This window comes from Dyadobacter sp. CY261 (genome assembly GCF_021440085.1).
Classification (GTDB): domain Bacteria; phylum Bacteroidota; class Bacteroidia; order Cytophagales; family Spirosomataceae; genus Dyadobacter.
On sequence record NZ_JAKCPW010000001.1, the window covers coordinates 1267566 to 1382908 of the forward strand.

Here is a 115343-nt window from a genome sequence, read left to right on the forward strand (position 1 = left end):
ATTTCAAGTCTTTGAAAATGAGCGCACGTTTAGTCACTGTCTTCTTTCTGTTTTATCCTAAAATTGTTTTTTTCATAGGAGTATGCCTGCTATACGCATACAAAAACCGCACATCTTCCTTAACACGATGTTAAAAGCATGTTAAAAAGGGATTAAAATCTACGATCGGGTAGCACGGCTGATCTCTCGGTCGGTGAGGGAGGTTGATTAAGATAATTTTATCTTTCTATTATTATATAAATGGTTACATTTATGAGGCTGCGCTGGTGCAAAGCTCCTGCCTTTTACTGCCTATTCGCAGGCCTCCGGTCGCAGATGCAATTTCGTTTTTCGGTACTGGCCGGCCGGAGGCCTGCGAATAATGGGTCACGAGGGAAGACCTTCGCGCCATAGCGGGCATTTTACATTTGCACTATCAAATTTCTTAGCCATGCATTCACTCAAATTATGCTTCGTATTCGTGCTGTTACCGGCTCTGTCGCTCGCGCAGCCGAAAATCATTGTCCACCCCGAAAGCCTGAAAACCGCCGCCAAATCCATCGGGATCAGGTTCAGCCACATGAAATCGCCGATGAACTTTCCGCAGTCGGAAATGGATACTATCGACTTCGGTTCAGACGGAAGTCCGGGTAAAACGGTTACCGTTTATCTAGGCGAGGATTCGGTGCAGGTCAGAAACGACAATTTTCCGTACGAGGAAAAGCATTTTTTTTCATTGCAGCTTGCAGGCCGCCAATACGTGCTGAGGCTTCGCTTTAACCAGGTTTTTGCACACTTCTCGGATGATTACATCCGGAAAAGCCGTGGGCACAATTTCGTGGAGATACCCGAAACCTTCGAGCTGGCGAATATTCTGCTAATGCTTTCGCCGGCTGGGCAGAAGGCAGGAAACATGGTTAAAAGCGGGCAGTATTACGACGATGTGGCTGCTTATTTTAAACCTTACCTGGGTCATGCGGTTTTTGGCAAACTGGATTTTCCCGCTGGTCAGTATATGCAGCGGTATTATGAGTTCAGGGAAAACAGTATTTGTTATAATTTCAAAGGCGATGAGCTGATCCAGGCAGAGTACTTTTTCGTCACAGGGGAGGACAATTCCGGCTATACCAATGCATTCAGGGATCATCTGGAACTGATCACGGATTTTGCCAGAAAGTCGAAATTCAGGGAGTTTTATAAAAGACATTTGACTTTTTATCAGGAGCAGATCGCAAAACAAACCGAATGGAGTGATTTGGCGGGCATGCACAAATGGCTTGAAAAGGAATTTTCACGGCCGAAATTCGACTGTATGAAACTCATTTTTTCACCGGTTATTCTTTCCAGCCACAGCACGCAACGGTTCGGCGGATTCGACTCGAATGGCAAGAACTATCAGCAAATGGTGATGTTTGTGAGCGGCCCGGACGTATACAATGCAGAGGCAGCGCTTACAAACGATCAGCGGCGCGGCCTGTTGGCAGGCATTATCTTCACCGAGATGGACCACAATTATGTCAACCAACGGACTAGTGATTTCGAAGAAGCGATCGATAGTATTTTCTCAAAAAGGGAGCTTTGGGCGCCAAATGGGAACTCCGGTTTTTACCAGAGTTCGGTATCTGTTTTCAACGAGTACTTCACCCATGCGCTGTTTTCATTGTACGTGCTCGACCAATACGACGATGCAACAGCCAGGTTTCTCATCACCCGGCGCGAGGTGTTGATGGCCGAACGAAGAGGATTTGTAAAGTTTCGCGAATTCAATGCAGCTTTGATGAAGATCAAAAAAGAAAATGCGGAGACGCCCGTATCCGCATTATATCCCAAAATCATAGATTGGTGCCGGTCTTTTTCAAAGCGCTAGACCACTAGTACAAAGCTCCCGCTTTGTACTCACTATTCGCAGGCCTCCGGCCGGTCAGATATGTAGCAACGTCTTTCAGTGTAGCCGGCCGGAGGCCTGCAAATAGTGAGATACGAAGGTATACCTTCGCGCCATGGCCTGCAAAAAACTTGTCACGAAGACAGCCCCTCGCGCCATTGTGCTGTTTTTCCTTCTTCAAGAAAATGCTGGCCGCGGCTGCGGTAGGCGTGCAGGCCACTGCTGATCAGTAAAATAGCGGAAACAGTGTATGCGGTGTAAACGATCATTGGCGAAATGGCCCAGTTGGCCGCAGCCACGGCGATTAGTGCCCATACACCCACCATAGACGATTCGCGGAGGTTCCGTTTCCAGGTAAGACCGATGTAAACGAGGCCCGCGACACAGATCATGACCACCGTCCAGGTTGCCGGCGAAAGGCCAAAGCCGCTCCAACCTATTTTGGTAAGATACGCGGCCACGTTAGCAATGAGCGCTACGCAAATCCAGCCGATGTAAATGGCGAATGGCCACCAGGTCAGCGCGATCATTTTAATGGAGATAAGGTCCAATTCCATGCGAGTACGGACTACAATCAGCCAAAGGGAAGAAAGCAGCGCAATCATAATGAACACGGAAAGGCCGGTAAAATCATAAAGCCAGGCCAGTACCCAGGCCGAGTTGGCCGCGCAGGAAATGACAAAAAGCCAGCCGATTTTTGCTACCACCTCCGGCACTTCTTGCTTACCTGAAATACCGCGGGCCTGGTAAATGACGAATGCGGCAAGTAGCAGGTAAATCAAGCCCCAGATCGAGAAAGCGTAGCCGGCCGGTGTAAAAAGGTTCCCATACCGCGCCGAAACGCTGGCCATCGTGCTGTTGTTGAAAAAGCCGGTATTGGAGAGATAGTTGATCACGATTGTGACGATCAATGCGAGGATGTTGGCGATCTGCAATGTCTTTTTCATAAGTATTGCGATATAGCTGATTTGGTATAACCGCGTTCATCAAAAATTATGCCTTAATAAAACAAAAAAGGACGTCGCTAAGCAGTGACGTCCTTTCCAATGATTCTTATCTATCTTATAAACTCAAATTCTATTCTTTGTCTTTGGCGAGCATTCCCGGATAGACCGTGCCGTCGGCCGTCGGGAAATCGATGTTGAGCAACTTTGCGATGAGCGGGGCGATGTCCTGCAAGCCCATTTCAGGGATGACAGCACCTTTTTTGATACCACGACCGAATGCCACGAAGCCGGTCTGTATTTCTTTAAAATCCGGGAAAAAACCATGCGTACCGCCGCTGGCAGCACGAACGAAATCGCCGGTGGCCGCATTGCCGATCGTAAAGCCTTGCTTAGGGGCAATGGCCAATGCCACGTTCGGGTCGGAACCCACTGCGTCCAGTGCCGCGCGGTCTTTGACCTCGAACATCGCTTTTTGCGAAACCGGTAGCTTTGCCAATGCCGCTTTTACCTTTTCCAGCGTCTGCGTATCGTTTTTATCTTTCAAATGCAGGAACGATGAGCCGCCCGAAGCATGGAAATAGGCTTTCCAGGAAGAAGGGCTTTTAGGATCGTACAAACCAGCCTGCGCCAGCAACACATTAGGGGAAAGTGATGAATGAATATCGACAAACCCGTGGTCGCCGGTAACGATCACCGTGGTTTTGTCTTTGATACCAGCCTTGTCGATCGCTTCCAGAATGGCTTTGATGCCCCTGTCCACACTCGTCAGCGAAGCGCGGACTTTGTCGCCATCGCGGCCTTGTTCGTGCTCGAAATGGTCCACCGCCACCAGGTGAACCGCCAGGAATGAAGGCTTGTATTTGCGGATAATGTAGGCGCTGGTGCGTGAAAGGTTATCATCAATGCTCAGGTACTCACCGTCGAAATCGATCTCTTCCAGCTTGCCGGTCGCGTTCTGCTGGATTTCTTCAAAGAAACCCTTCGGATTTGAATTCTCGCTCAGCGCTTTGGTCATGTTGCGCTTGCCGCCTTTTGTTTCGGGTAGATACCAGTATTCGGGAATATTGTAATTGGCAGGCCCGCCTAGCGACACCGGCCAGAATACCGAAGCGGTAGCAAGGCCTTTTTCTTTCGCCGCGCTAAAAATGGTTGGCACTTTGATGGTTTTGTAATCCCAGATCCATTTGCCCGTCACTTCGAGCGGTTCGGGTGGGGTGTTGTAATATACACCGTGCTTAATGGGTTTCACGCCTGTGATCATGGTCGTGTGCGACGGATAGGTAACGGTCGGGAAAACGCCCGTCACGCCATCGGCATATGCGCCGGTTTCCATTCCCTGGCGAAGGTTCACCATCGACCACGTCGGGTCTTTGTAAAACTCGGGCCGCAAGCCGTCGATGCTGATCAGGATCACGTGGGCATCCTGGGCACGGAGGCTTTTGAATGTAAATGTGGAAAGGGTTAAGAGCAGGATCAGTCTTTTCATGGGGAATGCACTCGTTAGTAAAGTTTCCGGCCCTCCGCGATGCATTGCAGAGGGCCGGTTAATAGATTATAAATCAATTAAAAAGAATAGCGAAGGCCTACCTGGATCTGGAAAGGGCTGCCGTTCAGGCTGGATACACCCGCACCTTTGTTAACGTTGTACACAAATTCGTTCTTCGCTTTGTCGAAGCTCTTGATCGTGTACAGGTTTTGCTTGCCAAGGTTGGTACCCACGCCCCAGTCTTTATTGAGCAGGTTCGCGAAGTTGAACACGTCGATCGAAGCTTCCAGACCGTGCGTTTTGTAAATATTGAATTTCTTACCCAAACGAACGTCGAATACGCCGTAGAAGCCATTGATCCCACCGTTACGCTCCGCCATTTTGCCGGTGTTTTCGCGGATGAAAGTTTTGATACTTTGCTCAGCCTCGGGGTTGTCAAGAATAGCTTGGAGGCCTGTGCGGATGTATTCGGGTGTTGCCGCGCTGTTGACGTCGTACACATAAGGCAGGTCGTTCGAAGAAACGAAGTCGCCGTTCATGTTACCGCTGACGGCCAGGGCGTAGCGTGTACCGCCGATACCCGAATAGCGAACGCCAAGGGTTACGCCCCAGAAGCTTGGTGCCGTACCGTATACGACAATCTTGTTGCGGAACTGGTTGTTGGCATAGCTCATCCGGCTCAAATCCCGCGGATCGTCGATCACCATTTGGTCAAGCGTTGCGGTGTTGGCCACGTTTCCGTTGTAGGAAGTGTTATCCTTGGCATCATTCCAGGTATAAGAAGCAGTGATTTGTCCATCGCGGAAGTACTTAAATGTACCGTCGATCACGAGCGCATATTGGTTCTTTTTACCATCACTTACGAGTTCAAGTACGCGGCCGACATTGGTCGTTTTCCGGCTGTGGAGCCAGTTGGTAGCGCCGTTGGTTGTGTTGATGCTTTCAGCAGGCACATACACACCGCGGTTTGCTTCGGCGCCAATGCGGAAGAATGGCTCGTCCACCATGTTGCGGTCGATGTACATATAGTTATTGCGGGCCCAGGAAGCATAACCGCTGATACCAATACGCAGGCGGTCGCTGAAAAAGTGGTTGTACGAGAAATTGGTTTTGTACAAAACAGGGACTTTCGCGTCGGGGCTGTTGGTATTAATGGTAATCAAACGCTCGATGCCCGGAATGTTGAACAGTTCAGCACCCGGAGCTTTGGATGGGTCCTGGCGGTACAGAGGAAAATTAGGGCTTGGGACAAGGTTCCCCTGAATTTCGACAGAAGCCACTTTCGAACCGTCAAACAACATATTGTTGACCATCGAATAAGGGTTTAATGCCGATCCGAATACGCCCGCGCCGAAGCGGATCACGTCTTTGCTCTGCTCATTCACATCCCAGGTAAACTGAACGCGTGGTTGTAGTTGCAGGGTGTTGATGCGGTTATTGGTTTTAATGCCCAGTTCATCAAAAACCACCTGGCTGAAATTCGCACGGTTCAGATACACCGTGTTGTCGAGGCGTAAACCAGCCGTCATATCGAGTCCTACACCCAATTTCGTATCCATTTGGGCGTATAAACCGGTGCTCAACGATTTTACTTTGTTGCTTTGGTCTTCGTTCAGATAGATTTCACGGGCATAGCGGTATGGTTTCAGGTTATTGAAATTATCCATTCCCGTGAAATAGAAACGGCCATTCATTTCGGAGCCATAACGTGAATGCATCAGATTGTACATCACGTCGATACCGAATGTGAAGTTGATCTTGCCGGTATTGTAATACAGGTTGTCAACCGCCTGGATCACAGTTCCTTTGAACCATTCCGGAGAAAAACGCTGTCCGCCGATCTGGATCGAGTTCAGGTATGTAGCTGTTCCGGCAACGGATTCCACGTTTTCGACGATCGCACGCGGGATGCCTGCCGCTGGCAGCTCAGAGCTCGGAAGCACCTTTACATCCTCATAAAAATGCTGTACTTTCAGTTCGTTCGTCACGCGTGGGTTCAACGTGGTACGGAGCGATGCCATGAGGCTGTTGTCGAACTTTTTACGGTCTATATACGACTCGTAGAAGTTAATACCCGAGTTGTCACCTTCCGAAAGGTTATCGTTTTCGATCACCATGTTATTACGGATCGTCAGAAGGTTTTTGGAGTTCAGCTGCCAGTCGATACGGGCAAAAAGCGCGTCGGTACCCTTGGCTTTGTCGAATGCGCCAAACTGTGGGCCGGAAGAAACACCATATTTGTCACGTGCAATGCCCACGAAGCGTTCCAGGGTTGCATTGGTAACCTTGTTGGCTGCCTCGTCTGCCGGGCTCAGGATGTTTGCAATGTAAAGTGGACGGGAGTCGGCCTGGTGATCCCAAGCCACAAAGAAATGCGCTTTGTCTTTGATGATAGGCCCGCCGAGAGAGAATCCATACTGATAGGTCGAAAACTCCTGGGTCCTTTTATTTCCGCGAAGGTCGTATTTGCTCGAAAGAGCGTCGTTGCGCATGAAGGTGAATGCGCTGCCCGAAAGCTTGTTGGTACCCGACTTGGTTACCGTGCTGATAGTACCACCACCTGCGCGACCCATTGTCACGTCGTATTCGTTGGTCACTACTTTAAATTCCCGAATTGCTTCCATAGAAATAGAGTAAGCACCCGAGGTACCGCCACCGGCAATCGTTCCGCGGGAGGTCATCCCGTCGATCGTATAGTTAGTCGAAGAGGCCAGTTGGCCACCCAAACTACTGCCGTTGCTCAATGGCGAAAGGTCGATCAGCGACGTAAAGCTACGGCCGTTTACTGGCAGACGGGCGATATCGCGGGCTGTTATGGGTGTGGATGCACCCAATGTTACCACGGTATTCTTCAATGAATTCGCCACAATTTCAACGGCATTGAGCTCTTTGGCAGCCGCTTCGAGCGAGAAGTTAAGACGCAGCTGATCGCCCTGGTTTAATGAGTAACCGGTCTTTTTCTGCTCACCGTAACCGATAAACGACACAGTGATAGAGTAGGGAGATCCAAGGGGAAGCTGCTTGATAATGTAATCCCCGTTGGCGTCCGTTACCGTGCCCGTACTGAAACCGGTCGATTCGTTTTTGACATAAACCGTTGCACCGACGACCGGCCCAAACTGGCTTTCGCTCACTTTCCCGATAATGGATGCCTCATTTCCCTGCGCCCGTGTTTCGGGGCTCCAAAGCAGGAGAAACGCGCATACTCCGAGTAATGCAGTAATTAATTTCATCATTTTTCTGTTCGTTTGGTTATTCTTACTTGTTTCAAATACTTTGTTAGGTGCTCGTTCCGGCACTTGCAGCGTGCTACGGAAATAGGATGTTTGAAATTGAAAGCCGGGATTACGGACATGCCTTTCCGGCAAAAAGGATGACAAATCTGTCGGATCGGATTGTTGAAAAAGGCATGAATAGCCATGCCGGTGCCGTTCGGGCATCAATAACAATGTCAGATCACAACAGTTGCCAGGCGCATTTGCCGCCTGATCGTATACGTATAGAGAAGGAAAGGTTGACCGCTAAATCCGGCACAAATGTAGGTGGGCAATGTTATCAGTCCGTTAAGGGCAGATTACCCTTGGATTAAGTTTGTGAAAGAAAATGAAAGTGTTTTAAATAAAAAAGAATTTAAATAAAGCTATTTTTAATGCGATTCATACTACTTCTGATTCTGTGGGCGACGGGTGGTGCGCTTTGTTTCGCCCAGCCAATAATTCTTCGCCGGGTGATCCTGATCGGTGACGCCGGTGAAATCAATCCGAAACAAAATAAGGCCCTCAATGATGCCGCGGCGCACATTTTACCCGGCAAATCGACGGTCATGTTCCTGGGCGACAATATCTATCCGCACGGCATGGGCTTGCCCGGCAGCCTGGAAGAGGCCGAAACGCAAACCATTATCCGCTCCCAGTTCTCGCCTATGCGCGCGGCAGGCGCGCCCACTTATTTTGTTCCGGGTAACCACGACTGGGACAAGTCGGGCAAGCAGGGCCTGGCCAAGATCCGGCGTCAGGGTGAGTTTTTAAAAGAACAGAATGATCCTGGATTGAGCATAGTACCTGCTAATGGCTGTCCCGGGCCTGTCGAAATACCGCTGGGCGACGGTCTGGTGATAATCGCTTATGATAGCGAATGGTGGCTTTTTCCGCATGAAAAGACTGGCACCGGCGATGGCTGTGATTGCGGTACGAAGGAAGAGGTTCTCGCGCGGATGCGGGAAATCAGGGACCGGAATGCGGGCAAGTTCATTGTTCTGGCATCTCACCACCCATTCCGGAGCTACGGCACACATGGGGGCAAATACAGCCTGAAAGACCATATTTTTCCATTGACAGCCGTCAAAAAATGGCTTTGGATACCGCTGCCGGTGATCGGCTCCTTGTATCCACTACTTCGCTCCACAATCCGTAACCCGGAGGACATGGGCCACGCCTGGTACCGCGAGCTAATCGCCAAAGTGACCGATGTTTTCAAAGGCAGCCCCGGGATTCTGTACGTAGCGGGGCACGAGCATGGTCTGCAATTGATCAAAGACAACATTACGCAGGTCGTCAGCGGATCCGGTGCCAAGCATTCGTATGCGAGAAAGGGCAGGCATTCGCTTTTCGCAGATACTAAACAAGGTTTTGTTACCGTCGATCTGATGAGCGATAAATCGCTGCAAATCGTCTGTCACGCATTGGAAAAAGGAAAAATACAGGAAATGTTCCGTTACCGGTTGGCTTATTGAACCATTAGTGGGCTGTCCAGGTGCGTATTTTGCGGCTCCAGCGCGACGGAAAGTTTGACTGCAAAAGCACCGTCGCCATCCTGAATTTCGAGAAAATGCTTGTCCGGATAGATGAGGTCAAGCCGGCGACGTACGTTTTTAAGGCCAATTCCTCCATAATGCAATGCCTGCTGCGTCGAAAGTGCCGAAGTGCTGTTCGAAACTTCGAATTGAAGGTGATCAGCTTTTACGCGTAGCCGAATGCTGATCCAATTATCACGATCGCTATCTTTTGAAACGTGTTTGAAAGCATTTTCAACAAAAGTCATCAAAATGAAGGGCGCAATGTCGGTATCGGTGGGAAGCTCATCTATGTCGGTGGTGACCAGTATTCCGCGGTTCTGACGCAGTATTTCGAGCGCGATAAAGTTGCGGAGATAGGCAATTTCCTTTTCGAGTGGTACGAGCTCGTCATTGCATTCGTACAAATGGTGCCGGAGCAGTTCCGAGAACTTGGCAAGTGAAGCGGAAGCGACGTCTGGATTTTTGTGAATGAGAAAAAATATAGAGTTGATGCTATTGAACAGGAAATGGGGGTTGAACTGGTATTTTAAAAACCGCAGTTCGGTTTCCAGTTTTTCCTTTTCCAGCAACTGTTTCCGCCGCTCGGTACTGATCCAGTTTTTGGTTAGTTTAATGCTCATGGCGAGCGTGGTACTCGCCAGCGTCGAAGGCATCGTCTCTCCGAAGAAATAGAAAAAGCAGTTTTTATCTCGTCCAAAAAGCGTTTCCACCGACTGATGGGCCAGCCATGCACTCACATAATAACCCGAAACAATCGCAAGCGACGTAGCCAGTAAGGTAATGCCCAGATAGCCGATGTAGGGTTTGTACTTTCCTTTTTCGAGATAGCGCGGAATGAGGTAATATAAATTGAAATACACCGCCACCGCTTGCAGCACCACATAAAACAGGAATTTGATGGCAAAAGGGGAGAACAGGATACTTTCGGCCGCTTTAAAGGGATTACCCATCGCCACCACCCACCACAAATAATGGTAGGCGAGCCAGAAAGGAATATGGTATAATTTCAAAACGGCCTTTTGCATATCCGAATTTATGAAATATTGGATAGTAACGGTAACTTCCTGATCCGCTTGCCGGTGGCAGCGAAAAACGCATTGCCCAAAGCAGGTGCCACTGGCGCAACCCCCGGCTCCCCGGCACCACCCATTTTGCCATCGTCCTCGATGATATGTACCTCTATTTCGGGTGAATCTTCGATCCGTAACATGCGGTAATCATGAAAATTGCTTTGCGTAATGCCTTCACTCCCGACTGTTATTTCACCATATAACGCCGCGGTAAGGCCATAAATAATACCGCCTTCCATCTGGGCCGCAATACCGTCGGGGTTTACCGCCAGTCCGCACGCGATCACGCACACGACACGGTGGACTTTGAGTGAATTTTCTAAAAAGGAGATCTCAAACACCTGCGCTACGACGCTGCCCATTGCGGCATGTACAGCCACGCCTTGAAAATGGCCCTGTGGCAGCGGTTGGCCCCAGCCAGCCTTTTCGGCAACAGTGTTCAATGCGGCGAGGTGCCTGGGATGGTTGGTAAGTAATGTTTTTCGGTACTCCACCGCATCGCGGCCGGCGCGGAATGCCAACTCGTCGATCAGCGTTTCCATGACAAACGCCGTATGCGTGTTGCCCACCGACCGCCATGCCAGCACCGGCACATTGTTGGCAGTCGTATGCAAAACGACCGCATGATCGGCACAATGTGTGAGATAGGGCGAACCATTCACGCCGTCGAGCGAGCTGTAATCGAGTCCATTAGGCGCAATGTCTTTTTCAAGGACTGTATTGACAAATAATGACTGCCCGACAACATCGTGCTTCCATGCTATCGGAAGGCCGTTTATTCCAATGCCAATTTTGGCCTGATGCAGGTATACCGGCCGGTAATACCCGCCGCGAATGTCGTCCTCCCGCGTCCAGATCAGCTTGATATTTTCGCCCGACGCCTTCGCGATGTGTAATGCCTCCGTTACCCAGTCGGAGCCGAAAGAGCCGCGCCGGCCGAAGCTGCCACCCATAGCGGGCGTATACAACACGACCTGTTCTTCGCTGAAACCCAGAATGCGGGCCGCATCCTGCCTGTGCAGGGACTGCGACTGTGTGGCCGTCCATATTTCACAGCGGTCGGACGTGAGTTTTACCGTGCAATTGAGCGTTTCCATCGGCGCGTGAGCGAGGTAGGGAAATTGAAACTCCTGCTCGTAAACTGTGTCGGCCTTTTGCCAGGCATTGTCGACATTACCTTTGGATTGCCCTATCATGCCAGATTGCTGAGCAACTTGCCTGTACTCTTCTGTTAGTTTTGAACTATCGGGATTCTTAACACCCGCTAAATCCCATTCAATTTGCAGCGCTTTCCTTCCCTGTAAAGCCGCCCAGGTGTGATCCGCTACAACAGCAACCCCGCCGGCAACCTGTACGACTTTCCGCACGCCCGGCACGCGCACTGCGTCCGAGGCATTGAAGGATTTTACCTTACCACCAAAAACCGGGCAGCGTTCCAAAACAGCCACAAGCAAGCCCGGAAACTGAATGTCGATGCCGTAGCATGTCCTGCCATTCACTTTGTCGGGAATGTCCAGGCGTTGTGGCGAGCGCCCGCCGCGGGATCGCCCGCCGCGGGGTCGCCCGCCGCGGGATCGCCCGCCGATCAGTTTCCATTCGCGGGGGTCGCGGAGCTTGACGGTCGGGATGGGTAATGCCGAAGCTTCGGTCGCAAGGGACCCATAGCTGATTTGGGTCGTTCCTGCCAGTACGTAACCGTTGGCGGTGCTGCATTGTCCGGGTGAGATGCCGAGCCGCTTCGCTGCGGCCTGGACGAGCATGGTTCGGGCAATGGCGCCGACGGTTCTGAGCCGGTCAAATTCAGAGCGGGTCGTGTCCGAGCCACCCGTGGAAAGGACCCACATGCTTTCTTCCTGCTGTGGGCCTTCGATGACACGATTTTCCACGCGGATGCGGGTCCAGTCGCAATCCAGCTCTTCGGCTATCAGCATCGGAAGCGTCGTCCATATTCCCTGGCCCATTTCAACTTTATGCAGAATAATGCGAACAGTGTCGTCGCTGTCGATACGTAGCAACGCATGAGGCGAAAAGCCCGGTGCCGACAATGCGCGGACCTGAGATTTCACGGGTAGGAAAAATGAAAGCAGCAGCCCGCTGGTTGCCAGCGAGGCTGTTTGTATGAAGTCGCGGCGGTTCATAGATACAGTTTGGCACAATGTTGACTGCAAAGGAATGGGGTGCGAAGTCTACGGGGAAATTGTTTTGATGAGCTGCCGTTGAAAACGGATCAAATGCACTTCTGGCGAAGCACTTTTTTACGCGTAGGTTTATTTGTTCGTCAGTTTGAAGGTAGGATGTCAGAAAGTATCCGTATTCCGCTGCGTTTCATGAGCTCGCTGGCATTAAAATCGGTGCAAATGCCGGGCGTAAGCCGGTAATCGAAGAGAATCTGACCTTCGGTAATGCTACTATTGAAGCTGAAATTGCGGATGGCCAGGTCCTTGGTCAGGTTGGCCAGGTCAAGGTCGTGCGTAGAGATCATGCCAAATGCATTGAGTTCGCTGAGTTGTTTGATCAGCGACACACCGCCGCGGAAACGGTCCTGGGAGTTGGTACCTTTGAACATCTCATCGAGCAGAAAGAAGATAGGCTCACCCTCGCTCACAAGTGCCAGCAGTTGCTCAATGCGTTTCAGTTCGGCATAAAATGAGGATACGGATTCTTCGAGATTATCCTGTGTACGCATGCTCGTGAACACGCGCAGGGGCGATACGCTTGCAGAGGATGCGCAACAGGGTGCGCCCATGAATGCAAGCACGAGGTTAATACCCACGGTTCGCAGGAAGGTGCTTTTTCCTGCCATATTCGAGCCGGTGATCATCGTGATCTCACCGCGACCGGTCATGGTGAAGTTGTTATTAATCCGCTTTTTTGACTTTAATAAAGGGTGTCCAACAGATTTAAAATCAATTTGATATGTTTCGGTGGAAATGTCGGCAAAAGTGTAATGCGGATTGGCATGCGCAAATCCTGCCATGCTCGCCAGCGCCTCGAATTCGCTGACCGAGGCGATCCACGGACTGATATCGTCTTTGTTACGGGCTTTCCACGCTTCGGTGCCGAGGATCAGGTGCACGTCGATCAGCAAGAGGTTGTTGATCATATGGTAAAATGCATTCTTGCCCACGGAATTGCGGGTGCCTTTTTGCTGGAACATTTCCAGAATACGCTTTAATGCCCCGATCTCCGATGTAGCCGAACGGTCCTCCCGTATGAAAGTAGTGCTGAGTTCGGTCAATTTTCGTGAAGTAAAAGTCGCCTTTTCAATAACCTTCATCAGGGACTCATATGCGCCGAGAATACCGATATTCCGCTGCGTACTGAGAATAATGTCTTCCGCGATATTTTTGAAGCGTTTCAGGTAAAAGGAGTTGATCACCGACATGACGATGAGCGGCAACAAATGCAAGCCCGACAGCTCTTGCAAATGCATAGTCAGATTGTACACGAAATAGAGGAGCGCGAACGTCGACAAAGTGCCCAGTACCAGGCTGATAGTACGCAATCGCTGCCGCGACGCGAGGAGCTGCGGAGGTTCTTCGAGCCATTTTATCAGGATTTCGTAATTGCTGTTGGCGGACTCGAACCGCATGCCGGAAGACTGAAAATTCTGCCGCCAGTCGAGCTGGCCGGTGAGCTCCCGCACTGCTTCCTGCCGCCCGATGACGGTATGCCGGTCGGCCGGGCCATTGAGCCAGCTTGCCAGAAGCCGCGCACCCGACTCGGTTGTGGTGCGGTTCAAAAGCTGGAAGAGGGAATGACTTCCGAATATGTCGAGATCGGCGGCGTAATGGTGATCGCGGTCGAGAAATGCTGCGCCGGTCGGGAATGCAGCAAAATTATTCGAAATACGCTGGACTTCGGCTTCGTTGATGTTTTTCAGCAATTCCGCCTGCTTTTTTTCTTCGGCCATGCCATTGTAACGTTTCAATGTCATCACAAAAAGCACGGTGCCTACGATGGCGGTGCCGATTACCGGGATTACCCAGCCGCTGGCCGCAAACAGCATGATGAGAATGCCGGTCAGCAGGAAAATGGCCAAACGCGTGTAGGAAAGGTTGTTGAGCTCCGGCGCGAAGTTGTCGGCCATGGTTTTATAGCCTTGCGCCCTGCTTTGGTAGGTTTCTGTCATTCGGTTAAGTCTGTTTCAAAATCATCGTCGTCCGGACGCCGACACGATGTAGGAAATGGGTATTCCCACGGCAACGATCACGATACCCATTCCGATCAGTGCTGCGTTAGGGTCGGGCATGGGCATTCCTTTGAACACGATTTGCAGGACACCCAGGTTCATCACGAGCCAGATGAATATGCCATACAAAACGCCGCTCAGGAGTTTTCGCTTCCGCAGAAATGCCAGCCCCGGTAAAATGAGGTAATAAAACACTGTGAAAATGAATGCGATCACGAAATGCAGCAGTAAGCCGGTAATGATCATGGGCGTGCCGCCGGAATAGGCGGCTTTGCCAAAAATGCCGCTTGAGATAGACATCAGTATGCGGGCCGGACTTGTCTTTTCCAGAATCACCGCATACACCAGAAATGCCGCCAGAATATCCAGCGTACCTGCCACTAAAGTCGCCGAAAGTATGGTATTCCGGCCGGACTTACTGATTTTGAATGCACTCATAGTTGTATACGATGATTTCCCTGCATTACTTCATAAAGACCGAAGCCGCCGGAATCTGCTCAGCTTTTCCGAATGCCCGTTCATATTTTGTCTTGATACTGGCTATTTCTTTCGTCTTCCGTTGCGCTTTCAGGCTTTGTGAAAGACCTACCAGCGACCAGCCATTGGATGGGTTAATGATCAGGTCTTCGCGGTAGACTTGCTCGGCAAGTGCCGGTTTACCCGCTTTTAATAAATAAGCGCCCAGGAACTGGCGTGATGGCAGCGGCCAGTCTTTGGGTTCGGTGTAAATGAGCTTGTCTTCCAGTTTGATGGCTTCTTCCAATGCCGCAATGCCATTTGCCCGTTTGTTTTGCGAAATGGCTACCACGCCTTCCAGTACTTTTTCTGCAATGGCTGCTATCTCAACCGGCGAGTTGAAGGGAATTCTGCGTTTGGTCAGGATGGGATCTTTTGCCTTTGCTTTGAGCAATTCAAGCCTTGTGACAGCCGAATCGGGACGGCCAGTGTTCGCATACGCAATACCTTTTGCGAAATCAGACAACAGGCTCGCATAGGTCCACTTCGGATCGGAGGTGACCGAATCGGCGAGGATTTCTTGCCATTTTCCCATTCTTACCTGCGTCATCACCGGTAGCATATACAGATACTGGTCGTAAGTGGTTTCGAGCTTTGGAGCTACACTTTGGCGGCAGCGGTGCGCATAACGCATGGCGTCTTTATACATGCCCGCAGTAAGGGCGCAGTAGGTTTGTACCGCGTAGTAATGCGGGGAATGTTTGTTCAGCGAGAGGTTTTTGGCCAGCATATTGTAATTCAGCAATGCATTGTCGGCCAGGTTGTTTACTTCCACACCTTGCTCGTACAAGCCGTTGCGCTCATACTCGTGGCTTGCCATGTGCACCATATGTGCGACCCCCGGGAGCAGGTCGCGCAGCGCTTCTGCGCTCCCAAGTGCAACCTCGGGGTGACGGGAGGCTTCGGTCAGATGTATATAGTAATGCAGTCCGGCCGGGTGTTTCGGGTTGGCTTTCAATGCCTTTTCACATAAGGTGACTAGCTCTGGTGTCCAGGGTTTTGCAGTACCGTCTTTTCTCCAGAAATCCCAGGCATGCATCAGCATTTGAGAATCGATATAAAGGATTTTGAATTCGGTCTCGTCGGGATAATCGGCGACGAGTTTTTTCAGTTTGTCGGAGTAAGCCTGATTCAGTTCGGCGCGTTTCACGTCGGTGGGGTCGTCGGAATAGCGGCTGTTCATGACGTCGATCAGCAGCTTTTCTTTTTCGGTGGTATGGGCAGTGAGGCTGTTCATCCGGTTGAGCGCCTGGGCCACTTCCGCGGGTTTGGAATAGGTATGGGCAGCATTATAGTAGGGGCCCATGGCCAGTGCCTGTCCCCAGAATGCCATGGCATTGGTGGAGTCGAGCCGTCCGGATTCCCGGAACGAGGCAACGGCTTCCCTGAAGTGATAGCCATAATACAGGTTAAGGCCCTGATCAAAATAGAATTGCGAGCTGTCGGAACTCGTCGAAACCTTGTAGGAGAAGTTTCCCCACCCGGGAAGCGCAACAACGTACTTGCCGTTCAAAAGCGGTGTCTGTAGTTTTTGGTAAGCGGGGCCGCAGACAGCAATTTCCGCAGACGTGCTTGCCAACGGTTCACGTTGGGATACTTCACGGTCAACTACGACAATGCCTGCCAGCATCGACAGGGCGGCGATTGGTATAATGGTCTTCATGCTCTTTTTTAGGTGGAATCCCAATATAGTGATTAAATTACGCCGTTTCGTGGAAAATATCTTTAAATTGTACGAGCTGATATGGGTTGCGGACCGGGGAATTTACATCGACGTTTATCTTATATCGTTAGTAAAAACTGTGCATCCGGTCGACTTGGCCGACAAACGATATGATCGACAACTATCTGAGTCAGGTATTTAAATCCTTGCCTGCGCCAAGCCTGGTGCTCTTGGCGGATGCCCCGAAATTTACCATCGCTGATGTGAATGACGCCTACCTGGAATTGGTGCATATGAACCGTAACGAATTGATAGGCAATGGCTTTTATGAAGCATTTCCGAACAATCCCTACAACCGCGTAGCGCCCTGGAATAATTTGCTGGAAAAACTGGTTTCCGATGGTCTGCCCAATCAGTCGCCTGTTTCGAAATACCTTTTGCCATTGAATGGCGAATCTGAGCGTAATGTCAAATATCTTCTCGCCACCAACACACCGGTCCGGAATGAGGTTGGCCAAATCGAACACATTCTCCGCACGGTTACAGACGTCACAGAGGTAACGCTCGCGCGGCAAACGCATGTCCCTTTCACATCCGAAAAATTTTTGTCCGAAACCCTCCGTATCGCCCGCGTGGGCAGTTGGGAGGCCGATCTGATCAATGAAGTCATCAACTGGTCGGACATTGTACGGGAAATCCATGAAGTGCCGGCAGACTTCCAGCCCGACTTTTTCAAAACGTTGGATTTTTACCAACCGGGCGAGCACCGCGATGCTTTTATGCGGGCCGTGCAGGAAGCGATCGTGACGGGAAAACTTTTTGATCTTGAACTGATCATTATAACGCAAAAGGGCCGGGAGAAATGGATCCGGATAACCGGAAAATCGGAAATCGTAGAAGGCGTTTGTACACGACTTTACGGCGTTATTCACGACATTCATGAGCGGAAAATGGCCGAGCAGGAAGCGTTGCAGTCGCACCGGCAGTTTGAATCGCTTATCCAGACTGTCGACGGAATTGTATGGGAGGCAGATGCTGCCACTTTCGAGTTCAGGTTTATCAGCGAGCAGGTCAGGAATATTTTGGGCTACACGCCAGAGGAATGGCTGAGTGATCCGGCTTTCTGGCAAAATCATATTTATCCCGGCGACCGCGAGCAGGCCGTTCGGTACTGCCATCGCGAAACGCAGGAAATGCGCAATCACACGTTTGATTACAGGATGATACGTGCGGACGGAGGGCTGGTGTGGATCAAGGATGTGGTATCGGTGATCAGGGAGGCTGGAAAGCCTCGAACACCTCGAGAAGATCGTCCTTGAAATGAATTCGGTGAAGGACAGCCCGCTCAAAAGTGTACTCGATACTTATTTAGAAGGAATCGAGGCATTGTTTCCGCATTCGAAGTGCTCTTTGGTGGGTGTGAAAAATAAAAAACTGTACAGCCTGGCATCGCCCTCGCTACCACCGGAATATGTGGAATCGATCCATAATCTTGAAATCGGAGAAAATGCGGGCTCGTGCGGAACGGCGGCTTTTCTGCGACAGCAGGTGATCGTCGCGGATATTGCCACGGATCCGCGCTGGGCCAAGTACAAGCACCTGGCTTTGCCACACAAGTTACTGGCATGCTGGTCACATCCGGTGATCGTCGACGACAATGCGATAGCGACTTTCGCCATATATTACGACCGCATCAGCGAGCCCGCAGAAGAGGAGCTCAAAGTAATAGAGCGCGTAGCGTCGATTTTGAAAGTGATCCTTGAAAACCGGCAGAGCCTGGAGGTAATCCATGAGGCCGCCGCCGCGCTCCGCCGCAGCCATGAGCGTTATGAGTATGTAAATATGGCAACAAACGACGCCATTTACGACTGGGACCTCTTGCTCGACCATATCGAGTGGGGCGACGGCTTTTTCCGGGTCTTCGGGGATGAGTCCGACAAAAGCCTTTATCCACTTTCACGCTGGGCCCGGCGTGTGCACCCCGCCGATTGGGAGTCCGTGGCTGAAAGTCTTGAAACCCAGCTCGCCGACCCGCAGCAGCAAAAATGGAGTGCCGATTACCGGTTTAAGAAAGTCGACGGCATCTATGCGTATGTGGAGGAAATTGGCTATATCCGGCGCGACGAGCGGGGAAAGGCGGTCAGGATGATCGGTGTTTTGAGGGATATGACGAAGATAAGACAGGAAGAGCAGGAATTAAAATTGCTTGTTTCTGTCATCACAAATACCAACGACGCGGTGCTCATTGCCGAGTCCGACCCGCGTGATGTTACGGGATTGAGAATATTGTATGTCAATGCGGCGTTCACCCGCATTACCGGCTATGCGCCAATCGATGTTGTCGGAAAAAGCCCTGCTTTACTGAAAGGTTTTAGTCCGGCAAGAAATGATTTTGACAAGCTCAAGGACGCCATCTATCATTTGGAACCGCTCAAAGGAACCACGATGCGATACACGGGGGAGGATAACGAGTGTTTTATAAACCTCGCATTGCTGCCCGTCACGGACGCGCTTGGCGTTCACACGCATTGGATCGCGATCGGCCACGATGTGACCGACCGGCTGCGTTACATCAGCGAAATCGAGGAACGGAACCATAAGTTGCAAGAGATCGCCTGGATGCAATCACATGTGATACGCGCACCGCTTGCGAGGCTCATGGGGCTCATTGATCTCATCCGCAATTACCCGCACTCCGAAACAGAGCAGACCGAGTTGCTGGATCATGTGCTCACGTCGGCCTATGCGCTGGATGAAATCATCCGCGATATATCCTCCAAAACCGAGCGGATTTAATTAAAACCCAATTTTAAACCCAGCGAAAGGCTCACAATATCGTTGATTTTGAGAAAACCCTTATTTTGCACGTAGCTTATCAGTAAGAGATCGTAGGTTCCCAGCTCGTAGTAAAATTCCAAAGATCTCCTATGGTTGTTCAGCACCACGTTACGTCCTGCCTTACCGCCGATGTAGGCACCCGGACGGAACGATGTTGCCCACCAGTAATAGCCTGTGGGATAGTAAGAGGGCCATTTGGTATCGAACTGCGGCCCGAATGTGTAACCGAGATACGCGCCTATCGAAAACGGCCTGATATAATAGCTGTTTTTCAGATTGATCCGCCAGGGCGAATAGGTAGTTTTGAGCGTAGTCGTCACCAGTGCGTCACCTCCGAATTTCTGTGGTAAAAAACCGAAAAGCAAATCTGTTTCAAGGGTCTGGTTGCGCGACATATAACCCGGCCCGCCCGAAAGAAATCCGATGTTACCGGCAAATTGCAACTTGATATGATCGGGCACAAACCATTTGCGGTGATGTGTAAGGCCAACTTCTTGTGCGGACACTGGCAGTCCGATCATTAAAAGGAATGGGAGCAAATACTTTTTCATGGCTTTCAGAATTCAACCTTTTCAACTTTATAACCGCCCTTCCAGGTCGAAATAACCATATATCCCCGGGCACCCATGGAGGTGGTGAGATAGTAATGCACGCCGTCGTCGTAGAACTCGCCGTCGTGAAAGCGATGCTGGTGCCCGTAGAGTGAGAACTGCACGGTGGGGTCGCTGCCAAGTGCTTCCGAATACGATTTTTCCAGATTCTTGTCAAAATCCGCATCGAATGGCGGGACATGCGCTACCACAATCGTATTTTTTTTCTCGGGATTATCGGCAAGCTGTGCCTTCAACCATGGCACGTCGGGCACAGAGCCGTCGAAAGCATATTCCCGGGAATTGGTGTTGATGAAAATGAACCGATCATGCCCGAAGCCGAATGAATAATTGAGCGGGCCAAACATTTTCCGGTAGGTGGAGGATCCGTTAGCCACAATGTCGTGGTTACCGATGACCGTCACATAAGGATAGTTTAAACGGGTCATGATTTCATTGACCCATTTGAATTCCTGCGTCAGGCCGAAATCGGAGATGTCGCCGGCATGGAGCACAAAGGAGATGTCCTTCTGGCGATTAGCACTTTCCACGAAATCCTCGCATTCGTCGTACCACCGCTGCGAGTCGCCCATGAGGATGAAACGGGTCGTGTCGGAGACCGGCAGTGCACTGATGCGGGCTATGTTCTTGGCTGTAAGGTCTTTCTCTCTGTCGAGAAGTGTTTCTTCATTGGGGTTGAATTGGAACAAACTGTCACAGGAGGAGAGTAACAAGGCCAGGCCGGGTATGACCCAGTGTAGAAGATTTTTCAATTTTGTTGATGATTTAGTGAATAAGAGTGATAACCTCCGTTTAGGAGTGTGGTAATAACTTAAAAAGAGGTTGTTTGATTCCGATGCAGTACCTATATTTAAATTGTACCCGGCACGGTTTTTGCGCCTGTACAGATTTACATTCTCATTTAAATACAATACCATTATGAAAATCAAGGACATAGCAGGAGCAGTGGTACTTCTGCTGATTTCACTGTCAGTGTCAGCACAGGTGGTGTCCAAAGACTCTATCAACATGCTGAAAGACCAGAAAGAAGTGATCGAGGTCAGCAAACGGCTAAACGAGCGGAAACTGGAATTAGCGAAACTGGAAAATCAGGTACAGGAAAAAACCGACGAGGCGGCCAAAACGGCAGAAAATGCGCAAAAGTCAGCGGATGCGAACAAAGAGGCAGCCGAAAAACTGGGTAGTGATGCACAAGACAGAAAGGCGGCCCGCCGCGCCAGTAAAAGCGCTGGATCTGCGCATCGTGATGCCAAAAGGGCCCGCCGCGCTTCCGATAACCTGGATAAGTTGAACAGAAATATCGAATCACTGAAAAAGAAAATTGCCGACGACGAATCGAAGCTGTCTTCGTTGCAGGGATCGGGAGGCGGCCGGTGACGTTTTGATGTAATAAGAATATTAGAAAAAAAAATTGTACTTTTTGAAAGTGAGGGATGCCGGTTAATATCCGGCATTCTGTTTTTCAGGCTATTGACAAATTTTAAGATCGCATTCAGGATCGAATGGGTTGATTTTAATGATCCCGTGAGTTACTTTTACCGAGGTGAGAAAGCTGCTGCGAAATATCATTTTATTTATAGTGATCCTGGACACGACCTCGTTGTGCCAGGTGTACAAGGCACCTTTGCTTCTCAAACATTTCGCGGAACATCAATCCCTCAACCACGAAATCACCTTTACCGACTTCCTTTCCATGCATTACCTCGGAAAGGATTTGAATGACGACGACGATGATAAGGACATGCAGTTGCCTTTCAAAAAAGTGGAAGCGCACACATCCAGCTTTATCTTTGTCCCAAATACCCCTGTCTTTACATTTAAGAGAGCTTACCTCCCCATCAAGGCCGAATATGGCCCAGCCGTGCCGCAGGTCGATTACAGTACTGTGCTGGGCGCTCTTTTCCGTCCGCCGCGGGCATAAATACATCAGAAACGCGGGCTAGCTATGCCTGAAATTCCGTGCGTGCCATTTCCGTGGCCCTGCACACATCTGTGTATTTATTTCTTGACCAATATGCTGAACAGAATCATCAGGTTCTCTGTGGAGAACAAGCTGGTGATCGGGATATTCATGTTGCTGTGGGTGGCCTACGGCATCTATGAACTCACCCGATTGCCCATTGATGCCGTTCCCGACATCACCAATAACCAGGTACAGATCATCACTACGGCGCCGTCGCTGGGTACCGAAGACGTAGAACGGCTTATCACGTTCCCGATCGAACAGGCTACGGCCAATATCCCCGGCCTGAAAGAAAGCCGGAGTATGTCGCGCTTCGGACTTTCGCTGGTTTCGATCGTTTTCGACGACGATTCCGATATTTACTGGGCCCGCCAGCAGGTAACAGAGCGCCTCTCGCAGGTGGACATGCCCGACAATGCAGGCAAACCCGCGCTAGCCCCGGTTACGACGGGCTTGGGGGAGATTTATCAATATGTAGTAAAACCCAAAAAGGGTTTTGAGAAACAATATTCCCTCACCGATCTGCGCACTACACAGGACTGGGTTATCCGCAGGCAGCTGCTGGGCACACCCGGCGTTGCGGATGTCTCCACATTTGGCGGGGAACTGAAGCAATATGAAGTTGCCGTGGACCCCGCTGGCCTGAAAGCGATGGGACTAACCATTACCGACGTCCTCACGGCATTGAGCCGGAATAACCAGAACACCGGTGGGGCTTACATCGAAAAAGGGCCGACCGTACTTTATATCCGTAGCCTGGGCCTGGCCGGATCCATAGACGATATCAATCATATTGTTGTCACGAATCGCGGAGGTGTGCCTGTGCTCGTAAATCATGTTGCACAGGTGCGTCTTGCACCTGCGATCCGCTATGGGGCGCTGACCATGGCAGGCTACGGCGAGGTGGCGGGAGGCATTGTAATGATGCTTAAAGGCGGAAATTCGTCGGAAGTGATCGGTAACGTGAAGACGCGCATTGCTGAAATTTCTAAAACATTACCCGAAGGGCTGGAAATTGAGCCATTTCTGGATCGTACCAAGATGGTCAATAATGCCATTGGTACTGTGGAGCATAACCTGCTGGAAGGCGCGGTGATTGTGGTGATCGTGCTCGTGCTGTTTCTGGGGAATTTGCGGGCCGGGTTTATCGTGGCATCGGTGATACCGCTTTCGATGCTGTTCGCCGTTGCAATGATGAATTTGTTCGGTGTGAGCGGAAACCTGATGAGCCTGGGTGCACTCGATTTCGGGCTGATCGTCGACGGTGCCGTGATTATCGTCGAGGCCATTCTTCATCATTTACATACTTCTACCCAATACAGAGGCATCGGAAGCCTTACGCAACGTCAAATGGATAATGAAGTGTTCGGCTCAGCCAGTCGGATGATGAATGCGGCGGTTTTCGGGCAGATTATCATTTTAATTGTATACCTGCCGATCCTTTCGCTTTCCGGGATTGAAGGCAAGATGTTCAAGCCCATGGCGCAGACGGTGGCGTTTGCAATCCTGGGCGCATTCATTTTGTCACTTACTTATGTTCCGATGGTCAGTTCGCTGCTGATCAGCAAAAAAATCAACCATAAAGGCAACTGGTCGGACAGGGTCATGGAAAGGACCGAGCGCGCGTACGAACGGGTGCTTGCGCGGGCATTACGCATGAAGGGGCTGCTGGTGGCAGGCGCCTTTGTGCTGTTCGGCGTTGCCGTGCTGCTGTTCAGCCGGATGGGTGGAGAGTTTATCCCACAACTGGAAGAAGGGGATTTCGCGACGGAAACGCGCCTGCTCGTCGGCACCAACCTCAGCACGACCATCGACGCCATCAACCGCATCTCCGAACGGTTGAGAAAGGATTATCCCGAGGTCATAAAAGTAGTATCGCGGATTGGCAGTGCAGAAATCCCAACGGACCCCATGCCGATCGAAGGCGGTGATATGATCATTGTTTTGAAAGACAAATCGGAATGGATCAATGCAAAAAGCTTCCCCGAGCTGGCTACCAAAATGGCCGCTACCGCGCAGGAAGTGGTTCCCGGTGTTACCACAGGCTTTCAATATCCTGTGCAAATGCGTTTCAATGAGCTCATGACCGGTGCCAAACAGGATGTGGTTTGCAAGATTTTTGGCGAAGACCTGAACAAACTCGCTGCCTACGCCGATCAACTCGGCCAGATCGCCCGGCGCGTGGAAGGCACCGCCGACTTGTATGTGGAAGAAGTAACGGGAATGCCGCAAATTGTGATCGATTTCAACCGCGCCGAGATTGCGAAGTACGGTTTGAATATCGACGATCTGAACAAAACCATTAATGCTGCGTTCGCAGGCGCTGCCGCCGGGCAGATCTATGAAGGCGAAAAGCGTTTCGACCTGGTCGTGCGTGTGGGTGCCGAGGGGCGCAAAAGCATTTCGGACGTGCAGAATCTGCTGGTATCCACCCCAAACGGTTTGCAGATCCCGCTGAGCCAGGTCGCTACCGTGCGGGAAATCGAAGGGCCCAACCAGATCCAGCGCGAGGATACACGGCGGCGCATTATAGTCGGTTTCAATGTGCGCGGCAGGGACGTGGAGTCGATTGTGGAGGAGTTGCAGCAAAAAGTGGAGGCGAAGATCCGGTTTGAGAGCGGCTACTCCATTACTTACGGAGGCGCGTTCGAAAATTTGCAACAGGCAAAAGCGCGACTGGGAATCGCCGTGCCCGTGGCGCTGCTGCTGATTTTTATGATGCTGTATTTTACATTCTCATCGGTTAAAGACGGCGCATTGATTTACACGGCCATACCATTGTCGGCTATCGGCGGGGTTTTCGCATTGGCTATGCGCGGAATGCCGTTCAGCATTTCGGCGGGCGTGGGTTTCATTGCATTGTTTGGCGTGGCGGTGTTAAACGGGATCGTGTTGATCTCGGAATTTAACCGGATCAAAAAAGAAGGAATGATTACCGACGCGCTGCAACTCGTGATGACTGGTACCCGCAACAGGCTCCGGCCGGTATTGATGACGGCCGCCGTGGCGTCGCTCGGGTTTCTTCCGATGGCGATCAGCAACGGCGCAGGTGCGGAAGTACAGCGCCCATTGGCCACCGTCGTGATCGGAGGGTTGATCACGGCCACCTTGCTCACATTGTTTGTATTGCCAGCATTGTATTTATTGTTTAATACTAAAAAAGGCCCTGATGGTAAACCGGGAATGGTGGCTGCAGTCGTGATCGGATTGGTGGTTTTTACACTACCTGCAAAAGCGCAAACACCGGTTAACCTGGAAGAAGCAGTTCAAAAGGCATTGACCTATAATAGCAGTGTAAAAAGCAGCCGGTTGGACGAGCAAGCCGCCGAGAAAATGAGGCGCAGTGCATTTGATATGACCAAGACAAGCGTTAGCACGGATTATGGCAAGTTCAATAGTCCGAACAACGATACCCGGATCGGGATTACACAAACCGTTGCCTTTCCTACCGTTTACACCAATCAACGCAAGGCACGCGAAGCCGATTATTTAGCCGCGCGGGCACAAACGCAGCTTACCGAGCAGGAAGTGCGTACGGGTGTAAGGCAGCTTTTTTATGAATATGCGGTATTAAAGGAGCGGGAAAAGCTGCTCGTGTATGCCGACAGTATTTTTACTGGTTTTGAGAAGAAATCGACGCTCCGTTTTGAACGCGGTGCTTCTAATGTCCTTGAAAAAACGGCCGCCAGTGCGCAAAAGCAACAGATCGCCAATCAGCTCGATCTGGTCCGGCACGATCTGAGCATTGTGCTGGAACGGTTCAATTTCTGGGTGCAGGATTCATTGGCATACACCCCGAAACCGGATACGCCGCGCATTACTGCCTCACCCGATACCACAACGGGAATGCCAGCCGACCTGCCACAACTCGAAATCAGCCAACAGTTGACGCAATCGGCCTTTTTTAGATATCGAACTGAAAAAGCGAAAATGCTGCCCGAATTGTCAGCTTCTTACAACAACCAGAGCCTTCGCGGTACGCAGCTACTCAATGGCCAGGAAGTGAGCCTGACGGGCAAAGACCGGTTCGGCTACTACGGTATCGGAATCAACATCCCGCTGTTTTTTAAAGCCCATACTGCCCGGATTTCGGCCGCCCGCATTGACTGGCTCCGTGCCCGCAACGACGCAGCGCTTACCGGGCAGCGTTTACGGTCCGAGTTGCGGAATGCCCGGGAGCAAGTCCGGAAGTTTGCCCAAAACCTGCGCTATTATGAGCAGCAGGGTCTTCCCAATGCACAAACGATCATCACCGTAGCCGACCGCCAGTTTGTAAGCGGCGAAATCGATTATCTGCAATGGGTAATTCTGGCCGGACAGGCTATCGCCATTCAAAGCGAATACGTGAATGCATTAGGCAGCTACAACGAGGCCGTCATCGAGTTACTCCAATTGAACAACCAGTAAGGACAACATCATGAGAACATACATTTTAATCTCCGCCGCGCTTTGGGCATGCCTGTCGTGCGGTACACCGACCAAGGAACAGCCAGCCGAAGCGCATGCAGACACTGCGATAGCCACACGATCGGTATCATTTGACCCGCAACAGATCCGTAATGTGGGCATTGAGGTGGGGAATCCCGCATTGAAAGACGTTTCCGGCGTGCTTATGCTGCAAGGGAAAATCGACGTTCCACCGCAAAGCACGATCAGCCTGAGTTTTCCGTTGGGTGGTTATCTGAAATCGACCAAAATGTTGCCGGGCATGCGCGTTAGAAAAGGACAGGTGCTGGCCGAACTGGAAGATATGCAGTTTATTCAGCTGCAACAGGATTACCTCACCGCCCGCGAGAAGTTTGAGCTGGCCGAAAGCGAATATGCGCGGCAAAAAGACCTTAACCAGAGCAAAGCAAGTAGCGATAAGGTTTTTCAGCAGGCCAAGGCCGAAATGGAAACGCAACGGATTTTGATGAATGCGCTGGCACAAAAGCTGGAAGTGATCGGCATTGCCCCGAAAAAGCTGAGTGCCGATCACATTTCCAAAACGGTGCCCATCCTTTCGCCGATTGACGGGTTTGTTTCAAAGGTGAATGTGAATGTAGGTAAATACACAGCGCCGACCGATATGCTTTTCGAGCTCGTCGATCCGCACGATATTCATCTGGCTTTGAATGTATTTGAAAAGGATTTGAATGCGCTGTCGGTAGGGCAACGGGTAACGGCCTATACCAATGCGGACCCGTCGAAGAAATTTACGGCCGAAATCATTTTAATCGGAAAAAGCCTCAGCGACGATCGGATGGCAGAGGTGCATTGTCATTTCCATCAATATAGCCCGTCGCTGGTACCGGGGATGTTCATGAACGGCGAGGTGTCCGTGGCAAACAACCGGGCCCTTACCGTGCCGGAGAATGCTGTAGTGCGTTGGGAAAACAAGTCATTCGTTTTTATAGAACGTAATTCCGGCAACTTTGAGATGGTCGAAATCGAGCCTGGGAGCGTCCGCGACGGTTTTCAGCAAATCAGCGGGGCGGGTATAGGCACGGAGTCGAAGCTTGTGATCCGCAATGCTTATGCGCTTTTGATGAAGATGAAGAACGCGGAGAAGGAAGGGTAGTGTGATGAAAATATTAGCTCGTTATCACGCCAAGCGAACCGGCCGCCGGGTTCGCTTAGCGTGACAACTTGGTCATTTTGGAGCGTCCTAACTGTCACTTAATAGCCACTTCATCCGGAAATGGTACCGGTTTGCCAGTTGCTTTGAATACCGGCCATTGGGCATTCCAGGCTTTGAGTTGCTTTGTTAGCAGCGCAGCAAGTTCCTTTACTTTGGCAGGATTGGACGTCGCGAGATCGTGTGCTTCGCCAATATCGTCGCGGAGGTTATACAGTTCGAGTTTCGCCTGCCGGTAATTGTAGATCAGCTTCCAGTCGCCCTGCCGGAAAGCGCTGGCGTAATGGATGTTTGGCCCTTCGGCCGCAATCCAGCGGTTGGGATGGTGCCACACCAGTCCACGTGTTCCATCTTTGAATGCGGGATTTCTCAGGATCGGCAGGAAGGTCTTTCCATCGATTTTCTGAACCGTTTTGGCATTCTTAACACCCACCATGTCGAGGATCGTCGGAAAGAAATCTTCGATGATCACATATTGGTCAGCCACAGAGCCTGCTTTTACTATTCCGGGCCATTTTACCAGCATTGGCTCACGGATGCCCCCTTCATAAACGGAACCTTTTCCGGCTTTCAGTGGGAGATTGTGGGTCCATGCCTGCCCGCCACGTGCGGGCGAAAGGCTCAGGCCGCCATTGTCCGACATAAACATGACCACGGTATTATCGGCTATCTTCTTGTCATCGAGGTATTTCAGTACATCCCCAAGGCTTTGATCCATGCCTTCCACCAGTGCGGCGTATTTTGCCTCCGTGCTGTCGAGGCCGGCCTGAAGGTATCTGTTCAGGAAGCGGGGATCGGCTGTGAGCGGGACGTGTACGGCGTAATGCGCCAGATACAAAAAGAAAGGTTTCTTATCGCTCACCGGCTTTTCGATGGCTTTAAGCGCCTCTATGGTGATTGCGTCACTCAGGAATGTTTCGGTGCCGTGGTAGGTTTCGAGGCCGGGCACGGCATTGCGGTGAGGCTTCCCATTGACGGGACTGTCATAATTAGCTTTGCCAGAATAACTGGCCGGGTGGCCAATCGAACTCCCGGCAATGTTCACATCAAACCCCACATTCAGCGGATCGGAGCCAGGGGTACCTGTCGACCCGAAATGCGCTTTGCCACTGTGGACCGTATAATAGCCATTTTGCTTTAAAATCTCGGGTAGTGCTGTTCCATGAAATGTATGTTCTACGCGGGGGACCGGACTGAAACCATTGATATTCCAGTCGACAGCCTTTACAGTCGGGTCCTCATGATCGGTATTCTTGTTTTTATCCGGAGACGTCCAGTGGGTCACCCGATGGTGCGCCGCGTTGACACCCGTGAGCAGGCTCACACGTGTAGGCGTGCATACGGGCATTGCGTACGCATTCGTAAACTTGACGCCCTCCCGCGCCAGACGTTCCATGTTGGGTGTGTGAAAGCGACGGTTGAAATCCGTCGGTTTGTTCCAGAATGGTACCGAAGTATCCTGCCAGCCCATGTCGTCGACAAGGAAGACAATGATATTCGGCTTGCTTTGTGAAGCGGATTGTGAAGAAACATTGAATCTGGTGAACAGAAGTGCGATGATCATCGCGATAGAAAGCTGGCGGGCAAATCGGATAAGCATAGTAGTAGGGTAAGGTATACGGTAGTAAATGCGGAAAGATCGCCAAAATTGATGTTCAAAGCCATGTAATTCATGTCAAAACCGAAGATTTGTCACCAAGGTGTTTGAAGATAGGAATTTTTAACCTTACTTTGTCTATAAAATAAGTAGACTAATGTTTTTAGCATAAACCACCTGTTGCTGGAACGAAATTTTTGGAAGTGCGGAGATCAACTCCTGTTAACTGGAAACCGTCATGATATTAGAAAAGATTTTTCCACTGAGTGTGGGCCGGGAGGCCAAAATCGTGGTAGGAGGGCAGGTGGTCCGCAACCGCAATGAAATCATTATCGATTACGAATTTTTAATCCGCGAAAAGCACGATACTGACTTCCGTCCGCCCATCGGCCCGAATCATCCGCAATACTGGAAACTGAAAAAATCGACCGCCGAAAAGTCGCAGCTTTTGCAACTCGAATACAGCGGCATCTCGCGCAAGCAGATCAAAGAAGTCACCCGGGAATTCAAGCGCCTCGCCGGCCCTGGCTACATATTCCGTTATCAAAACGAAATCGAAGAACGCACAAAATATCTCAAAGGCATCCGTGTAAGCGCATTGAGCCGCCGGTTGCTTTCTGTGGCGTAGTATACAATAATCACCAATTTGTTTAAGCCCGATCCAAGCCACCAGCCACTATTGAAAGTGGTGTATATTTTGCTGGCTTAGAGATTCAGGCGGGTGCTTCCTCCTTAATTACCGGATCAAAAGGGTGATAAATATTATAAAGATAAAAAGTATAATATGTTTCATAAGTATTATTTGGGCTTAAACATATAGAGAAGAAACCCTGGTCCGGCAATGTCGAAAAGGCCCGATGTATACAGTGGAGAGCCCCGCAGTTCCGTCGGCAACCATCCCACGCACCGTCGGATCAGATTGATATTTCTAATCACTCATTTAGGCACTATGCATTATAATGTACTCATGTAGGAGTTAGGTGGTATGATAACCGAGTTTATTCTACTTAGTCTATAAATATTATAGATAATTAAAAGCCACTTTTTATATTTGTTCCATCATTCAACGGCCGGTCATAAACTGGCACTGATCCTTGCCGCACAGGGCGACCGGGCGGTCAAAGGGCCTGCTTGGTGTTGGGGACGGTCTTCGGCTGCGCTCAGACTGACATTTGGCTGCGCTTGGACTGTCTTCGGCTGCGCTCAGACTGACATTTGGTTGCGCTCAGACTGTCTTTGGCTGCGCTCAGACTGACATTTGGCTGTGCTTGGACTGTCTTCGGCTGCGCTCAGACTGACATTTGGCTGCGCTTGGACTGTCTTCGGATGCGATCAGACTGACATTTGGCTGCGCTTGGACTGTCTTCGGCTGCGCTCAGACTGACATTTGGCTGCGCTCAGACTGTCTTCGGCTGCGCTCAGACTGTCTTCGGCTGCGCTCAGACCGACATTTGGCTGCGCTTAGACTGACGTAAGCAGCGTAATCAGATCGTGGGTTCGATAAACTAGGTACGTGGTGATTTGAGACAGCTGCAAGGTGGAATACGCTTTGCAGTTGTTTGTTATTTCATTTCAAAAGAAATTAAACTTTGATTCATTGAACAGTACTGTTGCTCCTGCGCAGTGTGGGTGCGGCTTTTGGCCAGGACTTTGATGACATTTCGCATTGGAAGTAACCTCTCCAAAACAATGCAAAAGCCGGTGTGAACCTTCCAACTGCCCGCTACGTCATCCCCGAAATGGACGATCATTGTCGGCAAAAACAGGCCTGTTTCAACATTCGCCTTCCGTTCATAGGTAGATTACCACCTTTCTTCCCTTATTTTACTAAACAATTTGCATTTACTAAACAGTGTTTATTATATTTACACAGTAATTACAAAAGCATGGCAATAAAGGAAAGAAAAGAGCGGGAGAAGCAGGAAATGAGGAACCTGATCATTGAATCGGCGACCAGGATGTTTTTAAAGCAAGGTTACGACAAGACGTCAATCCGTAACATTGCCGACGACATCGAATATAGCCCTGCTACTATCTATCTGTATTTCAAGGACAAGGATGAGATTTTTTATGTGATCCACGAAAATGCGTTCGATATCCTGGACCAGCATCTGAGACAGCACGATGGGATTGCTGATCCGGTGGAAAGGCTTGATGCCATTGGCAGGACGTATATCAGATTTGGACTGGAAAACCCGGATTACTATGATCTGATGTTCATCATGCGGGCTCCGATGGAGCAGATCAAGAACGAAGAAAAGTGGAAAGCGGGCGAATGTGCGTTTGGTTATCTGTTGACGACGCTGTCGGAATGCCTGGAACAAAAGAAAATCCGGCCGGCGGATTTACACGTGACGGCGATCCAGGTTTGGTCGTATGTTCATGGACTTGTTTCGCTTTATGTAAGGGAACGTATGTGTATCCTCATGCTGCCCGACGATGCTACGCGGGAGGTTTTGTACAGCTCGTTTGCCCTTTTCATAAGTAACCTGAAAACCTAAAAAAATTTGCCTTTTTACTAAACACTGTTTACTAAATAAACATCACTAATCATGATACGATTTCTCAAACCCATGCCTCGGCATTGGCGGTACCTTCTTGTGCCTTTGCTGAGCTTCTTCATACCCGCGATGGGTCAGGATGCGCGGCTGCAAGGCTACATTGAAGACGGTCTTCGGAACAACCAGGGGCTTAAACAACAGCGGTTTATATTGGAGAGGAATCTCTTTGCGCTCAAGGAAGCCCGGACATTCTTTTATCCCGAAGTGAATTTCAGCACGTCCTACCTCGATTCGCGCGGCGGACGGAAGATCAGCATTCCCATTGGTGACTTACTGAACCCGGTTTACGCCTCACTGAATGAGCTTACCAATTCTTCCGCATTCCCGAAAGTGGAAAATGTGAGCCAGACATTCAACCCACGGAATTATTATGACGCGAAGTTCAGGACTTCATTGCCGCTTTATAATGCCGAAATCACCTACAACACCCGCATCCGAAAGGAGCAAATTCATCTGCAGCAGGCGGAGGTTGACGTTTACAGGCGGGAGTTAGTGCGGGAGATCAAGGTAGCCTATTATGCCTGCCAACAGTCCGACGAGGCCATTCGCATCCTGGAAAGTGCTGTTTCCCTGGCACGGGAGAACCTTCGTTTTAACCAGGCGCTGGTGAAAAACGACAAGGCTATCCGCACGGTGATCAGCCGCTCGGAGAATGAGCTGATCGGGCTGGAGGCACGGCTAGTGAATGCGCGGAACGAATCGGTGAATGCGAAAGCTTATTTCAATTTTATACTCAACAAACCGCTGGATTCCATTCTCGAAATCGCACCGGCCAATGAATCCGTCAGCTTTATCGACAGTGCGGCCGAGGGTAGGAGAGAAGAACTTTTGAAACTGGAATCGTTGTCGAAAATCAACGCATTATCCGGACAGTTGGCGCGGGCAGGTGCATTACCGAAGCTGTCGACTTTCATCGATCTCGGTTCGCAGGGTGATTTTGTGGACTTCAACAAGGATACGCGTTACTATTTGTTTGGGGTGACGCTCGACTGGCGTGTGTTCGCCAACAACCGCACACAATACAAAGTGAAACAGGCCGAAATGGAACAAAAAGCCACCGGCGAGCAGATCAGCCAGGTAGAGCAGCAGCTTCAATTACAAAACAAAACGGCGGCTAACACTTTGCAATCGGCGGTTCAAACTTACCAGGCGACGAAAAGCCAGACGGCGTTATCACATCAATATTACACTGATCAGCAGAAGCTATATCGTGAAGGTCAATCACTTTATATCGAACTCCTTGACGCTCAAAATCGGCTGATCAGCGATCAGTTGCAGCAAAGTATTTCTTATCTCAACGTCCAAACCCGCGCCGCAGAGCTGGAACGGGCACGGGCCAGTTATTTATTCTCAAACTGAAAATGAAATGAAAGCTACTACACATCCATTCATATACGCATACATTCTCGCGGCCGCGCTGCTGACGTCCGCATGCAAAGAGGAAAAGAAACCAGAGCAGACCGACGAAACTATTCCGGTGAAAATCATTAGTTCGGCGGCACTTACGCAGGCACAGGCAGTGGAAACATCGGGTTTGCTGGGTTCGGAAAACGAAGCGAGGCTGTCGTTCAAGATCGCCGGCATTATCCGGGATATTCAGGTAAAGGAAGGCGATCACGTTCGCAAAGGTCAGTTGCTGGCAACACTCAATACTACTGAAATAGCCGCTCAAATGAGCCAGGCGGAGGAAAATTTCCTGAAAACCCAGCGTGACGCCCGCCGTGTACAGAACCTCTACCGCGATAGTGTCGCTACCAAAGAGCAACTGGAAAATACGCAAAGTGCAATGGTACTCGCCGAAAAACAGCTCGATATTGTGAAATTTAATTTATCCCAAAGCAAGATATTCTCAACCGCCGACGGCGTGGTAATGCAGAAACTGCAGAATGCCGGTGAGCAGGTACAAGGCGGAACGCCGGTTTTGCACATTAGCAGCACCAGCAGCAGCGATTGGGTTGTGAAATGTGGCCTCACCGATAAGGACTGGGCAAGACTGAAAGGCGGAGAAAAGGCAGAGGTTACATTTGATGCTTACCCGCAGACTTTCAGCGGCAGCGTGAAAACGCTTGCGCAGGTAAGCGACCCGGTTTCCGGTTTGTACCAGGTGGAAATCCGGCTCGACAAGCCCGTGGTGAAGCTGGCAAGCGGCTTGTTCGCGAAGGCCAGCATTTATCCTAAGCAACAAACCAGCATGGTATCCATTCCGGTGGACGCATTGATCGAAGGCGAAAATGACAGTGCATTCGTATTTGTCGCGGAAGGCAACCGGGCGCAGAAAAAGCGCGTAAAGATCGCATTCCTGGAAGGCGATAAGGCATTTATCCTCGCGGGTATCGACGCCGGTGCGCGGGTGATCCGCGAAGGGTCGGCTTACCTGGCCGAAGGATCGGTGATTAAAGTAGTTCAGTAACCATTTTCAACCGCAAAGACTATGAAATTACCTGAATTTGCCGTGAAAAATTACCAGTTCACGCTGGTTGTCTTCCTGGGCGTGCTGGCATTGGGACTGTACTCGCTCTTCACCATGCCCCGGAGCGAAGACCCGGACATTCATCCGCCGCAGTTTACCGTGGTAGTGGTATACCCGGGTGCCAATCCCAAGGATATGGAGCAGCTCGTAGTGGACCCGATGGAAAAAAAGATCAACGAGCTCGACGATATGAAGCACATCATCACCGACATCCGCGATGGTCTTGCGGTGATGCAGATCATCTATAAATACAGCTCCGACCCGGAAGAAAAATACCAGGAGGTCGTCAGGGAGATCGGTGCGCTGCGCTCACAACTTCCCGCCGATGTCGCCGATATCCGTATCAACAAGCAGATCCCATCCGACGTTAGCATTTACCAATATGCATTGATCAGCGAAAATGCTACTTATACCCAATTGAAGAAGTATTCCAAGGACTTCAAGGAACGGTTAGAAAAGATCAAGACTTTGAAAAAAGTGGAATACGCGGGCATTCCGGAGCCGCAGGTAAAGGTGAACCTTAATTTACAAAAGATCGCTCAGCAGCGTCTCACACAAGACCAGATCGTGGGTGCATTGCAAAGCGAAGGCGTGAATATCCCTGGCGGAAGCATTAGTATGGCCACCAAAAAGCTGAATATCAAAACCAGTGGAAGCTATCGCACGCTCGACGAAGTAGCCAACACGGTGGTGTCTCGCGCGAATGGCAAGGTCGTCTACCTGAAAGATGTGGCCGATGTGAAAATGGGTTATGAGGATGAAACGCACGTTACCCGTTTGAATGGCTTCCGGTGCAGTTTTGTGAATGTCAGTCAGAAGGAAGGCGAGAACATCATTGCCGTTCAAGGCCAGGTGGAACCGATTGTAGCCGAGTTTGAGAAAACACTACCTTCCAATATTGAGCTTGTCAAAGTGTTTGATCAGGCCAAAAGCGTCGACACGCGTCTGTCGCATTTTGCCCGTGACTTTGGTATCGCTATCCTTTTGGTATTGCTCACATTGTTGCCGCTCGGCACTCGGGCATCGCTTGTAGTGATGATCTCTATCCCGCTTTCGCTGGCAATCGGGCTCACGATCATGAATTTGCTTGGGTTCAATATCAATCAGTTAAGTATTGTCGGGATGATTGTGGCGCTGGGTATTCTGGTGGACGACAGCATTGTGGTTGTCGAAAATATCGAGCGCTATCTGCGGATGGGATATGGCAAGGTGGAGGCGGCTATTCAGGCGTCGTCGCAGATTGGGCTGGCGGTGGTTGGGTGTACGATCCTGCTGATCTTCGCATTCCTGCCGCTGGTTTTCCTGCCAGAGGGTGCGGGTGACTTTATCCGCAGCTTACCGATGTCTGTGATCACCACGGTTTTTGCCTCTATGCTCGTTTCGCTGACGGTCGTGCCGTTCCTTTCGAGCGTGATCCTGAAACCACATGCTTCCGAAGACGGCAACTGGTTGCTGAGAGGTATGAAAAGAGGCATTCACAAAACCTACGGCAGCGTCCTTGACAAGGCATTGCATTGGCCGAAAGCCACGCTACTCATCGCCGGACTTATCTTCGCGGGTTCGCTGGCATTGGTACCGCTTATCGGCAATAGTCTCTTCCCAAAATCAGAGAAACCGATGTTCCTCATCGATATTGAGACGCCGCAGGGCACCAATTTGAAGAAGACCAACGAAATCGCGCGTTATGTGGAGAGTGTCTTGAAAAAGGAGCCCCTTATCACCTCTTTCGCGACCAACGTAGGTAAGGGTAACCCGCGGGTTTATTATAATGTGATCCAAAGAAACGAGAGCGATAATTTCGCCGAGATATTCGTGCAGGTAGAAGGGCTGGAAACTGAAGAGAAGGTGGCGGTGATTGAAAAGCTGAGGAAAAAACTGGAACGTTATCCGGGTGCCGAGATCAAAGTGAAAGATTTCGAACAAGGTCCGCTCATCGAGGCGCCACTGGCTTACCGTATTTATGGCGAGGATCTGGACGACCTGCGCAAGACGGCATTCCGCATTGCCGACCTGCTTACCAAGACAGAAGGGACCATTTACGTCAACAACCCGTTGCTCGTACAACCGACGGACTTACGCATTAACATCAACAAGCAAAAAGCAGGAACCCTCGGCATATCTTCGGCCGACATCGATCGCACGGTGCGGCTGGGGGCTGCGGGGCTTAATGTGGCCACTTTCCGCGAGGATGTGGGTAAGGCGGACAGCTACAACATCAATGTGTCTGTGCCCCGCAATGCCGCTATTCAGGATTATAGCGTGTTCGACAAATTGTACGTGACCTCGGCTACCGGCGCAAGTATCCCCTTGAAAAGCATTGCGACCGTCGAAATGGAAAGTTCGCCCAACCAGATCCGCCATTATGACAAAGACCGTTACGTGACTGTTTCCGCATTTGCAAAGCCTGGCTATAATGTGCAGAAAATGAACGACGACATCACGGTGAAGCTGAACCAGTTCAAATTTGAGAAAGGTCAGCACTTTACCGTTGCAGGTGAAAAGGAAAGCCAGCAGGAAAGCTTCGGAGGATTGGGGCTGATTATTCTGATCACGGTTTTCGGCTTCCTCGGCGTGCTCATATTGGAGTTCAAAACATTCAAAAGCATCCTGATCGTACTTTCGGTGATCCCGCTGGGTATTGTGGGCGGTCTGGCAATGCTGTTCCTGACAGGTGAAACACTTTCGTTCACAGCTACGATCGGCTTCATTGCACTCGTCGGTATTGAAGTGAAGAACTCGCTGCTGGTGGTCGACTTTACAAATCAGCTCCGCGCGCAGGGCAAGGGTATCGAAGAGGCGATCATTGAAGCGGGTGAGATTCGTTTCGTACCTATATTGCTTACTTCCATGACCGCCATCGGAGGTTTGTTACCACTCGTGATCGAGTATAGTGCATTGTACTCGCCGCTTGCATTGGTACTCATCGGTGGTTTGATCAGTTCCACATTACTTTCGCGACTGGTGACGCCTGTCATGTACAAGCTGTTGCCACCGGCAGTGGAACAGCAGAACACAATAGCAGAAGCGGAACTGGAAGCAGCTTACTAAAAGGGCAGTTAGTGAAGAAATGAAAAAGGGTTGCCGATTTTGATCCTAGCAACCCTTTTTTGTATTTATAAATTGACAATCACCGGCTTGCCATCGATATGCCGGGCGACCTTGTTGAGCGACCTCCCGAGTCCTTGTGAAAAGCTTTTGCCGAGTTCGCTGTATGCGAGGTCGGTATTTTCGACGATGAGCTTGTGTGCGAGTTCGTCGTAGCTCCATTTCGCAATGGTCGCTTTTTTTGCGATGGCGGGTTCAGCAGACGCTGCAATGATTTGCGATTGGGCCGGGTTTTTAGCGCTGGTGCAAAGCTTCCAGAGGACCAACGTCACGACGACCGCCGCAATAAGCAAGCCTTGCCGTTGTTGGGCTCCCTTATTGCTGTGAAGGAGCGATAATACCGCTGAGGTTACAATAGTAGATGGTTTAGTAAACATGGCTAACGGATTTAAATGCAATTGAATGTTAGGTATTTTAGGTCCGCGTAGGCGGAAGCTACATTTCCTGACAAATTTGCGGCCCAAACGGTTGAAATGTGAATGAAAAATGTCTGATCTGAATAATATCCTATCTAAACCGTTTATATCGAACGGCGAAGCGTATCTGCCCGTTACCCCATTCTGGTCATAAATGCTTTGATATTGTCGCGATAACCGCGCGTCCATTTGATCTTCTCGCCGGTTGATAAATGAATGATGTACTCGCCGTTAAAGTACGATTCAAGTTCGGATATGAAGTTCATGTTCACAATGTTGGAACGTCCCACACGGATCATCACCTGCGGGTCGAGCCGGCTCTCCAGGCTGCCCAGGCTTTCATAGATCGTGTAAACCTTCTTCTGCGAAGTGTATACCGATATATAATTCCCATCGGCCGAAAAGTGGGTAATGTCTTCTGTTTTGACGAAGTACATTTTCCCGGCTTCCTTCACCAGCAACCGCGACAGGTAATTCTCTTCCTTTTCTTTCTGTTCGCGGAACAGGCTGTTTACCAGCTCTTCGATGCGCGGTTGGGATTTCTGGCTGAGGCGTTCTTTAAGGCGTCCGAGCGCCTGGTGGAATCGGATCTCGTCAAATGGTTTCAGCAAATAATCGATCGCATTCACCTCGAAGGCCCGTAATGCATATTGGTCATAGGCCGTTGTAAACACGACGAACGGCTGGTGGTGTGGCCACACTTCGCGAAGTACCTCGAAGCCGTCAAGCTCGGGCATCTGAATGTCCAGGAAAATAACATCTGGCCGGGTCTGTAAAATCCTGACCACGGCCTCTGATCCGTTGGCGGCTTCGCCGGTGATTTCAATGGAATGGTCGTGCTGTACAAATGTCCTGATCACGTCCCTGGCCAGCACTTCGTCATCGATGATCAGGCAGCGGTATTTCATAGTTTTTCGGGGTTTTGATTAACGTTGTTTTTTTGACCGCCGACCGCCGACGGCTGACCGCTGACCGCCGATTGCTGGTAAAGACGATGGACGATGGACCATAGACCATGGTTTTTGCTTTGCAATCCGTGGCAATGGAAAGATGCATCTTCCGTGTTCCTTTGACCGCCGACGGCCGACGGCTGACCGCCGATTGCTGGTAAAGACGATGGACGATGGACCATAGACCTTGGTTTTTGCTTTGCAATCCGTGGCAATGGAAAGATGCATCTTCCGTGTTCTTTTGACCGCCGACCGCCGACGGCTGACCGCCGATTGCTGGTAAAGACGATGGACCAAAGACCATAGACCATGGTTTTTGCTTTGCAATCCGTGGCAATAGAAAGACGCATCTTCCGTGTTCTTTTGACGGCCGATTGCGGTACGGCACCGGACCATAGACCAGGTTGTTAAATAAAGAACCCATTTACCTCCATCAAAAACAAAACATAGTCTATCGTCCATCGTCCATCGTCAACTTACCATCAGCCATCAGCCATCGGCGGTCAGCGGTCCCATGGTCTATCGTCCATCGTCCATGGTCAACTTGCCATCGGCCATCGGCGGTCGGCGGTCGGCGGTCGGCAGTCAGCTGTCGGCGGTCGGCCGTCAAAATAAAGCGTCACCGAAGTTCCGCCGTTGGCAGGCTGCTCAAATTCCAGCCGGGCTTCTGCGCCGTAGGCTTGTTGCAACCGCAAGAGCGTATTTTTCAGTCCCAGGCCAAGTCCTTTGGATGGTTTGCGTGGTGTAGCGCCGAGACCGTTGTCGTACACCGTCACCTGCATACCGGTTGCACTCATGGTGCTCGTAATGCGGATCAGCGCATTGGTGGTCATGTCGGAGATGCCATGGGTGAAAGAGTTTTCCACGATAGGTTGCAGGACGAGCTGGGGGACCGGGAATAGTTCGGAAGCCGGGTCTATGCGGTACTCCACCTTGAGGCGGTCCTGAAAGCGGATCTGCTGGATGTCGAGGTATTGCCTTGTTAGTTTGAGCTCTTCTTGTAAAGGAATAAAGTCTGCCGACTGATTCACTAGTACCGCGCGCAACAGGTCGCTGAGCGTGGTGATCATCAATGTGGCTTTGCGGATGTCGTTTTTCAACATCAGGCTTACCACGCTGTGGAGCGTATTGAAAAGAAAGTGAGGGTTGAGCTGCATTTTGAGCGATTGCAGCTGCGCATTCGCCAACTGGCCGCGCAGCTGTTCATTATGAAGTTCGGTCTCGAAATGCTGCTGTTTGAGCTCCTGATAGCGATAAATATAGGATACTTTGTTAAAACCCACGACAAGCAATAGGTACTGACCGAAACTCGCCGTGTAAGCTACAAAAAATGAGTACAGGTAACTTTCAAGCGGAACGGACTTACCCACAGCCCTGAACATGATCGGGTTGGTAATATAATAATGAACTATATTGATGAAAATGTTAAGGAATGTAACAATGGACAAATGGATGAGGATCGGTTTGAGGATGGAACTCTGCCGGACCTTGAACGCGATGGGCACCTTGATGGACGCATAAAGCACCAGCGGGGTGGTTGACCACCAGAACAGCCCATCGAGCAGCCAGATAAACATTTCGTGGGGACGCATTACCACGCCCTCCCTTAAAAGCCACAGCATCATAAGCTGACCGAACGTTATTACCGCGAAAATGCTCCAATAGCAGAAGGAGTACCACCAAAGCTGCCCGACCGTGAGCGGCAGCCTCGATTGTTCCAACATACGTTTTAAAAAGGTCATGATAGGATGGACTGATCGGAAACCGGTATTATGATTTCAAAGCAAATTTAGCGCTTCTCTACCGGCATGTAACCCTCATTTACGCGAAGCGAAACAATGGTTATCTGAAATGCATTTTAGCGCTTCATTTCGATTCCGGCGGCCTTAATGCACTAATATGTTTATTTTAAGAAAAATTGTAAAAATAATTGCTATGAAATTTTGTTGTTTAAACGATTAAATCTACATTTGGACACAATATTTCCTTATAAATAGAATAAGTATAAAATATTAAAGACCACTATATTTTATATTTCCCTTGCCACTCTTAGAATCCCGGCAATTTTCAAGTACCGATACCATCACAGGAAACCTGACTAAGCAATTTTAATCGACATATTGATTTGGTACATGCTTAATCGTTTAAATAAAATTTGTTGGAAATAGCTTGATGATAGCAGACGCATTCGTGTGCTGAAATGTCGCTGACCACATCCGGCCCGGCGTCAACAAGAGAATTTTTGTCTGCGTATATGTATGATCGTTCGGAATGCTTGTCCCGAACTGAGTGCCTGTTTACCCTTACTGTACCTAGCCCTCGTGTCCGTAAGCAATTACGGTTTTCCTGTATGTTTCGCATGCCACTATTCACCTGAATTTTGACCCAATTAGAACCGATGAAGAAATGTTTTACGATTACCATGCTGCTGCTCTCGATATGTTGCAGTATGGTTTTTGCCCAGAACAGTCGCATTACAGGTACTGTTACGGGAGATAACAAAGAGCCGCTGCCCGGTGTGAACGTGCTCGTCAGCGGTACTTCGCAGGGCACTGTGACCGATTCCGACGGTAAATTTGCCCTCGACGCACCCGCGAATGCAAGCCTCGTATTTTCGTTTATTGGCTACGTAAGCCAGACCATCAACGTTGGCTCCCGGTCGGTGATTGATCTGGAATTAGCGCAGGAGTCCAAGAATTTGACCGAAGTGGTAGTTACCGCGTTGGGGATCAAACGGGAGGCCAAAACGCTTGGTTATGCTACGGCCACTGTCAATGCAGACCAGATTTCGACGAACCGTACGCCCAACGTAGTCAGCTCGTTACAAGGTAAAATGGCGGGGGTTAATATCAGTTCACTCTCGACCGGTCCTGGCGGAACGGCCAAGATCCGCATCCGCGGGCAATCGTCGTTCAGCGGCCAGAACAACCCGCTCATTGTCGTGAACGGCGTGCCGATCGATAACTCCAACTTTGCGGGCGGTGGTGATTACGGGCCGCGTGCAGCGAACAGCTCCGATGGCGGTGACGGTCTGTCGAGCGTCAATCCCGACGACATCGAGTCCATGACCGTGCTCAAAGGCGCCACGGCGGCGGCGCTCTACGGTTCCCGTGCGAAGGATGGTGTGGTGATGATCACGACCAAAAACCGGGGTACCGGCAAAGGTATCGGACTGGACTATAACATCAATTTTACCACCGATACACCCCTGGACTTTACGGACTTTCAATACGAATACGGCCAGGGCGAAGGCGGCAAACGGCCTACTTCGGAGAACCCGACCTCGGGTGTGTGGAGTTTTGGGGAGAAGTTTGAGCCCGGCATGACCCAGGTGCTTTTCGATAACGAAATATGGCCTTACGCGCCTGTACGGGGACGTGTGAAGCAATTTTACCGCACCGGGACGAACATGACCAACACGATCACCGTATCCAATAATGGTCCTAACGGCGGTTTTAGCCTGTCGCTCGCCAACACAGACAACCGGGGGATCGTGGAGAATAACAAGTTCAACCGGAAGGTCGTGAACCTGGGTTTCACACAGAATATTTCCAAACGGCTGACTGCATTCGGTAATATCAATTATTCCAAGGAAAAGAATGTCAATCCACCGCAGATCGACACGCAGGATTTCGCCACCTCGACGGTGATCTTTACGCTCGCCAACTCGATGCCCTTCGATGCATTGAGACAAAACCAGACCCAACCCAATGGCGATGAGTTTGTGTTTTCGCGGTTTTTGGTAAGAAATAATCCATATTATTCGCTCAGTCACCATTTCGAGAACATCACCCGCGACCGGCTGTTTGGTAACGTGGCATTGAAATACCAGTTTACCGACTGGCTTTACCTTCAACTTCGCGCGGCACAGGATTTCTACGTCCGCAACCAGGATTACAACATTCCAAACGGCTACGCACCCATTGCCAAAGCGCCCGTGGGCTATGTAAACGGCTCATTTACACAGGATGTGCGCCGCAATACCGAGCGCAACTTCGACTTCATCCTTGGTGGTAACCACAGTTTTGGCAATGTCGGATTGGACGTGACTTTGGGTGGTAACCAGCGCTACGCACGCATGGACTACAACAGCGTGACAGTCCAGGACTTTATCCAGCCCAACCTTTACACCGTAATGAATGGCCGGGTCAAAAATCCATTGTACAGTCTTTCCGAAAAGAAGATCAACTCGCTTTACGGCGCGGCAACCATTTCATGGAAAGAGTTCATTTACTTGAACATAACCGCCCGAAACGACTGGTTCTCAACGCTTGCTCCGGAGAACCGCAGCATCCTTTATCCATCGGTTACCGGTAGCTTCATATTCTCGCAAGCCTTTCAGAACCTGCCAGCCTGGATCACATTTGGCAAGTTGCGTGCTGCTTATGCGCAGGTGGGGTCTGACAACGTGAACCCATATTCCAATGCATTGTATTATGCGGTGGATAACAACTCTTTCCCGAACCCATCCGGCCAGCTCGTACCAGTTGGCGGTATCAATGCGTCCACTGTGCCTAACAAGAATCTGCGGCCATTGCGCATCAAGGAAGCTGAGGCAGGGTTAGAAATGAAGATGTTCAACAATTTGCTGGGATTTGATTTAACATACTACCACAAAACAACTGATGATCAGATTCTTGCCGCGCAAATTTCCGACGCATCATCCTACACCGCACAGCTTATCAATGTGGGCCGGAGCATGAACAAGGGGATCGAGCTTTTGCTCACCGGCTCGCCTGTGAAAACCAAGAACTTTACCTGGGATGTGAGTTTCAATATCTCTTATAATACGTCCAAAGTATTGAAACTTGGCCTGGCCGAGAAAGATACGGTGATTACGGTTGGCGGTGGTGGCGGCCGGACGCTCAATATGGTCGTGGGTAAGCCGCTGGGCCAGTTGTACACTTTCGCTTACCTGCGCGATGCACAGGGCCGTCAGGTGTTTGATAAAAACAGTGGTATGCCAATGCGAAACAACACATTGGTGAATGTCGGCAATGCATTGCCTAAGTACTTTGGCGGTATTACCAACACTTTCAGCTACAAAGGCATTATGCTTTCCGCACTGGTTGATTTCAAACTCGGCCATAAAATGATCGCGGGACGGAATATTAACTATATGCGCCACGGGCTGTCGAAACGTACGCTACCAGGTCGTGCGGAAGGTTTTGTGATCGGCAACGGGGTGAATCCCGACGGCGAGGTGAACCAGACGAAAGCGGCGGTTCAGCCATTCTACGAGTCGATCAACCCGCTGGGTGTCAACGAGGATTTCGTTTCGAATGCCGGTTTCTGGAAGTTGCGGCAGCTTACATTAGGCTACGATCTGGGCAAGCTGCTTCCCGAGAAATTTTTTGTCAAAGGTCTGCGAATCAGTGCGGTAGCGAATAATGTGCTCGTGATCAAGAAATGGACCGAAAATATGGATCCGGAAGAGGTGCTTAACTCGTCGGATAATGCTACCGGCCTCGACTTCTGGCCTGGTCTGCCACCGACCCGCAGCATTGGCTTCAACCTGAATGTCAAATTCTAAATCCCGCAACCATGAAAGCAACATATAAATACACTCTCGCGCTGTTCCTTTCGCTGACGCTGATGACGTCATGCGACGAAGGATTTGACGAGATCAATACCAACAAAGTAGACCCGACGTCCCTCGCGCCGTCGTTGATCCTGAACAAGGCCATTATCGCCACCACTTACCTCGACGGCGTTTCGACGCTCGGTATGCTGTGTTACAACTTCGGCATTGTGCAACAGGTGATTACGCCTTACGGAAGCTCGCTTTCGGGTGGTAATTACAATCAGATCAACAATGCCAATACACCGCTGGTGTGGGTCAATTTATACAGGAATGTGATCAAGCAGCTCGTGGCGGTAACCGATCAGACCAAGAGCGATCCATTGCAATCCAATATTTACAATGCAGCGCGCATCTGGAAGGCTTACGCGTTCATGATCTTGACTGATACCTACGGTGATATTCCGTATTTCGAAGCGGGGCAGGGCTACATTAATGAAATCATCCGCCCGAAATACGACGCGCAGGAAGCCGTTTACAAGGATATCCTGAAAGAACTCGAAGAAGCCTCAGGCGCATTAGATGCATCACAGGCTGCTGTTACGACCGACATCCTTTACGGCGGAAATGTGGCACGTTGGAAAAAACTGGGCTATTCACTCATGCTACGGGCGGGAATGCGTCTTTCAAAAGTCGATCCGACCCTGGCGAAAACCTACGTCACCAAGGCGGTGGCTGGCGGGTTGTTTGAAAGTAATGCCGATAATTCGATTATCCGGCATACCGCCATTTACAACAACTACATTGCCAACCACCTGGCGGCCCGTGAGAAAACTAACTTTTACCTGGCGGCACCTTTTGTGAATTATCTCAAAGAAAACAACGACCCCCGTCTGCCTGTGTTCGCGGTTCGGTATGTAGGCGCTAAGGGCGGTCCGGAGCAGACTGCTTCACGCGCCTCATCCGATCCGAAAGTACAGATAGGCATGCCCATGGGATATAATGATGTAACTATCAACAGCGTATTGGCCCAAAACGGCGTAGTAAGTCTCTGGGATTTTACCCAAATCAATCTCACGACCGTTCTCAAACTGGACGCGCCCGAGTTTCACATTACATACGCGCAAGTGCAGCTGCTGCTCGCGGAGGCGGCCGTACGTGGCTGGATATCGGGTACCGCGGCCGATTATTATGCCAAAGGTATCCGCGCCAATCTGGAACAAATGTCGATGTACGATGCCAGCGCGACCATCAAGGAAGACGCGATCCTGGCTTACCTGAAAGCGCATCCGCTGGACGAGGCAAAGGCATTAGACCAAATTAATACACAATACTGGGTGGCCACTTTCCTGGACGGCAACGAGTCGTGGGCCAATTTCCGGCGCAGCGGTTTCCCGACATTGAAAAAGAACCCATATCCAGGCTCAGAAATCACCGAGGACTTTATCCGCCGTATGCCATATCCCGACAGCGAGATCGTCGTGAACTTACAGAATGTGAACGAAGCCAATGCGCGTCAGGGACCTAATGATTTGAATACCAGAGTATGGTGGGATAAAAAGTAATGTCAACGATTCTTAAACCTTTAATCTTAAACAAATGAAAGAGAACGGAATGAGTCGCCGGGAAACGATGAAAGCGTTGGGGCTAAGTGGTTCTGCGGGCATATTGGGATTGTTTGGAGGTATTTCCAATGCCCGGGCTGATCGAGAAACGCCTCAGTATGCCAAGGCTATGAAACCCGTAACGATCAAGAGCGTTCGCGCGATCGCAACCGCCCCCCAGGGTTCCAATCTTATTGTCGTCAAAGTGGAGACCTCCGAACCGGGACTCTACGGGCTCGGTTGCGCCACATTCACCCAGCGGGCCGAGGTGGTGCTTGTGGCCGTGAATACGTACCTCAATGAGTTCTGCGTGGGACGGGACGCCGACAACATCGAGGACATGTGGCACGCCGCTTACGTGAGTTCCTACTGGCGCAACGGCCCGGTGCTGAACAATGCATTGAGCGGCCTCGACCAGGCACTTTGGGATATCAAGGGCAAGCGCGCCGGAATGCCGCTTTATCAGCTACTCGGCGGTAAAGTACGTTTCGCGGTACCGTGCTACACGCATGCAAACGGGCGTACGCCGGAGGAAACTGTGGAAAGTGTGAAGAAGATCCAGGAGCAGGGCTATCGGTACATCCGCATTCAGCAAGGCGGGTACGGGGCGGTAGGAAGCACCACCAAAAAGCCAGATTTCAAGGAAGCAGGCTTCGGCGGCGCTACGGACAACTATATGGATGAAAACGCTTACCTGAAAGCCATTCCGATTCTATTCGAAACGGTGCGGAAGCAGTGTGGCGAGGAAGTGGAACTGTTACATGACATCCACGAACGCGTGCAGCCGATGAATGCGATCAATATGATCAAAAAACTGGAAGACTACCGGCCGTTTTTCATCGAAGACCCGTTCTCGCCGGAGAATATGAAGTGGTTCAAATTACTGCGCCAGAGCACTACCGTGCCGCTTGCAATGGGTGAATTGTTTAATAACATCAATGAATTCCTGGAACCGATGGCTAACCAGTGGTTCGACTATATCCGCATTCACGTGTCGCAGATCGGCGGTGTGACACCGGCCATGAAAGTAGCCCGGCTCGGGGAATGGTTCAATGTCAAAACGGCCTGGCATGGTCCCGGTGACGTGTCGCCGGTTGGCCACTCTGCGCACGCCCATATCGACCTGGCTGTGTGGAACTTCGGCATTCAGGAGGCGGTGCAGTTCAATGACAAAACACTGGAAGTATTCTCGGGCTGCCCGACGATGAAAAACGGTTATATGTCGGTCAATGAAGTGCCGGGTATCGGCGTCGACATCGACGAAAAGGCCGCTGCGAAGTTCCCAATTTCTACGAAATCGAACTGGCAAGTAAGAAAATTCGACGGTACGCTTATACGTCCATGAAAAAAACATCGCTTAAAGATATCGCACAAAAAGCGGGCGTTTCCACCGCCCTGGTTTCCTATGTTCTCAATGGTAAAGAGAAGGAAACGAGGGTGGGGGAGGCTATCGCACATAAGATCAAGCAGATAGCGAAAGAAATGAACTATCAGCCGAATCATCTTGCCAAAAGTCTCAGAAGCGGCAAGACACACACCATCGGGCTCATTATTGCCGATATATCCAACCCATTTTTTGCCAACGTCGCCCGCGTCGTAGAGGACGAGGCCAAGAAGAATGGTTACACGGTCATTATCGGCAGTTGCGACGAGCACGCGGAGAAATCGTGGGATCTGTTGAATGTGCTGATCAACCGGCAGGTCGACGGCTTCATAATTGTTTCCTGCGAGGGGTCCGAAAACCAGGTGCATTATCTTAAAGAGCGGAATATTCCTTTCGTATTGCTGGACCGCCATTTCCCTGAAATACAGACCGACTTTGTGGCCACCAACAACTACAAAGCCTCCTATGACGCCGGCGTCCATCTGATCAAAAGCGGCTATTCGAGAATTGGTATTATGGCCTACAAATCGAAGATGTACCACATGGAAGAGCGGGTTCGCGGATACAAACATGCATTACGCGACAATAACATCGAATTTCTTGACTCATGGCTGAAAGAGGTGCATTTCGAAACAATGGACAGCGAAGTAAGAACGGCGATTGATGAGGCATTGGCCTCGGATCAGCAAGTAGACGCCATGATTTTTGCCACTTATGGCTTGGCTATCAATGCATTGAAATACATTAATGAGCTGCGTATCAAAGTGCCTTCCGATCTGGCGATCGTCAGTTTCGGGCAGGCGGAGGTATTCGATCTCTATTATTGTCCGATCAGCTACGTGCGGCAGCCGCTGGAAATGCTGGGCAAAACAGCTGTTGAATTCTTACTGAAAAAACTGAAAAACCCGGAGGAAGGCATGAAGCAGATTTTAATGGAAGCCAAACTCATCGTCCGCGAGTCGTCAAAGGCAAAAACAGCCACTTTGAGCGGGTAACCCTTACCGGCTAATTTTTTCACCAAATGCTTAAACGTTTAATGAACTGACGGTTGCTTTTAATACCTGACTGTTCCAGACAACACCTGACAGACCATTATGCAAAGAAGAAATTTTATCAAAACCGCTTTCCTGGGCACCGCTGCGGTGGCGACCGGCTTTCCACTGATAAAGGCCGAGGCGGCGTCGAAAATGAAGATTACCAAGATCCGTTACTACGCGGCGCCGGGTTATAACAAACCGCTTTTCAACCAAGCACGAGGCATTGTCGAGATCGAAACCGACGGCGGTATTATCGGCATTGGTGAGGGCGGTTCGAAGGATATGATCGAACAATGCGCGCAGATGATGATCGGCGAGGACCCGTTCCGTATCGAGCACATTTGGCAGAACATTTACCGGGGGATGTTTTACCCGCCGGGACGTGAAAAGTTGCATGCACTGGGCGCGCTGGAAATGGCGCTTTGGGATATCAAAGGCAAGGCGCTGAATGTGCCGGTGTATGAACTGCTCGGTGGTGCGACGCGCGATTATGTCGAGTGCTATGCCACGGGTTTCCGTGCCTCAAAAGCCAAAACCGAAGAGGAAAGGGCAAGAGACTGCATTGAGGCTGGCCTGCGCTCTTACCGCATCGGGCCCACTGGTGGTAACGGCGATCAGCCCTTCGACTTTTACGAGAATGTGAAAAAGACCATCGATTTCTGCAAACGCATCGACGAAGCCGTGGGCGGAGGCGGTAAATGGGCTATCGACCTGCATACCCGTTTCGACATGACCGACGGTCTGAAAATCTGCACCGCACTGGAATCGCTGGAACCGTATTTTGTGGAGGATATTATTCGTTCGGAGAACCCCTCTGTGTATAAAACCGTGCGTGCCATGACCAAAGTGCCCATTGCGGTAGGCGAGCAGTTCGGAGACCGGTGGGATTGCAACGAATTTATCGAAAACCGTTGGATCGATTATACCCGCTTTACATTACCCAATACCGGAGGCATCAGTGAGTTTAAAAAGCTGGCTTCGATGTGCGAAACGCATTATGTGGGCATGATACCGCATTTCACCGGTCCACTGGCGACGGCTACGCTGGTACATGTGCTGGGTTCCAGCAGTCCGGCGCGGGCGTTAATGGAGCTCGGCGGGGGAGAGCCGGAACGGCCGGCCTATTTCAATGAGGATTTTATCAATTTCAAAAACGGCAAGCTATATCTCAACGATGCGCCCGGTCTGGGGGTAAAATTTGATCCTAAGAAGGCGACCTTCATTATGGAGGTCAAAGAGAAAACCAAATTCCCACACCCGATCCTGAAAAGTCCGGACGGCTCTATTCACAACTGGTAATGCAATGAAATCCACGCAAAAATCTACCACCTTATCCCGCCGCGCGGCCATTCAGTCGGTGCTGGGCATTGCAGCTACGGGTACAATCTTACTGCCCAAGACCTCTTATGCAGCCACTCCGACGCCCTTTCAGGCCTACGGAAAGGTCAAGATCACGAAACTGGAAACGTTTCTGGTGAAGCCTCGCTGGATCTTTCTCAAAATCCATACCGACGCCGGTGTTGTAGGCCTGGGCGAGCCACTGCTCGAAGGCCGCGCTTTGACGATCCAGACTGCCATTAAAGAAGTGGAGCCCTATCTCATCGGTAAGGATCCGCGTGCTGTGGTACATCACTGGCAGGCTATTTACCGGCATGCGTTTTACCGCGGCGGGCCGCTGCTTACCAGTGCATTAAGCGGCATCGACCAGGCGCTTTGGGATATTAAAGGCAAACTCCTGGGCGTGCCTGTGCATGAGCTGCTAGGCGGGCCTACACGTGACCGTGTGCGCGTATATGGGCGCGCCTCCAATGCCGAGGACATGAAAAAACGCAAGGCGGAAGGTTATACGATCATTAAAACCGGAGTGGCCAAAAAGAACCCGGCGAACTTCGTCGAAAACCCGGCGTTCATTAAATATGCCTCGGATAATTTTGCGTCGCTACGCGAAGCCGGCGGCCCGGAAATGGATATTGCCATCGATTTCCACGGTGCCGTTCCCCAGCAGACTTCGAAGGTATTGATCAAAGAATTGGAACAATACCAGCCGTTTTTTGTAGAGGAACCCTGCCAGGCGCAGAATGTCGATACCTTGGTAGATATCGCCCGGGGCACGCATATTCCCATTGCCACAGGCGAACGCATTTTTACCAAGTGGGGCTTCCGCGAAATCCTCGAAAAAGGTGCTGCCAGCATTATCCAGCCCGATCTGTGCCACGCAGGCGGCATTACCGAGGGGCGGCTCATAGCTGGAATGGCCGAGGCCTATTATATTCCCATTGCCCCGCACAATCCCATGGGCCCGATCTCCCTCGCTACGGGCCTTCAGCTCGCGGCCAGCATACCTAATTTCCTCGTCCAGGAACAGGTTACGCTCGGCGAAGGCTATCTGAAAGAACCATTCAAACTACAAAAAGACGGGACCGTGATGGTGCCCACCAAGCCCGGTCTGGGCGTAGAGCTCGACGAGGACGCGCTGAAAGACAAAATCGGTCACGACTGGAAGAACCCGGAAAGTTATAACGCGCTGGATGGATCGGTGGTGGATTGGTAAGGAGGGACCATGGTCGATCTGCGGGAAAGGTACAACCTTACCGTTATAATAATAGCATTTTTCAACGTTCATATATAATCTATCTATTACAAACTATGAGAAAACTACTATGCTTGTGCATGGTCTTGCTCGGCGTGGCTGGGGGCGATTTGCTTGCCCAGAATGCCAGGGTGACCGGAAAAGTGACGGATCAGGACAATGCTGCGCTACCCGGCGTGAGTATCCTGATCAGCGGAACGTCGCAGGGAACTGTGACCGACGGGGAAGGGAATTTTGTGATCAATGCGCCCGCAAATGGCTCATTGGTATTTTCGTTTATCGGTTATGAAAGTCAGACGGTCGAAATTGACAACCGATCTGTGATCGACATTAAATTGGCGCAGGGGTCACGAAACCTGGATGAGCTCGTGGTGGTAGGTTATGGTACACAGAAAAAAACCGATGTTACCGGTGCATTGTCGGTCGTTTCGACCCGTGAGTTTTCGCAGCAGCCCATTACCCGCCTCGACCAGGTGTTGCAGGGGCGTGCGGCAGGTGTGCAGGTGACACAATCCAACGGCGCGCCGGGCGGAGATTCGAAAGTACGGGTCCGGGGTGCAAACTCGGTGCTTGGCAACAACGATCCGCTTTATGTGATCGACGGTTTTGTGGGAGCAAATTACAATTTGTTGAACCCGAATGACATTGAGTCCCTACAAGTGCTGAAGGACGCGGCTTCGACTTCGATTTACGGTAGCCGTGGCGCGAACGGGGTGATTATCATAACTACCAAAAAGGGCAGCAAAGGTATTAAAGTGAGTTATGAAGGCCAGGGAAGTGTTTCAAATGTGATCAAGACGTTTGATATACTGCCCGCAGGCGAATTTGCAGAAATTGTGAATGCCCGTGCATTAGCTACCGGCTCGAATGCACCTTTTACGCAAGCGCAGGTGGATGATTTCAAGAAGAACGGCGGCACCGACTGGCAGGACCTTGTGTATCGCAAAGGTAGCGGCCAGCAGCACCAGGTGACGGTTTCGGGAGGAAATGAAAAAACTTCGTTCCTGATTTCTGGCAACTATGTCAATCAAAAAGGCATTGTCAATAACAGTGGTTTTAAACGCTACGTTGTTCGGACGAACCTCAGTACGCAGATTAGCAAAAAGCTTGCATTGAGGCTCAACATTTCTGGCGCTAAAACGGCTAACCATAATACGGATGGGGGCGGTGCATTGATCGAAGCGTTACAATGGGCGCCAACGACGCCTGCTTACGGCACCGACGGCCAGCCAACTTTTGCCGACCCGATCGGGTCCGTTTCGCGGAGTCCGCTGGACCATTTGTACGATAAATCCATCGATACCGACCGCATGAACATCAATGCGATCGGAGGCCTGAATTATCAGTTGCCGATTACAGGTTTGTCCCTCGATTTGCAATACGCGATCAACTATCTTGACGCGCAGAATAAGAATTTCAATGGCAAGCGCCTTTCGAACAATAACCCGAACGCGACACGTTATTCTGCCGATCAGGTAACTTTGCAGAACACCAATGCATTGAATTACAACCGCACATTTGGTAATCATTCGATTACGGCAGTGGCGGTGCTGGAAACGCAACAGTTTACTGACCGGAACTTCACCGCCACCGCGAACGGTCTTCGTTTCCCGCAACTGGGTTATGACAACATAGGAGGCAACTCAGCTGCGACGGTCAATTCTGGCTTCTCGAAGTGGACGTTGCTGTCATTGCTGGGCCGTGTGAATTATGCATTTAAAGACAAGTACCTGCTCACGGCGGCCATCCGTCGCGATGGTTCTTCCAAATTTAGCAAGGACAACCGGAACAGCGTTTTCCCGTCGGTAGCTTTGGGCTGGCGGCTTTCGGAAGAAGAATTTATCAAGAACCTCAATGTGTTCACAAATCTGAAACTCCGTGGAAGCTGGGGTAAAACAGGTAGCCAGGCGATTAGTCCCTACGCGACATTGTCGCCTTACAGCTCTACACAGGTGGCTTTCAACAATATAGCCGTAACAGCCGGGGTGATCCAGGGTAACCAGGGTAACAAGAATCTCAAATGGGAGACGACCACGCAGACCGATGTGGGTATCGAAATGGAGTTCCTGAACGGTCGCTTGCATTTCGAAGCCGATTATTTTAACAAACGTACTACTGACCTGCTGCTAAATGTGCAGCTACCTAACTATGCGGGCGGTGGTACGCAGACGCGCAACGTAGGCGAGATCAAAAATACCGGATTCGAGTTTGCCATCGGTGGTACGCCAATCGAGAAGGGTAAATTCAGCTGGGAAACCAATCTGAACCTTTCGACGCTGAAAAATGAAGTGGTAAGCCTCGGCGGATTGCCTCGCCTCGGTACCGGAACAGGCGCGGGTGGCGGCATGTCTATCACCAATGAATTCATGTTGATGCCTGGCCAGCCGCTGGGATCGTATTGGGGGCTCAAATATCTGGGCACATTTAAGCCGGGCGAGGCTGACATTGCCGCCAAACAAGGCCGCGTGCCGGGTGACCCGCATTATGAGGATGTAAATGGCGATAACGCGATCACTACCGACGACTTCCAGATTGTTGGCCATGCGTTCCCGAAACTGACCGGCGGTTGGAATAACACATTTACTTATGGCGCCTTTACGCTGAATGTTTTCTTCCAGGGTGCATTTGGTCTGGACAAACTGAACTATACCCGTGCCGGGGCGATGTCCGGTTCCGGCGAGGCGCGCCAGTTCCTGCTGACGGAAATTCGCGACTACTACCAGGACAATAACACGGATTCGGATATTCCGGCATTTACCAAGACTTACCAGCCATTTACGCAGTCGAGCCGGTTTGTGGAGAACGGAAGTTTCGCAAGGTTGAAAAATATCAGTCTGGCATATACTGTGCCTTCGTCGCTTTTAAAGGACAAAGCCAATATCCGGATTTTCGCCAGCGCGACCAATGTGCTTACCATTACCAAATACACTGGTCCGGACCCTGAGTCCAGCAATGTAGGTTCCAGCACCGATACGGCCATCGGTATTGACCGCGGTTCGTATCCGAATGCAAAGGTGTATACGGTGGGGTTGACGCTTGGGTTTTAGGGTTCGACCGCCAAGCGCGGACGATGGACCGCAGATTGCTTTTATTACTTAAAATAACATTGCCGGGAGCCGATTGCCGATGGCCTAAGTTTAAAACGACATGAAAAAAACAACCATACTTCTTTTAAGCGGCTTGCTCCTGACCGGGGCGGGTTGCAGTGATTACCTGGATGAGGATACTACCGGGCTTTTGTACGGACCTAATGTGCTCTCAACCCAGGATGGATTGGAATCTGCATTGACAGGCGCCTATAAAGGGTTGGCGAATCAATGGGGATACGGATTCCTGCATCCATCAGCAAATGCGGCGGTACTTGGGGCTGATGACGTTACGACGCACCCGGCCAGTAATAAGGCTGACTGGCGCGAGTTTGACCAGTTTAATGCTTCCACTACCAACCAGCGTTCCAATGCGGTGTATAATGGATGTTATAAGGCCATCCAGGGTGCAAACAATGTGATCAACAATTACCAGCAAACAGTCGGCACCAAAGCTACGATCGACATTATCGTTGGCGAGGCACATTTTATCCGTGCATTCTCTTACTATTGGCTGACCCGCTTCTGGGGCAACATTCCGCTTGTTTTAGCAGGAGAATATTCGGATGAATTACTGACGGTCAAAAAATCGACCCCGCAGGAAATCTACGACCTGATTGTGGCCGATTTGAAAGTAGCTGAAACCAACCTGCCAAACGCCAAACGCGATCCGGGACGTCCAAATAAAGGATCAGCCAAGGCATTTCTGGCAGATGTATACCTCACCATGGCGGGCTGGCCTTTGAAACAAACCGACAAGTATGATCTGGCGGCGGCCAAAGCCAAAGAGGTGATTGATAATGCAGGTACTTACGGTTTCGAACTCCTGCCAACATTCGCAGCGGTGTTTGAGAATGATCCGGCGTCATCGGGCACTAAAGAAGCGGTGTTCCAGATCAGCGGATACCTCGGTGGCAGCGGTACGGCCAATGCGACCTATGGTAACACCACCATGCCGGGTGAGGAAGGTGGCTGGGATGATATGTTTGCCGAACTGAACTTCTTCCGCGACTTTCCGGCGGGTCCTCGTAAGGATGCCACCTTCCGCACGGAATTCGGGCTCGGTGCGACCAAAATCCCCTGGCAGAACAGCTTGACCAAACACCCGTATTATCAGAAATGGTATATCAAAGGCAATATCGTTACATCCAGCATTTCGCTTCCGTCGGTGATGATGCGTTATCCGCATGTGCTCACCATTTATGCCGAAGCCAAAGCGCGCGGCACAGGCGGCCCGGACCAGGCGGCATATGACGCATTGAACAAAGTCCGCCTGCGTGGCTGGGCGGCTGGTACCAAGGCGCTCACGCCGGGAGACGGCCTCACTGCCGCGCAATTCGCTGACGAAGTTGTGCAGGAACGCGCATGGGAGTTCGCTTGCGAACGCACAAGGTGGTTCGACCTCGTCCGTCTGGAAAAAGTGGAGGAAGCCAATGCCAAAAAGAGCCCGGACGATCTGCAACCGATCAAACCGATCGTGAAAGCGAATTACTGGTTTCCGATGCCTTATACAGATACTTCGATCAATCCGAATTTGTAGGGAGAGGGAGTGGGTAATTACGTAGTTCACGCGTTTCGCAATCGCGTATTCGCCCGCGTTCGACTTCGCCCGCCCTCGCCCGCCTTCGACTGCGCTCAGGCTGACATTGCTTATTTGTCTGACTGACGTTGTGCATGTATCAGGCTGACATTGCTTATTTGTCTGACTGACGTTGTGCATGTATCAGGCTGACATTGCGTATTTGTCAGCCTGAGCGCAGTCGAAGGCGGGCGGAGGCGAAGGCGGGCGATACCCCAATTACCATGCGCTTGCAAAAACGGCAGATGCATTAACATACAGCCAACATTCCGATTCTGATGACCCGTATTCCTGTTAAATACGCTTTACTGCTATCCTTATCGGCCATTTTTTGCGGCCTTAAACCAGCCACGCAGGATGATCGGCAAAATGCCGACTGGCCGGTCTATGGCGGTAATAATGCTGGCAATCGCTATTCGGCATTGGCCCAAATCAACAAAGGCAATGTCGCAAGCCTGAAACCGGCCTGGACCTACGATACCGGCGAAAACAACAAGCCCGGCGAGCGCGGGATGGATATTCAATGCCAGCCGATCGTGATAGATGGCGTTATGTACGGCACTACGCCGCGGTTGAAGGTATTTGCCATTGAGGCAGCTACGGGAAAGGAGCTCTGGAAGTTTGATCCATTCGAAGGAAAGAGGCCGAGGTTTCATCCGATGCGCGGGGTCGTGTATTGGTCGGAGGGGAAGGATAAGCGCATTCTTTTCACGGCAGGACCTTCATTATTCGCAATAAATGCGGAGACTGGCAAGCTGGTCGAAGGTTTTGGTAAAAATGGCGAGGTCGATTTTCATGACGGCCTGGGCGATAAGGAAACTTATGGCTATGATCTTTATCAGTTCAATATCCGGAATACAACGCCCGGTGTTATTTACAAGAATCTGCTAATCACTGGCTCTTCTGTGTCGGAAGGCGGGGACGCATTGCCGGGGCATATCCGCGCATTCGATGTGCGCACGGGTAAGGTAGCTTGGGTGTTTAGGACGATTCCGCTGCCGGGTGAATATGGATATGAAACCTGGTCAAAAGACTCCTACAAAAAGCTTGGTGGCGCCAACTGCTGGGCGGGTATGGTGATCGACGAAAAGCGCGGAATGGTCTTCATGGGAACCGGTTCCCCGTCGGTTGACTTCTATGGAGCGGCCCGAAAGGGCAGCAATCTTTTTGCCAACTGTGTAATTGCGCTCAATGCGGCAACAGGCAAGCGTGTATGGCATTTTCAGACAGTTCATCATGACCTTTGGGACCGCGACATTCCTTGCCCGCCAAACCTGATCAGCGTTAAAAGGGACGGCAAGATGGTCGACGCTGTGGCACAGGCTACCAAAGACGGTTATATTTTTCTTTTGAACAGGGATACCGGAAAGCCGCTTTTCCCCGTGCAGGAAGTGCCTGTCCCGAAATCGAAACCGCTGCCCGGAGACGATCCCTGGCCGACGCAGCCCGTGCCAACCAAACCGGCTCCATTTGCCAATCAGACATTAACCGAAACCGACATTACCAACCGAACACCCGGAGCGCACGCTTACGTGCTCGATCGCTATCTCAACAGCAATAAAGGGCCCAAAAACCAGCCACCCGATACCCTCGGCGGATTGCTTTATGGCATCGGCGGAGGAGCGGAATGGGGCGGTACCGCGGCCGATCCCAGTGGTGTCGTGTATGTGAATGGCAATAATATGCTATGGTGGCTCAAAATGCGCGACGGCAAGTTGGGGAAGGAGGGGCAGGTGTTATCAAAGGGCCAGGTATTGTTTAATACTAATTGTGCTGCTTGCCACGCTACCGACACGAAAACTGTTTCTGCTGCTTCACAGGCTTATCCGGTGTTGAAGGATATTGGAAAGCGTATGAACCGGGAGCAGATCGGCACATTGCTCGAAACAGGGCGGGGACGGATGCCTTCTTTCCAGCACATTTCAAAAGAAGACCGTGCAGCGATCGTTGATTTCCTTTTGAGGACCGAAAACAAACCTGCCGCGAATGACATTCACGCACAAACAGCGGATGTAAACACGAAAAGCAACGCCGACTTTCCCTATATACCGCCATACGTCAACAACGGCAATGTACAGTTTCGCGATCAGGACAATTATCCGGCGATCAAACCACCCTGGGGTACGTTGAATGCAATTGATATGAACACCGGCGAATACCTCTGGAAAGTGACGCTCGGCGAATATCCCGAGCTCGCCCGCCAGGGCATCCCGCCAACCGGCACCGAAAACCACGGTGGCCCGCTCGTAACGGCAGGCGGCTTGCTATTCATCGCAGCGACTTATGATGAAAAATTGAGAGCATTCGATATTAAAACCGGAAAGGTCGTTTGGGAATACCAGCTCCCGGCCGGTGGTTTTGCAACCCCCATTACCTATATGGTCGGCGGAAAGCAATATATTGCGATCGCAGCCGGCGGCACCAGGTACGGGCTGAAACCAGGTGGAAACTATATTGCATTTGCATTACCATAGTGTATTAGCGTATCTCCTTCCCGTCGACTTAAGTCGACGGAAGGCAACCGGAGGCACAAACATTTACCAACCCGAGATTTCAGTCTTGAGTACCTAACAAAGAAAGAAGCTATGAGCAAACACCTGCTAAGTTGTGACTGGGGAACGTCCTCGTTTCGGTTAAGGCTGGTCAATGTTGCGGATCATGACGTGGTGGGAGAGGTGACGTCGCCGAATGGCATTGGTGCGGTGTACAATGCCTGGCAGGAGGTACACCAGGCGGATCATGTGCCACGTGGCGTCTACTATCGCTCAATTATTTCGACGCAGATTATCGCCTTGCGCAAGCAAACCGGTTTGGATATTGCCGGATTGCCTGTCATACTTTCCGGAATGGCGTCATCGTCCATAGGCATGCAGGAGCTGCCTTATGCGCGGTTACCCTTTGCATTGGACGGGAGCCATTTGGGTATAAAACAATATGAAGAGCAGAACGATTTTCCGCACGAGATCACCCTCATATCCGGCGTCAGGAGTGATCACGACGTGATGCGCGGCGAAGAAACACAGCTGATCGGGTTAGGAGCAGCAATAGACCTTTCCGGGCGCGACGCCATATTTATTTTTCCAGGCACGCATTCCAAGCATATGTTTGTGCGGGATGGCCGATTGATTGATTTCAAGACATTTATGACCGGAGAGGTCTTCAATCTCATGGCCAATCACAGTATTCTGAAAGACTCTGTCGACCACTATCGCCAGCCCGATTTCAGTGCCGAGGCCGCCGAGGCTTTCCGCGAAGGCATACGCGAATCGGGCTCGGGGAATATTTTAAATGCATTGTTTACAGTAAGAACCAACCAGCTTTTTGATTTATTGAATAAACGCGAAAACGGAATGTTCTTGAGCGGGCTTTTGATTGGCTGTGAAATTCGTGACCTGACCAGAGAAACAAATGCGCACCTCGTGCTTTGTGGTGGCAATAACCTCTATCAATTGTACAAAGCCGCGATCGAGACGCTCGGGCTGGCGGGAAGGACGACTATTATCCCGTCGGAGATTGTAGACCGCGCCGCGACGACCGGACATATCCGGATTTTTGAGAACCTACATGTATCATTGAATAAAACAAAGCTATGAGTGAAAGTACATTTTCCTGGGAATTGTTCAACAAGGCGCCACTGGTTGGAATCATCCGTAACGTGTCACCGGAGGACGTCAAAAAAATCCTCCCCATTTACCGGGAAGCCGGCCTGACGACCGTTGAGATCACCATGAACACACCGGGGGCGACCGACATCATCCGCTATGCATTGGAGAATGAGCACTACGGATTGAATATCGGCGCCGGGACCGTTTGTACCAAGGAAGATCTGGAACTGGCGCTCGATGCTGGTGCGCAGTTTGTGGTGACGCCGGTACTGAATAAAAAGGTGATTAAGTCCTGTGTAAAAAAGGGCATTCCCGTGTTCCCGGGCGCTTATACACCTACTGAAATCTTTAATGCATGGTCACTGGGCGCGTCGATGGTGAAAATCTATCCCGCCACAGCACTGGGGCCGGAATATATAAAAGATCTCAAAGCCCCGATGAACCAGCTAAAACTACTTCCAACCGGCGGCGTAAGCCTCGAAAACATGACGGCATTCCTTCAAGCCGGCGCCAACGGCCTGGGTATTGGCGGGCAGCTTTTTGACAAAAAGCTTATCCACGACAAAGACTGGGACGGCCTGAAAGCACATTTCCTTCAATTCGCACAAAAACTCGCTTAACAAATGGGTAAAATCAGGAATTACCGCTGGGTCGTCGTGATCCTGCTATTTCTCGCCACGACCATCAATTACCTTGACCGGCAGATCATCGGCTTGCTGAAACCCATTCTGGAAAAAGAATTTGTATGGACGGAAACCGACTTCGCGCGCATTGTCATGGCCTTTACGGCCGCTTATGCGATCGGTTTGCTCGCCTTTGGCTGGCTAATCGACAAGATCGGAACGAAGGCGGGGTATTCATTTACGATCGTGTTCTGGAGTATAGCGGGTATGCTGCACGCCGTAGCCCGCAGCGCGTTCGGGTTTGGGTTGGCGCGGATCGGGTTGGGGCTCGGCGAGGCTGGTAATTATCCCGCGGCCGTTAAAACGGTGGCCGAATGGTTTCCCAAAAAGGAGCGGGCCCTGGCAACGGGGCTCTTCAATGCAGGAACGAGCGTGGGTGTGGTGGTGGCGCTGATGCTCGTGCCCTGGATTTTGAGCGCTTATGGCTGGCAGGAGGTATTCTGGATCACCGGGGCACTGGGTTTCGTGTGGCTGATATTCTGGTGGATTTTTTATGATATTCCGGTCAAACAAAAGCGCCTGACGAGCGAAGAGCTGCATTACATTCTCAGCGGCCAGGACCAGGATGAGAGCGAAGCAGAGAAACAACCCGTTAAATGGGCCAAGCTTTTTACATTTCCGCAAACCTGGGCCTACATTACTGGCAAAGGGCTCATCGACCCGATTTACTGGTTCTTCCTGTTCTGGCTGCCTTCCTACTTTGCGTCAACATTTAATCTCGACCTTAAAAAGCCGAGTTTTGAGTTGATGCTGATTTATACGGCCACCACAGTTGGCAGCATTGGCGGTGGCTATTTGTCGTCCTGGTTGATTAAACGGGGCTGGCCTACGCTCAAAGCGCGGAAGGCCGTGTTGCTGGGTTTGGCATTCTGCGAATTATCGGTGATACTGATCCAGTTTTCCAGCGGCGTCTGGATGGCGGTTGGCCTGATCAGTCTTGCGGTAGCATTGCATCAGGCCTGGGCAACGAACGTGTTTACATTGCCTTCTGACCTTTTTCCAAAGCAGGCTGTAAGCTCGGTCGTAGGAATCGGCGGCATGGCGGGGGCCGTGGGCGGCATCCTTTTTCCGATCCTGATCGGCAACTTGCTCGATAGCTATAAAGCGGCAGGAAACATTCAGGCGGGCTACAACATCATTTTTACAATCTGCGGATTTACCTATCTTGTGGCGTGGCTGATTATCCACTGGCTTACAAGAACGCCCAAAGTGGTAGAACTCGAAGAATTGCAATGACTAATTTAAGAAGAACCGACTCCGACGATGAAGATTTCAAAAGCCTGGTAAAACTCCTCGATGCCGATCTTGCGATTCGCGATGGTGCCGACCATGGGTTTTATTCCCAATTCAATAAAATAGACAAGATCCGCCACGCGGTAGTGTGCTACGAAAACGGCCAGCCTATCGGATGCGGGGCCATCAAGGCATTCACCGATGAGGCGATGGAAGTAAAGCGAATGTACGTTTCACCCGACGGCCGCAACAAAGGCATCGCCACGCGCCTCCTCACCGAGCTGGAAACTTGGGCAAAGGAAATGGGCTATCTCAAATGCGTCCTTGAAACCGGCAAGCGCCAGCCCGAGGCCATTGCGCTTTATGAAAAGAACGGCTATCGGCGCATTGCCAATTATGGACAGTACATAGGCGTGGAGAATAGTGTTTGTTTTGAGAAGATCTTGGAAAACTAATTCTTGTGAATAGCCGTGATTTCAATCGGAGGGTAAACGGCGATCAATGTAGGGCCTATGAAGCGAACCTTTTTGATGTTGCCGCTGATGATGTAATTAGTCTTCTTCGGATCATCACTTTTGACCCAGCCCGAATCCACTTTACAAGCCCATGCACCCGAAGCGCCATATGGCGCGCCAGCGTCAAAAGTAAAAAAGCCATTGCCCTGATACACCGCTTGTACATGGGTGACGGTTAACTCGGTGTCTCCTTCACATCCGTACCGAGGTTCCGGATCCTTTTTTGAGCAAGAAATCGCTAGTGATGTTGTTATAATGAATGTGAGAAGTAGCAGTTTTTTCATGGGACTAGGCTTTTTGTTTAGGATGGTCCTGGAATGGAAAGGGGTTTTAGGTTTAAGATTTACTTTTAGTTACTTTGGTTGGAATTGGAGATTGGTGCAATAGCTCAACATGCCCAAACCGCCTGGCTATGATTGATAAACTGGCTCTTATTTATATTAAAGACCTCAAAATACTCGCGGCCCGAAGCCGTGGTCGCGATTTGTTCTACATTCCAGGTGGAAAACGCGAGGTCGGCGAGTCGGACGAGGACGCTTTGGTACGGGAAATATCGGAGGAACTTAGCATTTCGCTAACCCCGTCTTTACTGGAATTTTATGGCGAATTCCTGGCACAGGCGCATGGCCAGCCCGAGGGTGTGATGGTTAGGCTGCGTTGCTACACGACTTCCGAAAGGGGAGAAGTGCAGGCGGCCGCAGAAATTGATGATGTAGCCTGGCTGAGCTATGCCGAGCGGCCCAAGGTTTCACCGGCAGCCCAGTTATTGTTTGATGACCTTTTCGGAAAAGGATTGATCAAATAGGTCCAAAACTAGTTTTTCGGTGAGCTTTGGACCTATTCCGGCTGTTCGATAATGTACTTTTTGTGCTCCTTGCCCCATTCAATCATCGCAAGGATGATGTTGCCGAACGTCTTGCAATAGGGCGTTGATTCGTATTCAACCAGGACGGGCGAATCGGGATATACGGTCCGCTTGATCAGCTTATTCATTTCCATTTCCTTCAATTCCCTCGAAAGCATCCGCGTGGTGATGCCGGGAATGCTTCGTTCGATCTCCCTGAAACGCTTGTTGCCGTTACAAATCGAATTGATAATGGGCAACTTCCATTTGCCGCCGATCACATAAATCGTATCCTGCAAAGCTTTCACTTCTTCTGACTGGTTTCTTACTAATGATGGTGTTGCCATTGCCGTAGTTGGTATACTCTGTGATACTGATTACAAAGTTATACCACTGGCGGGTAGCTTTGTAATATCAAATCAAAATTTATTTAAGATGAGCAAGCAAAAAACAATTTTCATAACTGGTACCAGCAGCGGACTTGGTAAACTGACAGCTAAATATTTCGCGGAGCAAGGTTGGAATGTAGCCGCAACAATGCGTACACCCGAGAAGGAAAACGAGCTGACAGCTTACAAAAATGTTCGGATTTTTAAACTCGACGTGACCAATGTTGATCAGATCAAAACAGCGACGAAGCAGGCGATCGAAGCTTTTGGTCAAATAGATGTGGTAGTCAACAATGCCGGGATGGGTACTTACGGGGCGCTGGAACTGGCTGAGGAAGCAGATATCGATTGGCAGTTCGCGGTCAATGCGCGTGGCCCGATCAATGTGATCCGGGCATTTCTACCGCATTTCAGAGCGAATGGGGGAGGGATGTTTATCAATATCAGTTCCTTTATGGGCATCACCACGGCGGTACCACTCGGGTCGCTCTACAACATGTCCAAGTTTGCCCTGGAAGGTCTGATCGAAGGATTGTATTACGAATTGAAGCCGCTGAATATTGAGTTGCGGCTAATTGAGCAGGGAGGTTCGAAAGGTAACAATTTCGGGGAGAATATTGTTTGGAACACCAATCCGGAAATTACGGCTTACAACGAGCTGACGGATAAGCTGAAATCATTGATGAATAAAAGGGACGACAGTCTGCTGGACGATCCAATGGATATCGTAAACGTCATTTACAGCCTCGCAACCGGCGCGAACAAAAAATTCCGCAACGTGATCGGTGCTACGGGAAACCAATTGATGGAAATGCGTCATTCGATGCCTATTGAAGATTACATGGAGGCAATGAGAACCTTCTTTTGAAGTTTAAGAAACGGAGATCATCGGGGCAGCGAGATGAATTTCGCTGCCTTTATTTATTAGCTAATGCGTGTTGGAAATTAATTTGTTAATAATAAAACTTATATTACTTTGGCCTAAATATAACTCCAAATAATATGATCACTTCTTTGTTTCTCGGGCTGGGTCAAATGGAATTGATTCTGATTTCCGCCATGTTACTGCCTTTGCTGCTGACGCTTTGGGCCTTGATCGATGCGATCCGAAGTAATTTCACCAAGGATATTAACAAGCTCATTTGGATAATCGTGATCATCTGTGTACCATTCCTGGGCGGGATTTTATATTTTCTTTTGGCACGCAGCCAAAAATCCATTACTCAGCAAGGTAAATTGTGATGATATCGACCGTGCTGCTTTTTATGGGATTGGGAGGAATGGAATTAATGTTTCTCTTTATTCTTATTCCACTTGCAATTACAATCTGGGCATTAATCGACGCGATCAAAAGCGATTTCAAAAAGGATATCAACAAGTTGGTATGGATTATTGTCATTGTTTGCTTTCCCTACATTGGAGGAATACTATATTATTTCCTGGGTCGTAGCCAGAAAGCGGGCTTTTAAATGCATTTACAATTCCCGTGAATAACCCTGCTCTTTCTGTTTTTCCAAAAGCAACTTTAGCTCCTTCACAATCTCGGGTTGCTGCTCGTAAAGATTAGTCGTTTCACGCGGGTCGCTTTCCATATCATAAAGCTGCCCGGCAGGATCGGATGCATTGCCTTTGGATGACCAGCCACCACTGCCTTTGCCGTCGATAAACTTCCATTTGACCCGGCGTATTGCAAACATGCCTTCGACGGAATGATGGATAATGCTGGGCCGGACTGGCTTGCGGTCGCCCGGATTTTGAAATAGCGAGGCGAAACTAAAACTGTCCTGACCGTTTTTGCTATCCAGTTTTTGACCGGTTAGGGAAGCCAAAGTAGCCATCAGGTCGGCGAGACAGATCGTCTGTGCGCTTTCAGAGCCTTTTTCGATGCCCGCCGGCCAACGCGCGATGAATGGCACGTGGTGGCCGCCTTCCCAGATATCCGACTTTTCTCCTCTGAAAATGTAGTTGGCCTGATGTGATGGGTACAATTGCTTGTCGCCCGGTTTCCAGTCGGCACCGTTGTCCGATGTGAAAATAACCAGTGTGTTATCGGCAATGCCGAGACTGTCGAGTGTGCGCAACAATTCGCCCACGACAGCATCGGTATGTTGTACAAAGTCACCATACAGGCCGGCATTGGAAGTATTTTGGTGCTTCTCCGACGGAACCCAGGGCGTGTGCGGGCTCGACAGCGGTAGGTATAGGAAAAAGGGCTGCGATTTATTTCTGCCCGCATTGGCAATGAAATGCCTGGCTTCCTGCCCGAAAACATCCAGCGTCCGCGGAATTCTGAAGCTGGCCGAACCTTTCCCATCCCGCCAAAAAACACCGCGGGGCGTGTTACGTCCGGCAATGTCGACGATCTTTGCGTCCACGGGCTTCCCGTTACGGACGTAAACGTATGGGGCAATGTCCAGGGAGGCCGGTATCACATAGCTGTAATCGAAACCGAGGTCATTCGGGCTAGCCGTAGTGCCTTTCTCAATGGAAAGGTTTTCAGTAGAAGTCCAATCATCGTACACACTCGGATCGGTGGTTTTCGAAGCATCCGTTTTGGCCCAATCCAGACCGAGATGCCATTTGCCGATTACACCAGTCCGCTAACCGGCCTTTTTCATCAGATCTGCAACGGTAAACCGATCGCGTTCGATAAGCATGGGATGATAGCCGCCTAACACGCCCTTTTTCAGTCGTGAGCGAAATGCATAGCGTCCGGTAAGAATGCCATAACGCGTAGGCGTGCACACCGCGGAGCCCGAATGCGCGTCTGTGAAAGTTATGCCGTCCTGGGCAAGGCGGTCGAGATTCGGTGTTTTGATCTGAGATTGCGGGTTGAGGCATGCAAGGTCGCCGTAGCCCAGATCATCGGCGAGTATGTAAATGACATTTGGCTTCCGAAATGCACCATCGGCGAGGCTTTTTTTACGGAAAAACAGCATTGCGGACGTCGCCAGCAAAAGCATCAGAAGCGTGTAAGTCAGGTTAGGATAAGTTCGGATCATATCTGCAAGCGCCCGTTCGGAATAGATATTCAAGAATATTCTACTGGGTTAGTAGACAAATAAACAGCATGGGGCGGAGATTTGCAAAAGGGCAAAAAAATGGCGGCCTTTATCGGCCGCCTGCAACCCACAACAAAGCGTGGCACAGCTATTAATCTGCGGTTACGAGATTGTAGTCCTTGACTAATCTTGGGCTTTAAGGCCTGTATTTGTGGTCAGTTATCACATTAACTCATGGAAAACAGCAATTGTTATTGCTTGCCGGTGCATTTGGCCGGCTCCGGAACTTCCATTTGACGGACCACCGATTCCTGTAATGTGATAAAAGAGGTTGCAGAAGCGAAAGTAATACATTTGGACGGAGCAGCCAAAGCTTATCGAATTGATAGGGAACTCATTTTTTGATAGAGTAGGGGCAAAACCTTCGGAATAGCAATACCTGCCGTATTTCCTGCACCAGGAGAGGCAATGCATGTCCATTGCCCTTTTGGCATGGCTTTTGAGGCCTTACGGGTATATTATGGAAAGTTCATCTCAGTCAGCCAACGCGGGAAGGCTCATCATAGTCGCATACCGGTTACCGTTCAAGATAGTTCGTGACGGTGATGTCTCCCGATTATTTCAAAACTCCGGCGGTCTTGTTTCGGCGGTACTTTCGCTGGTCAAGGATCAGGATAATCAGGCTTTCGATGCCCATCAGAAAATTCAGTGGATCGGCTTTTCGGAGAATACACCCGAAGAGCTTGAAGGACAGTCGCTGGAAAATGAAAGCTTTCATGCACATCCGGTATTCATCGCCGATGAGCTCAACGAAAATTATTATGAGGGCTTCTGTAACAATCTGATATGGCCGCTATGCCATTATTTTCCTTCGCTCGCGCGCTTCCACGATATCTATTTTGAAGCCTACCAGGAAGCCAACCGGTTGTTTTTTGAAAAGGTCCGGGAGGTCATACAGCCAGGGGATGTGATCTGGGTCCAGGATTACCAATTGATGCTTTTGCCCAAACTCATTCGCGAGGCATTTCCCGAGAATAAGATCGGCTTCTTTTTTCACATACCATTTCCTTCGTTCGAGATATTCCGGCTGTTGCCGGTTGTCTGGAGAAAGGCCATCGTCGACGGTATTCTCGGTGCCGATGTGGTCGGCTTTCATACCAACGACTATGTGGAGTATTTCCTGAAAGCGGCGAGACTTGTCTCCGAACTGGGGAATAAATTGCATTACATCAACATGGGCAACCGCATCGTAAAAGTCGATTCTTTTCCGATCAGTATTGACTTCGACAAGTTCAACGATGCCTACGACGACCCCGATGTGGCCGCTTCCCGCGCGGATGCCCGCCAGTCGCTGAAAGAAAAAATCATTTTCTCGGTCGACCGTCTCGATTACTCCAAAGGCATTATCCATCGTTTGCACGGTTACCAGCGCTTTCTCGAACTAAATCCTCAATGGCACGAAAGGGTATCTTTCGTGATGACGGTGGTGCCCTCACGGGACACAATCGAGCAGTATCAGCAGATGAAGTCGGATATTGACCAGACGGTTGGTAAGATCAATGCCGACTTCGGAAGCATTTCGTGGCAGCCGATTATTTATCAATATCGCTCTATGCCTTATCACGAGCTGGTAGGCATGTATACCGCGAGCGACGTCGCACTCATCACACCCGTACGCGACGGGATGAACCTTGTTTGCAAAGAGTATGTCGCGAGCCGTAAAGACGGCAAGGGTGTACTCATTTTAAGTGAGATGGCTGGTGCCGCCGCGGAGTTAGGCGAGGCGCTGATCATCAATCCGCTCGACCGGCAGGACATTGCGGATGCGATTAAAACCGCATTTGAAATGCCTGATGGTGAACAAAATAAACGCATGGAGGCCATGCGAGAAAGGATTCACGATTATGATGTTTTCGCATGGACCAATGATTTTTTTACCCAAATGACAATGCTTGAATTAGAACATGGCCGATTGCGTCAGGTTTTCCTGAACAACAAAGGCATTGATACGATCCGGTCAGCTTACCAATCCACAAATAATCGGATCCTGTTTTTCGATTACGACGGCACACTCGCACCGATCGTGCCGGATCCGGCCCAGGCCATTATGACCGATGATGTCAAAAAACTGTTGCAAGACATCGCCAAGCGCGACACTGTAGTGATCGTTAGCGGTCGTGACCGTTATTTTCTGGACAAACTTTTCAGCGATCTTCCCGTGCATATGATCGCCGAACACGGCGCTCTAATTAAAGCAAAAGACTCCGGTGAATGGCAGCTTAATGAAGGCTATGAGGAGAACTGGAAAGACAGCATCCGGCCGATGATGCAGATCTACGCCAAACGCTGCCCGGGTGCGTTCGTAGAAGAAAAGGAAACTGCGTTGGCATGGCACTACCGCACCGCCGAAGACAGGGAATATGCCAGCCGCCGCGCGCAGGAGCTCCTCTGGCAATTAAAGAATTACGTCCAGCCGGAACTGAACCTGCAGGTGATTGACGGGAGCAAGGTGGTTGAAGTCAAAAAGACTGCGTTTAACAAGGGAACTGCTACACGTTTGTTCGTAGAGGCTGGTGACTTTGATTTTATCCTGGCCATTGGTGACGATACTACCGACGAGGATATGTTCGAAGCATTACCGGACACTTCATTTACCATCAAGATAGGAGACGACCTTTCCGCGGCGCGCAACCATATCCGGAGCCAGGACGAAGTTTTTCATTTCCTGCATTTTATGGTGTCGCCGGTAGGCGAGTAGCGACGGCTTTTGTATTTTAGCGGTTCTATGGAGGAATCGCTAAAATTGCTTCAATCGGTCGTGCAGGCCATTCATCCGCTCGACGCAGCCGACTGGGACGCCTTGTCCCGGATTTGGAAACCCTTTTCGGCAAGAAGGAAGGAAATCATTTCCGTGCCCGGCGAAACGGAACGCTATCTCTATTTTGTGACAGAGGGTGTCCAGCGAATCTACTATCTCGATGATCAGAACCGCGAGGCGACGCTTGCCTTCACCTACCGGCCATCGTTCGGAGGTATTATCGATTCGGTACTGCTGGAAGTACCTTCGCGCTACTATTATGAGACGCTTACACCTTCAAGCTTTATCCGTGCACCTTATGCGGAGTTCAAGGAGCTTGCACAGCAGCGACCGGCTATCGAGCGCATGTTACGGAGAGGCATCACTCAAACACTATCGGGAATTCTGGAACGGCTCGTAGAGGTGCAATGCTTTTCTTCGGAAGACAAATTCAGGAACCTGCTCAAACGTAGCCCGCATATCCTGCAACTGGTGCCGCACAAATACCTCGCCACTTATCTGGGAATCGATCCAACGAATTTCAGCAAGCTTGTGAACAAGGTCCGGATATGAAAATGTTGGTTTTTACCAAATATTTCATAAGCCGCGTTGCACAACTTTGCATTGTCAAAATTATCGAACCCCATGAAAACTGTCAATAAGAAAGAACTGCTGCTACGGCTCGACGACCAGGTTGAACAACATATCACGGATGTGGTTGCATTATTTCAAAACCTGGACAACGAGTTTCTGAACCGGCCGTCGGCCACCGGCGGATGGAGTATCGCGCAATGTCTCGATCACCTGAATAGTTACGGGTATTACTATCTGCCTAAAATGCGTGAAAAGCTCCATGTGGCACCGTACAGTTCAAAGGAAGATTTCACCAGCACTTGGATAGGTGCCTATTTCGCCAAAATGATGGACCCTGACACCGGGAAGCGAAAATATAAAGCCTTCAAAGGGCACATTCCGCCATCAGACCTTAATGCAGCAGTAGTGGTGAGCGAGTTTATCCGTCAGCAAGAGGAGCTTTTGCGCCTTCTACGTAGCGGCTTAAACAAAGATCTTGACGCCATGCGCATTCCTGTGTCGATCCTGCCATTCATCCGCATGAAGGTCGGTGATGTTTTCCAGTTCATCATCGCGCACAACGAGCGCCATATGCGTCAAGCCAAGCGGAACCTGGTACCACAAAGCATTTATTAGTCCAAAAATAGAAGCGACAGCTGGTGCAGAGCTCCTGCGCCGGCTTTTTATGTACAAAAAAGCAGCTCCGGAAGCCGGAACTGCTTGTGAAAAAAGGGCATTTGAACAAGTGATAAACGGTCAGTAAGTGCTGCTACGCCAGTGAAATGCCGTTGGTTTCCAACCGGGTTTCATTTATGTTTTCGAGTTTAATAAAGTGGCATACATATCCCGCGGAGCGCAATGCCAACTGGATACGTGTGAAATCAGATAGTTCGGAAGTCAGGGTCAGTAGAAAATCCTGAAAATCGTAGGCCCAGTGCTTAACATTCAATTGTTTCAGACAGTCATGCAATTGCTGCAACGACTTGCTTGCCTGAATGTGGGTTCGGAAGAAAATTTTATATGTATTGCCCATTGTTGTTTACTTGAATTTGGCGGGATGTTACCAAATCAACTCAGATCGCTGATTTAATTTGTCAAAAATAGCTCTTATTTAAAATGATTACAAATAAGTAGGGTTAATATTTTCTATAAAAATAAAAAAGCCTCGCAACCATGATACCAAGTTGCGAAGCTTTTTTGAGAACTCCTTTTAGTGCTATATTAAGAATTTATTAGATTTAATAAATTCTTCTAAATGAGTGGGCTAATGTGGTCAAGCCCAGTTTCTTTCCAGAAAACCGACCCAGTTTCGCCACATAATATGCTCAATGTCGCTTTCCGTGTAACCACGTTGCCGAAGTAGTGCAGGGATGGTCTGCAAATCTGCGATTGAGTCCATGTCACCAGGTGACTGCTCTTTGCCGTAAGCGCCATCGAGGTCGGAACCGATCCCAACATGCAATGCATTGCCTGCAATCTGACAAATGTGGTCGATGTGCTGCACGACATGTTCGATTTTCAGGCCGGTATTTTCCGGTGTCGATTTACCGCGTATCCAGCCGGGGATCATCATCCAGGCATCAAACGCCATGCCGATCACCGCGCCGCGATCGAGCAACACTTTGATCATTTCGTCCGAAAACTGGCGGTTATGCGGGGTGATGGCGCGCACCAGGTTATGGCTCGCCCATACCGGCCCACGATACAAATCCATGGCTTCCCAGAATGCCGTATCGCACAAATGCGTGGCGTCGAGGATCATATCCAGTTGATCCATTTCGCGGAGCAGGTCTTTGCCTCTTTCGCTTAGCGGAGCATCAGAATCCGTTCCATAGGCATATACGCCCGGGCCATAATGCGCGGGTCCGATGGCGCGCAAGCCGTAACCATAAGCGGTTTCGAGGTTTTTGAGACTTACAAATGAATCGGCACCTTCGAGGCTCAGAATGTAGCCGATAGGCAGGCCTTCCGTCGATTCGGCATTTTGCCAAAGTTCGAGGTGGTTACGAAGCCCTGCCAGTCCGGTGATCTGCACCATTTCGCCGGCATCTTCCATGGCTTTGTACCAGGCAACCTGCGCCTGCGTGATGGCCCAAGCCTGCGCCTGCGAATGCCAGCCAGGAATCTTGCTGTCGGGTTTGATATAACGGCCGATTTGCGTGGCTACGCAAATGCCGATATTGCCTTTCCGCATTTCGGGAAAGCTGACGACTCCCTTCCCGCGATCGGGTTTGTCGGTGAGGTCTTTTTCGCGTTCGCGGATCGAATAAAGGTCTTGGGTAAGGTCCCGGTTCCATTCCACGGCGTTCATGGAAAGGTCCAGGTGGGCGTCAAAGAGGAACATTGGTCAATGAGTGAATGAGTGGATGAGTGGATGAGTGGATGAGTGAATGAGTGAATGAGTGAATGTGAGTGAATGTGAGTGATTGGATTTTGAATTGAAGGATTGGACACTCAGGCTTAAAATGGTATGACAATTGAAATGAATTGAATTGAATTCGAGCTCTGGGTTGTTCTAACACTCATCGGATCGTTCAAAATTCAATCTCATTCACTCATTCAAAATTCACTCATCGAATCATCAAACTTCTCAAAATCAAATAGTTATGCGTCTGCTGCGTGCGGTAATCTTCCATTCGCTTGTCACACTTCCGTCTTCGATCACGGTTGCAAAGTCGTGCAACGCTACGGTCGGGCAGATGTGGTAGGGTAGGGCGTAAAAGACATCGCCGATCTGAATGCCTTCCCATACGTCGGTGTTTACCTGGATCACGCCGTGTTCTTCGCTTTGGCTCAGCAGGGTGTATTCCGACAAATTCAGTAGCCGTAATCGGTTTTCAATCGGGTTTTCGGCGGCGATCGCTTTGTGCCCGAGATCGACGGTTATGGTCCCGGGAGTTGGCTTGGATATGACGCGGGTTATGATCAGCGCGGCGTGTTCGAATGGCTGGCCGTCGAAGCGATCGCCATAGCCCCAATCCCATAGCACATTGGTTCCCGGACTTAAATATACATCCGGCCGAAGCGTGTGCACTGTAAATGAAGGCGAACCTCCGACGATGATCATCGGCTCATAGCCGCATTCTGTTTCAATGCGATCGAGGAGCGGGAGTACTTTTTCGAAAGCTTCATCGGCCGCAGCTTTGCGTTCCGAAAATTCAGGGTTGCGGATTTGGCCGTCGTAAATGTGAACGCCGCCGAAAGAAAGACCTTCCAGGCTGTTCACATACCGATACAAGGAAAGCAGTGTTTCGTCGGTGGCATGCCCGGTACGGTTCATGCCGTTATTGACGTCCAGAAAGGCTCTTGCACGCAGCCCGCGTGCAAGAGCGGCTTCACTCAGTTGTGTGGCGGTTGCTTCATTATCGACCAACGAAGCGAAAGTGGTGGCCGGGAATTTTTCGCGAAGCGCAAAGAGGCGATCGATATTTGGGCCAACGAGCTGGTAGGCGACCAGCACCCAAGGTGCGCCGGCCCCGGCAACCATTTCTGCTTCCGCGATGGTTGCGCATTTGAACTTCGATATACCAGCAGAAAGTTGGATTTCGACAACCTCCGGGCACTTATGGGTTTTCACATGCGGCACCAGCCTTTCCGGCGAGCCCGCAATATTCACCATACTACGGATATTGCTTTCAATGCGGTCTTTATAGAATAGGAGCGAGGGAGAGATTACTTCTCCGGGGTTGGTTAGCTGGTACCAGGACATGCAGTTTCAATTTTGACCGGGTCGCCGGTGCAATGAGTGAATGATTGAATGCTTCGATGTAAGAATATTCATTAAATCAGGGTCTAATTAGGACTTGTTGCCCAGTGAGGGTTGCTGACAAAACAAACTATTCAATCATTAAAATTACTTTTCTTCAAGCTCAAACATCGCCTCGATCTCTACCGGAATATTATCAGGCAGCGTGCCCATGCCTACGGCGCTTCTTACGCCGATGCCGTTTTCTTCACCCCAAACTTTGGCGAAGAGCTCGCTGCATCCGTTGATGATATAGGGATGTCTTTCAAAATCAGTTGTACCGTTAACCATGCCGAGGACCTTGATCACTCTTTTTACACGGTTAAGGCTTCCGAGATTGGCTTTCAGCGTCGATAAGATCGCCAGGCCTACCTGACGTGCGGCGAGCTTGCCTTGCTCCGCATCGAGGTCTTTGCCGATCCGGCCGATGATCAGGGAACCGTCATCCTGTACAGTACCATGGCCCGAAACGTATACCCAGCGCTTGTCAACGATTAACAAAGGTTTATAAACGCCGACCGGTTTCGGGGCAGGGGGGAGGTTAAGGCCAAGGGCAGCGAAATTTGATTCAGGTGTATTGTCCATAATAGTAAAGAGAATTGAAGTGCCGTTCGGTTCAACGAACGGGGGTGATTGGCTACTGATTTTATTGTTATTGATCTTATTCTTCTGATTTTAAGCAATTATTAGACTGTTGATCTTGATCTGTCATTCTTGATCTTGTTGATTTGGAGCTGGATCTAGCAATCTTAATCTATTAATCTCGAACGGCAAGGCGATAATACAAAGATTCACAACAGCGTTCTTCATACCCTTTTTTGAATATAAAATCTAATACCGTCCGTTTTAACGGACGGAAAACGACTTAGAAGCGTCGGCTTGGGTCCTGTAATACGGTACTCCGTCAGCTTAGGCCTGCTTCGAACCTCGACGGCTGGTTCTTTAGAGTTCCGCTGGCCAAGGCCTGCTTATACCGAACTCCGCCGGTAACGCCGGGTTCCTCTTAGTTTTTTCGGCAGCCTTACACGAACAAATTTAGCACTAAAACGCCCAGTAAACCCATAATTGACACAATTGTTTCCATAACGGACCAAGTCAGGATCGTGTCTTTGATGCTTAGATTGAAGTATTCCTTGAAGAGCCAGAAGCCACCGTCGTTTAGGTGGGAGAACATCAAACTGCCTGAACCAATGGCCAGTACGAGGAGCTCTGGCGGTACAGCAGAATTGGCGAGCAATGGTGCCAGGATGCCTACTGTGGTTAATCCTGCTACAGTGGCGGAACCGACGCAAACGCGGATAACCGCCGCAATTGCCCAGCTAAGCAGGAGCGGGGAAATGTCCATGCCTTTTAGGTTCTCGGCAATGTAGGTGCTCACGCCGCTAGCGGTCATGATTTCTTTAAAAACGCCTGCACCGGCGATGATCAGCAAAATGGTGGAAACACCCTTGAATGCTTCTTCCATCGATTTGCTTACCTTTTTCATGTTCATCCCGCGCTTCACGCCTAATACATATGCGGCGAAAAGAACCGAAACGAGCATGCCGAAATAGGGTTCAGCAAGGAGGCCGATCAGTTTATTTTCCGGGTAAATGCGTTTGATGCCCGACATGGTTGTAAGAAGAAACACCGGAAGCAGTGCAGTAACAATGCTAATGCCGAGTCCGGGAAGCTCCGCCGTTGGTCTTGGCTTTACATCAAATAAGTCTTCATCAGGCTTGGGCTGGAAACGTTTCAAGGTACTTCCGAAAATAGGGCCGGCGATAGCGATAGCAGGAATAGACACGATTATGCCGTATAATAGGGTCTTACCCAGGTCGGCATGGAGCTGGCTCGCGATCGCCGCCGGGGAAGGGTGGGGTGGGAGGTACCCGTGCGCTACCGATAATGCAGATAACATTGGAATACCTACATATAATAATGGTAAACGCGCGGTTGCGCTGATCATGAAAATCAGCGGGATCACAATGACAAAGCCCGCATTGTAAAAAAGTGGTATCCCTATCACAAACCCGGCAAGCGCCATACCCCATTGAATGTATTTTTTTCCAAAGAGCCCGATGAGTGCGTCGGTAATGCGCTGCGCCGCTCCACTGTCAGCCACCATCTTCCCCAGCATCGCCCCGAACCCGACTATGAGTACAAGGTCGCCCAGAGTCCCTCCCACACCTTTTTGGATGGCCTTGCTAACCGTTTCGACATCCAACCCGCTACCTAGCCCGAGAGCGATGGAAACCAGCAGAAAGGAAATGAAAGTGTCGATTTTGAACCAGGCAATAAGTACAATAAGCGCAAGGATTGCGATAAAGGTTAATAGTAAAGGCATAGGTGAAAATTGTCGAAAATTAAGCTTTTGCTAATAAGCTGGAAGAACGGGATTTTTAATGATAGATGCCAAATTAGTTTTCCTTCGGAATTTCTGAGAGGTAATGGGCGGATTGTCACGCATATACGCCCGCACGGGCAAAATAGCACAAAAGATAGTTTGTTAGAATGCTTTAAAATAGCGAAATTTGACTTTTTAGTACCGATAAGTTTGTATTAATCCGTTGGGCAGTTGCATATTATCGATTCGCTCAATTTAAAATTTTGATTCTTTTCTAATTCTCTATGGCAGAATCTCCTGGTGAAAACATTATCCCGATTAACATCGAGGATGAAATGCGTGGAGCCTACATCGATTACTCGATGTCCGTTATCATCTCCCGCGCTTTGCCCGACGTTCGCGATGGTCTGAAACCTGTTCACAGGCGGGTCCTTTACGGAATGGACGATTTGGGCGTAAGCTACAACCGGTCCCATAAAAAGTCGGCTCGTATCGTTGGTGAAGTTTTAGGTAAATACCACCCGCATGGCGACTCCTCCGTTTATAATACGATGGTACGTATGGCACAGCCGTGGTCGCTGCGCTACCCGCTTGTGGATGGTCAGGGTAACTTCGGATCTGTCGACGGTGACAACCCGGCTGCGATGCGTTATACCGAGGCAAGACTGAAAAGAATTGCCGACGAGCTCCTGGCCGACCTTAAAAAAGATACAGTTGACTTTCAGCCCAACTTCGATGATTCGTTGAGCGAGCCAACGGTACTTCCCGCTAAATTCCCCAACCTGCTGGTAAACGGATCTTCGGGTATCGCCGTAGGTATGGCTACCAACATGGCGCCGCACAACCTGAGTGAGGTCGTGGACGGCGTGCTCGCTTACATCGAGAACAGCGACATTACAATCCCGGAGCTGATGGAGTATGTAAAAGCTCCGGATTTTCCGACAGGTGGTATCATCTATGGTTACAATGGCGTACGTTCTGCCATGGAAACCGGCCGCGGTAGCATTATCATGCGTTCCAAAGCGCAGTTTGAGGTTTCTAAGACCGGCCGTGAGCAAATTATCGTCACCGAGATTCCTTATATGATCAACAAAGCGGCGATGATCGAACGGATCGCGTCGTTGATCAACGATAAAAAACTCGACGGTATTTCCGACATCCGTGACGAGTCGGACCGCGAAGGTATGCGCATTGTTTTCGATCTGAAAAAGGATGCGATACCGAATATTGTATTGAACCACTTGTTCAAATACACTCCACTGCAAACCTCCTTCGGGGTGAATAACGTGGCGCTTGTAAAAGGTCGCCCTGTGTTGCTGAACCTGAAAGATTTGATCAGGCATTATGTGGATCACCGGATCGTGGTAATTACCCGCCGGACCGAGTATGAATTGCGTGAAGCTGAAAAACGTGCACACATTCTCCAGGGTTTGTTGATCGCGCTCGATAATCTCGATGCAGTGATTTCATTGATCCGGGCAGCACGCGATCCTGAAACAGCGAAGAACGGATTGATGGAGCAATTCAGTCTCTCGGAAATCCAGGCACGCGCGATCCTCGAAATGCGCTTGCAACGTCTGACCGGTCTGGAAAGAGAGAAAATCGTGAAGGAGTATGAAGAGATCATGCTTTTGATCACCGATTTGAAAGATATTCTTGCCAACGAATTTCGCAAGTACGAGATCATCAAAACCGAGCTGATCGACATCAAGGAACGCTACGGTGACGCGCGGCGAACGAAGATCGAATTCTCGGCAGAAGAATTTAGCGATGAAGACATGATTGCCGACGAGGAAATGCTGATTACCATTTCCAGGGAAGGTTATATCAAACGGACGCCGCTTTCGGAATACCGTACACAAACAAGGGGAGGGGTAGGTTCCCGCGGTGTAAAAACCAAGGATACTGACTTCACCGAGCATTTGTTCTCCGCGACAATGCTCAACTACCTGTTGATCTTCACCGAATATGGAAAACTGTTCTGGATGAAGGTTTACGAAGTGCCCGAAGGAAGCAAAACTTCAAAAGGTCGCCCGATCCAGAACCTGATCAGCCTCGAAAGCGGTGATTCGATCCGTTCGGTGATTAATGTCAAAACTTTGTCCGATGAGGATTATATCAACAATAATTACCTCATTATGTGTACTGAGCAGGGCACTATTAAAAAGACATTGCTCGAAGCATACTCTCGCCCGCGTACGAACGGTATCATAGCGATCTCAATCAACGAGGGTGACCGCTTGCTAAATGTAGCATTGACGAATGGTGACAACGACATTGTTATCGCTTCGGCTGCCGGCCGCGCGGTTCGTTTCAACGAGAAAGGTGTGCGACCAATGGGCCGTACCGCAGCTGGTGTTCGCGGTATCAACCTGAACGAGGCTAGCAATAAGGTAATTGGTATGGTTTGTATCAGCCGGGAAGATGCGCAACTGCTGGTTGTATCGGAAAATGGTTTTGGAAAACGTTCAGCAATAGACAGTTATAGGGTTACAAACCGTGGTGGTAAAGGCGTTTCAACGATGAATGCGACCGACAAGGTGGGTAAGCTGGTTGCCATCCGTGAAGTAACAGAGGAAGACGACCTGATGATCATTACCCGAAACGGTATCGCCATCAGAATGAGCGTATTAGACATTCGCCAGGCTGGACGTAATACACAAGGCGTGAAGCTGATCCGTCTGAGCAATTCGGATGAAATCACTTCGGTAACCCGCATCCTGAAAGACCCCGACGAAAAGGCGGAAGAAGAGCTGGATGAAGACGGCAACGTAGTACTCAGACCGGTAGCACAGATAGAGGGTGCTTCGGCGGATGATATCATTGTGTCTGATGATGAGCTGGACGAGGAAGAAGATGTCGCTGACGACGACGAGGAGGAGGATGAAGAGCCTTCCGACGACGCAGAGGCATGATTTTTGTAAAAATCACATTAATAGATTTATATTTAGGACTCGAACAATCAATCACAACCAAAGTTAATATTTATGAAAAAACTGTTTTTTGTTTCTGCACTTAGCCTGTTCGGCTGTGCTGCGTTCGCGCAGGACGCTGCTGTGAACAAGGCTCTGGTAGATGGATTTCGTAAGGAGAAAGAAAAAAGCGATAAAGATGCAACAGACCCGAAAGCAAGCGCAAAAGCTACCTTCTGGTTGGAACGCGCGAAACTTTATGAAAACATAGCCCTGCAAGGTTCAGAAGTAGATTCCAGTGCAGCGAAAACAGCGTTGGAAGCCTATAAAAAGGTTGTTGAGCTGGATGTTACTAAAAAAGGCGAAGCCGGTAAATCTTCTAAAGAGGCCAGCAACGTTCTGGCTGGTGGCGAAGGTTCGCAGCTTTTCAACGCGTTCGTGAAGCAAGGTGCCGAAAAATACCAGTCGAAGAACCTCGCCGGTGCATTGGAAATGTTTTCGGCGGCGCAGGAAATCAATAAGAAAGATACTTTGGCCGCGCTCTATGGTGGTATCGCTGCGCAACAACTTGAAAAGAAAGATGTTGCAAAAACTTCTTTTGAAAAGTATGCAGCTAATGGTGGTAAAGACCCCAGCGTTTTCTACGGATTGGCTCAGCTATATCGTTCAGAAAACAATTTCGATAAAGCAATTGAAACCCTGAACAAAGGTCTGGCTCAGGCTCCCGGGAACAAGGACTTGAAAGCGGAAGTTGTGAACATTTTGTTGGCCTCAGGTAAGGAAGACCAAGCAATCAAAGAACTCGAAGCTTTGGCGGTTGCTGATCCAAAAAACACTCAAAATGTGGTAAACCTGGCTATTTTGTACGATAACATGTACAGAACTTCAACCGACAAGGTGAAGCAATTGACCGCTAAGGCAGGAGCAGGTACTAATGCCGCCGGGTCTGCTGAAAAAAATATCGCTGCGGAGAAAGACAAGATCGCGGTTTACGACGGTGAAGTAAAACGTATTACCGCGTTGGCCAAGAAGCAACCTAAAAATGCCGATTTGAAACGCCAGCTTGCTGATGTAACTGCAAAGAAAAAGGAGAGCATCGAGGCAGTAGCGAAACTCGAAGGCGAATTGAAAACGGCACAGGAGTCTGCTAAAGGTCAGGACGTAGCTGGACTGGAAAAAGAGTTGACTGAGGCAAAAGCAAAACAAAAGGAAGCTAGCGACAAAGCCGTTCTCAATTACAAGAAAGCGCTGGAGATCGACGCGACTAATTACGATGCGCTTTACAACCTTGGTGTTTTCTACTTCAACGAAGCTGTACAGCTGAAAGGCGAAGTAGATAATATGAACATGACAGAATACCAGCAACGTGGTAAGGAAGTCGAAGGCCGTGTTTGCGGTAAATTCAGGAAGGCTAAGCCATACTTCGAAAAAGCAATCCAGGCTAAGGACGAAGCTGAGGCAAAGGACAACCTTACTAACCTGAATGGCGTTCTCGAACAATTCGCAGCAAAAGGAGTAGCCTGTATCGACGAGTAATCGATAGGGTTATCAATAAAACAAATAGAGCGCCGGTTTATGCCGGCGCTCTATTTGTTTTGAAGGTCTATTTAACATAATATAAATTATACAACATTTATATTTGAACCCGCATTGTCTAATGTTTAATCATACTCATTATTTTTGATCATACCCATTGTTATGGCCGCCGAGAATTGCATCATTCGTCCATGATATCGGGTTTTGATATTTTATCGAAATCTCAGGCGCTTGTATTTGGGGTTTTATCAGATTATCTGTCTCAAAAACAGCGGTGTTAGCTAGTTCTTTTCATTACTAGAAATCGGGCTGGCAAAATTGATTTTTAACGAAAAACGGCGCCATTAGCTGAAATGGCGCCGTTTTTTGGAATAATAGCCGTGAAAATACGTCAGGCGACATCACAAATCCCCACACACTGCTTCAAAGAGGCCAGCGGTTCGCGCTTCGGAATAAATTCCTGAGCGACAAAGCCTGTGAAACCGGTTTCTACAATTGCTTTCATGATGGCCGGATAATACAGTTCCTGAGTTTCGTCGATTTCTGCGCGACCTGGAACTCCGCCGGTGTGATAATGGCCGATGTATTTATGGTATTGCTTGATGGTCGCGATGACGTCGCCTTCCATGATCGACATGTGGTAGATGTCGTAAAGCAACTTGAAGTTTTCCGAGCCGACCATCTCGCAAAGACCAGCACCCCAGGAAGTGTGGTCACACATATAGTCTTTGTGATTGACTTTGCTATTGAGCAACTCCATGATCATCGTAATGCCGTGCTTTTCCGCAGACGGCATCAACCGTCGCAAACCAATGGCGCAGTTTCGCATTCCATCGTAGTCCGACATGCCGCGCCGATTGCCTGAAAAGCAAATAACTGTTTTGTAACCAGCTTCTTTTAGTTTTGGAAAAATGTCCTCGTAACTTTTGACAAGTTCATCATGTAATGCCAAATCGTTGAAGCCTTTTTCGATACCCATACCAGCACCGTTTGGCAATGCGCAAGTCAGTCCGTATTTTTTCAATGTAGGCCAATCTTCCGGCCCAAGGAGTTCGATGGATGTAATACCGATTTTCTTGCATTCCTGCGCGAAGGTGTCGAGCGGGATCTTTCCATAACACCATTTGCAAACCGAATGGTTGATTTTCCCAGCGAGTTTAGTGCCTAAAACTGATTCGTTTTTGGCAAATACTTCCGAAATCGACAGGAGACTTGCGGCACTTGCAGCAGTCCCTGCGGCGATATTTTTTAATGCGTTTCTTCTGGTTGGCATATTGTAAAATATTGAATGTCAATGCTAGGCGATATCACAAATGGTGACACCCTGTTTCAATGAAGCCAAATCGTCGCCCCGGCTCGGGACAAACTCCTGCCCTACGAATCCTTTGTAACCGGTTTCCACAATGGCTTGCATGATCGACGGATAGTAAAGCTCCTGTGTTTCGTCGATTTCATGTCGGCCCGGAACACCGCCGGTGTGGTAATGGGCGATGTATTTGTGGTATTTCTTAATGGTCGCAATTACGTCACCTTCCTGGATTTGCATGTGGTAAATGTCGTAAAGCAATTTAAACTTCTCGGAACCAACCGCTTCGCAAAGGGCTGCCCCCCACTCTGTCCGGTCGCACATGTAGTCCTTATGGTTGACCTTGCTATTCAACAGCTCCATTACCAGGGTCACATTATGCTTTTCGGCGGTTGGAATCAGTTTCCGGATACCTTCTGCACAATTACGGATTCCATCATAGTCGGACATGCCTCGTCGGTTTCCAGAGAAACAAATAATTTTGTCATAACCGGCAGCGCGCACCTTTGGGATTACATCTTCAAATCCCTTGATGAGTTCCTCGTGGTTTTTCGGATCGTTGAAGCCCTTGTCAATACTCCGGGTAAGTCCCTCGCCCCAGGGCAATGCGCAGGTAAGTCCATATTTTTTGATCACTGGCCATTCTTCCGGGCCGAGCAATTCAATCGAGGTGAGCCCTATCTTCTTGCATTGCTGCGCAAAGGTTTCGAGCGGAATCTTGCTGTAACACCATTTGCAAACCGAATGGTTGATTTTGCCATTCAGTTGCGGCCCCAGTGCTTTTTCCGAAGCGGCAAATGCACCGGCCAGCGACGTTGAGAATGTGGTTAGCCCTGCACTGGCAGCAATGTTTTTCAAGGCCTTCCGACGGGATGAAATTTGAGTCATTTAAGATTAACTAACTGGTATAATGTAGATTAAGTATTTTGTTGCGCGATTTAAGCCGAAGAATCCGGTGCTATATACGGAATATCACCTATCCGTAAAAAAGTAGTGATGCTACCGGACCATTTTGTCTTGAAAGACACCCTAGTCGACACGTAGCACCACTATCTTAAGCCTAATAAATTATAATCTACTCTAAATATCCCGTGATCTATTTTCCGCCTTTAACGGAAGCAGATTCGGTATAAATCGGGTTGTTTTTGTTACCACCTGCCATCAGGTAAGCCACCAGATCGCGTAGTTCGCTCGGGTTCAAACCGTTGATTAAGCCTGGAAGCATCATCGATACCGGGGAGATTTTGCTGGAAACGACATCCTTTTTCGCCACTTTCCGGATCGTTTTAGTGTCAAACGGGTTTTGAGAAACATAATAGAAGTTGGCATCCTGGTTCACCTCACGTCCCACGATCGATTGTCCATCTTTCATTTGGAAAGAAATGGAAGCGTATTGATCCGACACAGCTTTATCAGGAATGATTATGGCTTCGAGCATATCCTTTACGGAGAAGCGCGTTCCCAGCTGTGTCAGTTCAGGACCAACATCCGCACCTTCACCCTGGATTGTGTGGCAACGGCTGCAAAGAACGGCAGAGAAAATTTGCTTTCCACGTTCGAAATCGCGGTTTGCCAGACTGTCTTGTACCAACTCCACAGCTTGTTCTACTTTCCAGGCACGGCCAGGACCTTTTGGCGTGTAGAGCTTAACGAGATCGTTACCTGTTCCTGTAAGTAATTCAGAGCCAGAGAGTTTATTGTAATATGCAACTTTATCGCTTGGTACGTTCTTTAATGCCAACTGACGTGCCTTATCGATAAAACCAATGTAGCTGCGGCCACCCTGGTAGCTGAATGCTTTATGGAACCATTTGAAATACTCTTCACGCGATGCCGGTGTCCAGCCGGTTTTAGCACCGCTGAGCATGATGGCGTAGAATGTTTGCTGTTGTGGCGGCATTTTTTCCAACAAACTTGCCAGGTCGAGACCGTACTGGGGATTACGAAGGATAAGGTCGGCTGAGGCGGTTACCATTTCATTGTCCTTATCGTCAAACTTCTCGTTTTTCGAGATAAGTGCCAGGGTTTTTTCCACTGCTTTGGGCGCTTCTAGCGTGATAAGAATCTTCGCTAAAAACCTGTTTTGCAACGCATTTGGCGATGGGTATCTCGGGTTCAGGTAAGCAGTTATTGCCGATTTGGTTGCAGCGTCCGGCTGACCGGTACGATATAGGATCACTTCCACCGCGCGCAAAAGCGCTTGCTTGTTCAAATCGTCCAGCTTGGTGTAGTCAATCGTTGCCAGTTTTTTCAACAGGGGCCCTCCTACTTTGGTCGAATCGCCCTGACGGCCCAATGCAATGGCTGCATAGATAATCGATTGCGGATCCTTTTCGGCGAAAACTTTGCTCTCCCATTGGTCAACAGGTTGATGCTCAATGGCTAATCTGCCCGCATAGCGAAGGAAACGGTCGCTACTTTTTAGCAATGGCCAAGCCTGGTCGATCGCTTTGGGATCCTTTTTAACATGATATTCCTCGATAGCAGTGCGTTGCTTGTGCTCGTTGGTGATAACAGGCGTAACGACGTTCGAACCAGGTGCGATGTTCTTATAATCGCCATAATACACACGATACAGGTCGGATTCCAAACGGCGGCCACCTGTCAGGAAGTACAATGCGCCGTCAGGGCCGATTGCACCGTCTGTCAATGGAAGCGGCGCTCCTGAAAGGAACTCTTCGTGATCTGCGGTGTAAGTTGAGCCGCTTGGTTTCAGGTGCAAACCGTGAACAATACCAAAGCTCCAGTCGAATGCGAGCAATGTGTTTTTGTATTTCGCAGGGAAACGGGCGTCTTTCAGATAAATAAGGTTGGTAGGCGATCCCTGACCGATGTTCATTACCGGTGACAGGAAATCGGCAAATGCCGGCGAAGTGTTCGCAGAGCCTGTTCTCCATCCGAATTCACCACCGCTCACGGCATGGCAAACACGGGTTGGACGGTACCATGGCGTTCCGAAATCCCATTCCATATCCGAGTCATAAGCAAAAAGATCGCCTGCCTCGTTGAAAGCGATGTCGTATGGGTTACGGAAACCGGCTGTGTAGAGCTCCCAGCTTTTTCCTTCGGGATCAGTGTGCGCGATCCAGCCACCAGGTGCGTTGCGGTCGGTAGCATGGCCGCGCGGGTCTTTGATGAATGGGAAAAGGTTGTCGTTTTTCCAGTTCGGCATCAGACGGTAGATGTCCATTTTAGGCAGGTCGGTAAAATTACCGGCCACTACGAACAGCGATTTCTGATCCGGCGCCATTACGATACTATGCGGGCCGTGCTCGCCTTCGCCTGTCAGTGGTTTGATGAGTGTGATTTTATCGTACTGATCGTTATTGTCCGTGTCCTGCAAACGATAGAGTCCGCTTCCTTTCGGGAACCGTGCGTTCGATCGGTTATTGATCATCACGTAAAGGCTATTGAATGCGTACAGCAATCCGTGGGCATAGCCCATTGCTACTTTCGCGGTATCTCCTTCAATTTTAAGTGTCTCTACCTGAGGCTTATCCGTGGATCCAATCGCCGGTAATACCAGCCGGTACAGTCCGCCGTACTGGTCGGAAGTAATCATCCTTCCCTTGTTGTCAAACGTCATGGAAACCCACGAGCCGCTTTTTTCTTCCGAAACACTGTATAAATGGTCGGCTTTGAAGCCGTCCGGTAGCTTGATTTTATCAACCTTGGAGCCGGGGGGACGGTGCTTGGCGGTGCGGTTACTTAGCATCACTCCACAAAAGACCCCCACGGCGAGCAGCACCGCAAGTGTCATCGGAAGTTTTAACCATTGTTTTGTTGTGTACATCTTACAGCTCAGAGTTTAAGTAAATATGATTTGATAAAAGGATGAAGCATCGGGATGCCTTTGGCTCGCAGGTTAAAGACCTTCTTAAATAAAGCAAACTAAAACTTTAAATAATCTGATAATTGCAATATTAGAGCGAAACATCCATGCGACTATCCTGTTGTGTGGGGTATCGGCCCGATAAGTAGAAGTTAATTACACTATCAAACAAAAAGTGCAGCGAGGTTGACCCTGCTGCACTTTTGTTTCTTCAAGTAACCATCAGAAATGTGGTGTCAATGCGGCTTCAACAGCTGGCAGACCGTAGTAGTCGTCCAGCACTGTGAATGCATTTGGCGGTGGTACGGCTGTTTTCGGGAAGTAATATGCCTGCGGGTTTGCTTTCACTTTGGCACCATATGCGCCGATGATCTCCTTCACGCGACCTGTGCGGGTGAGGTCGAACCAGCGTTTGTTTTCGAAAGCCAGCTCTACCCTTCTCTCTTTGAAGATCGCTTCACGCATATCTGCCTGTGAAGCTGCTTTGGTTGCAGCCAGACCAGCTCTCGCACGAACCTGATCCAGGTAAACAGCCGCATCAGCGGGTTTGCCCTGCTCATTCAACGATTCAGCCAGGAACAACAGCACTTCCGCATAGCGATAAACAGGCCAGTTTTGACCGGTATTATTGTGCAGGGCGTGCGTGCGCGCGTACTTCTTGATATAAGGATAGGTCTTGTTTTCGACCAGGGATCCGCTTAATGTTACATAACCGATCGAAATGTCCTTTCTTTTATCTCCCGTTTCGTAAGCAGCAATCAGGTCAGGTGTTGGAATGTTGTTACTTTCCTGAGATGTTGGCTGTGGATTGGAAGTACCGGTAATCGGCGCGATTTCAACAGCGGTGATCGGCGATGGGATGAACCGATAAATCTGGTTACCGTTATACCCCGACGATCCCTCCATGTACTGGATTTCGAAAAGCGATTCCTTGTTGTTTTTGTTACCGCCTGTGGTCGAGAATGCATCATTGTAATCGGGCATCAGCGCATATTGGCCGCTTGCTACAATTTCTTTCAGTAGCGGTTCAGCCAGGGGCCATTTCTTCTGGGTAATGTAAAGATTGGCCAACAACATTTTCGCAGTGCCCGAAGTCACGCGGCCCGCTTCCTGTTTTGCTTTGTCGAAAAGACCAGCAGCAGCTTCTTTGGCATCTTTCTCAATCTGAGCATAAATTTCTTCGGTCGTCGACAATTTTAATGGCGCATCTTCGCGGCCGACCACCGGCGTAAGGTGAAGAGGTACTTTGCCGAAAAGGCGGACCAGGTCGAAGTAGGCAAATGCACGCAGGAACAAAGCTTGTCCTTTGAGGTTGGCTTTTGACGTTGCATCGAAGTCCACTCCGTCGATCAATGCGACGACCTGGTTTGCCCGTGCGATGACGCGGTAGTTCAGGCGATATTGCACCAATACGTTATCATTGGCGGTGACGCCATTGGCTGTGGGTACGGCAAAATCCGCTACGTTTTCAGTCGGGTCCACCGCGCCATACAATACGTTACGAGCGTAGTAAGTATTATCGGAATGCATTTCTTCCAAAATCCAGGCACGCTCGTTGTACATCTGGCGAAAAGGCTCATAAGTAGCATTGACCGCCTGCTTGAAATCGCTTTCCGAGGTGAAAAAGGTGTTGGAACTCAACGCAGTTTCCGGGATGACCGTCAGGAAGTCGTCGCCACATCCTGCCATCATACCTGCTGCCAGGATCCACGCCGCTATATATTTTAGTTTCATTTTTTTCGGATTTAAATGAGAGGTTTTACAAGTCACGCTTAGAAGTTCAGGTTTACACCCAATGTCCAGGTGCGTGGCACAGGATAGTTCGAAAGGTCAACACCCTGGCTCAGGTTACCACCATCTCCCTGTCCGTCGCCTTGTGCGCTGGTTTCAGGGTTAGGTCCGCCCCAGTATTTGGTAAATACATAAACCTGCTGCACGCTCGCATAAAGACGCGCAGATTTAAACAACTTGTTGATTCCACCCAGGTTGTAACCCAGTGTAATGTTCTTAATAGTAAAGTAAGAAGCATTTGCCAGGAAATGAGAGCTGTTCCAGTCACGTTCCACACCCGTGTAGTTACCGCCATTGTTGGTGGCACCGTACATACCGCTGCCAGTGGTGATCACCGTTTGAGCTTCTGGAGCGCCGGTAACCGGGTTAGGACCATTTTTCACACGGAAACGATCTTTCGCTCCTGCCACCATGTTGAACACACCGTCGAGGTTGGCAGTACTGTACAGGTGGCGAACCCACAATTGGTTACCCTGCGATCCTGATCCCACTACCGAGAAATCCCAGTTTCCATAGCTCAGGGTGTTGGTGAGTCCGTATGTGAATTTCGGGAATGGGTTTCCGATGATCGTGCGGTCGTCAGCATCGCCACCATTAGTGATGTCACCGCTTCCGTTGATATCACTAAATTTGATGGTTCCGATAGCCGAGCGTCCAGGAATGATCGGACTGCTGGCCAGCTCTTCTTTGCTCGTGTAAAAACCTTCTTTCACCAAGCCGTAGAATTGCCCGAAAGGCTTGCCTACTTGTGTAATGTGGAAACTACCATATACGCGGTCGATGCCCGGAGCGAGTTCCACTACTTCGTTGCGGTTGAATGAAATGTTGGCATTGGTTGTCCATTTCAGTTTGCCTACCAGGTTGCGCGTTGTAAGTGAAACTTCGTGTCCCCAGAACTTGATCTCACCGATATTGTCATTGTAATTAGCAAAGCCGGCTTCCTGTGGGATCTGAACGGCATAAAGCAGGTTGGTCGTCCGTTTCGTGTAGAAGTCATAGACCAACTGGATGCGATCATTTAAAAGACCTAAGTCAAGGCCTGCATCAAACTGCTTGGTGGTTTCCCAACCCAGATTGGTGTTCGAGAGCGACGTCACTTGTGCACCGGTTGCCACAGTGTTTCCGAATACTGCATTGGTCGTATTGTTCACCAGAGCGTATTGCGTGTAGTTACCGATGTTGTTGTTACCGATCACCCCGAAGCTTGCCCGGAATTTTGCAAATGAGACTTTCGGGATGGCCTGCATAAAGTTCTCATCCGAAACAACCCAGCCGACAGAAGCGGAAGGGAACGTACCCCATCGGTTATCAGAACCGAAACGGGAAGAACCATCTGCCCGCACAGCGGCGGTGAAGAGGTATTTACCTTTGTAGTTATACGTCAAACGGGAAATATACGACATCAGCGCCCATTCATTGGCACCGTTGAATGTATTGGAACCTGAAATACCGTTCACGTTAAAGTTACCGCCGCGGTCGATGTTCAGCGCCCCTTGAATTGTAGGAAGGCGGTCATCGGTATAAGTATTGGCTGTGATACGGTCAAATTCCTGACGGAAGCGTTGCTGTGTAAATCCAGCGAGCAACTCGAAATTGTGGTTTCCGTTGAAGCTGCGGTTATAGGTTGCAAGGTTTTCGTTCAGCCATGAGAAGTTCTGATAGTTCTGACGGATAGAGACGGCGGTGGTCGGGATCGGCACGTTGATCGCGCTGGTCGCTGTCGACGGATTGAAGAAGAAGAACTTGTTGCTCTCCATTTCGATGTTCAGCGTCGTTTTCAGCGTAAGTCCCTTGATTGGAACGTACTGCAGGTAAGTGTTACCGAGCAACTTGTTGATCTTCGATTCGTTCGTCAGCTCATTGGCGGCACGTACCCAGTTGGGATAGTTGAAGATGTTACCAGTACTTCCCGGGAACGTGTTGAATTTGGTCAGTTCTCCATTTGCATCGCGGATAGGCATTACAGGCCACGTATGCAATGCATTGAAAAGCACACCGGTACCGCGGTCACCGTCGGTTCTTGGCGTATTATCGTACACAAATTGCGGTGCTACGTTGAAGCCGATTTTGATTTTACTTGAAATATCATATTCCGAGTTCATACGCAACGAGTAGCGCTTATAGTTGTTGTTGAGGACAACTCCCTTCTGGTTGAATACACCTGCCACGAGCGACGTTCTCATATTCTCCTTGTTGGAGCTAATGGACAGGTTATAGCTCTGAATAGGCGCAGTGCGTAGCAATGCATCATACCAGTCATTGTTTTTGTCGTGATATTGCGAAGGGTTCTGAAATTCAGCGGGAACAGCCTTGTTTTCGTCCTCGAACATTTCCTTCTTGAATTGTGCGAATTCTTCCGCGGTCAACATTTTGACGCGGCCTCTCATCGGAACTTTCTGAATACCACCGTAAGCACTGAAACTCACACTGGTTTTGCCCGCTGTGCCACGCTTAGTGGTGATCAATACAACGCCGTTGGCCGCACGCGAACCATAAAGTGAAGTGGAGGCTGCATCTTTCAGAATGGTAATATCCTCAATTTCATCAGGGTTCATTTGCCCTATTGTACCTGTGATAGGGAAACCATCAATTACATAAAGTGGATCGCTACCAGCGGTAACCGAAACCTGGCCGCGGATACGCACTGCCATCCCCTGCCCTGGTTTACCCGTAGTCTGGTTGATTTGAACTCCGGCCAGACGCCCTTGCAGTTTCTGTGTAACCTGCGACACCGGAATATCTTTCAGTTCTTCACTTTTTACAGTTTGAACAGACCCTGTAATCTCTTTTTTCAACTGGCTACCATAACCGACAACTACCACTTCCGTCAATGCTTTGGCGTCGGTGGTAAGTTTGATATCTATCGTAGAGCCGTTGCCAACCGTTGCTTCCTGGCTTAGAAAGCCTACGGACGAGAATATAAGCACGCCCCCTCTGTCGGGAACGTTGATGGTGTAAATACCGTCTGCATCCGACACGGTGCCTATCGTAGTGCCTTTAAGCACCACACTTACGCCGGGCAGCTTTTCACCGGCATCGTCTGTGACTTTCCCTTTGATCGTCCGGTCGGCGGTGACATGGTTGCCGACAACCAGCGGATTAGGATTTAAATTATTATCGGCCATCGCATTGAATCCACACGCAACTCCGATGAGCGCCTGGCCCACAGAAAGTTTCAGGATAGAATTCAATCGAGCACAATAAGGAGATTGTCGAAATTGATTCATAAGCTTCATTTTTAGATTTAGTAATTAGCAGAGGCCCGGACATCGCTGGAATGCTCGGGAGAACGGGTTAATCGGTTAAGCTTTTTATTTTCATAGTTATCGGTTTAAGTGAACAATTTGTCGGGATTGTGGAAGTTTGGCAGAGATCGTTTGCAACAATTCTTAAAAATATCGCTTTCGTCTGGCTACGAAATGGGCCTGTTCCCCCGGCGCGATGCCTGGAAAACGGATAAGTTATCGTTGATTAAGATTTGGAATACTTTTAGAAATAAATGTCTCATAGATGTATAAAAGACAATTATTCATATTTAAAGTAACATTTATGCAATACTAGAAGGAATGAAACAACAGACTGTCCTGCTCTGTCTGGTTTTCGGTAATATTTAATTAACATGAGTTTTTTGGATATATCTTATATACCGCAAGCCTCTTGCTGAGGAAAGATTACATGTAGTGCCGCAGGAATGTGGAGTATCTCGCGAAAGGGAGCGGATATGGTTGAGGTAGTAACCGATAAATACAATTTATTGTCAATTTGATCTAATTAACTACTTAGATACAAAGTATTTTATTACTATTGTAGATAATATTGTTTTAATACTTACAATTAAATCTACAAATGTTATGAGAACACGTTTTTATTTGCTTGTAATGTTAGCGACATTAGGTTTTTCTGGGGCAATGGCCAGCAATTCTGAACACGGCAAACAGGTTGCCACCGATCCGACAATTGCATACATGCCTGCACTTTCGGAATCAGGCACCATCAACCTAGCCAAATCGATTACGAAGAAAGCCGCACTCCTGCTCGATCCGCCGGTAATTACGAATCCGGGATTGACACTCTTTTATGCACCATCCAACATGTGGCAGTTTACGCAAATCCCAGGAGGAACTGGCACAACTTATAATTTCTACGTTACATCAGGCTCAGCAACTCTGGTGCCAAACGGGGGCGACTGCTACATTACTACGGTGGATGGCGCAACGGTTTGTGTGGCAGGTACCAATGCTGCGGGGACAGGCACGCCGTATTGTTTTTATGTTCCTGGGATGTAATAAAGTGTAAAAGGACGTATTGCCTGCCAATACGTCCTTTTACACTTTTTTTATGAAGTTGTTTTCCAAGATGCTGTTATGGGTTTAAGGAAACTCCAACAGCATTATAATGGGTAAGACATTTTACTTTCTTACTCCCATTTTTTTCAACAAAGCTTTTACAAACAATTTAGAAGCAAACCGGAAGCCGCTCAATGTCTCTGAATTCGCTTTCAGCATTTCCGGATGGGCAAGATCAAAAATCCTCGGGAGTTTGAGCGAAGATGTAAAGGAAGGATCTTTTGAAAATACGAGTATATTCTGCTTATACCACCAGAGTACGTTTGGGTTGTTCCAGAAATATGGCCTGAGGATATCATGGCAGAAGTAGCCATGCTTTTCAAATTTGGCGATCCAGTAGCTGGGCCACTGCTCATTGACGTGATCTTGCCCTCCCTGGCCGGGTATGGCAGCTGAAAAAACGATGTTATCACTGAGCGAAGTCATGTTCTCAATAAACCTGTCGGCACTTTCAGGGGACAAGTGTTCTGCGACTTCAAGACTTATGGCCAGGTCATACCTTTCTTTGTGAACTAAATCGGCCTTTTGCAGATCAGTACTTATAAATTCGTTTTCGTCCAGATACTTTTTTAGTAAACTCCTGTCCACCCAATCGCCATCCATTCCCAACACTTTGGGAACGCCCTGTTCTTTGAAACAATATAAAAACGTCCCTAATCCGCAACCAAAGTCGACGACACTTTTGGGCTGGAAAACTTGTACCAGCACTGGTACGATCTCCCGTGGAGATTGCAGGTTATAGATGTCCTCAGAGTGAAAAAACTTTGTGGCGCTCATGGGATGATTAAATAAAGTGGTGTAAGATGGATTTTGATAAGACAAGATTGTCTTTAAATCCGACAAATCCAAACATGATAATCCGACGGACAAGACTGATGATCCCCGGGTTAACATGCACCTGCACCACTATGGATCAATTTTCAAACAAGCAACTCCTTTACGGCCAGTCCTTTGCCATCCGGCGTCGTGTAAAATGGCCTTTTTTCGATTTCATACTGGGTATCGGGTGCTATACCTAGTGCATGGTAAATCGTCTGATGGATCCCATCTATCTTGACGGGGTTCTCAATGGTTTTACAAGGACGTTCATCAGCGGTTTTGCCGTAAACAAACCCTTTCTTGATACCGCCACCAAACATCAACATCGAACAGCCGTCGGTAAAATGGCGGTGCATTCCGTAGAACTTAAGGTCCGAGAGAATATCCGGCTGAGCAACCTGTTCTTTTACTTTGGCGTCAGGACGGCCTTCCACCATCATATCCCGACTGAATTCACTTGCGAGAACGACCATTGTGCGGTCAAGTAAGCCCTTCTCGTTGAGGTCTTTAATGAGTTGTGCTATTGGACCATCTATTTGCTTTTTCATATCTTCTAAGCGCGTGTGGCCGTTTTCGTGTGTATCCCAACCTTTAAACGGCTCGTATTCTGTGGTAACGCTGATGAAGCGGGCCCCTTGTTCGGTCAAGCGACGAGCAAGCAGGCAACCCAGTCCGAAACGACCGGTATTATAAATATCGTAACTCTTTTTAGGCTCGGTACTCAGGTCGAAAGCTTTCGATTCAGGCGAATTGAGCAATGCGTAAGCTTGTTCCATCGAACGCTTCAACGATTCACGCTGGTAGTCGCTGCCGAATTCGCCCACCGGGCTGTTGTTGATCAATTCATTATATAACTGGTTCCTCCGTTCAAACCGCCTGGCGTCCATACCCACGGGAGGGCGCACGCTTTCGAGGCCCTGGCTTGGATCGGGGATAAAGAATGGACCGAATTCATTGCCAAGAAATCCAGCGGTATGGAAGGCTTTGAGCTCTTCGGCCTCGCCCACGGTAAAGCGCTGACCGATGTCAACGAATGCCGGGATAACCGGATTTTTCGGGCCAAGCTCCTTCGCAATCCAGGAGCCCATATGCGGTGCGGCCACGGTTTGTGGTGGCTCGTAACAGGTATGCCAATGATATTGATGCCGCGAATGAAGAATGTGCCCCATGTCGGCAGCGACGTACGAGCGGATCAATGTGCCCTTGTCCATCACCTGCCCTATCGATTGCAAACCCTCTGAAAAATGAATGCCGTCAAGCTTAGTCGGCAGCGATTTGAACGTACTCAAAACGCGGTTGCCTTCCATATCTTTTTCAAATGGCGTGTACAGCTTCGGGTCAAAAGTTTCTGTGTGGGCCATCCCTCCCGCCATCCACAAAAGAATCACGGTGTCTGCCGTGGAGTTAGCTCCTGCCTTCCCCCGACACGACGATAGCAGGTTTGATACGGGAGCTCCTGCCGCCAGGGCAGCCAACGTAGCTGCGCTGGCACGTTGTAAAAACTCCCTCCTATTCCATTGAACACTCATTTTAATAATATTTATTTCGTTCTATTTCAATTAGTTAAATTAAATACTTTCAATACTTTTTATATTTTTAGTTAATACTATATTATTAATAATAACTATATTATCTAAATTTATGTTATGTCTTGAAAGTGTTATTCATTTCATACTGTAAGTATCGCTAATAAGTACATTACATTTAATATATCAATTGAAATTCGGGCACAAGTGCGATGGCCCAAACAAGGTCCTGGATCCCTTCTTCGTTCGGGGCCGGTCCAAGTATTTTCTTTGCTGCTGCCAGCTCTTTCGGAACCGGCGAGCGGCCCAGCGCCTTACGGTAAAGCGCGGTGACGAGAGAGTCGGATGTGGGATATTGCGACTTCCAGACTTTGGAACCGGCTTTTAATGTCTCGGTAAATTTGGAACCATTTGTCAGTTCCAATGCTTGCAATAAGTTGGCTTGCGACGTCCGGCTGGTGCTCACGGTTTCGCGATTTGGCCGACCCAGAGAAGTGAGGAATGGATCGTTCTTCACAAAGGCTGCGCGGGGAAATGGCAAACGCGACCGAATGTCCTCGGGTAGTTTTTTCACAGCAAGCGCGGTATCCGCATACATCGGCGTGAAGGCCGTACTGATTGCATCGGCAAATTGCTCGGCAGTGAGTCGTCTTCGAACCATGCCGGTAAACTTATAGTCATTGGCCACAATGTCGCCGGCTTCTTTGACGGACGTGGACGGCAACTGGTAGGTCTTCGACGTTACGATTGTATAGATAAGTCTTCTGATGTCATAACCATTCGCTACAAAATCGGAAGCCAGCCAGTCGAGCAGATCCTGGCTCCACGGCAGGTTATCCATCGCGTCCACAGGTTCTACAATACCACGGCCCATCAATTGCGCCCATACGCGGTTGACCAGCGTGCGGTACAATCGCCCGTCCTTGGGCTGGATGAGAAAATCGGCAAGCTGGCGCAGCCGTTTTTCAGTACTCGTATTGACAGCGATCTCTCCCAGTTCGGGGTAAAGAATACGGGTACCCGCGATCTTACCGGTCGGTTTGTCGCAGCGGTTAATTTCGAGTAATGTGTCGGCAAAAATGTTGGCGAATGCATAAGCGTCTGCCAGTTTCCAGTCGCTTATGAAACTGTCGTGGCATGAAGCACATTTCAGGTTTAACCCAAGAAATACCTGCGCCACATTCTGAGCAGCCTGCATTTCGGTGCGCTGGCTGGAATTGATCGTGCCCCGCCATTTGATGCCCTTCACGAAGCCCTCGGATTCTTTATCAGGGCTGATCAGCTCTTTGACAAACCAGTTATATGGCTTGTTGTTTTGTAAACTGGCATAAAGCCATTTCGAAATACCGAATCGCCCGCCTGTAATGTATCCCGTGCCGTCGTAATCATTACGGAGCGCGTCGTTCCAGAATGTCATCCAATGCTGTGCATATGCGTCGTTCTGTGCTAAAAGTTCTTTTGCAAGCAACTCACGTTTGTCGGCGCGGTTGTCAGTCACGAATGCTTCGATTTTTTCGGGTGGTGGGAGCAGGCCCACAATGTCGAGGTAAACGCGACGGATGTAAACGCGGTCATCCACAACCGGTTTCCAGCTGATTTTGTTTTTTTGGAAGTAGGCATTTACGAAAAGATCAACGGGCTTATTCAGATCACCCGTAGCCGCCGGTACCTGAGGCGTACGCGGTGCGAGTTCTGCCACACGGTAAATGCTCTTTTCATTGCCATCCGGCCAGGGAGCTCCTTTCTCAATCCAGAATTGGAGAATTTTAACCTCTTTTTCGGTAAGGCGTTTGCCTTTTGTGGGCATTGCTTCCTTATCGCCTTTTGGAAGTGTTATCCGGCGGATCAGTTCGCTTTTGTCGGGATGGCTGGGAACCACCACTACTCCATTCTCACCGCCCTTCATGATCGCTTCTTTGCTGTCGAGACGTAAGTCGCCCTTCATTTTGGTTTCGCTGTGGCAACTGTAACAGTTATGCGCCAGGATGGTCCTGACTTCCACATTCAGATTTTGTATTTGTTCGGGGGTTAATGCGCCGTTATTAGTCAGTACGAAATCGGCTTCCGTATCGCCTTCCGGCTCCAGGGTCTCGCCGCCGGGCAACACACTCGACAGGTAATCGTCGCCATGGGTTAGCATGGCACCATAATGCCCCGCGAACGAAACGCCGAATACCGTTGTCAGCAGCAGCCCACGGAAGAGGCTCCGGCTGCCTGAGCGCAGTGTAAATGCCGTGGCCAGCGAAAGCACCATGGTTGCGATGCCGGCCCAGCGATGTATTTCGAGGTTAGTGCCACTGGAATCTTCGGAGCTGGCGAGCAGTAAGCCGAAGATCACAGCCACTACCGCACTGCCCGCGCTGATCCACGTGATAATGCGCGTGCCGTCCCGTAAGACAGTGGATTTGTGTTTCCAGTCAATGAGTTCAAAAAGCAATGCGATGCAAAGCAGTCCAATGGGGAAATGGACCAGTAAGGGGTGCAATCGTCCTAAAAATTGCCAAAGCCAAAAAGTTTCCGTTGCTTGGAGTAACACAGTTCAAGGGGTTAGTGGTTCAGGAATATCGGCGGCGACATTCCGCAATATCATACAATACTAAAATGCGTTCAGATTAATAGTATCCTGTTCTGTCTTGCTATAAATGATAAATATTCATGATTTTCTTAAATATTTTATATAAAACTGACTCAATTACGAAATATCTATCAGATCTGTAACGATTTGTTTCGTGGATTAGTTATAAAATTTAACAGGAGAGACATATTGTCCATGTCTCTCCTGTGCATTAAAAGGCTCTGTCACCTTAGTAGCCCGGATTCTGAGTCAATTTTTGATTGATCAGAATTTGCGGGGCAGGCAATGGCAGGACATATTCATTCTCGGTATAGACATAGTCTGTCGAGTTGAATGGCACATTACCACGGTCTACTGTCGGTTTCGCACGTTCCCGTGCGCCGTGGGCATTCATAAATGCGACCCATTCTGCCGGCGTTTTGGTCCGTTTTAGGTCAAACCATCGATGATTTTCAAATGCCAGTTCAAGTCGTCTTTCTTTCAAAACAGCGGCCCTGAAAGCAACCTTGTCGGCAATGGCGACGTCAGCCAGGCCTGCGCGTTTGCGGATTTGATTGAGATAAGCCAATGCTTCTGCCGTGGCGCCCGACTGCTCGTTAATGGCTTCGGCCAACATTAGCAGTACATCCGCATAGCGTAGTACCGGCCAATTGGTATTGGTCCGGTTCACGATCGTGTGCGCGTAATTGTATTTGAATACATAAGGCACCGGATAAACTTTCCCATCAAGCGTGAAATCAGGTTTCAACGAAATGTCTTTTCGCAAATCACCCTTTTCATACGTGGCCATAATATCATTGGTCGGAACGTTCCGGCCGCCGTTCGTGCCTGCTGCATAGCCTGTTACGGCCCCTTTGGAAACCCGTGGGGCGAATACGTATTCAAAATTGCTCCATTCACCAAGATCATTATCACCCTGGTATTGTATTTCAAAAATCGACTCCGGACCATTTTTCTTGCTCGGCGCAGGGTCAAAATTGTCCGCGTAGTTTGCATTCAATGCATAGCCGAGTGCCGTTACCTGTTTCAATGTGGTCACGGCGTCAGCATACTTTTTCTGGGTGAGATACGATTTGCCAAGCAAGCTCAGTGCGGCACCCTTTGTAGCCCGGCCCTTGTCTGCGGCATTGGTATATTTGTCAGGCAATGCAGCTGCGGCTTCTTTCAGATCCTTTTCTATCTGCGCCCAAACTTCGGCTTCGGTTGACCTTACCAGGTCAAAAGCCGGATCCGGAACAGAAAGTGTGGATGTTACGATGATAACACCGCCAAAGTACTGCACCAGATTGAAATACATATATGCCCGCAGGAATTTAAGCTGCGCCTCTATTTCTTTTCTGCCTGTTTCGCTCATTTCTGCATCGACCATTTTTTCCAGCGTTAGGTTGCAGTTGTACAGCACGGAGTAATAGCCATTCCACAAGTTGGCGATTTCGCCATTGCCGGAGTTGACCGTCCCGTATTCAAATGCCTCCCAACTTCCGGCGCCACCGCGGTCGGCCGGATTAAGGTCTACCGTGGTATTGTCTGTCTGGAACTCTCCAAACAGGTAAGCTGTGTTAGTGAGGCTTTGCACGCCACCATACACGCCATTCAATGCCTGTTTTACCTGTTCTTCATTTTTGTAAAACAAATTCACCCCAACCTTCGTCGGATCCGACTGGTTGAGGAAGTCTTCGCTGCACGAAGACATAAGCGTTCCCAGGAGAATCATCCCGGCTGCTGTTATTCTTTTCATCTTAATGCGATTTAGAAGTTGATCTTGATGCCAGCTGAATACGTTCTCGGCACAGGGTATGACTCGTCATCGTTGTTGAGTTCCGTGCCACCCCTTACGCCGGCATCCGGGTTGTTTCCGGGATACTTGGTGATAATCAGCAGGTTTGCCGCGTTAATGAATATCCTTGCATCGGAAAGTACCCCCTTTACTTTGGGTAAGGTATAGCCGATTGTGACATTTTTGAGCCAGGTATGCGTGCCGTCGTAAACGTAACGGTCGCTGCTCTCGCGTGACCATTTGAAATAGTCGGTCCCGCCCTGCGAATGCTTATCGTCTGGATTTGGGCCTGGATTTTGAGGTGAACGCCAACGGTCTTTTGCTTTTTCAAGCACGTTGAATACGCCATCCATGTTCATCGTCGAGGCCTCGATATTCCGGTAAACATCAAACTTATAAGCGCCCATCAGCAATACATTGAAATCGAACCGCTTGTAATCGCCACCTACTGTCCACGCCCAGTTGAATTTGGGGTTTGGATTACCAATTTCGGTCATATCCTTCGTGTCGTAAGACACAATACCATCCGGACCGCCATCTGCTGCTCCGTGCAAGTCGGCAAACTTCATCGCACCGGGAACTGCCCCTTCTTGTAACGGTGATTCGTTGATCTCCTGCTGGGTGTTGAATATGCCAATTTTCTTGTAACCGAAGATCATACCAATGGGACGTCCAACCTGCTGGATATTGTAACCGCCGTATTGACTTCCATATAAAAGGAAGTCGTTCTGTCCGCGGATTGCCAATACCTTGTTCCTGTTGAAAGTAATGTTCGCGTTAGTACGAAGATTGACCTGCCCAATTCTCATGCGGTAGTTGACAGCCAGCTCGATCCCCTGGTTCTGAACCTTGCCCAAATTCTTTAACGTAGACGTAAAACCAGAAACGGCGGGAATGCTGTACGGCAGTAACATGTCGTCGGTGATTTTCTTATAATATTCAAATGTGAAAACCAGCCTGTTATCGAATGTCGATAGGTCGAAACCTATGTCGGTCTGCTTTGATTTCTCCCAGGTAAGTTCAGGATTGGCGAAACGGGTTACCGTCTTGCCCGAAGCCAATGTGTTGTTAAATATGTAATTGTTCAACCCAAGGAATGGTAAACTGGCGTAGTTGCCATCGTCGCCCGCATTTTGTCCTATACCAAAATTATTGTTGGCGCTTACCTGATAGCTGTTGTTGCCGGTCATGCCCCAGCTGGCCCGCAGTTTCAGGTCGTTGAGCCACGCGGCTTTCGGCATGAACTGTTCTTCGGAAAGGCGCCAGCCTATGGATGCCGCAGGGAAATTGCCAAACTGGTGTCCTTCGCTAAACCGTGAACTTCCCTCGCGGCGGAAGGTGGCCGAAAGCAGGTATTTGTCTTTGAATGAATAGTTGAACCTCGCCAGATAGGCGATCATTGTCCATTTCCGCTCAATGGAGTTAGACGAGCGGATCGAGCCGTTGCCGAGATAGGGCGTCAGATCGTCGGGAAATGTATTGGCCGAACCGTAGAGCCCTTTTACCACTTCCTGCTGTGCTGTGTACCCTAGCATGGCGTCGAGGTGATGGTTTTCTCCGATATTCAGGTTATAGGTGAGCAACTGGTCGGCAGCATAGTTCCGCAACTCCTCCGAATCGTCGCGCTCCGTGGCAAGCCGCGGCGGGGCGCCATTAGCAAGCGTTGCAATGGCGTTCCCGATCGTTGAGGGAACATATTCCTTATAGGTGTTATAATTGATTTTCGCATTTACCGATGAACGGAATTTCAGGCCCGGCAAAATCGTAAGCTCGATATAACCATTGGCCAGTACATCGGCGATGTTGCGGTTGCGGCTCACATTTTTGAGTACATATAAAGGATTTGGAAAACCAAAAATATCACCAACACCGAGATGATAGGGAATCAGTTCGCCCTTCTCGTCGTATGCAGGCCGCCGAGGATCGCTGATCAGCGCAAGGCCGACCAAAGCGCTGCGGCCGTCGGTACTCGCCAGGCTGGATTTAGAGTAGCTTCCGGCCACATTTACACCCATCGAGATGTACTTGTTGACCTCCCCGAAAAGGTTGGTCCGAACGGATGCCCTGTCGTAACCGGTGTACTGCAATGCGCCGTCTTCCTTATAATAACCCAACGAAACCACCGACTTGATCGGTCCTTTTCCGGACGATAATGTTAAGTTGGCGTCCTTGTAAGGCGCATTGTTGTTCAAGATCAGATCAAACCAGTTTGTGGAGTACTTCGTGTCTGCCGGATTACGAAAGTCGATGGGGATCTGTTCCTCGGTCGGTTGAACATTGTTTTTCAGCACGTAGCGGCCAATGTAAACCTCCCGAAGGAATTGTGCGAAGTCAGGCCCGTTCAATACCTTGGTCTTTCTCGATTCCGGCACGTTCTGAATACCATAATCGAAAGAAACGCTGAGATTTGTTTTACCTTCCTTTGCAGATTTTGTTGTGATCAGAACCACCCCATTGGAACCACGCGCTCCATATATAGCTGTCGAGGCGGCGTCTTTCAATATGGAAATGGTCTCGATGTCATTAGGGTTGAGATTTTGACCGACCGAAATACCCACTGGAAAGCCGTCAATTACATACAATGGATCACTGCCAGCCCCCAATGAACTGATACCCCTGACTTTTACTTCAAACTGCTGGCCTGGCGTACCACTTTTTTGTTTGATAATAACCCCGGGTGCTTGGCCCTGGATCATCCGTGTCACGTTTGATTTAGGAACCTCCCCGATATCTTCCATACTGATCACGGATACCGCAGATGTAATGTCGCGCTTGCGTTGGGTACCATAACCCACCACGACTACTTCTTCCAATGCTTTGTTGTCCACAGCTAATTGAACGTCCAGCGACGTCTGATTTCCCACTGTAATCTCTTTTGGTACGTACCCGACGAAAGAGAAAACTAAAACCGGGCTGCCTGTTTCCGGTAAATTAATCGAGTAACGGCCATCGGCATCGCTGACAGTTCCGGTACTGGAACCTTTCACGACCACGCTGACACCCGGGAGGCCGGTGCCGTTTTCGTCGGAAACTTTCCCGGCAAGTGGCCGGTCGACGGTAGCAGAAATGTGAGTTTCTGTTGTGGCAATGGCAGCCTTGGTCTGATAGGACCCGGCGAGCGCTACACCCATTAACACCTGGCTAAGCATCAATTTGCGGAACGATCGCAGGCTGGTGTCAAATCTTAATTGTCGAGGTTGATTCATACATTTAGGATTGGAATAGTTAATAAATGGATCTGTGTAATGCTTCATACTTTTGTTTCTTCATAGGCGCATAGCTTGGCGGAACATACAGGAAAGAAGCCCCGGGGAAAAAGCCCGGAGGGAATAGTAAAATTCAAATAAATTAGAGGAGGAGGAAGTTGCTGGTATTGAAGTACCTATCACGAATCATACTTGATATATACAATTAATGATTCGAATTGTATTATTTTGCAATAGTATTGGTATTTGAATTCCATACTATCCTGTGCTGTCCGGTAATTCGGGAAAATTGTATGCTGGACACAATTAATTTAAATATTGCTTCACACGGCGAAATTAATGAGTTCTTAATCTCATGATATACTGTTAATTGACTATTTTAGAGCGTCGGCCTTAACCCAATCACTCACTGCATGCTGAAAGATCTACGGTTCCGATTTCTTCTTTTTTCGCTGTTAATCTGGTTTACACCGTTAACTTACGCTAATCATATCGTTGGTGGCGAGCTGCAAATGAAGCCTGGCGGATTAACCGGCCAGTTTGAAATATCCTTGATCCAGTTCTGGGATCAAAACAATCTTATCATCCCCACCCCGACAGTAGCCGGCAATCGCGATACACAGGCGACCTTGTATATTTATCAGAAAAGCAACAATAGTTACAAGGCTTCCGTAACACTCAAATACCTCAGTACGGATGAGATTACGTATCAAAACCGCGCCTGCGCGAGTAGCAGGTCGTTGAAGACAGTTATTGGTTATTATAAGGGAAACATATATTTGGACCCTTCGGAATACAATGACCCCGCGGGTTACTTCATTGTTTGGGAGCGTTGTTGCCGTAACGACGATATCAATAATATAGAAGATCCGGGTGATAACGGAATGGTATTTTACCTGGAATTCCCTCCCCTTTCGCTGATCGATTCATCCCCCGAATTTGTAGCTCCCAATGGCCAATACATTTGCGCTAACAGGCCTTTTTCGATGAATATGAGTGCCACAGATGCCGACCGAGACGAGCTTCGTTACTCCCTGGTAACGCCCATGCGAGGAAATACAAACCCGAACCAGGCAACAGGAACCCAGTCGCCCAAAAGCTCCTATCCGTTGGTGTCCTGGGTAAGTGGTGTGAGTTTATCCAATGTGATTCCGGGAAGCAGCCCGCTTCGGATCAGCGCATCTGGTATTCTGACTTTGAATACCAATGTGTTGGGCCTGTATGTATTTACGGTACAATGTGAAGAGTTTCGGAATGGCAAGCGGATCGGCGTGGTTCGCAGGGATTTTCAGTTGCTCGTGATTGATTGTAATGACGATCAGCCCGAGCCGCCGGTGATTAAACAAGATGGCCAGCAAATATCGGAAGTTAGTTTCTGTCCCGAATCGTTGGTGGAGCTAACCACCGATAGTTCTACCGACTGGTCATATCAATGGCAATTGAACGGGCTCAATATCCCCGGCGCGACTGGCGCCAGCGTTACAGTAAAGGACTCGGGGAATTACACGGTAATCAAAAGCTACACCAAAAAGTGCTCGCGTGATACGACGTCGTCGGTTGTCCACGCTACCTATACAGAGCCTGAGATGGCTGTTATATCTTCCAATAAATCAGTGCTTTGTGTAAACGATTCGATAGTTCTGCTGGCAAATGGCGGAGCTGCTGATGTGCAGCAAAAGCTAACCTGGCGGAATGGCTCCATAGAGCTGGAGGAAAAAGGGGCCAGCCTTACGGTGCGGGAGACGGGTATATATATATTAGAAGTCGATGACGAATTGCCCGGTTGTGCCGGGAAAGATACTATGGAAATTAGCCGTGAAGAGTTTTCCGTTACGCTGCCCGAAAAGAAAGGAATCCCCGAGGGAGGTAAGGATTCAGTCAGCCCCTTCCTAACGCCGGACTTGCCTTCTTACTCCTTTGCTTGGTCTCCGCCGGACGGTATTTTGTCGGGGACTGATGAGAAGGTTGCGCTGATTTCCCCAGTCCAACCTAAGCAGTTATATAATCTTAGGGTGACTTCGTTAAATGGATGCGTAGCCGAGGACAGCGTTTTAGTTTATCTTGTAAAACGCATGTATATCCCAACTTCCTTTACGCCAAACAGTGACGGTCATAATGATACGTTTGAGATTTTCAACGCCAGTGATCAAATCGAGCAAATACGTATTTATAATCGCTGGGGCGAACTCATCTTTCAATCCACAGGTTACTCCCAGCCTTGGGACGGCACTTATCAGAACTCGCCTGTGTCCGCGGGTAGTTATCCCTACGTGATCAAGACTGCTGGACACGAAATCACAGGTACTGTGCTCCTTTTGAAGTAAACTGCTAGGATTTTTAATCTCTGTCCCGCTGTTTGTCACCCTTGTTTAAATTCCTGAAAAGTGCCATCTGAATAAAAAATAAGCACTTTTTCGATCTTCTTTTCAGGTAAAGCCGGCAATCTCTCTTTGACGACACTTGGCTGCGCGGCCTGTGGAGCGGCAAAAACCCTTTTACGCGATTCTAACGGCGGTTGATTTTGTATTTCTGGCAATGGTTCTTCGTCCAGAATCCATGTTAGTCCCAATTCGGGATAGCGCTTAATGATTTTTTGTACCATATCCAGACTGGGCTTGTTCCTCCCGGCCAATATATGCGACATGCTCGACCGCTGTATCCCGATTTCATCTGCAAAAAGCGACGGCGTGGTATTTTTGTCAATCAGTATCTGTTTAATTTTATCTGTTAAATCCATCTTGGTTTATATTTATAAATACAAATGTAAATCACTAACCATGAAGAGCAAAATAACTAGATATAAAAATGTAAACTTAAAATTTACAAAAATATATTATTGTAAATTAAGCAGCAATTCAGGGCTTGTTATAAATGTAAACTTCTGATTTGGGCAAAAAATAAGTGCGATATGAACCTTCATACCGCACTCTGATTGTGCTATTTGTGGAATTTCCTGACAACTACACGGCTACGCTATTGTCGCGCAGTGCATCATTCAGGGATGTTTTCAAATCCGTACTTGGTTTTCTCTTACCGATGATCAAGGCACAAGGCACATGGTAAGTGCCAGCCGCGAACTCCTTAGGCAATGTTCCGGGAATTACAACGGAATCTTCGGGGACATATCCTTTATATTCAACGGGCTCGCTACCGGTTACGTCGATGATCTTAGAGCTGCCGGTGATGGTTACACCAGCGCCCAAAACAGCTCTTTTACCTATACGCGCCCCTTCTACGACAATGCAACGTGAGCCAATAAAAGCGCCATCTTCAATAATAACCGGTGCCGCCTGAACTGGTTCGAGTACCCCTCCTATTCCTACTCCACCGCTAAGGTGAACGTTCTTTCCAATTTGTGCACAGCTTCCGACCGTTGCCCAGGTATCAACCATTGTACCTTCATCTATATATGCACCGATATTTACATAAGAAGGCATTAGTACAACGCCTTTGGAAATGTAAGCTCCATACCTGGCTACTGCCGGCGGAACTACGCGTACGCCTAACTGTTCGTAACCGCTTTTTAGTTTCATTTTGTCATGGTATTCAAAAATCCCGACTTCGCTAATGTGCATTTGCTGGATTGGGAAATAGAGGATGATGGCTTTTTTTAGTGCTTCGTTAACTATCCAGCCGCCATTAGCATTTGGCTCGGCTACTCGCAGCCTCCCCTTGTCTACCTCCTCGATTATATCACGAATAAAGCTTTTCGTAGACTCTTCTTTCAATAGCTCCCGATTAGTCCAGTAACTCTCAATTTGTTCAGTAAAATTCATGTTAAAGTATAGAATTAATAAAAAATATTTAAACCTATGTTTTACAGCTAGTTACGTTATACAAAAGAAATATATTCTTAAACCTAGTATACACCTGATAGCATAACAGAAGACTTATTACAATAATAGAACATTATTATATTCCATCAAAATCAGAGTGCAGGTGAACCACGTGTCAATACAAAGCAACTACTTATTGCTACTATTTTAATTAGCAAATTTCAAAACCGATCTACTAATAAATTTAGCAATCCAACGACTATTTACTAATTAAATTAGTTGAAACTATTTTAATGCTTGTAAGTTTATATTTCCCGCAATACTTTTCATCGGCGTACATTTTTATTAATATTGCGGCTGAAATAACCAATCTACCTCGATATGTCAAAAGTTAAAGTCGCAATCAATGGATTTGGCCGCATCGGCCGCCTTGTTTACCGTCAGATCTACAATATGGAAGGCATCGACATCGTAGCCATCAATGATTTGACCAGTCCAAAAGTATTAGCACATCTTCTTAAATACGATACTGCGCAAGGACGTTTCGACGCCGATGTTAAGTCTACGGACAACTCGGTTGTGGTTAATGGTGAAAACATTGTGATCTATGCACAACGCGATCCAGCACAAATCCCATGGGCACAGCACGATGTTGATGTAGTTCTTGAATGCACAGGATTTTTCACCAGCGCAGAATCTGCAAGCGCACACATCAAGGCAGGTGCGAAAAAAGTAGTTATCTCTGCTCCTGCTACCGGTGACCTGAAAACAATCGTTTTCAACGTTAACCACAATATCCTTGATGGCTCAGAGACCATCATCAGTGGTGCTTCCTGTACAACCAACTGCCTTGCCCCAATGGCACAGGTTCTGGAAGAGCAATTCGGTATCGTAAACGGCTTGATGACTACCATCCACGCCTACACCAACGACCAAAACACTCAAGATGCGCCACATCCAAAAGGTGATTTGAGAAGAGCAAGGGCTGCTGCTCAAAACATCGTTCCTAACAGCACAGGTGCTGCAAAAGCAATCGGCCTTGTATTGCCTTCCCTGAAAGGTAAATTGGACGGTTCTGCACAACGCGTGCCTACCCTGACAGGATCATTAACTGAGTTGACCGCCGTTTTGGGTCGCGAAACTACCATTGAAGAAGTTAACGCTGCGATGAAAGCTGCCTCTAACGAAAGCTTCGGCTACACTGAAGACGAAATTGTAAGCAGCGATATCATCGGTATCAGCTATGGTTCATTATTTGATGCTACACAGACGCGCGTTCAAAAGGTAGGTGATACTCAGCTAGTTAGAACTGTTTCATGGTACGACAACGAAATGTCATACGTTTCTCAGCTCGTAAGAACTGTTTACTACTTCGCTAGTTTAATCAAGTAATCAGATATTGCAATACTTAATAGCCCGTTTCGGTAATGGCCGGAACGGGCTATTACTTTTACGACAATTGAGCTTTAATATATTTAATTGTATAGCCTTTGCCAGTAAAAATCCCTTCATAATGCGTTCGCACACCGTGGTGTTCATCGAGCAAATGCGACTGATAAAGATCGTCCGTGTGTTCTAGTATCCGGAAAGCAGACGATTCCTGAATGGTCTGCAAACTGTATTCGTACAAAAACGTGCTGTCGGTTTTCAGGAAAAACATGCCGCCCTTCTTCAAGAAGGCGGCGTACCGGGCGAGAAACGTGGGATTGGTCAACCGATTTTTTTCATTCCTATCGCGAACCTGGGGATCGGGATGAATGAGCCAAATCTCGCTTAATTCACCTTCATCAAAAAATTCCTCCGAATACTGGATCCCTGCGCGCAGGAAGGCCACATTGGAAAGGTCATATTCCGCGGCCAACGCACTACCGCGGGCAATGCGGTCGCCCTTTATATCGACGCCGATGAAATTTTTTTCCGGGAACTTTTGTCCCAGGCCGACGGTGTATTCTCCTTTCCCGCATGCCAGCTCAACAACAATCGGACTGGAATTCTTAAAATAAAGCTTGTTCCAATTGCCTTTGATCTCCGAGTAAAGCGGCTTTCCCCGCTGCAATACATTTCTTGCTTGTTCACTGACCTGGTAATGATGTAACTTTCTTCTTGCCATTATACTTGATAAACGCTATAAACTTTTAATGTCTGCTACTACAAAAGTACTGCCTCCGACGTAGATTGCATCCGCGGGCAACGAATCATTTATAGCGGCTTCAAGGGCTTCATTCACGTTCTCATATGCCTTGCCAAGAAGGCCATGCTCGCTCGCCATAGACTGCAACTCTTTCGCCTTTAATGCACGCATATTAGATGGTTGGCAGAAGTAATACGCTGCGTCTTGGGGAAATAGGGACAGCATTGTGGAAATATCCTTGTCACCCACAAAACCAACAACGAACCGTTTCACCCCTTTGCTTACGCTCGCAAACTGGGCTAGCGTAAGGGTAAGGCCGGCCGTATTATGTGCCGTATCACAATAAACGTCAGGCTGCGTTCGCAGCTGTTGCCACCGCCCTTTAAGCCCTGTGATAGCGCTTACAGACTGTAATGCATCGGCCAGGGCATCCTCGGATATTTTCCAGCCCTTCGATATCAAAACTTCCTTCGCAGCCCAGACTCCCGCGATATTTTTCAACTGGTAAGCACCGGTCAGGTCTGTGGCCAATCCTTCCGCAACCCTGGATCCCGAGACTTTATCTTTAATATCAATGAGCATTTTGCCTTCTCGCACGCCCTGATATACTACCTCATACACACGTGAAGCGAATATTAATGAGGCGTTTGCTTTTTTGGCGGCAGCAACCATGACGTCTCTGATTTCATTATTTTGGTCCTCACTCACCACTACCGGAACGTTGTCCTTGATTATACCGGCTTTTTCGCCAGCAATTTTACCCAGTGTATCCCCTAAGAACTGCATATGATCGAAGCTGATATTTGTAATCACCGAAAGCTCCGGCGTGATGACGTTGGTCGAATCCAACCTGCCTCCCATGCCTACTTCTATCACTGCCACATCTACTTTGGCCTCCCCGAAATAGGAGAATGCCATTGCCACGGTCACTTCAAAAAAGGATGGAGACAATCTATCAATGTTAGATTTCTGATCATCGACAAATTTTACAATAAAATCTTCGGGTACAAATGCACCGTTTACGCGTATGCGCTCTCTAAAATCCTTTAAATGAGGCGATGTGTACAGTCCAACCTTGTAGCCCGACTTTTGAAGGATTGCCGCAAGCATATGCGAAGTGCTGCCCTTGCCATTAGTGCCCGCCACGTGGATAGTTGGGTATTTATCTTGCGGATCACCCAGGGCTTTACATAACTCCCTGGTAGTAGTAAGGCCCGGCTTGAAAGCACGGGCCCCGATATTCTGAAAAACCGGTAATCTGTCATACAGATATCCGATCGTTTCCTGGTATGTCATTTAAGTATTAACGCGAACGTATTTTGAAGGTGATAGTACCGATAGATTCGTCGGGCACATTAGCTGACTTCGGTACGAAAGTAAGGTCGCGAACAGCGCTTTTGTACTTGTTAACAACCGCATAATCCGTCACCGTCGTACTCTGTGTGATAATGCTTTTGACGCGGCCGTTTTTATCAACTGTAATTTTGAAGGTAATATCTCCGGTCGCATCGGAATTATCATCCACAACAGGCCTTCTCGACCAGCTCCACCCGGAAAGGTTCAGCCCAACGTTAGTACCGCCGCCGCCGCCTTCACCTTTGTATGTTTTTGCAAAAAGGCTTCCCGTTTTAGAACCCTTGTCGCCCACTCCCTCGGCATCATCACCGTTGTTGTTGCCTCCAACACCGGTTTTTGTACCATTGGTGCCGTTGCTACCCGACTTACTGCCTGACGATTTCGAAAACAACGCGTCTTTATTTACAGCTTTTTCAGGGGCTGGCTTTGCAACAGGTGCGGAAGCATTCTCACTTCCTGTCGATTTTTTAACGTCAGTCTTCTCCGGTGCCTCAACCGGGCTCTCTTCCTTAGAAGTTATCGCGGGTTTCTCAGCGACCGTTTTTGCAGGCTTTGGCGACTCTATTTTAGGCGGTGTCGGCGGTGTCGGTTTGGGCGTAGCCACCGACTTTACTTTTTTAACCTCGTCAGCGTCCGCTTTCATGTTTTCAGCGACCTTGCTGTTGTTAGGCTTGTTGAATGTCTGAACATCTCCTTTTCCTACCTTGCTTGTACCGTAATTCACTTCCACGAACAATTCCATCGGTTCGGTCTTCGGAAGTGATGAGTTCAGTCGGATGAAAAAGAATAGGCCCAACATCGCAATGGTAATCCCGAAGGACCACGCCCATGAAACTGCGATTCGTTGCCGGTCTTCTGCCTGTAATGTGATCATTTAGTCAAAAATCTGGGTTTTCTTTTCGGAAAACGTAAAAGTAACAAAAAACGTATGCAACAAAAAAGGAGGCCAACCGACCTCCATTCTGCATATCTGTATTTTAAACCTTACTTCTTTTTAAAGACCCACCCTGCTTCACCGATTACCGATTTCAACTGGGCCGAAGCGCGGTAAGCATCTGTTTCATTGTCAAAGCCATCCACTGCCACTTTCACTTTCTTGCTCCTTTCATCGCCTGGAATTATTAATGCTTTTGTGAAACCTTTCTCATTTAACTGAGCGAGCAAAACTTTTGCCTGCCGACTACCTTTGAAGGCACCTGCGATGACGTAAAACTTGGCAGAGGCTATTTCGGCAGGCTTTGCTTCAACAACCGGCGCTGCTACTGCCGGGGCTGGAGTTGCCGCCATTTCAGGCGTATGCACAACCGAATCGACAAGCATGGAATCTTCCTTAACAACAACCGTTTCCGTCACTGATGCAGGTGCAGCCTCCTGCACAGCTTCGTTGGCAACAACAGTGGTCTCGGTAGCTTCTTTCCGGCTGAACATTTCCGCAAACGGATTCAACGTGCTCTTAATATATTCGTTCTCTGTATTAACCAGGAAAAAACTCAAACCACAAAGCAAACCGGCGATCATTGCCGCTGCTGCCCAACCTGTCCAGCGGAAACGTGGTTTGGCCTCATCTTCCAATTCAAATACCTCAACTTCATCACTTACATATTGCGTGGAGTTTGATGCGGCAACCGGTCTTGCTTGTGCTACAACGGCTTTGATCTTTTCGAAGCCATACCACTCGTCTTTAAAGTACTTACCAGTGTTAGGTTCGAAAACCAGTTTGCCTTCAACGTTCTGTTTGAATTCGCCAATCCCTGCAATGCTTACTTCACCATTTCCATCGAGACCGGTTCTGAGACGATCGGTGTAGCCTTTAATGTATTCCACCGCATCGGCATGCGTAACTTTCTCATGACGCGAAATGTAATTTGCCAGCAGCCCATCGTCCAGTTTCAGGTACTCATTAAATGCCAGTCTTTTGACCGGTGGTGCGAAAATACCCGAATTACTGTCATACACCGCCGGAACCTGGTGCGAAAGCAAGGCCCCAAAACCTGGAATGATCACGAATTCGTATTCTCCAATGAGTTTTCGGATGACTGTTTCAACTGCTATCATGAAGCGATGTTTGGTGTTATCTCAGCGAAGTTAAAAAGAAAAAGACAATCCGGCAATAAAGTTCAATCCCTGCTGTGGGTAATACTGGTAACGCTGGTACTCTTTGCCCAACACATTATTCAGGTTCACAAATGCAGAGAAGTTCCTGGTTAGCAGGTAATCGATTTTAAGATTCAAGTCGGTAATGACCGGCAATTTGGTTACCTCGCCCGTCTGAAAATTTTTCGCTTTCAAACCTCGCAACATATAAAAATCGGCTGTTACGAAGAGCTTTTTGCTGATGGTAAGGGCATTAAACCAATTCAGAGTAAGGTCCGGCCGATGCCACGGCTCTTCCACCTTATCCACCGCGTAATCGAAGAAATTCGCTTTAAGAGATGTTTTGAACAACTCATTGAAATTATAACCTGCCTGTGCCGAAATCGTCAGCACCTTCGTCTTACCCGGATCGTAAATGGCCGAGAAGCGCGATGTGTCCGTGAGCGAGTTGTTGAACGAATAAAAGTTGCGGTAAGAAGTGTAAGCCACTTTACCTTCATAGTTAATCCCTGTACCGGTTTCACCTTTAACGCCCGCACTGATATCTGACGTCTTTTCTGTATTCATAATCAATACATTAGGACCCAGCCATTGATTTTCACTCAGCATACTTTTTAATGTATTCCGAACAATATCACCATTCCAGCCGGCAAAGATATGAATGCCTGAAAATGGCGTTACATCCAGGTTTATTGCAGGAAATGCTTTTGTACGGTTAATGTCGAGCTGACTATCTGTCTCACTTACAGCATTCACACCTGCCGAAACCGAGAACATGTCGCTCACGTACTTGAATGTCGGTTTAACACGAAAAAGGTTGCGGTTGTAGGTGAAGTAATCGACGCGCTGCGTTACGTAAGCATCCGCTTCCAGCATTGCAAAGAAAGATTCCGAGATGGGTACCGACGCTGTCAGGTTAGTACCCCAATCTATTTCCGACGCATTGTAACGGTCTTTCAAAGAATTCAGGCCGGTCTTGACCGAATAATCCACCAACACCGATGCATCTGTGTTCTCGAAGCCCAGGTTAAAGCCAAACTGATTGATCGTCTGGCGAATAGTGTCCCGGTCAACCACCACGCCATCAGGCTGGGGCTTGTAGCCATAGAAATAATAGTTTTTGCGGTCAAAATTGAAGTCAGCGTCTACTTTGTACTTGGACCGGATATATTTTCCGCCCAGCTTGAAGCTCGTAGCTGCATTGGCCGAATTCTTACCGTCAACTGGTCCGTTTGCTGCCGAAAGATGTTTGAGTTGAGTGGTAAATGCGAGGTCTTCCGTCGGTCTTCCTCCCACAAATATCTCCCCGAGGAACCGGCCATAATTACCACCGCCCGCTTTAACGTAATTGTTCAACACATCGGGCTCGTCCTTACGCCCTTGTTCGTCGGATGCGACGCCCACAGCAGGCGTCAGCTTTGGTGATGTGATATTTATTTCGGGGTCTACAATCTCGTAGGAAACCTTTTTCTTGCCCGTTTCACCTTTCACAGGTTGTGCTTTATCAAACACTCTGTTGGCAGGGGCAAATTCTATACTTTTATCTTTAAGAACCTCGTAAGTCTGGCTTTCGATCTCCCCGCGTTGCGCCATCGCAAATTGGGAAGAGAAGCCCAGGGTGAGCAAAAACAGCGAAGAACGTAATAACTTGGAATGCGTCATGGATAATGAGTTTTTCTGTTTAATGAAACAGCCGTGATACACGGGTTACTTTTCGATTTTGTTCAACTTCTCCTTGGCCAGCTCAACAGCCTCCTTGTCATCCGAATTCTCAATGATGGAATTCAATGTGGCCTTGGCTTGTACTTTCTCGTTCATGCCCAGGTACACGTCTGAAAGCAGGATGAATGAGCGTGCCCGCCAGTAATCGTAACCCTCGAAGTTTTTACCCAAATCGATAATGGCGGTTTCGGCTTCCTTATATTTCTTCTCTTTAAGCAGGACCATAGCCGACCAATACGCAGCTTCTGCGCCAAATTCATCCTTGGATGACGCCGAAATCCTTTTGAATTCTTCGCCTGCCTTTTTCAAATCACCTTTCTCATAGGGCACTTTCCCCAGGTAGAGCTGAGCCTTGCCAATGCTGCCAGGCACGATGTTCCCCATATTGATGATCTCCTTCGCGTAATAGAGCGTCGAGTCATAACTCTTTAATGTGTAGTAGGTATCCATCAAACCGGTCCATGCAGCGGCCTGGTCTTTCTTGTTCTCAGCGTTACGCGAGAGCACGCGGAAGTTGGTTACAGCACTATTAAAGTTACCCCGACCAATTTCCAGTTCTGCTGAACGTTGCGCTGCCGCGCCAACAAACTGCGAACGGTTTTGCTGAACTACTTTACTGTAATATTGAAGTGCTTCATTGACACGGTTAGTCTTATCATAAGAAGAAGCGATAAAGTAAGTCGCGTCGTATTGATTCTTGCTCGCGGGATAGCTTTGCAGAAACGCCTGTAATGCGGCAATGGCGTTATCATACTTTTCCGCGTAGTAGAGGTTTCGAACATTGTCGAATTCAACACCTTCCAGCTTTTCGTTACCCGGATTGTTCTTACGAACCACTCCCAATACCTGGTTGAACTCTTCTGGGCGCCCCACAGCTGAATAACTTTCCTGGATACCCTCCAGAGCACTTTCGGCGGAAGGCGAATCGGAATGTTCGGTCAGGATCTTACGAAAATCGACGATTGCCTGCTCGTACACCTGTAAGTTGTAATACGACTGCGCGCGACGCAACAATGCAGCCGGGATTAATGTGCTCTGGGGCTTTTCGTTGATCATACGCGTGAAGCCCTTAACGGCAGCCGAATAACTCTGATTTTGAAAATCGATATCCGCAAGCTGGAAATACGCATTGTCAAGGTGCTTCGACTGCGGGTACTGGCTGATCAGCTGCTCGAATTGGCGTTTGGCTTCTCCCTCGCGGTTCATGTACACGTAAGCGCGGGCCTTCTGAAACAGGGCATAATCCTTATCCACTTTGCCTTTTGATGCTACTTGTTCATACGTCCGGATCGCCTCGTTGTAGTTCTTCGCTGCAAGGTAGCAATCTGCCAGCCTCGCATGCGCATCTTCTATCATATCCGGCTCCATTCCCTCGATGTTATTGGTAAAATCGCGGAAGTAAGGCAGCGCCTGGCTGTATTTCTTTTGGTTATAATAGATATATCCCAGCGCATACAGGCTCTTCTTCGCATAAATGCCTGCTTTGGAATTTTTCGCGATCTGATTATAAAGAACAGCGGCTTCGTCAACTCTCTTCAACCCATATATGGACTCTGCTTTGTAAAATGTCGCCGAATTGTATAACTCCGGATCGATTGGGAATTTCAGCGACTTTTCCAGCATAACAATCGCCTGCTCGAAACGTCCGGCGTTAAAATCCGTCACTCCCTGATTATAAGTTAGCCTCTGATACGTACCATTTATTTTAGCATTCTTTGTTTTCAAGCCCTCAATGTACCTTATGGCTTCGCTACTATTGCTTGCGCTGGCATATCCCTCTGCTACTAATTCCGTCGCTTCTTCGGTATGCCTACTTTCCGGGTACTTCGTCATGTAGCTGTTCAGCTCTTTCACGGCGTCCGTGTTATTGCCGAGTTCGAGCTGCACTTTTGCGTGGTTATAGGTGGCTTCTTCCTTTACTACCTGGTTGAAGTCTAATGAGGAAGCATTACCGAACGACGTTAAAGCATTACTTAAATTATTCGTCTTTAAGTTACTGATTCCTAGTATATAAGAGGCGTACTGCGAAACAGAATCCTTGCCATTTCCAATTGGCTTTAGAGAGCTGATCGCCCCTTCAAAATTATTGCTCCGAAACTGCGCATGGCCGTAATGCAACGCTACCGATGGGGGAACAGCACCCGGCTTCATGCGCTTATAACGCTCGTATGATTTCACTGCATTAGCATAATCACCTTTCTCGTAATATACTTCTGCCACATACAATGCTACATCGTCCAGCTTGGTATTTCCACGCTGCTGGCCCAGAATCCGCTCGCCGTATTGCAAGAGCTCATCAAACTTTTTAAGCTGGTAAAGTGACGAAATAATCCAGTTAGGAGCTTCATTCTTATAATAAGGATGCTCTTCGATCCGCTTGAAATCCTGGTAAGCTTCTTCAAAATTGTTTTTCTGATAATTGATAACGCCCGCGTAGAAAGAGGCATCGCCAGCATTCTCAAAACCTGCCTCATTCTTTACCTGATTAAATAAGGGAAGCGCAAGGTCCGGCTGTTTGGTGTTATAGTACGACATGGCCAGCCGGTAAGCACTTTCCAGCTTGCCGGCCCCTGTCCCATTCACCGCTTTATCGAGGTAGGTAATGGCTTTTTCGTAGTTACCATTCTCATAATAATATTTGCCCAGATCGCTGTAAATGAGCTGTGCTTTCGGGTGCTCTGCGTGGTTCTTTACAAACCGGTCGACCTGCACTTCCGCTTCCGGGTAATTGAGATATAGTCCGGTTACGGCCACGTAATATTCTGCCGTTACCTTATTGTAGTCGCTCGTGCTGAGCAATTTGTCCTGCGAATTCAGAAAATCCCCGAATTCCTGCCTGGCAGCCACATAGTTAGACTTTGCATAATATTCGAGGCCGTTGCGAAAATGTGCTTCCGGCTCCGTAATACTAAGCGTATTCTGGGCCACTACGGAAGACGCGCCTACACATACAAGCATTCCGAAGGTGGAGGCGCTGCGTTTAAAAACCATAGATACTGAGTTGGTGGAGTTTTGAATTAAGTTTTTGTGGTCTACCATATCCTGACAAAGAATATTTTGGTCCTCACTTACCGCTTAAAATTGTTTGCTATCTAACGAAAAGTGCTTTAAAACCGTATACCTACACATGTCAGAAATACGCTGTTTGAGCTAAAAAAGCACATTATGGCGTATCAGCGTGCCATTAAAATCGGTATGCATCTCATCAAAACGTATTGCCACTGCATTGGTGAAAGCCTCATCCATACATGCTTCAAGCTCGTCGGCCGAGGCTAGTTCATAATCGTCGATTTTGTAAGTTTGCTCATACATACCCGACTCGATTTTAATAATGTACTTGCTGTTCCACTGATACAGGGCGATTTTGTAGTGAGGATTAGGGATATCTTTAATGTACCGCATAACTGTATTTTACCATTACTAATTATATGTTGTTCAAATTGAATACCTTACACGTACTATTA

Annotated in this window: 80 protein-coding genes and 2 pseudogenes (1 of these 82 only partly in view); 39 read left to right on the forward strand and 43 right to left on the reverse strand. The window is 49.2% G+C overall.

Going from position 1 to position 115343, the window contains the following annotated elements; all coding sequences use genetic code 11:
• Positions 1-430 precede the first annotated feature (430 nt).
• A complete protein-coding gene (locus tag LZD49_RS05060; protein WP_234666234.1) occupies positions 431-1846 on the forward strand; it encodes a DUF4932 domain-containing protein in 1416 nt (471 codons plus the stop codon).
• Positions 1847-1998: 152 nt separating this feature from the next.
• Here the strand turns inward: LZD49_RS05060 and LZD49_RS05065 are convergent, their stop codons facing one another.
• The 3 genes from LZD49_RS05065 to LZD49_RS05075 all read right to left on the reverse strand — a co-directional run bounded on the left by LZD49_RS05065 (position 1999) and on the right by LZD49_RS05075 (position 7533).
• Positions 1999-2811 (reverse strand): tryptophan-rich sensory protein, encoded by an 813-nt coding sequence (locus LZD49_RS05065; protein WP_234666235.1) that lies wholly within the window; start codon positions 2809-2811, stop codon positions 1999-2001.
• Positions 2812-2941: 130 nt separating this feature from the next.
• Entirely contained in the window at positions 2942-4297 is a 1356-nt protein-coding gene (locus LZD49_RS05070; protein ID WP_234666236.1) for an alkaline phosphatase family protein, read from the reverse strand.
• Between the two features lie 77 nt (positions 4298-4374).
• Positions 4375-7533: a TonB-dependent receptor gene (locus tag LZD49_RS05075; RefSeq protein ID WP_234666237.1), complete on the reverse strand. Its 3159-nt coding sequence runs from the start codon at positions 7531-7533 to the stop codon at positions 4375-4377.
• 413 nt (positions 7534-7946) lie between these two features.
• Between LZD49_RS05075 and LZD49_RS05080 the strand changes: the two genes are divergently transcribed.
• The gene (locus tag LZD49_RS05080) at positions 7947-9029 is read left to right on the forward strand and encodes a metallophosphoesterase (protein ID WP_234666238.1); all 1083 of its coding nucleotides are present in this window, start codon (positions 7947-7949) and stop codon (positions 9027-9029) included.
• Here LZD49_RS05080 and LZD49_RS05085 read toward each other — a convergent pair.
• The 5 genes from LZD49_RS05085 to LZD49_RS05105 form a co-directional block, all read right to left on the reverse strand.
• Positions 9023-10117, reverse strand: a complete 1095-nt coding sequence (locus LZD49_RS05085) for a sensor histidine kinase (RefSeq protein WP_234666239.1) — start codon at positions 10115-10117, stop codon at positions 9023-9025. The two genes, LZD49_RS05080 and LZD49_RS05085, sit on opposite strands and share 7 nt — an antisense overlap.
• An 8-nt stretch (positions 10118-10125) precedes the next feature.
• Positions 10126-12300, reverse strand: a complete 2175-nt coding sequence (locus LZD49_RS05090; RefSeq protein ID WP_234666240.1) for a xanthine dehydrogenase family protein molybdopterin-binding subunit — start codon at positions 12298-12300, stop codon at positions 10126-10128.
• A 140-nt stretch (positions 12301-12440) separates the two neighbouring features.
• Positions 12441-14294 (reverse strand): MutS-related protein, encoded by a 1854-nt coding sequence (locus tag LZD49_RS05095; protein ID WP_234666241.1) that lies wholly within the window; start codon positions 14292-14294, stop codon positions 12441-12443.
• A gap of 21 nt (positions 14295-14315) precedes the next feature.
• A complete protein-coding gene (locus LZD49_RS05100; protein WP_234666242.1) occupies positions 14316-14792 on the reverse strand; it encodes a DUF1440 domain-containing protein in 477 nt (158 codons plus the stop codon).
• Between the two features lie 25 nt (positions 14793-14817).
• Entirely contained in the window at positions 14818-16533 is a 1716-nt protein-coding gene (locus tag LZD49_RS05105; protein WP_234666243.1) for a hypothetical protein, read from the reverse strand.
• Positions 16534-16703: 170 nt separating this feature from the next.
• Here LZD49_RS05105 and LZD49_RS05110 point away from each other — a divergent pair, with 170 nt between their 5' ends.
• Positions 16704-17852: a PAS domain-containing protein gene (locus LZD49_RS05110; RefSeq protein ID WP_234666244.1), complete on the forward strand. Its 1149-nt coding sequence runs from the start codon at positions 16704-16706 to the stop codon at positions 17850-17852.
• Between the two features lies 1 nt (position 17853).
• On the forward strand, positions 17854-19329 hold the full coding sequence (locus LZD49_RS05115; RefSeq protein ID WP_234666245.1) for a PAS domain-containing protein: 1476 nt from the start codon (positions 17854-17856) through the stop codon (positions 19327-19329).
• Here LZD49_RS05115 and LZD49_RS05120 read toward each other — a convergent pair.
• Both LZD49_RS05120 and LZD49_RS05125 read right to left on the reverse strand, forming a co-directional pair.
• Positions 19326-19922, reverse strand: a complete 597-nt coding sequence (locus LZD49_RS05120) for a hypothetical protein (RefSeq protein WP_234666246.1) — start codon at positions 19920-19922, stop codon at positions 19326-19328. The genes LZD49_RS05115 and LZD49_RS05120 overlap by 4 nt on opposite strands.
• Positions 19923-19927: 5 nt before the next feature.
• Positions 19928-20734 carry a metallophosphoesterase gene (locus tag LZD49_RS05125; protein WP_234666247.1) on the reverse strand — a complete coding sequence of 269 codons (807 nt, stop codon included), beginning with the start codon at positions 20732-20734 and terminating at the stop codon, positions 19928-19930.
• A gap of 166 nt (positions 20735-20900) precedes the next feature.
• On the opposite strand from LZD49_RS05125, the gene LZD49_RS05130 reads away from it, so the two are divergent.
• From LZD49_RS05130 to LZD49_RS05145, 4 genes are all read left to right on the forward strand, one after another.
• A complete protein-coding gene (locus LZD49_RS05130) occupies positions 20901-21359 on the forward strand; it encodes a hypothetical protein (protein WP_234666248.1) in 459 nt (152 codons plus the stop codon).
• A gap of 166 nt (positions 21360-21525) precedes the next feature.
• Positions 21526-21903, forward strand: coding sequence for a hypothetical protein (locus tag LZD49_RS05135; RefSeq protein WP_234666249.1), 378 nt, complete (start codon positions 21526-21528; stop codon positions 21901-21903).
• A 93-nt stretch (positions 21904-21996) separates the two neighbouring features.
• Positions 21997-26352: a CusA/CzcA family heavy metal efflux RND transporter gene (locus LZD49_RS05140; RefSeq protein WP_234666250.1), complete on the forward strand. Its 4356-nt coding sequence runs from the start codon at positions 21997-21999 to the stop codon at positions 26350-26352.
• A 10-nt stretch (positions 26353-26362) separates the two neighbouring features.
• Positions 26363-27505, forward strand: a complete 1143-nt coding sequence (locus tag LZD49_RS05145; RefSeq protein ID WP_234666251.1) for an efflux RND transporter periplasmic adaptor subunit — start codon at positions 26363-26365, stop codon at positions 27503-27505.
• 94 nt (positions 27506-27599) lie between these two features.
• On the opposite strand, the gene LZD49_RS05150 is transcribed toward LZD49_RS05145, so the two are convergent.
• The gene (locus tag LZD49_RS05150) at positions 27600-29162 is read right to left on the reverse strand and encodes a sulfatase (protein ID WP_234666252.1); all 1563 of its coding nucleotides are present in this window, start codon (positions 29160-29162) and stop codon (positions 27600-27602) included.
• A gap of 235 nt (positions 29163-29397) precedes the next feature.
• Here LZD49_RS05150 and LZD49_RS05155 point away from each other — a divergent pair, with 235 nt between their 5' ends.
• The 5 genes from LZD49_RS05155 (at position 29398) to LZD49_RS05175 (ending at position 37238) form a co-directional block, all read left to right on the forward strand.
• Positions 29398-29787, forward strand: a complete 390-nt coding sequence (locus LZD49_RS05155; RefSeq protein ID WP_234666253.1) for a hypothetical protein — start codon at positions 29398-29400, stop codon at positions 29785-29787.
• Between the two features lie 1258 nt (positions 29788-31045).
• Positions 31046-31660: a TetR/AcrR family transcriptional regulator gene (locus LZD49_RS05160; RefSeq protein ID WP_234666254.1), complete on the forward strand. Its 615-nt coding sequence runs from the start codon at positions 31046-31048 to the stop codon at positions 31658-31660.
• Positions 31661-31711: 51 nt separating this feature from the next.
• Positions 31712-33079: a TolC family protein gene (locus LZD49_RS05165; protein WP_234666255.1), complete on the forward strand. Its 1368-nt coding sequence runs from the start codon at positions 31712-31714 to the stop codon at positions 33077-33079.
• A gap of 7 nt (positions 33080-33086) precedes the next feature.
• Complete coding sequence (locus LZD49_RS05170; RefSeq protein ID WP_234666256.1) at positions 33087-34130, forward strand: efflux RND transporter periplasmic adaptor subunit; 1044 nt, start codon at positions 33087-33089, stop codon at positions 34128-34130.
• A gap of 21 nt (positions 34131-34151) precedes the next feature.
• Positions 34152-37238 carry an efflux RND transporter permease subunit gene (locus LZD49_RS05175; RefSeq protein WP_234666257.1) on the forward strand — a complete coding sequence of 1029 codons (3087 nt, stop codon included), beginning with the start codon at positions 34152-34154 and terminating at the stop codon, positions 37236-37238.
• Positions 37239-37303: 65 nt separating this feature from the next.
• On the opposite strand, the gene LZD49_RS05180 is transcribed toward LZD49_RS05175, so the two are convergent.
• From LZD49_RS05180 to LZD49_RS05195, 4 genes are all read right to left on the reverse strand, one after another.
• A complete protein-coding gene (locus LZD49_RS05180; protein WP_234666258.1) occupies positions 37304-37672 on the reverse strand; it encodes a hypothetical protein in 369 nt (122 codons plus the stop codon).
• 173 nt (positions 37673-37845) lie between these two features.
• A complete protein-coding gene (locus LZD49_RS05185; protein WP_234666259.1) occupies positions 37846-38619 on the reverse strand; it encodes a LytTR family DNA-binding domain-containing protein in 774 nt (257 codons plus the stop codon).
• Positions 38591-39085, reverse strand: coding sequence for a hypothetical protein (locus tag LZD49_RS05190; protein ID WP_234666260.1), 495 nt, complete (start codon positions 39083-39085; stop codon positions 38591-38593). The genes LZD49_RS05185 and LZD49_RS05190 overlap by 29 nt, the downstream gene beginning before the upstream one ends.
• 115 nt (positions 39086-39200) lie before the next feature.
• A complete protein-coding gene (locus LZD49_RS05195; protein WP_234666261.1) occupies positions 39201-40403 on the reverse strand; it encodes a sensor histidine kinase in 1203 nt (400 codons plus the stop codon).
• A 656-nt stretch (positions 40404-41059) separates the two neighbouring features.
• Between LZD49_RS05195 and LZD49_RS05200 the strand changes: the two genes are divergently transcribed.
• The 13 genes from LZD49_RS05200 (at position 41060) to LZD49_RS05260 (ending at position 61438) form a co-directional block, all read left to right on the forward strand.
• Positions 41060-44194: a SusC/RagA family TonB-linked outer membrane protein gene (locus LZD49_RS05200; RefSeq protein WP_234666262.1), complete on the forward strand. Its 3135-nt coding sequence runs from the start codon at positions 41060-41062 to the stop codon at positions 44192-44194.
• A gap of 11 nt (positions 44195-44205) precedes the next feature.
• Positions 44206-45747 carry a SusD/RagB family nutrient-binding outer membrane lipoprotein gene (locus LZD49_RS05205; protein WP_234666263.1) on the forward strand — a complete coding sequence of 514 codons (1542 nt, stop codon included), beginning with the start codon at positions 44206-44208 and terminating at the stop codon, positions 45745-45747.
• Between the two features lie 34 nt (positions 45748-45781).
• Entirely contained in the window at positions 45782-47131 is a 1350-nt protein-coding gene (locus LZD49_RS05210) for an enolase C-terminal domain-like protein (RefSeq protein ID WP_234666264.1), read from the forward strand.
• Positions 47128-48165, forward strand: a complete 1038-nt coding sequence (locus LZD49_RS05215; RefSeq protein WP_234666265.1) for a LacI family DNA-binding transcriptional regulator — start codon at positions 47128-47130, stop codon at positions 48163-48165. The genes LZD49_RS05210 and LZD49_RS05215 overlap by 4 nt, the downstream gene beginning before the upstream one ends.
• A 99-nt stretch (positions 48166-48264) precedes the next feature.
• Positions 48265-49506 (forward strand): mandelate racemase/muconate lactonizing enzyme family protein, encoded by a 1242-nt coding sequence (locus LZD49_RS05220; protein ID WP_234666266.1) that lies wholly within the window; start codon positions 48265-48267, stop codon positions 49504-49506.
• A gap of 4 nt (positions 49507-49510) precedes the next feature.
• A complete protein-coding gene (gene dgoD, locus LZD49_RS05225) occupies positions 49511-50758 on the forward strand; it encodes a galactonate dehydratase (protein ID WP_234666267.1) in 1248 nt (415 codons plus the stop codon).
• Positions 50759-50853: 95 nt separating this feature from the next.
• A complete protein-coding gene (locus tag LZD49_RS05230) occupies positions 50854-53844 on the forward strand; it encodes a TonB-dependent receptor (RefSeq protein WP_234666268.1) in 2991 nt (996 codons plus the stop codon).
• 100 nt (positions 53845-53944) lie between these two features.
• Entirely contained in the window at positions 53945-55423 is a 1479-nt protein-coding gene (locus LZD49_RS05235; protein WP_234666269.1) for a RagB/SusD family nutrient uptake outer membrane protein, read from the forward strand.
• Between the two features lie 317 nt (positions 55424-55740).
• Positions 55741-57936, forward strand: coding sequence for a PQQ-binding-like beta-propeller repeat protein (locus LZD49_RS05240; protein WP_234666270.1), 2196 nt, complete (start codon positions 55741-55743; stop codon positions 57934-57936).
• Between the two features lie 111 nt (positions 57937-58047).
• The gene (locus LZD49_RS05245; RefSeq protein ID WP_234666271.1) at positions 58048-59055 is read left to right on the forward strand and encodes a 2-dehydro-3-deoxygalactonokinase; all 1008 of its coding nucleotides are present in this window, start codon (positions 58048-58050) and stop codon (positions 59053-59055) included.
• Positions 59052-59687, forward strand: coding sequence for a bifunctional 4-hydroxy-2-oxoglutarate aldolase/2-dehydro-3-deoxy-phosphogluconate aldolase (locus LZD49_RS05250; protein ID WP_234666272.1), 636 nt, complete (start codon positions 59052-59054; stop codon positions 59685-59687). The genes LZD49_RS05245 and LZD49_RS05250 overlap by 4 nt, the downstream gene beginning before the upstream one ends.
• Positions 59688-59690: 3 nt before the next feature.
• Complete coding sequence (locus LZD49_RS05255) at positions 59691-60986, forward strand: MFS transporter (protein ID WP_234666273.1); 1296 nt, start codon at positions 59691-59693, stop codon at positions 60984-60986.
• The gene (locus LZD49_RS05260) at positions 60983-61438 is read left to right on the forward strand and encodes a GNAT family N-acetyltransferase (protein ID WP_234666274.1); all 456 of its coding nucleotides are present in this window, start codon (positions 60983-60985) and stop codon (positions 61436-61438) included. Before LZD49_RS05255 ends, LZD49_RS05260 begins: the two co-directional genes overlap by 4 nt.
• Here the strand turns inward: LZD49_RS05260 and LZD49_RS05265 are convergent.
• Entirely contained in the window at positions 61435-61782 is a 348-nt protein-coding gene (locus LZD49_RS05265) for a hypothetical protein (protein WP_234666275.1), read from the reverse strand. The two genes, LZD49_RS05260 and LZD49_RS05265, sit on opposite strands and share 4 nt — an antisense overlap.
• A 128-nt stretch (positions 61783-61910) precedes the next feature.
• Between LZD49_RS05265 and LZD49_RS05270 the strand changes: the two genes are divergently transcribed.
• Positions 61911-62303 carry an NUDIX domain-containing protein gene (locus LZD49_RS05270; RefSeq protein ID WP_234666276.1) on the forward strand — a complete coding sequence of 131 codons (393 nt, stop codon included), beginning with the start codon at positions 61911-61913 and terminating at the stop codon, positions 62301-62303.
• Between the two features lie 32 nt (positions 62304-62335).
• On the opposite strand, the gene LZD49_RS05275 is transcribed toward LZD49_RS05270, so the two are convergent.
• Positions 62336-62689 (reverse strand): helix-turn-helix domain-containing protein, encoded by a 354-nt coding sequence (locus LZD49_RS05275; protein WP_234666277.1) that lies wholly within the window; start codon positions 62687-62689, stop codon positions 62336-62338.
• A gap of 88 nt (positions 62690-62777) precedes the next feature.
• Between LZD49_RS05275 and LZD49_RS05280 the strand changes: the two genes are divergently transcribed.
• From LZD49_RS05280 to LZD49_RS05290, 3 genes are all read left to right on the forward strand, one after another.
• Positions 62778-63599 carry an SDR family oxidoreductase gene (locus LZD49_RS05280; protein ID WP_234666278.1) on the forward strand — a complete coding sequence of 274 codons (822 nt, stop codon included), beginning with the start codon at positions 62778-62780 and terminating at the stop codon, positions 63597-63599.
• Positions 63600-63733: 134 nt separating this feature from the next.
• Positions 63734-63973, forward strand: a complete 240-nt coding sequence (locus LZD49_RS05285) for a PLDc N-terminal domain-containing protein (RefSeq protein ID WP_234666279.1) — start codon at positions 63734-63736, stop codon at positions 63971-63973.
• Positions 63973-64200 (forward strand): PLDc N-terminal domain-containing protein, encoded by a 228-nt coding sequence (locus LZD49_RS05290; protein ID WP_234666676.1) that lies wholly within the window; start codon positions 63973-63975, stop codon positions 64198-64200. Before LZD49_RS05285 ends, LZD49_RS05290 begins: the two co-directional genes overlap by 1 nt.
• A gap of 6 nt (positions 64201-64206) precedes the next feature.
• Here the strand turns inward: LZD49_RS05290 and LZD49_RS05300 are convergent.
• Positions 64207-65733, reverse strand: a pseudogene (locus LZD49_RS05300) (sulfatase family protein).
• A gap of 520 nt (positions 65734-66253) precedes the next feature.
• Here LZD49_RS05300 and LZD49_RS05305 point away from each other — a divergent pair.
• The 3 genes from LZD49_RS05305 to LZD49_RS05315 all read left to right on the forward strand — a co-directional run bounded on the left by LZD49_RS05305 (position 66254) and on the right by LZD49_RS05315 (position 69739).
• Positions 66254-68491 (forward strand): bifunctional alpha,alpha-trehalose-phosphate synthase (UDP-forming)/trehalose-phosphatase, encoded by a 2238-nt coding sequence (locus LZD49_RS05305; protein WP_234666280.1) that lies wholly within the window; start codon positions 66254-66256, stop codon positions 68489-68491.
• Between the two features lie 27 nt (positions 68492-68518).
• The gene (locus tag LZD49_RS05310) at positions 68519-69103 is read left to right on the forward strand and encodes a Crp/Fnr family transcriptional regulator (RefSeq protein ID WP_234666281.1); all 585 of its coding nucleotides are present in this window, start codon (positions 68519-68521) and stop codon (positions 69101-69103) included.
• 72 nt (positions 69104-69175) lie between these two features.
• The gene (locus LZD49_RS05315; RefSeq protein ID WP_234666282.1) at positions 69176-69739 is read left to right on the forward strand and encodes a DinB family protein; all 564 of its coding nucleotides are present in this window, start codon (positions 69176-69178) and stop codon (positions 69737-69739) included.
• A gap of 133 nt (positions 69740-69872) precedes the next feature.
• Here LZD49_RS05315 and LZD49_RS05320 read toward each other — a convergent pair whose 3' ends face one another.
• From LZD49_RS05320 to LZD49_RS05340, 5 genes are all read right to left on the reverse strand, one after another.
• The gene (locus LZD49_RS05320) at positions 69873-70136 is read right to left on the reverse strand and encodes a hypothetical protein (RefSeq protein ID WP_234666283.1); all 264 of its coding nucleotides are present in this window, start codon (positions 70134-70136) and stop codon (positions 69873-69875) included.
• A 240-nt stretch (positions 70137-70376) separates the two neighbouring features.
• The gene (locus LZD49_RS05325; RefSeq protein ID WP_234666284.1) at positions 70377-71447 is read right to left on the reverse strand and encodes a dipeptidase; all 1071 of its coding nucleotides are present in this window, start codon (positions 71445-71447) and stop codon (positions 70377-70379) included.
• 252 nt (positions 71448-71699) lie between these two features.
• Positions 71700-72812, reverse strand: coding sequence for a D-TA family PLP-dependent enzyme (locus LZD49_RS05330; protein WP_234666285.1), 1113 nt, complete (start codon positions 72810-72812; stop codon positions 71700-71702).
• A gap of 144 nt (positions 72813-72956) precedes the next feature.
• Positions 72957-73433 (reverse strand): RidA family protein, encoded by a 477-nt coding sequence (locus LZD49_RS05335; protein WP_234666286.1) that lies wholly within the window; start codon positions 73431-73433, stop codon positions 72957-72959.
• A 436-nt stretch (positions 73434-73869) separates the two neighbouring features.
• Complete coding sequence (locus LZD49_RS05340; RefSeq protein ID WP_234666287.1) at positions 73870-75174, reverse strand: gluconate:H+ symporter; 1305 nt, start codon at positions 75172-75174, stop codon at positions 73870-73872.
• Between the two features lie 284 nt (positions 75175-75458).
• Here LZD49_RS05340 and gyrA point away from each other — a divergent pair, with 284 nt between their 5' ends.
• Positions 75459-78089, forward strand: coding sequence for a DNA gyrase subunit A (gene gyrA, locus LZD49_RS05345; protein ID WP_234666288.1), 2631 nt, complete (start codon positions 75459-75461; stop codon positions 78087-78089).
• Between the two features lie 72 nt (positions 78090-78161).
• Positions 78162-79622: a tetratricopeptide repeat protein gene (locus LZD49_RS05350; protein WP_234666289.1), complete on the forward strand. Its 1461-nt coding sequence runs from the start codon at positions 78162-78164 to the stop codon at positions 79620-79622.
• Between the two features lie 391 nt (positions 79623-80013).
• Here LZD49_RS05350 and LZD49_RS05355 read toward each other — a convergent pair whose 3' ends face one another.
• From LZD49_RS05355 to LZD49_RS05375, 5 genes are all read right to left on the reverse strand, one after another.
• Positions 80014-80895 carry a hydroxypyruvate isomerase family protein gene (locus tag LZD49_RS05355; protein WP_234666290.1) on the reverse strand — a complete coding sequence of 294 codons (882 nt, stop codon included), beginning with the start codon at positions 80893-80895 and terminating at the stop codon, positions 80014-80016.
• Positions 80896-80919: 24 nt separating this feature from the next.
• Entirely contained in the window at positions 80920-81816 is an 897-nt protein-coding gene (locus tag LZD49_RS05360) for a hydroxypyruvate isomerase family protein (protein ID WP_234666291.1), read from the reverse strand.
• A gap of 208 nt (positions 81817-82024) precedes the next feature.
• Positions 82025-84721 carry a c-type cytochrome gene (locus LZD49_RS05365; RefSeq protein ID WP_234666292.1) on the reverse strand — a complete coding sequence of 899 codons (2697 nt, stop codon included), beginning with the start codon at positions 84719-84721 and terminating at the stop codon, positions 82025-82027.
• Between the two features lie 261 nt (positions 84722-84982).
• Complete coding sequence (locus LZD49_RS05370; protein WP_234666293.1) at positions 84983-86494, reverse strand: RagB/SusD family nutrient uptake outer membrane protein; 1512 nt, start codon at positions 86492-86494, stop codon at positions 84983-84985.
• 38 nt (positions 86495-86532) lie between these two features.
• On the reverse strand, positions 86533-89778 hold the full coding sequence (locus LZD49_RS05375) for a TonB-dependent receptor (RefSeq protein ID WP_234666294.1): 3246 nt from the start codon (positions 89776-89778) through the stop codon (positions 86533-86535).
• A 624-nt stretch (positions 89779-90402) separates the two neighbouring features.
• On the opposite strand from LZD49_RS05375, the gene LZD49_RS05380 reads away from it, so the two are divergent.
• On the forward strand, positions 90403-90837 hold the full coding sequence (locus LZD49_RS05380; RefSeq protein ID WP_234666295.1) for a hypothetical protein: 435 nt from the start codon (positions 90403-90405) through the stop codon (positions 90835-90837).
• Between the two features lie 123 nt (positions 90838-90960).
• Here LZD49_RS05380 and LZD49_RS05385 read toward each other — a convergent pair whose 3' ends face one another.
• The 5 genes from LZD49_RS05385 to LZD49_RS05405 form a co-directional block, all read right to left on the reverse strand.
• The gene (locus LZD49_RS05385; protein WP_234666296.1) at positions 90961-91674 is read right to left on the reverse strand and encodes a bifunctional 2-polyprenyl-6-hydroxyphenol methylase/3-demethylubiquinol 3-O-methyltransferase UbiG; all 714 of its coding nucleotides are present in this window, start codon (positions 91672-91674) and stop codon (positions 90961-90963) included.
• A 143-nt stretch (positions 91675-91817) separates the two neighbouring features.
• Positions 91818-93245, reverse strand: coding sequence for a DUF1501 domain-containing protein (locus LZD49_RS05390; protein WP_234666297.1), 1428 nt, complete (start codon positions 93243-93245; stop codon positions 91818-91820).
• 175 nt (positions 93246-93420) lie between these two features.
• Complete coding sequence (locus tag LZD49_RS05395) at positions 93421-95727, reverse strand: DUF1549 domain-containing protein (RefSeq protein ID WP_234666298.1); 2307 nt, start codon at positions 95725-95727, stop codon at positions 93421-93423.
• Between the two features lie 319 nt (positions 95728-96046).
• Positions 96047-97555 (reverse strand): RagB/SusD family nutrient uptake outer membrane protein, encoded by a 1509-nt coding sequence (locus LZD49_RS05400; protein ID WP_234666299.1) that lies wholly within the window; start codon positions 97553-97555, stop codon positions 96047-96049.
• 11 nt (positions 97556-97566) lie between these two features.
• A complete protein-coding gene (locus LZD49_RS05405) occupies positions 97567-100800 on the reverse strand; it encodes a TonB-dependent receptor (RefSeq protein WP_310590469.1) in 3234 nt (1077 codons plus the stop codon).
• A 413-nt stretch (positions 100801-101213) separates the two neighbouring features.
• Between LZD49_RS05405 and LZD49_RS05410 the strand changes: the two genes are divergently transcribed.
• Positions 101214-103124 carry a gliding motility-associated C-terminal domain-containing protein gene (locus LZD49_RS05410; RefSeq protein ID WP_234666300.1) on the forward strand — a complete coding sequence of 637 codons (1911 nt, stop codon included), beginning with the start codon at positions 101214-101216 and terminating at the stop codon, positions 103122-103124.
• A 35-nt stretch (positions 103125-103159) separates the two neighbouring features.
• Here LZD49_RS05410 and LZD49_RS35990 read toward each other — a convergent pair whose 3' ends face one another.
• From LZD49_RS35990 to LZD49_RS05425, 3 genes and pseudogenes are all read right to left on the reverse strand, one after another.
• Positions 103160-103402: a hypothetical protein gene (locus LZD49_RS35990; RefSeq protein ID WP_234666685.1), complete on the reverse strand. Its 243-nt coding sequence runs from the start codon at positions 103400-103402 to the stop codon at positions 103160-103162.
• Positions 103403-103417: 15 nt separating this feature from the next.
• Positions 103418-103537, reverse strand: a pseudogene (locus tag LZD49_RS35995) (XRE family transcriptional regulator); the annotation flags it as partial.
• 223 nt (positions 103538-103760) lie between these two features.
• Positions 103761-104576, reverse strand: a complete 816-nt coding sequence (locus LZD49_RS05425; RefSeq protein ID WP_234666301.1) for a 2,3,4,5-tetrahydropyridine-2,6-dicarboxylate N-succinyltransferase — start codon at positions 104574-104576, stop codon at positions 103761-103763.
• A 381-nt stretch (positions 104577-104957) separates the two neighbouring features.
• Between LZD49_RS05425 and gap the strand changes: the two genes are divergently transcribed.
• Complete coding sequence (gap, locus tag LZD49_RS05430; RefSeq protein WP_234666302.1) at positions 104958-105968, forward strand: type I glyceraldehyde-3-phosphate dehydrogenase; 1011 nt, start codon at positions 104958-104960, stop codon at positions 105966-105968.
• A gap of 58 nt (positions 105969-106026) precedes the next feature.
• Here the strand turns inward: gap and trmB are convergent, their stop codons facing one another.
• The 7 genes from trmB to LZD49_RS05465 form a co-directional block, all read right to left on the reverse strand.
• A complete protein-coding gene (gene trmB, locus LZD49_RS05435) occupies positions 106027-106686 on the reverse strand; it encodes a tRNA (guanosine(46)-N7)-methyltransferase TrmB (RefSeq protein ID WP_234666303.1) in 660 nt (219 codons plus the stop codon).
• Between the two features lie 15 nt (positions 106687-106701).
• Entirely contained in the window at positions 106702-108003 is a 1302-nt protein-coding gene (locus LZD49_RS05440; protein WP_234666304.1) for a folylpolyglutamate synthase/dihydrofolate synthase family protein, read from the reverse strand.
• A 7-nt stretch (positions 108004-108010) separates the two neighbouring features.
• Complete coding sequence (locus LZD49_RS05445) at positions 108011-108937, reverse strand: hypothetical protein (protein ID WP_234666305.1); 927 nt, start codon at positions 108935-108937, stop codon at positions 108011-108013.
• A 110-nt stretch (positions 108938-109047) separates the two neighbouring features.
• Entirely contained in the window at positions 109048-110118 is a 1071-nt protein-coding gene (locus LZD49_RS05450) for an SPOR domain-containing protein (protein ID WP_234666306.1), read from the reverse strand.
• A gap of 30 nt (positions 110119-110148) precedes the next feature.
• Positions 110149-111819 carry a TonB-dependent receptor gene (locus LZD49_RS05455; RefSeq protein WP_234666307.1) on the reverse strand — a complete coding sequence of 557 codons (1671 nt, stop codon included), beginning with the start codon at positions 111817-111819 and terminating at the stop codon, positions 110149-110151.
• 45 nt (positions 111820-111864) lie between these two features.
• Positions 111865-114870, reverse strand: a complete 3006-nt coding sequence (locus LZD49_RS05460) for a tetratricopeptide repeat protein (RefSeq protein ID WP_234666308.1) — start codon at positions 114868-114870, stop codon at positions 111865-111867.
• Between the two features lie 159 nt (positions 114871-115029).
• Positions 115030-115281 (reverse strand): hypothetical protein, encoded by a 252-nt coding sequence (locus LZD49_RS05465; protein WP_234666309.1) that lies wholly within the window; start codon positions 115279-115281, stop codon positions 115030-115032.
• A 26-nt stretch (positions 115282-115307) separates the two neighbouring features.
• Here LZD49_RS05465 and LZD49_RS05470 point away from each other — a divergent pair, with 26 nt between their 5' ends.
• Positions 115308-115343, forward strand: the 5' portion of a protein-coding gene (locus tag LZD49_RS05470; RefSeq protein WP_234666310.1) for a tetratricopeptide repeat protein. 999 nt of this gene lie beyond the right edge of the window; 36 of the gene's 1035 nt are visible here — the first part of the coding sequence; the start codon lies at positions 115308-115310; its stop codon lies off the right edge, out of view.

Bases quoted from the DNA above. Each gene is read 5' to 3' on its own strand.
- LZD49_RS05060 (WP_234666234.1), top strand. From the start codon at position 431: ATGCATTCACTCAAATTATGCTTCGTATTCGTGCTGTTACCGGCTCTG.
- LZD49_RS05065 (WP_234666235.1), bottom strand. From the start codon at position 2,811: ATGAAAAAGACATTGCAGATCGCCAACATCCTCGCATTGATCGTCACA.
- LZD49_RS05070 (WP_234666236.1), bottom strand. From the start codon at position 4,297: ATGAAAAGACTGATCCTGCTCTTAACCCTTTCCACATTTACATTCAAA.
- LZD49_RS05075 (WP_234666237.1), bottom strand. From the start codon at position 7,533: ATGATGAAATTAATTACTGCATTACTCGGAGTATGCGCGTTTCTCCTG.
- LZD49_RS05080 (WP_234666238.1), top strand. From the start codon at position 7,947: ATGCGATTCATACTACTTCTGATTCTGTGGGCGACGGGTGGTGCGCTT.
- LZD49_RS05085 (WP_234666239.1), bottom strand. From the start codon at position 10,117: ATGCAAAAGGCCGTTTTGAAATTATACCATATTCCTTTCTGGCTCGCC.
- LZD49_RS05090 (WP_234666240.1), bottom strand. From the start codon at position 12,300: ATGAACCGCCGCGACTTCATACAAACAGCCTCGCTGGCAACCAGCGGG.
- LZD49_RS05095 (WP_234666241.1), bottom strand. From the start codon at position 14,294: ATGACAGAAACCTACCAAAGCAGGGCGCAAGGCTATAAAACCATGGCC.
- LZD49_RS05100 (WP_234666242.1), bottom strand. From the start codon at position 14,792: ATGAGTGCATTCAAAATCAGTAAGTCCGGCCGGAATACCATACTTTCG.
- LZD49_RS05105 (WP_234666243.1), bottom strand. From the start codon at position 16,533: ATGAAGACCATTATACCAATCGCCGCCCTGTCGATGCTGGCAGGCATT.
- LZD49_RS05110 (WP_234666244.1), top strand. From the start codon at position 16,704: ATGATCGACAACTATCTGAGTCAGGTATTTAAATCCTTGCCTGCGCCA.
- LZD49_RS05115 (WP_234666245.1), top strand. From the start codon at position 17,854: ATGAATTCGGTGAAGGACAGCCCGCTCAAAAGTGTACTCGATACTTAT.
- LZD49_RS05120 (WP_234666246.1), bottom strand. From the start codon at position 19,922: ATGAAAAAGTATTTGCTCCCATTCCTTTTAATGATCGGACTGCCAGTG.
- LZD49_RS05130 (WP_234666248.1), top strand. From the start codon at position 20,901: ATGAAAATCAAGGACATAGCAGGAGCAGTGGTACTTCTGCTGATTTCA.
- LZD49_RS05140 (WP_234666250.1), top strand. From the start codon at position 21,997: ATGCTGAACAGAATCATCAGGTTCTCTGTGGAGAACAAGCTGGTGATC.
- LZD49_RS05145 (WP_234666251.1), top strand. From the start codon at position 26,363: ATGAGAACATACATTTTAATCTCCGCCGCGCTTTGGGCATGCCTGTCG.
- LZD49_RS05150 (WP_234666252.1), bottom strand. From the start codon at position 29,162: ATGCTTATCCGATTTGCCCGCCAGCTTTCTATCGCGATGATCATCGCA.
- LZD49_RS05155 (WP_234666253.1), top strand. From the start codon at position 29,398: ATGATATTAGAAAAGATTTTTCCACTGAGTGTGGGCCGGGAGGCCAAA.
- LZD49_RS05160 (WP_234666254.1), top strand. From the start codon at position 31,046: ATGGCAATAAAGGAAAGAAAAGAGCGGGAGAAGCAGGAAATGAGGAAC.
- LZD49_RS05165 (WP_234666255.1), top strand. From the start codon at position 31,712: ATGATACGATTTCTCAAACCCATGCCTCGGCATTGGCGGTACCTTCTT.
- LZD49_RS05170 (WP_234666256.1), top strand. From the start codon at position 33,087: ATGAAAGCTACTACACATCCATTCATATACGCATACATTCTCGCGGCC.
- LZD49_RS05175 (WP_234666257.1), top strand. From the start codon at position 34,152: ATGAAATTACCTGAATTTGCCGTGAAAAATTACCAGTTCACGCTGGTT.
- LZD49_RS05180 (WP_234666258.1), bottom strand. From the start codon at position 37,672: ATGTTTACTAAACCATCTACTATTGTAACCTCAGCGGTATTATCGCTC.
- LZD49_RS05185 (WP_234666259.1), bottom strand. From the start codon at position 38,619: ATGAAATACCGCTGCCTGATCATCGATGACGAAGTGCTGGCCAGGGAC.
- LZD49_RS05190 (WP_234666260.1), bottom strand. From the start codon at position 39,085: ATGGGTTCTTTATTTAACAACCTGGTCTATGGTCCGGTGCCGTACCGC.
- LZD49_RS05195 (WP_234666261.1), bottom strand. From the start codon at position 40,403: ATGACCTTTTTAAAACGTATGTTGGAACAATCGAGGCTGCCGCTCACG.
- LZD49_RS05200 (WP_234666262.1), top strand. From the start codon at position 41,060: ATGAAGAAATGTTTTACGATTACCATGCTGCTGCTCTCGATATGTTGC.
- LZD49_RS05205 (WP_234666263.1), top strand. From the start codon at position 44,206: ATGAAAGCAACATATAAATACACTCTCGCGCTGTTCCTTTCGCTGACG.
- LZD49_RS05210 (WP_234666264.1), top strand. From the start codon at position 45,782: ATGAAAGAGAACGGAATGAGTCGCCGGGAAACGATGAAAGCGTTGGGG.
- LZD49_RS05215 (WP_234666265.1), top strand. From the start codon at position 47,128: ATGAAAAAAACATCGCTTAAAGATATCGCACAAAAAGCGGGCGTTTCC.
- LZD49_RS05220 (WP_234666266.1), top strand. From the start codon at position 48,265: ATGCAAAGAAGAAATTTTATCAAAACCGCTTTCCTGGGCACCGCTGCG.
- dgoD (WP_234666267.1), top strand. From the start codon at position 49,511: ATGAAATCCACGCAAAAATCTACCACCTTATCCCGCCGCGCGGCCATT.
- LZD49_RS05230 (WP_234666268.1), top strand. From the start codon at position 50,854: ATGAGAAAACTACTATGCTTGTGCATGGTCTTGCTCGGCGTGGCTGGG.
- LZD49_RS05235 (WP_234666269.1), top strand. From the start codon at position 53,945: ATGAAAAAAACAACCATACTTCTTTTAAGCGGCTTGCTCCTGACCGGG.
- LZD49_RS05240 (WP_234666270.1), top strand. From the start codon at position 55,741: ATGACCCGTATTCCTGTTAAATACGCTTTACTGCTATCCTTATCGGCC.
- LZD49_RS05245 (WP_234666271.1), top strand. From the start codon at position 58,048: ATGAGCAAACACCTGCTAAGTTGTGACTGGGGAACGTCCTCGTTTCGG.
- LZD49_RS05250 (WP_234666272.1), top strand. From the start codon at position 59,052: ATGAGTGAAAGTACATTTTCCTGGGAATTGTTCAACAAGGCGCCACTG.
- LZD49_RS05255 (WP_234666273.1), top strand. From the start codon at position 59,691: ATGGGTAAAATCAGGAATTACCGCTGGGTCGTCGTGATCCTGCTATTT.
- LZD49_RS05260 (WP_234666274.1), top strand. From the start codon at position 60,983: ATGACTAATTTAAGAAGAACCGACTCCGACGATGAAGATTTCAAAAGC.
- LZD49_RS05265 (WP_234666275.1), bottom strand. From the start codon at position 61,782: ATGAAAAAACTGCTACTTCTCACATTCATTATAACAACATCACTAGCG.
- LZD49_RS05270 (WP_234666276.1), top strand. From the start codon at position 61,911: ATGATTGATAAACTGGCTCTTATTTATATTAAAGACCTCAAAATACTC.
- LZD49_RS05275 (WP_234666277.1), bottom strand. From the start codon at position 62,689: ATGGCAACACCATCATTAGTAAGAAACCAGTCAGAAGAAGTGAAAGCT.
- LZD49_RS05280 (WP_234666278.1), top strand. From the start codon at position 62,778: ATGAGCAAGCAAAAAACAATTTTCATAACTGGTACCAGCAGCGGACTT.
- LZD49_RS05285 (WP_234666279.1), top strand. From the start codon at position 63,734: ATGATCACTTCTTTGTTTCTCGGGCTGGGTCAAATGGAATTGATTCTG.
- LZD49_RS05290 (WP_234666676.1), top strand. From the start codon at position 63,973: ATGATATCGACCGTGCTGCTTTTTATGGGATTGGGAGGAATGGAATTA.
- LZD49_RS05305 (WP_234666280.1), top strand. From the start codon at position 66,254: ATGGAAAGTTCATCTCAGTCAGCCAACGCGGGAAGGCTCATCATAGTC.
- LZD49_RS05310 (WP_234666281.1), top strand. From the start codon at position 68,519: ATGGAGGAATCGCTAAAATTGCTTCAATCGGTCGTGCAGGCCATTCAT.
- LZD49_RS05315 (WP_234666282.1), top strand. From the start codon at position 69,176: ATGAAAACTGTCAATAAGAAAGAACTGCTGCTACGGCTCGACGACCAG.
- LZD49_RS05320 (WP_234666283.1), bottom strand. From the start codon at position 70,136: ATGGGCAATACATATAAAATTTTCTTCCGAACCCACATTCAGGCAAGC.
- LZD49_RS05325 (WP_234666284.1), bottom strand. From the start codon at position 71,447: ATGTTCCTCTTTGACGCCCACCTGGACCTTTCCATGAACGCCGTGGAA.
- LZD49_RS05330 (WP_234666285.1), bottom strand. From the start codon at position 72,812: ATGTCCTGGTACCAGCTAACCAACCCCGGAGAAGTAATCTCTCCCTCG.
- LZD49_RS05335 (WP_234666286.1), bottom strand. From the start codon at position 73,433: ATGGACAATACACCTGAATCAAATTTCGCTGCCCTTGGCCTTAACCTC.
- LZD49_RS05340 (WP_234666287.1), bottom strand. From the start codon at position 75,174: ATGCCTTTACTATTAACCTTTATCGCAATCCTTGCGCTTATTGTACTT.
- gyrA (WP_234666288.1), top strand. From the start codon at position 75,459: ATGGCAGAATCTCCTGGTGAAAACATTATCCCGATTAACATCGAGGAT.
- LZD49_RS05350 (WP_234666289.1), top strand. From the start codon at position 78,162: ATGAAAAAACTGTTTTTTGTTTCTGCACTTAGCCTGTTCGGCTGTGCT.
- LZD49_RS05355 (WP_234666290.1), bottom strand. From the start codon at position 80,895: ATGCCAACCAGAAGAAACGCATTAAAAAATATCGCCGCAGGGACTGCT.
- LZD49_RS05360 (WP_234666291.1), bottom strand. From the start codon at position 81,816: ATGACTCAAATTTCATCCCGTCGGAAGGCCTTGAAAAACATTGCTGCC.
- LZD49_RS05365 (WP_234666292.1), bottom strand. From the start codon at position 84,721: ATGTACACAACAAAACAATGGTTAAAACTTCCGATGACACTTGCGGTG.
- LZD49_RS05370 (WP_234666293.1), bottom strand. From the start codon at position 86,494: ATGAAACTAAAATATATAGCGGCGTGGATCCTGGCAGCAGGTATGATG.
- LZD49_RS05375 (WP_234666294.1), bottom strand. From the start codon at position 89,778: ATGAATCAATTTCGACAATCTCCTTATTGTGCTCGATTGAATTCTATC.
- LZD49_RS05380 (WP_234666295.1), top strand. From the start codon at position 90,403: ATGAGAACACGTTTTTATTTGCTTGTAATGTTAGCGACATTAGGTTTT.
- LZD49_RS05385 (WP_234666296.1), bottom strand. From the start codon at position 91,674: ATGAGCGCCACAAAGTTTTTTCACTCTGAGGACATCTATAACCTGCAA.
- LZD49_RS05390 (WP_234666297.1), bottom strand. From the start codon at position 93,245: ATGAGTGTTCAATGGAATAGGAGGGAGTTTTTACAACGTGCCAGCGCA.
- LZD49_RS05400 (WP_234666299.1), bottom strand. From the start codon at position 97,555: ATGAAAAGAATAACAGCAGCCGGGATGATTCTCCTGGGAACGCTTATG.
- LZD49_RS05405 (WP_310590469.1), bottom strand. From the start codon at position 100,800: ATGAATCAACCTCGACAATTAAGATTTGACACCAGCCTGCGATCGTTC.
- LZD49_RS05410 (WP_234666300.1), top strand. From the start codon at position 101,214: ATGCTGAAAGATCTACGGTTCCGATTTCTTCTTTTTTCGCTGTTAATC.
- LZD49_RS35990 (WP_234666685.1), bottom strand. From the start codon at position 103,402: ATGGTACAAAAAATCATTAAGCGCTATCCCGAATTGGGACTAACATGG.
- LZD49_RS05425 (WP_234666301.1), bottom strand. From the start codon at position 104,576: ATGAATTTTACTGAACAAATTGAGAGTTACTGGACTAATCGGGAGCTA.
- gap (WP_234666302.1), top strand. From the start codon at position 104,958: ATGTCAAAAGTTAAAGTCGCAATCAATGGATTTGGCCGCATCGGCCGC.
- trmB (WP_234666303.1), bottom strand. From the start codon at position 106,686: ATGGCAAGAAGAAAGTTACATCATTACCAGGTCAGTGAACAAGCAAGA.
- LZD49_RS05440 (WP_234666304.1), bottom strand. From the start codon at position 108,003: ATGACATACCAGGAAACGATCGGATATCTGTATGACAGATTACCGGTT.
- LZD49_RS05445 (WP_234666305.1), bottom strand. From the start codon at position 108,937: ATGATCACATTACAGGCAGAAGACCGGCAACGAATCGCAGTTTCATGG.
- LZD49_RS05450 (WP_234666306.1), bottom strand. From the start codon at position 110,118: ATGATAGCAGTTGAAACAGTCATCCGAAAACTCATTGGAGAATACGAA.
- LZD49_RS05455 (WP_234666307.1), bottom strand. From the start codon at position 111,819: ATGACGCATTCCAAGTTATTACGTTCTTCGCTGTTTTTGCTCACCCTG.
- LZD49_RS05460 (WP_234666308.1), bottom strand. From the start codon at position 114,870: ATGGTTTTTAAACGCAGCGCCTCCACCTTCGGAATGCTTGTATGTGTA.
- LZD49_RS05465 (WP_234666309.1), bottom strand. From the start codon at position 115,281: ATGCGGTACATTAAAGATATCCCTAATCCTCACTACAAAATCGCCCTG.